The 87,075-nt window shown below is 71.8% G+C and carries 90 protein-coding genes, 2 tRNA genes and 1 other RNA gene; 54 read left to right on the top strand and 39 right to left on the bottom strand.

Going from position 1 to position 87,075, the window contains the following annotated elements; all coding sequences use genetic code 11:
- Together HF577_RS05695 and ffs are read right to left on the bottom strand one after the other, a co-directional pair.
- Window positions 1–2,040: DNA polymerase III subunit gamma and tau (locus HF577_RS05695; RefSeq protein WP_169394658.1), on the bottom strand; the 2,040-nt coding region annotated here is incomplete at its 3' end.
- A 71-nt stretch (window positions 2,041–2,111) separates the two neighbouring features.
- Window positions 2,112–2,206: signal recognition particle sRNA small type (gene ffs / locus HF577_RS05690), an RNA gene on the bottom strand.
- A 53-nt stretch (window positions 2,207–2,259) separates the two neighbouring features.
- Between ffs and HF577_RS05685 the strand changes: the two genes are divergently transcribed.
- Window positions 2,260–2,344 (top strand) — tRNA-Ser (locus HF577_RS05685).
- Between the two features lie 65 nt (window positions 2,345–2,409).
- Here HF577_RS05685 and HF577_RS37940 read toward each other — a convergent pair.
- The gene (locus HF577_RS37940; protein WP_246265856.1) at window positions 2,410–2,781 is read right to left on the bottom strand and encodes a tyrosine-type recombinase/integrase; all 372 of its coding nucleotides are present in this window, start codon (window positions 2,779–2,781) and stop codon (window positions 2,410–2,412) included.
- Window positions 2,782–3,620: 839 nt separating this feature from the next.
- Entirely contained in the window at window positions 3,621–4,160 is a 540-nt protein-coding gene (locus HF577_RS05675) for a hypothetical protein (RefSeq protein ID WP_169394657.1), read from the bottom strand.
- 600 nt (window positions 4,161–4,760) lie between these two features.
- Here HF577_RS05675 and HF577_RS05670 point away from each other — a divergent pair.
- On the top strand, window positions 4,761–5,405 hold the full coding sequence (locus tag HF577_RS05670) for a class I SAM-dependent methyltransferase (protein ID WP_312858961.1): 645 nt from the start codon (window positions 4,761–4,763) through the stop codon (window positions 5,403–5,405).
- 95 nt (window positions 5,406–5,500) lie between these two features.
- On the opposite strand, the gene HF577_RS37935 is transcribed toward HF577_RS05670, so the two are convergent.
- Window positions 5,501–5,746, bottom strand: coding sequence for a class I SAM-dependent methyltransferase (locus tag HF577_RS37935; protein ID WP_246265854.1), 246 nt, complete (start codon window positions 5,744–5,746; stop codon window positions 5,501–5,503).
- Window positions 5,743–6,201 (bottom strand): 50S ribosomal protein L11 methyltransferase, encoded by a 459-nt coding sequence (locus HF577_RS05665; RefSeq protein WP_246265852.1) that lies wholly within the window; start codon window positions 6,199–6,201, stop codon window positions 5,743–5,745. Before HF577_RS05665 ends, HF577_RS37935 begins: the two co-directional genes overlap by 4 nt.
- Window positions 6,202–6,280: 79 nt before the next feature.
- Between HF577_RS05665 and HF577_RS05660 the strand changes: the two genes are divergently transcribed.
- Entirely contained in the window at window positions 6,281–7,144 is an 864-nt protein-coding gene (locus tag HF577_RS05660; RefSeq protein WP_169394656.1) for an alpha/beta fold hydrolase, read from the top strand.
- A 35-nt stretch (window positions 7,145–7,179) separates the two neighbouring features.
- On the opposite strand, the gene HF577_RS05655 is transcribed toward HF577_RS05660, so the two are convergent.
- Complete coding sequence (locus HF577_RS05655) at window positions 7,180–7,656, bottom strand: acyltransferase (protein ID WP_169394655.1); 477 nt, start codon at window positions 7,654–7,656, stop codon at window positions 7,180–7,182.
- Between the two features lie 95 nt (window positions 7,657–7,751).
- On the bottom strand, window positions 7,752–8,537 hold the full coding sequence (locus HF577_RS05650; RefSeq protein WP_169394654.1) for an SDR family NAD(P)-dependent oxidoreductase: 786 nt from the start codon (window positions 8,535–8,537) through the stop codon (window positions 7,752–7,754).
- Between the two features lie 322 nt (window positions 8,538–8,859).
- Here HF577_RS05650 and HF577_RS05645 point away from each other — a divergent pair, with 322 nt between their 5' ends.
- The 4 genes from HF577_RS05645 (at window position 8,860) to HF577_RS05630 (ending at window position 12,860) form a co-directional block, all read left to right on the top strand.
- On the top strand, window positions 8,860–10,164 hold the full coding sequence (locus HF577_RS05645) for an FAD-dependent oxidoreductase (RefSeq protein ID WP_211173833.1): 1,305 nt from the start codon (window positions 8,860–8,862) through the stop codon (window positions 10,162–10,164).
- A 173-nt stretch (window positions 10,165–10,337) separates the two neighbouring features.
- Window positions 10,338–10,613, top strand: a complete 276-nt coding sequence (locus HF577_RS05640; protein ID WP_169394652.1) for a GlsB/YeaQ/YmgE family stress response membrane protein — start codon at window positions 10,338–10,340, stop codon at window positions 10,611–10,613.
- Between the two features lie 102 nt (window positions 10,614–10,715).
- Entirely contained in the window at window positions 10,716–11,831 is a 1,116-nt protein-coding gene (locus HF577_RS05635) for a bifunctional nuclease domain-containing protein (protein ID WP_169394651.1), read from the top strand.
- Window positions 11,832–11,900: 69 nt separating this feature from the next.
- Window positions 11,901–12,860 carry a threo-3-hydroxy-L-aspartate ammonia-lyase gene (locus HF577_RS05630; RefSeq protein ID WP_169394650.1) on the top strand — a complete coding sequence of 320 codons (960 nt, stop codon included), beginning with the start codon at window positions 11,901–11,903 and terminating at the stop codon, window positions 12,858–12,860.
- A gap of 13 nt (window positions 12,861–12,873) precedes the next feature.
- Here the strand turns inward: HF577_RS05630 and HF577_RS05625 are convergent, their stop codons facing one another.
- The gene (locus tag HF577_RS05625) at window positions 12,874–14,151 is read right to left on the bottom strand and encodes a cytochrome P450 (RefSeq protein ID WP_169394649.1); all 1,278 of its coding nucleotides are present in this window, start codon (window positions 14,149–14,151) and stop codon (window positions 12,874–12,876) included.
- A gap of 72 nt (window positions 14,152–14,223) precedes the next feature.
- Window positions 14,224–15,093 carry an alpha/beta fold hydrolase gene (locus tag HF577_RS05620; protein ID WP_169394648.1) on the bottom strand — a complete coding sequence of 290 codons (870 nt, stop codon included), beginning with the start codon at window positions 15,091–15,093 and terminating at the stop codon, window positions 14,224–14,226.
- A 65-nt stretch (window positions 15,094–15,158) separates the two neighbouring features.
- Between HF577_RS05620 and HF577_RS05615 the strand changes: the two genes are divergently transcribed.
- A complete protein-coding gene (locus HF577_RS05615) occupies window positions 15,159–15,752 on the top strand; it encodes a phosphoribosyltransferase family protein (RefSeq protein WP_169394647.1) in 594 nt (197 codons plus the stop codon).
- Between the two features lie 27 nt (window positions 15,753–15,779).
- Here the strand turns inward: HF577_RS05615 and HF577_RS05610 are convergent, their stop codons facing one another.
- On the bottom strand, window positions 15,780–16,865 hold the full coding sequence (locus HF577_RS05610; protein WP_169394646.1) for an alanine racemase: 1,086 nt from the start codon (window positions 16,863–16,865) through the stop codon (window positions 15,780–15,782).
- A 190-nt stretch (window positions 16,866–17,055) separates the two neighbouring features.
- Here HF577_RS05610 and HF577_RS05605 point away from each other — a divergent pair, with 190 nt between their 5' ends.
- The 4 genes from HF577_RS05605 to HF577_RS05590 are packed head-to-tail and all read left to right on the top strand — an operon-like array spanning window position 17,056 to window position 20,109.
- Window positions 17,056–17,883, top strand: a complete 828-nt coding sequence (locus HF577_RS05605; protein ID WP_169394645.1) for a methyltransferase domain-containing protein — start codon at window positions 17,056–17,058, stop codon at window positions 17,881–17,883.
- Complete coding sequence (locus tag HF577_RS05600; RefSeq protein ID WP_246265851.1) at window positions 17,880–18,446, top strand: GNAT family N-acetyltransferase; 567 nt, start codon at window positions 17,880–17,882, stop codon at window positions 18,444–18,446. The genes HF577_RS05605 and HF577_RS05600 overlap by 4 nt, the downstream gene beginning before the upstream one ends.
- A 55-nt stretch (window positions 18,447–18,501) precedes the next feature.
- Window positions 18,502–19,119, top strand: a complete 618-nt coding sequence (locus HF577_RS05595) for a DUF459 domain-containing protein (RefSeq protein ID WP_169394644.1) — start codon at window positions 18,502–18,504, stop codon at window positions 19,117–19,119.
- 9 nt (window positions 19,120–19,128) lie between these two features.
- A complete protein-coding gene (locus HF577_RS05590) occupies window positions 19,129–20,109 on the top strand; it encodes a prenyltransferase/squalene oxidase repeat-containing protein (RefSeq protein ID WP_169394643.1) in 981 nt (326 codons plus the stop codon).
- Window positions 20,110–20,144: 35 nt separating this feature from the next.
- Here the strand turns inward: HF577_RS05590 and HF577_RS05585 are convergent, their stop codons facing one another.
- Window positions 20,145–20,618 (bottom strand): phosphoribosyltransferase family protein, encoded by a 474-nt coding sequence (locus HF577_RS05585; RefSeq protein ID WP_312858960.1) that lies wholly within the window; start codon window positions 20,616–20,618, stop codon window positions 20,145–20,147.
- A 189-nt stretch (window positions 20,619–20,807) separates the two neighbouring features.
- Here HF577_RS05585 and HF577_RS05580 point away from each other — a divergent pair, with 189 nt between their 5' ends.
- The 9 genes from HF577_RS05580 (at window position 20,808) to HF577_RS05540 (ending at window position 27,726) form a co-directional block, all read left to right on the top strand.
- The gene (locus HF577_RS05580) at window positions 20,808–21,254 is read left to right on the top strand and encodes a RidA family protein (RefSeq protein ID WP_169394641.1); all 447 of its coding nucleotides are present in this window, start codon (window positions 20,808–20,810) and stop codon (window positions 21,252–21,254) included.
- On the top strand, window positions 21,251–21,877 hold the full coding sequence (locus HF577_RS05575) for a class I SAM-dependent methyltransferase (protein ID WP_169394640.1): 627 nt from the start codon (window positions 21,251–21,253) through the stop codon (window positions 21,875–21,877). Before HF577_RS05580 ends, HF577_RS05575 begins: the two co-directional genes overlap by 4 nt.
- Window positions 21,878–21,936: 59 nt before the next feature.
- Window positions 21,937–22,665, top strand: coding sequence for a class I SAM-dependent methyltransferase (locus HF577_RS05570; RefSeq protein WP_312858959.1), 729 nt, complete (start codon window positions 21,937–21,939; stop codon window positions 22,663–22,665).
- Between the two features lie 451 nt (window positions 22,666–23,116).
- The gene (locus HF577_RS05565) at window positions 23,117–23,830 is read left to right on the top strand and encodes a GAF and ANTAR domain-containing protein (RefSeq protein WP_169394639.1); all 714 of its coding nucleotides are present in this window, start codon (window positions 23,117–23,119) and stop codon (window positions 23,828–23,830) included.
- A gap of 34 nt (window positions 23,831–23,864) precedes the next feature.
- The gene (locus HF577_RS05560) at window positions 23,865–24,638 is read left to right on the top strand and encodes a GAF and ANTAR domain-containing protein (protein ID WP_169394638.1); all 774 of its coding nucleotides are present in this window, start codon (window positions 23,865–23,867) and stop codon (window positions 24,636–24,638) included.
- 1 nt (window position 24,639) lies between these two features.
- Window positions 24,640–25,191, top strand: a complete 552-nt coding sequence (locus tag HF577_RS05555; protein WP_211173831.1) for an STAS domain-containing protein — start codon at window positions 24,640–24,642, stop codon at window positions 25,189–25,191.
- A gap of 97 nt (window positions 25,192–25,288) precedes the next feature.
- Window positions 25,289–25,561 (top strand): hypothetical protein, encoded by a 273-nt coding sequence (locus tag HF577_RS05550; RefSeq protein WP_169394636.1) that lies wholly within the window; start codon window positions 25,289–25,291, stop codon window positions 25,559–25,561.
- A 277-nt stretch (window positions 25,562–25,838) separates the two neighbouring features.
- Window positions 25,839–26,753: a GNAT family N-acetyltransferase gene (locus HF577_RS05545; protein WP_169394635.1), complete on the top strand. Its 915-nt coding sequence runs from the start codon at window positions 25,839–25,841 to the stop codon at window positions 26,751–26,753.
- A gap of 217 nt (window positions 26,754–26,970) precedes the next feature.
- Window positions 26,971–27,726 (top strand): class I SAM-dependent methyltransferase, encoded by a 756-nt coding sequence (locus tag HF577_RS05540; protein ID WP_407692187.1) that lies wholly within the window; start codon window positions 26,971–26,973, stop codon window positions 27,724–27,726.
- 173 nt (window positions 27,727–27,899) lie between these two features.
- Here the strand turns inward: HF577_RS05540 and HF577_RS05535 are convergent.
- Window positions 27,900–27,987, bottom strand: a tRNA-Ser gene (locus HF577_RS05535).
- Window positions 27,988–28,161: 174 nt separating this feature from the next.
- On the opposite strand from HF577_RS05535, the gene HF577_RS05530 reads away from it, so the two are divergent.
- The 8 genes from HF577_RS05530 (at window position 28,162) to HF577_RS05495 (ending at window position 33,642) form a co-directional block, all read left to right on the top strand.
- Window positions 28,162–28,911 (top strand): IclR family transcriptional regulator, encoded by a 750-nt coding sequence (locus tag HF577_RS05530; protein ID WP_169394634.1) that lies wholly within the window; start codon window positions 28,162–28,164, stop codon window positions 28,909–28,911.
- A 77-nt stretch (window positions 28,912–28,988) separates the two neighbouring features.
- On the top strand, window positions 28,989–29,390 hold the full coding sequence (locus HF577_RS05525) for a metal-sulfur cluster assembly factor (protein ID WP_169394633.1): 402 nt from the start codon (window positions 28,989–28,991) through the stop codon (window positions 29,388–29,390).
- Window positions 29,390–30,400 (top strand): amidohydrolase family protein, encoded by a 1,011-nt coding sequence (locus HF577_RS05520; protein ID WP_169394632.1) that lies wholly within the window; start codon window positions 29,390–29,392, stop codon window positions 30,398–30,400. The genes HF577_RS05525 and HF577_RS05520 overlap by 1 nt, the downstream gene beginning before the upstream one ends.
- A gap of 124 nt (window positions 30,401–30,524) precedes the next feature.
- Window positions 30,525–31,385 carry an ABC transporter substrate-binding protein gene (locus tag HF577_RS05515; RefSeq protein WP_312858958.1) on the top strand — a complete coding sequence of 287 codons (861 nt, stop codon included), beginning with the start codon at window positions 30,525–30,527 and terminating at the stop codon, window positions 31,383–31,385.
- A complete protein-coding gene (locus tag HF577_RS05510; RefSeq protein WP_312858957.1) occupies window positions 31,382–32,236 on the top strand; it encodes an amino acid ABC transporter permease in 855 nt (284 codons plus the stop codon). Before HF577_RS05515 ends, HF577_RS05510 begins: the two co-directional genes overlap by 4 nt.
- A complete protein-coding gene (locus HF577_RS05505) occupies window positions 32,233–32,982 on the top strand; it encodes an amino acid ABC transporter ATP-binding protein (RefSeq protein ID WP_169394631.1) in 750 nt (249 codons plus the stop codon). Before HF577_RS05510 ends, HF577_RS05505 begins: the two co-directional genes overlap by 4 nt.
- A 28-nt stretch (window positions 32,983–33,010) precedes the next feature.
- Entirely contained in the window at window positions 33,011–33,265 is a 255-nt protein-coding gene (locus HF577_RS05500; RefSeq protein WP_169394630.1) for a type II toxin-antitoxin system Phd/YefM family antitoxin, read from the top strand.
- Window positions 33,262–33,642, top strand: coding sequence for a type II toxin-antitoxin system VapC family toxin (locus tag HF577_RS05495; protein WP_169394629.1), 381 nt, complete (start codon window positions 33,262–33,264; stop codon window positions 33,640–33,642). The genes HF577_RS05500 and HF577_RS05495 overlap by 4 nt, the downstream gene beginning before the upstream one ends.
- Window positions 33,643–33,678: 36 nt before the next feature.
- On the opposite strand, the gene HF577_RS05490 is transcribed toward HF577_RS05495, so the two are convergent.
- The 3 genes from HF577_RS05490 to HF577_RS05480 form a co-directional block, all read right to left on the bottom strand.
- Window positions 33,679–34,104 carry an NUDIX hydrolase gene (locus HF577_RS05490; RefSeq protein ID WP_211173830.1) on the bottom strand — a complete coding sequence of 142 codons (426 nt, stop codon included), beginning with the start codon at window positions 34,102–34,104 and terminating at the stop codon, window positions 33,679–33,681.
- Between the two features lie 62 nt (window positions 34,105–34,166).
- A complete protein-coding gene (locus HF577_RS05485; protein ID WP_169394665.1) occupies window positions 34,167–34,625 on the bottom strand; it encodes a nucleoside deaminase in 459 nt (152 codons plus the stop codon).
- A gap of 38 nt (window positions 34,626–34,663) precedes the next feature.
- On the bottom strand, window positions 34,664–35,185 hold the full coding sequence (locus HF577_RS05480) for a tRNA adenosine deaminase-associated protein (RefSeq protein WP_169394628.1): 522 nt from the start codon (window positions 35,183–35,185) through the stop codon (window positions 34,664–34,666).
- Window positions 35,186–35,277: 92 nt separating this feature from the next.
- On the opposite strand from HF577_RS05480, the gene HF577_RS05475 reads away from it, so the two are divergent.
- The 3 genes from HF577_RS05475 to HF577_RS05465 all read left to right on the top strand — a co-directional run bounded on the left by HF577_RS05475 (window position 35,278) and on the right by HF577_RS05465 (window position 38,917).
- Entirely contained in the window at window positions 35,278–36,492 is a 1,215-nt protein-coding gene (locus HF577_RS05475; protein WP_169394627.1) for an amidohydrolase, read from the top strand.
- An 83-nt stretch (window positions 36,493–36,575) separates the two neighbouring features.
- Window positions 36,576–37,904, top strand: a complete 1,329-nt coding sequence (locus HF577_RS05470) for an amidase (RefSeq protein ID WP_312858955.1) — start codon at window positions 36,576–36,578, stop codon at window positions 37,902–37,904.
- Between the two features lie 68 nt (window positions 37,905–37,972).
- Window positions 37,973–38,917, top strand: coding sequence for a prephenate dehydrogenase (locus HF577_RS05465; RefSeq protein ID WP_169394626.1), 945 nt, complete (start codon window positions 37,973–37,975; stop codon window positions 38,915–38,917).
- Window positions 38,918–38,932: 15 nt separating this feature from the next.
- Here HF577_RS05465 and HF577_RS05460 read toward each other — a convergent pair whose 3' ends face one another.
- Together HF577_RS05460 and ligD are read right to left on the bottom strand one after the other, a co-directional pair.
- The gene (locus HF577_RS05460; RefSeq protein WP_169394625.1) at window positions 38,933–39,541 is read right to left on the bottom strand and encodes a putative glycolipid-binding domain-containing protein; all 609 of its coding nucleotides are present in this window, start codon (window positions 39,539–39,541) and stop codon (window positions 38,933–38,935) included.
- A gap of 172 nt (window positions 39,542–39,713) precedes the next feature.
- Window positions 39,714–40,625, bottom strand: a complete 912-nt coding sequence (gene ligD / locus HF577_RS05455; protein ID WP_211173837.1) for a non-homologous end-joining DNA ligase — start codon at window positions 40,623–40,625, stop codon at window positions 39,714–39,716.
- Window positions 40,626–40,709: 84 nt separating this feature from the next.
- Here ligD and ku point away from each other — a divergent pair, with 84 nt between their 5' ends.
- Window positions 40,710–41,660, top strand: coding sequence for a non-homologous end joining protein Ku (ku, locus tag HF577_RS05450; RefSeq protein ID WP_169394623.1), 951 nt, complete (start codon window positions 40,710–40,712; stop codon window positions 41,658–41,660).
- Window positions 41,661–41,699: 39 nt separating this feature from the next.
- Here the strand turns inward: ku and HF577_RS05445 are convergent, their stop codons facing one another.
- From HF577_RS05445 to HF577_RS05435, 3 genes are all read right to left on the bottom strand, one after another.
- Window positions 41,700–42,863 (bottom strand): serine hydrolase domain-containing protein, encoded by a 1,164-nt coding sequence (locus HF577_RS05445; RefSeq protein WP_169394622.1) that lies wholly within the window; start codon window positions 42,861–42,863, stop codon window positions 41,700–41,702.
- A 61-nt stretch (window positions 42,864–42,924) separates the two neighbouring features.
- Entirely contained in the window at window positions 42,925–44,142 is a 1,218-nt protein-coding gene (locus tag HF577_RS05440; RefSeq protein WP_169394621.1) for an LCP family protein, read from the bottom strand.
- 134 nt (window positions 44,143–44,276) lie between these two features.
- Window positions 44,277–44,798: a VOC family protein gene (locus tag HF577_RS05435; RefSeq protein WP_169394620.1), complete on the bottom strand. Its 522-nt coding sequence runs from the start codon at window positions 44,796–44,798 to the stop codon at window positions 44,277–44,279.
- A 180-nt stretch (window positions 44,799–44,978) separates the two neighbouring features.
- On the opposite strand from HF577_RS05435, the gene HF577_RS05430 reads away from it, so the two are divergent.
- Both HF577_RS05430 and HF577_RS05425 read left to right on the top strand, forming a co-directional pair.
- Window positions 44,979–45,578 (top strand): hypothetical protein, encoded by a 600-nt coding sequence (locus tag HF577_RS05430; RefSeq protein ID WP_169394619.1) that lies wholly within the window; start codon window positions 44,979–44,981, stop codon window positions 45,576–45,578.
- A gap of 5 nt (window positions 45,579–45,583) precedes the next feature.
- Window positions 45,584–46,033 (top strand): MSMEG_6728 family protein, encoded by a 450-nt coding sequence (locus HF577_RS05425; protein WP_169394618.1) that lies wholly within the window; start codon window positions 45,584–45,586, stop codon window positions 46,031–46,033.
- Window positions 46,034–46,148: 115 nt separating this feature from the next.
- On the opposite strand, the gene HF577_RS05420 is transcribed toward HF577_RS05425, so the two are convergent.
- The 8 genes from HF577_RS05420 to HF577_RS05385 all read right to left on the bottom strand — a co-directional run bounded on the left by HF577_RS05420 (window position 46,149) and on the right by HF577_RS05385 (window position 53,688).
- Complete coding sequence (locus tag HF577_RS05420; RefSeq protein ID WP_211173829.1) at window positions 46,149–46,466, bottom strand: hypothetical protein; 318 nt, start codon at window positions 46,464–46,466, stop codon at window positions 46,149–46,151.
- Window positions 46,467–46,499: 33 nt separating this feature from the next.
- The gene (locus tag HF577_RS05415) at window positions 46,500–47,240 is read right to left on the bottom strand and encodes a maleylpyruvate isomerase family mycothiol-dependent enzyme (protein WP_312858954.1); all 741 of its coding nucleotides are present in this window, start codon (window positions 47,238–47,240) and stop codon (window positions 46,500–46,502) included.
- A gap of 110 nt (window positions 47,241–47,350) precedes the next feature.
- Window positions 47,351–48,493 (bottom strand): alpha/beta hydrolase, encoded by a 1,143-nt coding sequence (locus tag HF577_RS05410; protein ID WP_169394616.1) that lies wholly within the window; start codon window positions 48,491–48,493, stop codon window positions 47,351–47,353.
- Between the two features lie 64 nt (window positions 48,494–48,557).
- Entirely contained in the window at window positions 48,558–49,478 is a 921-nt protein-coding gene (locus HF577_RS05405; RefSeq protein WP_169394615.1) for a carbohydrate ABC transporter permease, read from the bottom strand.
- Window positions 49,479–49,489: 11 nt separating this feature from the next.
- Entirely contained in the window at window positions 49,490–50,407 is a 918-nt protein-coding gene (locus tag HF577_RS05400; protein ID WP_169394614.1) for a carbohydrate ABC transporter permease, read from the bottom strand.
- Between the two features lie 2 nt (window positions 50,408–50,409).
- Window positions 50,410–51,837: an N-acetylglucosamine/diacetylchitobiose ABC transporter substrate-binding protein gene (ngcE, locus tag HF577_RS05395; RefSeq protein ID WP_169394613.1), complete on the bottom strand. Its 1,428-nt coding sequence runs from the start codon at window positions 51,835–51,837 to the stop codon at window positions 50,410–50,412.
- A gap of 103 nt (window positions 51,838–51,940) precedes the next feature.
- Entirely contained in the window at window positions 51,941–52,732 is a 792-nt protein-coding gene (locus HF577_RS05390) for a sugar isomerase domain-containing protein (RefSeq protein WP_169394612.1), read from the bottom strand.
- Window positions 52,732–53,688, bottom strand: a complete 957-nt coding sequence (locus HF577_RS05385) for a MurR/RpiR family transcriptional regulator (protein WP_211173828.1) — start codon at window positions 53,686–53,688, stop codon at window positions 52,732–52,734. The genes HF577_RS05390 and HF577_RS05385 overlap by 1 nt, the downstream gene beginning before the upstream one ends.
- Window positions 53,689–53,951: 263 nt before the next feature.
- On the opposite strand from HF577_RS05385, the gene HF577_RS05380 reads away from it, so the two are divergent.
- From HF577_RS05380 to HF577_RS05345, 8 genes are read left to right on the top strand one after another with little or no spacing between them, the layout of a single operon-like run.
- Window positions 53,952–55,274 carry an L-fuconate dehydratase gene (locus tag HF577_RS05380; protein WP_169394611.1) on the top strand — a complete coding sequence of 441 codons (1,323 nt, stop codon included), beginning with the start codon at window positions 53,952–53,954 and terminating at the stop codon, window positions 55,272–55,274.
- The gene (locus HF577_RS05375; protein WP_312858953.1) at window positions 55,271–56,038 is read left to right on the top strand and encodes an SDR family NAD(P)-dependent oxidoreductase; all 768 of its coding nucleotides are present in this window, start codon (window positions 55,271–55,273) and stop codon (window positions 56,036–56,038) included. The genes HF577_RS05380 and HF577_RS05375 overlap by 4 nt, the downstream gene beginning before the upstream one ends.
- A 30-nt stretch (window positions 56,039–56,068) precedes the next feature.
- Window positions 56,069–57,121, top strand: coding sequence for a sugar ABC transporter substrate-binding protein (locus HF577_RS05370; RefSeq protein ID WP_169394610.1), 1,053 nt, complete (start codon window positions 56,069–56,071; stop codon window positions 57,119–57,121).
- Window positions 57,122–57,132: 11 nt separating this feature from the next.
- A complete protein-coding gene (locus HF577_RS05365) occupies window positions 57,133–58,713 on the top strand; it encodes a sugar ABC transporter ATP-binding protein (protein ID WP_169394609.1) in 1,581 nt (526 codons plus the stop codon).
- Window positions 58,710–59,753 carry an ABC transporter permease gene (locus tag HF577_RS05360; RefSeq protein WP_169394608.1) on the top strand — a complete coding sequence of 348 codons (1,044 nt, stop codon included), beginning with the start codon at window positions 58,710–58,712 and terminating at the stop codon, window positions 59,751–59,753. Before HF577_RS05365 ends, HF577_RS05360 begins: the two co-directional genes overlap by 4 nt.
- Entirely contained in the window at window positions 59,753–60,064 is a 312-nt protein-coding gene (locus tag HF577_RS05355; protein WP_169394607.1) for an L-rhamnose mutarotase, read from the top strand. The genes HF577_RS05360 and HF577_RS05355 overlap by 1 nt, the downstream gene beginning before the upstream one ends.
- On the top strand, window positions 60,061–61,026 hold the full coding sequence (locus HF577_RS05350) for an aldo/keto reductase (protein ID WP_169394606.1): 966 nt from the start codon (window positions 60,061–60,063) through the stop codon (window positions 61,024–61,026). Before HF577_RS05355 ends, HF577_RS05350 begins: the two co-directional genes overlap by 4 nt.
- On the top strand, window positions 61,023–61,883 hold the full coding sequence (locus HF577_RS05345; RefSeq protein ID WP_312858962.1) for an amidohydrolase family protein: 861 nt from the start codon (window positions 61,023–61,025) through the stop codon (window positions 61,881–61,883). The genes HF577_RS05350 and HF577_RS05345 overlap by 4 nt, the downstream gene beginning before the upstream one ends.
- A 75-nt stretch (window positions 61,884–61,958) precedes the next feature.
- On the opposite strand, the gene HF577_RS05340 is transcribed toward HF577_RS05345, so the two are convergent.
- Window positions 61,959–62,645 carry a FadR/GntR family transcriptional regulator gene (locus HF577_RS05340; RefSeq protein ID WP_169394605.1) on the bottom strand — a complete coding sequence of 229 codons (687 nt, stop codon included), beginning with the start codon at window positions 62,643–62,645 and terminating at the stop codon, window positions 61,959–61,961.
- A 151-nt stretch (window positions 62,646–62,796) separates the two neighbouring features.
- Between HF577_RS05340 and HF577_RS05335 the strand changes: the two genes are divergently transcribed.
- Together HF577_RS05335 and HF577_RS05330 are read left to right on the top strand one after the other, a co-directional pair.
- A complete protein-coding gene (locus HF577_RS05335; RefSeq protein WP_169394604.1) occupies window positions 62,797–64,434 on the top strand; it encodes a thiamine pyrophosphate-binding protein in 1,638 nt (545 codons plus the stop codon).
- A gap of 27 nt (window positions 64,435–64,461) precedes the next feature.
- Window positions 64,462–65,235: an SDR family oxidoreductase gene (locus HF577_RS05330; RefSeq protein WP_169394603.1), complete on the top strand. Its 774-nt coding sequence runs from the start codon at window positions 64,462–64,464 to the stop codon at window positions 65,233–65,235.
- 22 nt (window positions 65,236–65,257) lie between these two features.
- Here the strand turns inward: HF577_RS05330 and HF577_RS05325 are convergent, their stop codons facing one another.
- A complete protein-coding gene (locus HF577_RS05325) occupies window positions 65,258–66,001 on the bottom strand; it encodes an SDR family oxidoreductase (protein ID WP_312858952.1) in 744 nt (247 codons plus the stop codon).
- Window positions 66,002–66,478: 477 nt separating this feature from the next.
- Here HF577_RS05325 and ectB point away from each other — a divergent pair, with 477 nt between their 5' ends.
- From ectB to HF577_RS39105, 3 genes are all read left to right on the top strand, one after another.
- Window positions 66,479–67,735, top strand: a complete 1,257-nt coding sequence (gene ectB, locus HF577_RS05320) for a diaminobutyrate--2-oxoglutarate transaminase (protein ID WP_211173826.1) — start codon at window positions 66,479–66,481, stop codon at window positions 67,733–67,735.
- Entirely contained in the window at window positions 67,732–72,069 is a 4,338-nt protein-coding gene (locus HF577_RS05315; RefSeq protein ID WP_169394600.1) for a Pls/PosA family non-ribosomal peptide synthetase, read from the top strand. Before ectB ends, HF577_RS05315 begins: the two co-directional genes overlap by 4 nt.
- Window positions 72,070–72,233: 164 nt before the next feature.
- Entirely contained in the window at window positions 72,234–72,464 is a 231-nt protein-coding gene (locus HF577_RS39105) for a hypothetical protein (RefSeq protein WP_169394599.1), read from the top strand.
- A gap of 40 nt (window positions 72,465–72,504) precedes the next feature.
- On the opposite strand, the gene HF577_RS05305 is transcribed toward HF577_RS39105, so the two are convergent.
- Complete coding sequence (locus HF577_RS05305) at window positions 72,505–72,702, bottom strand: hypothetical protein (RefSeq protein WP_169394598.1); 198 nt, start codon at window positions 72,700–72,702, stop codon at window positions 72,505–72,507.
- A 171-nt stretch (window positions 72,703–72,873) separates the two neighbouring features.
- Here HF577_RS05305 and HF577_RS05300 point away from each other — a divergent pair, with 171 nt between their 5' ends.
- Both HF577_RS05300 and HF577_RS39100 read left to right on the top strand, forming a co-directional pair.
- Window positions 72,874–74,928, top strand: a complete 2,055-nt coding sequence (locus HF577_RS05300) for an NAD(+) synthase (RefSeq protein WP_169394597.1) — start codon at window positions 72,874–72,876, stop codon at window positions 74,926–74,928.
- 56 nt (window positions 74,929–74,984) lie between these two features.
- The gene (locus HF577_RS39100) at window positions 74,985–75,533 is read left to right on the top strand and encodes a hypothetical protein (protein ID WP_169394596.1); all 549 of its coding nucleotides are present in this window, start codon (window positions 74,985–74,987) and stop codon (window positions 75,531–75,533) included.
- 9 nt (window positions 75,534–75,542) lie between these two features.
- On the opposite strand, the gene HF577_RS05290 is transcribed toward HF577_RS39100, so the two are convergent.
- The 3 genes from HF577_RS05290 to HF577_RS05280 form a co-directional block, all read right to left on the bottom strand.
- Entirely contained in the window at window positions 75,543–76,244 is a 702-nt protein-coding gene (locus tag HF577_RS05290; protein WP_169394595.1) for an alpha/beta fold hydrolase, read from the bottom strand.
- A 70-nt stretch (window positions 76,245–76,314) separates the two neighbouring features.
- Window positions 76,315–78,021, bottom strand: coding sequence for a GTPase (locus HF577_RS05285; protein WP_211173825.1), 1,707 nt, complete (start codon window positions 78,019–78,021; stop codon window positions 76,315–76,317).
- Entirely contained in the window at window positions 78,018–79,724 is a 1,707-nt protein-coding gene (locus HF577_RS05280) for a dynamin family protein (RefSeq protein WP_169394594.1), read from the bottom strand. The genes HF577_RS05285 and HF577_RS05280 overlap by 4 nt, the downstream gene beginning before the upstream one ends.
- 163 nt (window positions 79,725–79,887) lie before the next feature.
- On the opposite strand from HF577_RS05280, the gene HF577_RS05275 reads away from it, so the two are divergent.
- From HF577_RS05275 to HF577_RS05265, 3 genes are all read left to right on the top strand, one after another.
- On the top strand, window positions 79,888–81,033 hold the full coding sequence (locus tag HF577_RS05275) for a baeRF2 domain-containing protein (protein WP_169394593.1): 1,146 nt from the start codon (window positions 79,888–79,890) through the stop codon (window positions 81,031–81,033).
- A 231-nt stretch (window positions 81,034–81,264) separates the two neighbouring features.
- Window positions 81,265–82,260: an anti-sigma factor RsbA family regulatory protein gene (locus HF577_RS05270; protein WP_169394592.1), complete on the top strand. Its 996-nt coding sequence runs from the start codon at window positions 81,265–81,267 to the stop codon at window positions 82,258–82,260.
- Entirely contained in the window at window positions 82,241–83,017 is a 777-nt protein-coding gene (locus tag HF577_RS05265; protein ID WP_169394591.1) for an STAS domain-containing protein, read from the top strand. Before HF577_RS05270 ends, HF577_RS05265 begins: the two co-directional genes overlap by 20 nt.
- 15 nt (window positions 83,018–83,032) lie before the next feature.
- On the opposite strand, the gene HF577_RS05260 is transcribed toward HF577_RS05265, so the two are convergent.
- The gene (locus tag HF577_RS05260) at window positions 83,033–83,287 is read right to left on the bottom strand and encodes a hypothetical protein (RefSeq protein ID WP_169394590.1); all 255 of its coding nucleotides are present in this window, start codon (window positions 83,285–83,287) and stop codon (window positions 83,033–83,035) included.
- Window positions 83,288–83,439: 152 nt separating this feature from the next.
- A complete protein-coding gene (locus HF577_RS05255) occupies window positions 83,440–84,006 on the bottom strand; it encodes a CGNR zinc finger domain-containing protein (protein ID WP_211173824.1) in 567 nt (188 codons plus the stop codon).
- A gap of 128 nt (window positions 84,007–84,134) precedes the next feature.
- On the opposite strand from HF577_RS05255, the gene HF577_RS05250 reads away from it, so the two are divergent.
- On the top strand, window positions 84,135–85,127 hold the full coding sequence (locus tag HF577_RS05250) for a zinc-dependent alcohol dehydrogenase family protein (protein WP_169394588.1): 993 nt from the start codon (window positions 84,135–84,137) through the stop codon (window positions 85,125–85,127).
- Window positions 85,128–85,193: 66 nt separating this feature from the next.
- Here HF577_RS05250 and HF577_RS05245 read toward each other — a convergent pair whose 3' ends face one another.
- Window positions 85,194–86,597, bottom strand: a complete 1,404-nt coding sequence (locus tag HF577_RS05245) for a right-handed parallel beta-helix repeat-containing protein (RefSeq protein WP_169394587.1) — start codon at window positions 86,595–86,597, stop codon at window positions 85,194–85,196.
- On the bottom strand, window positions 86,594–87,075 hold a 482-nt coding region (locus HF577_RS05240; RefSeq protein WP_407692186.1), incomplete at its 5' end, for a polysaccharide lyase. The genes HF577_RS05245 and HF577_RS05240, both read right to left, overlap by 4 nt.

The raw sequence follows: 87,075 nt of genomic DNA, 5'->3' as shown, positions 1-87,075 counted from the left end.
GGGCGGACCGGCCGCGGGGGGCGCGGACGGCACGGCGTCGCCGTGCTCGCAGCGCACCCGCCAGCGGACCCCCAGCACCGCGTGCAGCGACTCGGCGATGACCTCGGTGTTGCTCTGCTCCGAGAGCAACCGGGCCAGCGGGGCGGTGCCGATGCTCAGCACCAGCGTGTCGCCCTCCACGGCCCGCACGGTGGCGCTCACCAGCAGCGCGGCCGTGCGTTTCTTGCGGTCCTTGGCCGCGGCCAGCACCTCCGGCCACGCCCGCCGCACCGCCGCCGCATCGAGTGGAGCCACGCCGGCGGGCTCGGCCTGGCGAGCGGGGCCACCGCGGTCGTACCGGGCGGCCGCGTCGGCCGGCGACGGCGGAACCGGGCGGTCGGAGGCAGCGGTGGTTGCCCGCTCGGGGACGGGGCGCGCCGAGCCGGGACGGGCGACAGGCTCCCTTTCGGAGGGACGGGCAGGTGCGGCGGGCTCCACGGCAGGACGATCGCCGGGCTGGCGTTTCGTCGAGGGTTCACCGCCCCGGCGACCGGCGCCGGCTGCCTCATCGACGGCGGGACGATCGGCGCCCGAGGGAGGAGCACCGGTGGGTTCCGCTGCCACCGGTTCCCCACCCTGGCGACCGGGATCGGTGGGCACGGCGGCAGAGTCGGCGGCAGCCCGCGGATCGACGGCGGGACGATCCGTGGCGGCCCGCTGCGGGACCGCCTGCTCGGACTCGGCGGGCGCCGCCCCGGCCCGGCCGTCCCGAGCCTCCACCGGCGCACCGGCGCCCGCCGGCTGCTCCGCCCGCTCGCTGCGGCGCTGGAACCGCGGCCGCGCATCGGCCGGCTCCTCACGATCGGCCACCGTCTCCCCGGGGGGCAGCGGGGCGGACGCGATGGCATTGCGCCGCTCGAGGCGCTCGAGGCGTTCCAGCAGCCCCGGCTCGGCCACGGTGGCGGCGGGCAGCAGCATCCGCGCACACAGCAGCTCCAGCAGCAGCCGCGGCGCCGTGGCCCCCCGCATCTCGGTGAGCCCGGTGTGCACGATCTCGCCGTAGCGGGTGAGCGTGGCCTGACCGAGCTTGCCGGCCTGCTCGATCATCCGCGATAGCTCGTCCTCGGCCCCCTCGACGAGCCCGCGCTCGGCCGCCTCGGGCACCGCCTGCAGCAGCGTGAGGTCGCGCAGGCGTTGCAGCAGGTCGGCCGCGAAGCGGCGGGGGTCGTGCCCGGCCTCCACCAGCCGGTCGACGGCCTCGAACACCGCGGCGCGGTCGCTCGCGGCGAGCGCGTCGACCACGTCGTCGATCAGGGAGACGTCGGTGACCCCGAGCAGCGCCACCGCCCGCTCGTAGGTGACGCCCTCCGGTCCGGCCCCGGCGAGCAGCTGGTCGAGGACCGACAGCGAGTCGCGCGCCGAACCACCTCCCGCGCGGATGACGAGGGGGAAGACCGGGGGCGCGACGACCGCGCCTTCCTCGGCGCAGATGCGCTCCAGCAGCTTGCGCAGCGTTCCGGGCGGGATGAGGCGGAACGGGTAGTGGTGGGTGCGCGAGCGGATGGTGGGCAGCACCTTGTCCGGCTCGGTGGTGGCGAACACGAACACCAGGTGTTCCGGCGGCTCCTCCACGATCTTGAGCAGGGCGTTGAAACCCTGCGTCGTGATCATGTGGGCCTCGTCGACGATGAACACGCGGTAGCGCGACTCCGCGGGCGCGAAGAAGGCGCGGTCGCGCAACTCGCGGGTGTCGTCCACCCCACCGTGGGACGCGGCGTCGAGCTCGGTGACGTCGATGTTGCCCGGCCCGCCCGGCGCCAGCGAGATGCAGGACGGGCAGACCCCGCACGGGTCGGGTGTGGGACCGAGCTCACAGTTGAGCGACCGCGCCAGGATGCGCGCCGATGACGTCTTGCCGCAGCCACGGGGGCCCGAGAACAGGTAGGCGTGGTTGATGCGGCCCGCCGCGAGCGCCGTGCTCAACGGCTCCGTGACGTGTTCCTGCCCGACCACCTCGGCGAACTTCGCCGGGCGGTACTTGCGGTACAGAGCCAGCGCCACGGGCGCGAGGCTACCGACCGGCACCGACAGCAGGCCGCGGGGGAACGTAAGAGGCCGCACGGGCCGGAGACGTAAGGGGACCCCGCGCACCCGACAGAGCCCGTTGACCCTTGCTGCCTTCCGGCCCTGGGGGAGTTCACAGGATGGACGCCGCGCGGGGTCCGTGGAGGAGTGTAGGCGGTCGTCGGCGGCGCGAGCGACCCGGCTATGCTCCGACACGGAGGATTCGCCTAGTGGCCTATGGCGCACGCTTGGAAAGCGTGTTGGGTTCACGCCCTCGCGGGTTCGAATCCCGCATCCTCCGCTCTCTGAGCAGCGAGAACGCCCGGGACACCCGCTCACGCGGGGCCCGGGCGTTCGCCTTCAGTCTCAGTCGGACTCTGACGGCCCCCAGATCAGGCCACCCACCCGCTCGGCCACGTCGTCCCGGACGGTGCTGGTGATGTGCTGGTAGCGAGCCGCCATCGCCGTGGTCGACCAACCCATGAGACCCATGACCGCCCGCTCCGGCACGCCGAGGATCAGCAGAGCCGTCGCGGCTGTGTGACGGGCGTCGTGCAGCCGGCCGTCACGCAGCCCAGCGCGGGCAAGGAGCCGCTTCCACTGGTGGTAGTCGGTGCTTGGGTTGATCGGCTCGCCGGTCGGGGTGGCGAAGACGTAGCCGGCGTCCCGCCAGAGCTGAGCTGCTGTCGCCCTCTCCGCATCCTGCTCAGCCCGGTGCCGCTTGAGCAGCTCGACCAACTCGGACGGTAGGCCCACTGCCCGACGCCCGGCACGGGACTTCGTCTCGTCTGTCTCGCCCCCGGACCTGTCGGCGGGTGGGGCAGTAGCCGGGCGATTTGCCACATGAGCCGCCGCACCCGTGCTCGTACCTGGGCCGGAGACGCCCCCGGCGGACCCACAACGTGCCTGTTCTGAGGTCCACATCGGACCGCTGGAGTCCGAGGACCTCGCCCTGCCGCAATCCCAGAGCGAGAGCGATCGCCCACCGAGCGCTATTGCGCTCGCTCTCGGCAGCGCGCAGGAGCGCCTGCACATCTTCGATCGAGTACGGCTCGATCTCGTGATCCGCAAGCCGGGGCGCCTTGGCCAGCTTGGCCGGGTTCTGAGTGATCCGACCGCGCCGCTCCGCTTCCCCGAGGACCTCCGGCCGCGTCGAATCTCCACCACCAAAGGCGTAGACCAGGGGCATCGATCGCATTCTGCGCGTACCCGTCCGGATCGGCACCGGTTTCGGCCTGCCCACACCCGACGCATTCTGGTACAGCCCGACGGCCTTCGGGTTTCCCGGCTTCGGGGGGTCGCTCGGCTTCGCCGATCCGGCCACCGGACTTGCGTTCGGCTATGTCATGAACCATATTCAGGAAGGGGTACCGGACCCCAGAGCCCCAAACCTGGGCAATGCCGTCCAGAATGCAATGAAGGCCCATACCCCGTAGGTCCGGGACTCAGTGTCAGGGCTGTTTCTCGCCCGGCTCCGTCCCGGACCAGGAGATGGTTTGCGCATGTGACGGGCGGAGGCAAGCGCCGGAACGCTGCTCCCGCCCACACAGTGGCCCTTCGGCTCCGGCCCTGCACCGTCAGCGGGTCTGCACAGTGACGAGCGGCGAGAAGCGGGTGCAGCTGGAGCGCTCCCTGATCGGCGGGAAGCCGGGGACAGGGGTGATGATCCTACCGCGCGTGCACGCCTGAGCATCGATGGAGACCGGCCCACCCGGACCCACCTGACGAGTCATGAGCAGGGCCTCCCCCGCACGGGTTTCGACCTGGCGACCATTCACTCTCACGTTGTAATGGGTGACGCCTGACACGTAGCCGCCGAAGCTAATTCGGACAACCCCCTGGCAGCTGTCGTAGCGCGCACCGACGTACGGGCTGTCGGGATAGTCGAACCGAACGGGGTTGGTTCCGACGCGCCGACCGTCACGCGCGGAGCCGTCCCGGGTGAAGCAGGCCGCCGCCGGCACCGCACCCGGCTGCTGTGCTGATACCGCCGCATTCTGCTGCTGTGCCGGCAAGGGGGTGTCGGCGAGTGCGATTCCGGTGGTGCCTGCGAGGACCAGGCTTCCGGCCAGCAGTGATCCAGCGGCAAGTCTGGTGGCCATGCGCTTCAGTTTCATGAGATACCTTCGGGTAAGGGGTGGTGGAGATGCCGCTCCGACATCTCGCTGTTGCTGCGTCTCCAACCCTGGCGACCTCGCCGGCGCGAAGCCAGAGGGCAGCCCCCCGACAGGTGGGGGCCAGCCCACCGATTCGGGATAGGGCCTGCTCCCCATTCGTGCGCTCGAGATCGGCCACGCCCACGGGCTCGGTCACGAATTCGAGCCGGCCTGCGTTAGTCCAGATGGCGCTTGTCGAATTCCGTTCCCCAGCCGTCACCAGCAGATGGAACGACCTGTGTCACCTAGTGGATGCATACGAGAGAATGAATCAAGGCTTCTCGGGTCGAGGGAAATAAGAAGAAGTAGTGTTCGGGCTCGAACGACATTGAGGGTCACCCCGGGGGGCGGGCAAGGTCGGACCGCGCTGAACCGTGCTGTGCAGACTTGGAAAGCGTGTTGGGTTCACGCCCTCGCGGGTTCGAATCCCGCATCCTCCGCCAGCGCACACGCCCGGACGCCCGCTCACGCGGACGTCCGGGCGTTGTCGTTCGGTCTCAGCTGCCGTCCGGCAGGGGCAAACCCGAGGAGGCGGCCACGCGGGGTGCGTAGGGTGCCCTCGTGCCTCAGCTCTCCGACCTCGAGACAGTCCGCGAGTCCTACGACCGGGTGGCCGACGCCTACGTCGAGATGGGAGCCGGGCGGCTGGACGCGCAGCCGTGGCTGCGCGCCGCGCTCGCCGCGTTCGCCGAGTCAGTCCGCGGACTCGGCCCCGTCCTGGACGTCGGCTGCGGCCCCGGCATCGTCACCGCGCACCTCACCGGGCTGGGCCTGGACGCCTCGGGCGTCGACCTGTCGCCCCGGATGATCGAGCACGCCCGACGGGACTACCCCGACCTGCAGTTCTCCGTCGCCTCGGCGACCGACCTCGACCTCGCGCCTGCCTCGATGGGCGGCGTGCTCGGCTGGTGGTCGCTGTTCAACCTCCCGCGCGAGGCGCTGCCCGGCGTGCTGCGGACCTTCGCCGACGCGCTCGTCCCCGGCGGTCACGCGCTGGTCGGCACGCATGTCGGCGACGGCGACATCGCCCGCACGGAGGGGTACGGCGGCCTGCCGGTGTCCTGGACGACCCACCTGTACCGCCCCGAGGAGCTCGTCGGCATGCTCGTCGACGCCGGTCTCGAAATGGTCGCCGAGCTGGGGCTGCCGGTGCAGCCGCCGTCGCTGCTCCCGCAGGTCCTGCTCGCTGCCCGGCGCCCGGCCTGACCCCGCGCACGACGGCCCCGTAGTGACCGCCGATTCCCGACACCCCTGCCGCGTCATGGACACATAACGCGGTATCCGCCGGCCGCAAAACAGCATCATGGGACCCCAACGCTGCCGCAGGGCGTCATACGGAATGTCGAGTACGTGACGCTCACCCCGTCGCGCTCCAGCTCCCGTGACGCCACGGTCTCGACGTGCAGGCCGGCACGGAGGGCGAGGCCCAGGACGTGGTCCTGATCGCCGGAGGTCCCGAAGAACATCAGTACCCGGCCACCGGGGTTGAGTCGTTCGCGCACTCCGGCGAGGAAGCGGCCGGCCGTCGCGTATCCCTCGTCCGTCATCGTCGCCTCCGCCATGTCACGTGGGGCGAACCAGCGGAAGGGCGGTCGATGACCACCAGGTCGAAGCAGCCATTCACCTGTGCGAAGACATCACTCACCCGAAAGGTCGCACGAACCCCGTTCCGCACGGCGTTGGCCTCGGCTGCCTCGACCGGCACCGGGTTCACATCCACGCCGAGGACCGAGGCTCCGGCTCTCGCCGCAAGTAGTGCATTCACGCCGGAGCCGGTCCCCATGTCGAGCACGCGCTCCCCGGAACGCACTTCAGCGACGACAGCCCGCCCCAGCAGATCGGACGTCGGTGTCGGCGCGAAGACTCCGGGCGGGACCACCAGATCCAGGCCGAGGTAGTCCAGTCGCCGTTCGCCTGCGGCGGCCAGGTCGCGGTACGCATGCTCGTGCCAGCGGCGCAGGTCCTCCACGCGATCCGGCGGCAGAGTCGGGCGGTACACCATTCCCGGAAGATAGGGCTCCCGTCAGCCTGGCAGCAGCGAATTTCCGCGGGCCAGCGCACCCGGAGCGATACCGTGCGCGGTGCTCGACGAGGGACTCCTCCACACGGCGGACGGCGTGTCGCTGTTCGTTCGCAGCCATGGCGATCCGGACGCCCCCGTCCTGCTGGTGATCCACGGTGGCCCTGGATGGGACCACTCCTATCTGCTGCCGGCGCTCGACGATCTGATCGACCTACGCCGTGTCGTCCTGTTCGATCTGCGCGGGTGCGGTCGTAGCAGCCGGGACCTCCCCGCCGACGAGTACCAGCCCGACCTCTGTGTCGAGGATGCTGCTCGGCTCGTGCCCGAACTCGGCGCCGACCGGGTGGACGTGCTCGGCTTCTCCTACGGCGGACAGCTCGCCATGATGCTTGCCGAACGTCACCCGCATCTCGTGGACCGGCTGATACTCGCATCGACCACGGCTTATCCGGATATCGAGGACGACCTCGCTCAGAACGCCGAGTATCTGCGACGGGTCGCGGCCGTCGACACCGAGATCGCGGCGATCTTCGCGGATCAGTCCACCGACCAGGCCGAGAAGACCCGGCTCATGGCGATGGCCACCGCGCCGATGAACCTGTGGGACCTCGGGTTGCTGGACCCGTGGCGGGCCGTGCTGCGGCGGGTTCGGTTTTCCGGCGAATGGAATCCGGGATGGCTTGCGGGCAGGTTGCGATCACCCCGGCCCGCCGATCCGGAAACGGTGCTGCGCGAACTCCGTCGTCCCACGTTGATCCTGCACGGTGCGCACGATCTGGGCTTCCCCGTGCAGGTAGCTCATCGGCTGCATGCCGCAGTGCCGCACAGCGAACTGTCTCTGGTGCCGGACGCCGGGCATGCTGCGCACTTCGAACGGCAGGCCGACTGGGTCGGCCGGATACGGTCCTTTCTGGCCGGCTGACACCGGCGAAGGGCGGTACCTCCCCGCAGCACCGGTCACTCGGCTCCGGGCGGGGCCAATGACCGGATGAACCTCGCCGGGTTGCCCGCCACCACCGCATACGGTGGAACGTCCTTCAGCACCACCGATCCACCACCGACGACCGCGTGCGCACCGATCGTCACCGGCCCCGCGACCAGCACGTTGGTCGCCAGCCAGACACCTTCGGCGATCTCGATGTCGTACCCGCTGCGGGGGATGGCCTGCTGCCGCTCGATGCCGAACTTGTCGACCTCGTGGACGCCGGCCAGCACACAGACGTTGTGGCCGAAGAACACGTACGCCCCGACGGTGATGTGGCCACCGCCGGTGTTGAAGATCGCGTTGTTGACGACCGCGGTGGGGTGGATCCGTAGCCGGGCGGGGTCGCTGTGGACGCGGTAGCGGTAGAGCGCATCGAGGCGTTCCTCCTCGATGCGCTCCGCCACCAACCGGTCCACCGTCGGCTTCAGCACCCGCTCCAGCAGTCTCATCGGTGGTGGGGTACCCGCGTTTCCGCTGATCACGCGCGTGTCGCGGCCGAACGTGGGGAGCCGGCAGCCAGACCGCAGCCGAGGGACCACCACGGTCACTGAGCGGTCCAGCCTCCGTCCATGACCATGACGGCGCCGGTGATGAAGGCGGCGTCGTCTCCGGCGAGGTAGGCCACGAGGGACGCCGATTCGTCCGGGGTGGCGAACCGGCCGATGGGGTGCACGGCGCGCATCGCCTGCTCGAACTGGGGTGTCGCCGCCATGATGTCCTTGACCCCCGGGCTGAGCACCGTGCCCAGCGCGATCGCATTGACCCGCACGTTCTGCGGCGCGAGCTCCAGTGCCGCGGCCCGCGTCAGCCCGTGCACACCGTGCTTGGCCGCCACGTACGAGCTGATCATGGTGCCGGAGCCGACGTTGCCCACCACGGACCCGTTGTTGATGATCACGCCGCCACCGCGGCGCAGCAGCGCCGGGATCTCGTTGCGCATCGAGTAGAAGACGGTGTTGAGGACGCCCTCGATGTCCGCTCGCCACGACTCCGGCGTGCGGTCCGCGACCGGCCCGAACGCGCCGCCGGCTCCCGCGTTGTTGAAGGCGATGTCCAGCCCACCGAAATGCTCCTCGGTGATGCGGACGGCAACCGCGATGTCCTCGTCGGACAGCACGTCGGTCCGTACGGCAAGCGCCTCACCGCCCGCGGTCGCGATCTCCGCGGCGACACGGTCCAACTCATCCTTGCGTCGAGCCGCGAGCACGACGCGCGCGCCCTGTGTGGCGAGCGCCTTCGCCGCAGCTTCACCGATACCGGAACTCGCACCTGTGACCAGTGCAACCTTTCCACTCAGACGTCCGGATGACAGACCGACAACTTCACTCATAAGCGGGAGAGTAGATCAGTCGACGACAATCAGAGAGCGAGCACCGGAGACGCCGTCCGGACCCGGATTCACGTTCTTCACAATTCGTACAGTCGGCCCCGAAAGGTCGCGGCAGAGGCGTCACTGCGCCGGCCGACCGTATAGTTGTGAACGCACCCCTTCCGACTATGCGTATGCCCGGGAATGACCTCGACGGCGAGCGACCGAAATTCACCCGCCCACTGTCAATCAATCCCGCGGTCCATGCAGAGCACTCTTCCGAAGGAGCCCGATGCATCCGATTTCGCCACGTCGCGGACACGCCGTCGTCATCGGCGCATCGATGGGAGGACTGCTCGCGGCCCGGGCGCTCAGCGAGAGTTTCGAGCGCGTGACGGTGCTCGACCGGGACGAGCTTCCGACCGAGCCGAGCCCGCGGCGCGGCGTGCCGCAGGGTCGCCATCCGCACGCTCTGCTCGCCCGGGGCCGGGAGGTGCTCGACGAGTTCTTCCCCGGTCTGAGCGACGAACTGCTCGCGGCCGGCGTGCCCCTCATCGATGTGCGGTCCGATTTCCACTGGTACGCCGACGGTCGCCTGCTGTGCCCCGGGCCGTCGGGACTGTTCGCCCTGGGAGTGAGCCGTCCCCTGCTGGAGTTCGCCGTCGGCTCCCGGGTCGCGGCCCTGCCCCGGGTGTCGATCGTCGATCGCTGCGAGGTGACCGGCCTGACGAGTTCCCCTGATCGGCGCCGGATCACCGGAGTGCGCATGCGGAACCGCTCCGCGGACGCGGTGGAATTCGTGCTGGACGCCGATCTGGTGGTGGACGCCGCAGGCCGTGGCACGCGCAGCCCGGTGTGGCTCGACGAGCTCGGGTACGCGAGAGCACCGGAGGATCGGGTACGCATCGACGTCACCTACCTCTCCCGGCTCTACCGCCGTGAACCCCACCATCTCGGCGGCCGTCTCGGCTCGACGTTCGCCCCCTACCCGGGCCAACTGCGCAGTGGGCTCGTGCTGGGACAGGAGGGCGAGCGCTTCATGGTCAACATCAGCGCGTGGGGTGGCGATGCGGTCCTGCCCACGGATGACGCGGGCATGGCCGAGTTCGCCGAGCACCTGGCCGCCCCCGACATCGCCGAGATCATCCGTTCGGCACCCCCGCTGAGCGAGCCGGTGCTGTCGCGTTATCCGGCGAGTGTCCGTCGTCGTTACGAGCAGCTCGACCGCTTCCCGGAGGCCTATCTCGTCACCGCCGACGCCCTCTGCAGCTTCAACCCCTCCTACGGGCAGGGCATGACGGTCGCCGCACTGGAAGCGCAGTTGCTGGGCCGCCTGCTCCATGAGGGCGGCGATGAACTGTGGCTCCGCTTCTTCACCGCGTCGGCAACGCTGCTCGACAACCCGTGGGACATCGTCGTCGGCGGCGACCTGCGGTTCCCGTACGTCGAGGGCGAGCGGACCGCGGAGATGCTCGAGATGGGCGAGTACCTGGAGCGGTACCGGGAGGCGGCAGAGGACGACGCCGTCCTCGCCACGGCACTGCTGCGTGTGATCAACATGCTCGACGGCCCGGAGCGGCTGGGGGCCCCCGAGCTCCAGGAGCGGGTGCTCCGCGGCGCCGGGCCGGCTCGGGCCGCCGTGGGGTGACGCGCAGCCGCGGCAGCGGGACAGCGGCGTTCCGGCATCCGGTCGTATGCGATGGACCGCCCGGACCAAAGATCGACGACGTTGCCTCGATCACGCTTGATCCCGTGACCGACCGGGAACTCAGCCACAACGGGTCGTCAAGAGCGACCCCTGGGGCGTAACTGGAGGGAACCGTGACCGTCACGGGCATCATCACTGCCATCGTCGTGGGGCTCATCATCGGCGCATTGGGCCGCCTGGTCGTGCCGGGCAAGCAGCCGATCCCGATCTGGCTGACGATCGTCATCGGTATCGTCGCCGCCTTCATCGGCTCGTTCATCGCCGGCGCCTTGGGCCTGGCCACGGGAGGCGGGTTCCACATCGGTGAGCTGATCCTCCAGGTCGTCGTCGCGGCCCTCGGGGTCTTCCTGGTCACCGGCATGTACAGCCGCAGGTCCGTGCGTCACTGAGCTCAGAACACCGGCCGAACGCCGGGTCCGCCTTCGGAAGGCGGGCCCGGCGTTCGTCGTTGAGTGGCTAACCCCGGATGCGGTGGCCACCACTATGAGGACGTGTGGAGGGCGAGCACAGCCGACGATGACGCAGCGCTGGTACACGCCGCGCGCCACGGCGACCGGTCCGCGTTCGCCGTACTGGTCGACCGGCATCTCGACCTCGTCCAATCGCTGTGCGTCCGCTGGCTCGCCGACCCCACGGGGGCCGAGGACGTGGTCCAGGACGCGGTCCTCGCCGCCATGACGAGCCTGGACAAGCTCAACCGCCCCGCCAGCTTCGGGCCCTGGCTGGCCGGGATCGCCCTGAACACCGCACGCAACCTGGCCCGGCAGCAGTCACGGAGCCCGATCTCGCTCGAGGTGCTGCTCGGCGGCCAGTGGATCGCCGAACCACGGGACGCCGGCCCGGGACCGGACACCGTTGTCGAGAACCGCCTGCTGGCCCGGCGGCTCACCGAGGTCGTCGTGTCGCTGCCGGTCGGGCAGGCCGCGGCGATCACCGCGTTCTACCTGCAAGGACTGAGCATCGCCGAGACCGCGGAGCATCTCGGCGTCTCGGTGACGGCCGTGAAGAACCGGCTGTACAAGGCGAGGGAGAGCCTGCGACGCAGCATGCCCGACCTCGCCGTCCGCCCCACGATGGAGGAGCCCGCCATGGAAACCGAGTCCGCCGACCCGATTCCGATGCAGGTCACGGCCGTGCGCCGCGTGGACAGGGAGGGCGATGTCGTGCACATCGTCGTCCTGTCCGACGCCGAGGGCGGTCACACGCTGCCGATCTGGGTCGGGGCGGCCGAGGCCACGTCGCTCGCACTCGCACTCGACGGAGCCGAGTTGCCGCGACCGAGTACGTACCAGCTGACGGTCGCCCTGCTGGCCGCCGCAGGCGGCCGTATCGAAGCCGTCGAGATCGTCGGCCTCACCGCCGGGGTGTTCTACGCGCGCCTCGCGCTGGCGGACGGTTCGACGGTCGATGCGCGCCCGAGCGACGCGCTGAACATCGCGGTGCTCGTGGACGCACCCGTCCGCGTCCATCCCGAGGTCGTCACGGCTGCGAACGGCAGTTCCCGGCGCCCGGCGCCCGGGCCCAGTGACCATCCGGCGATCGCGGCCGAGGCCTTGGCGGCGCTGGCGTCCCTCGTGCGCACGGAGCACCGCGGATCCGGCACGTAGCCCGGGCCGGGCAGGACGGTGTCGGTGTCGTCGACCACGATGCGAAGGACACACCGAGACGGGAGCACGATGCCGACACCGCCCACCTACGCCGACGTGCAGGCCGCCGCCGAGCGGATCCGGGGCCAGGCCCACCGCACCCCCGTGCTGACATCGAGACGGGTGGACGGCGAGGTCGGCGCGTCGGTGTTCTTCAAGTGCGAGAACTTCCAGCGGATGGGCGCGTTCAAGTTCCGCGGCGCGTTCAACGCCCTGTCGCGCTTCGACGAGGCACAGCGGCGGGCGGGCGTGATCACCTACTCCTCGGGGAACCACGCGCAGGCCGTCGCGCTCTCCGCGCGCATCCTCGGGATGCCCGCCACGATCGTGATGCCGCACGACGCCCCGGCGAGCAAGGTGGCCGCCACACGCGGGTACGGCGCGTCGATCGTCGTCTACGACAGATACACCGAGGACCGCGAGGAGCTCGGCCGCGCCCTCGCGGCCGAGCACGGCATGACGCTCGTGCCGCCCTACGACCACCCCGACGTGATCGCGGGGCAGGGCACCGCCACGAAGGAGCTGATCGAGGAGGTGGGCGAGCTCGACGCCCTGTTCGTCTGCCTCGGCGGCGGTGGGCTGCTCTCGGGTGCGGCACTGGCCACCCGCGCGCTCTCGCCGTCCTGCCGGATCTACGGCGTGGAACCGGAGGCGGGCGACGACGGGCTGCAGTCGCTGCGCACCGGGTCGCTCGTGCACATCGCCACACCCGACACCATCGCCGACGGCGCACAGACCCAGCACCTCGGCGAGCTGCCCTTCGCGATCATCCGCCGGGATGTGGACGACATCTTCACCGCCTCCGACGACGAGCTGGTGGCGGCGATGAGGGTGTTCGCCGCCACGCTCAAGATCGTGGTGGAGCCCACCGGCTGTCTGGCCTTCGCCGCCGTGCGCAGGCTCGCCGGCGAGCTGTCCGGGCAGCGGGTCGGCGTGATCGTGAGCGGCGGGAACATCGACCTCCCCCGCTACGCCTCCCTCCTGGCGTGATCCGCCGGCCGACTCAGTGGAGCGTGACGGGGAGCGCGTCGACCCCGAAGACGAACGACAGTTTGCGGAAGGAGAGGTCGCCGGGGTCCTTGGCGAGCGTGATGTCGGGGAACCGGCGGAGGAGGGCCGGGTAGGCCGCGCGCAGCTCCATGCGGGCGAGCTCGGCACCGATGCAGCGGTGGAGGCCGTAGCCGAAGGCGAGGTGCGGCCGAGCGTCGCGGGTGGGGTCGAACCGGTCGAGCCCGTGCCCGTCGCGGTTGGCCCCGCTCAGCGAGCAGAGCACGATGTCGCCCTTGGCGATGGTGCGACCACCGATCTGGATCTCCTCCTTCGCGAATCTCGGGAACGCGACCTGCACCACGGTGAGGTAGCGCAGCAGCTCGTCGACGAACGGCTCGATCGCGCTGTCGTCGTCGCGGACGGCGATGCGGCTCTCCTGCTGCTGCAGCAGCACGATGGTGCCCAGCGCGAGCATGCTCGCGGTGGTCTCGAGCCCGCCGGTGAGCAGGCCGTCGGCGAGCCCGGCCAGCTCGTGGTCGCTGATGTCGTCGCCGTGCTCCCGCACGAGCATGCCGAGCAGCCCGTCGCCGGGAGCGACCCGCTGCTTCTCCACGATGCCGAGCAGGTACTCCATCGACTCGGAGATGGCGCCGATCGTGCCGGTGACCCCGCCGAGCAGGTCGAAACGCGTGGTGCTGAGCCGCTGGAAGTCGGCGCGGTCGGAGTAGGGGACGCCGAGGAGCTCGCAGATGGTGAGCGACGGGATGGGGAGCGCGAAGGACTGCAGGATGTCGACGACCCCGTCCGACTCCGCGATCCCGGCCATCTCGTCGAGCTGACCGGCCACGATCGCCTCGATACGCGGGCCGAGTCTGCGTAGCCGGTGGCCGGTGAACTCGGGAGTGAGCATCCGCCGGAGGCGGGTGTGCGCCGGTGGGTCGGTGAAGCCGAGACCGCCCGGGTTCTGGTCGGCCGTGATGCCCACCGTGCCGACGAGGTTGGTGAAGTCGTTGCTGAAGGCGCTCCCCGCCCCGAGCACCGCTTTGCTCTCCTCGTAGCCCGTGACCAGCCAGGCGCGCAGGCCGAACGGCAGCTTGAGCTGGCTGACCGGCTCGTCCTCCCGCAGGGCTCCCAGTGCCTCCACCGGGTCGAGCCCGATGCGTTGGAGCGGCACCAGCGCCGAGCCGGGGAGCATCGACAGCAGTGCGTCGGGCGACCCGCCGCCCGCCCGTCTGCGTCCCAAGCGCCGGCGAGCCAGAAGGCCTATGATCCGTCCGCGAACGCCACCCATGATCCCGACTCTAGGCAAGTACCCGGACATCCGGTCTCCCGCATGCGTCCGAAACGCCACAGATGCACAGCCTCAGGCTCGGAGGAAGGCGAGAATCGCGGCGGCGAGCTCGTCCGGCGCCTCCTCGGCCATGTGGTGTCCGGAGTCGATCCGACCGCCGCCGCGTAGGTCGGTGGACCACTCGCGCCACACCGCCAGCGGGTCGCCGTGGAGGTCCTCCAGGTCGTCGCGGCTCGACCACAGGACGAGAAGCGGGCAGGTCACACGGCGTCCGGCCGCCCGGTCGGCCTCCTCGTGGGCACGGTCGATCCCCAGCCCGGCGCGGTAGTCCTCCAGCATCGCCCGCACGGTGGCCGGGTCGTGGATCGCGCGGTGGAACTCCGCGTACGCCTCCTGCCCCATGCTCGCCGGGTCGCCGCCGTACCAGGCGTCGGGGTCGGCGAGGATCGCGCGCTCGGGCTTGTCGGGCTGCGCGAAGAAGAACCAGTGCCACCACGCCGATGCGAAACGCGCGTCGCACCGGGCGAGGTGCTCGGTGATCGGGATGCAGTCCAGCACCGTGAGCCGGTCGACCACCGCCGGGTGGTCCAGGGCCAGGCGCAGGGCCACGTAGCTGCCCCGGTCGTGGCCCGCCACCGCGAACGTCTCGTGGCCGAGCTGAGCCATGAGGCGGGCCATGTCGTGCGCCATCGCCCGCTTCGAGTACGGCGCGTGGTCATGCGTGGTCTCCGGCGTGGACGACCGGCCGTAGCCGCGCAGGTCCGGCACCACGACCGTGTGGCCACCCTCACGCAGCCGCGCTGCCACCCGGTGCCACGTCGCCCCCGTGCGGGGGTGCCCGTGCAGGAGCAGGACCGGCGATCCCGCACCCCCGTACCGGACGTGCAGTGCGGCCTCGCCGACGTCGACGGTCCGGGTCGTGAACCCCTCGAAGAAACGCACTTGCTCCACCTCTCGGTCGGAAGCAGCATCGCCACGATGATCGCCCGTCCGACGGATATGACCTCATGAGCACACCCCACGACCAGAACGACGCCGTCATGCGGCTCATGGCCGCGCGGACGGGGCACTTCCTCCTGGAGTCCGGCCACCACGGCGAGGTCTGGCTCGAGCTTGACGGCCTGTTCTGGTCGGACGCGATCAACGCGCCCGCCGAGCGCCTCGCGGACCGGATCCGGCCGCACGCGGTGGACGTCGTGTGCGGGCCGCTCGTGGGCGGAGCCCTGCTCGCCCAGCTCGTGGCCGCCCGGCTCGGCGTCGCCTTCTGCTACACCGAACGCACCTCGACGGGCACCGGGCTCTACTCGGCGACCTACCGGCTGCCCGCCGCCCTGCGCTCACGGCTCCCGGGGAGACGTGTCGCCGTCGTCGACGACGTCGTGAACGCGGGCTCGGCCGTGCGCGCCACCCTCGCCGATCTCACGGCCGCCGGTGCGGAGGTGGTCGCGCTCGGCGCGCTACTGGCGCTGGGAACGACCCCGGCCACCATCGCCGCAGGCGCAGGCCTGCCCCTCGATGTCCTCGTGGCCCGGCCCAACGAGATCTGGGAGCCGGACCGGTGCCCGCCATGCGCCGACGGCGAACCGCTGCACCGGCCGTGACACCTGGCCGGCGCCGTGCGGGCCGGGTCAGGTGTTGGCGTTCCGGGCGGCCACCGGCCAGCGGTCGACCGGGATGCCCTGAGCGAGTACGACCAGCTCGTCCGCCAGGTTGACGGCGGAACACACGTGGTTGGGAGCCACCCGCACGACATCGCCCCGCTGCAGCACGCCACCGTCCTCGGGGAGGACGACGGTGGCGTGATGTTCGGAGAGCGCGACGATCCGGGCGCCGGGGTGGTCGGGGAGCCGGCCGCCGCCGGTGGCCCAGGCCGGCTGGTCGGCGCCCAGCACCTTGCTGCCCGCGTCGAGCACGACCCGGCGCCCGGCACCGCTCACCACGGTGCTGACCGCCGTGAGCGCGATGTCGGACCAGCTGCAGCTGCCCAGCTCGGCCTGCTGCGCGTCGTTGAAGACGTACACGCCGGGCCGGATCTCGGTCAGCGCGACACCGTCGGCGATGGCCGCCGACGGTGTCGAACCGCCGCTGACGACCTCCACGTCGAGACCGGCCTTCCGCAGCGTCGCGGCCGCCCCGGCCAGCGCTGCGGCCTCGTCGGCGGCCGCCTGCTCCCGGCGACCGGGGCCGTAGCTGTGGCCGGGGAAGGTGAACACCCCCGACACCCGCAGCCCCGCGCGGGCCGCGGCGGTGGCGACCTCAGCGGCCCGGCCGGGCTGCACCCCGCTCCGGTGGTGACCGCTGTCGATCTCGACGACGGCCTCCACGTCCGTGCCCGCCACGGCTCGGGCGAGGACCTGCGCGGCCTCGGCGGAGTCGACGCCCACCCGGAGCGACGCCTGTTCGGCCACGGCCCTCAACCGGGCAGCACGCGCGCCCGCAGCCCAGATCGGATAGGCGATGAACAGGTCGGCGAAGCCGGACGCGGCGAAGATCTCGGCCTCGCCCACCGTGGCGACGGTCAGGCCCGCGGCGCCGTGGCCGACCTGGCGGCGGGCGATCTCCGGGCACTTGTGCGTCTTCACGTGCGGGCGCAGCGCGAGCCCCCGCGTCTGCGCCACGCCGGCCATCCTCGTGAGGTTGCGGTCCAGGGCGTCGACGTCGACGGCAAGGAAGGGGGTGTCGAGGCCGTCGCCGATCAGGCCGGTCGCAGTCATGCCGTCGATTGTGACCTTCCGACGGCATGACCCGCCGCGCCGCCCGGACAGAGCCCGATGACCTGGGTCGTCCTCGACGGCTTACCGGAATATCCGGCCGAAAAGGTGGCGATACACCTCATTTCTCTCGGACAACGGTTTCCGGCACCGTAGGATCTGCTCACCCGCACCTGTTCAGAGGAAGCCCGAGATGAGCGCAGCAGCACGCGAATCTTTACCCGCGTCCTTTTCGGACATCGACCGCAGCTCCGAGGAGCTGAAGGGACATGTCATCGAGTACCTCAGCGGCACGGCGAGCAACCCCGAGATCAGACGGATGCGCGCCACCGCCTTTCAACTGTTCGCGGCGACGGAGGGGGAACGGCTGCTCGATGCGGGGTGCGGGCTTGGCGAGGTCGCGCGGCACCTCGGTTCGGTGGTGGGTCCCCGAGGGTCGGTGGTCGCCCTCGACCACTCGGCCGACGTCATCTCCGCGGCTCACGCCCGGCACGACGGCGGCCCGGTCACCTACGTCGTGGGCGACGTCACCGCCCTCGACTTCCCGGACGACCACTTCGACGGCGTCCGCTCCGAGCGGGTTCTCCAGCACCTGGCTGATCCCGCGGCGGCGATCGCGGAACTGGTGCGGGTGACCCGCCCGGGCGGACGGGTCTGCGTGATCGACACGGACTGGCCGTCCTTGACGCACGACGGCTTCGCGCATCTCGACGATCCGTCCGTCCGGTCGTCGAGCCTGCTCGGGTCCACCGCCGGTCGTATTGCACGATCGCTCATGGTGAAGGCCGGCTTGCGCGGTGTGACGGCTTCTCCCGTGACCGTCTGCTTCACCTCGCCCAGCGACGCGGCCACCGTCCTCCCGTTCTTCGACCCGCAGCAGGCGAAAGCGGTTGACTTCATTCCGGATCCTCTGCTGAAGTCGTTCTTCGACTCGGTGGATCGAGCCGCCGAACGCGGGGACTTCCTGGTCGCATTCACGATGTGGGTATCGCTGGGCCGAAAAGGAGAAGAAGGCGGATGACCGGAGTTCGGAGGCCGACCACAACCGGGCTGGAGATCGAGGCGCTCCCCGCCGCCGCAGCCGACGACACGGGCACCGTGTCGACGCTGACCGACCTGGTCAACGCGGTCTACGCGGTCGCGGAGGACGGGCTGTGGATCGACGGCACCACCCGCACCACGGTCGAGGAGCTCGCCGGCCTCATCCGTGCCGGAGAGATCGTCGTGGCGCGCTCGGGCGGACAGACCCTGGGGTGCGTCCGGGTCCAGCGCCTCGACAGCGACGTGTACGAGTTCGGCATGCTCGCGGCCGACCCCGCACACCGCGGCGTCGGCGTGGGCCGGGAGCTCGTGCGGTTCGCCGAGCAGGCCGGGCGGGACGCCGACTGTTCCGTCATGCAGCTCGAACTGCTGGTGCCCCAGGACTGGACGCATCCGTCGAAGCAGTTCCTGGCGGGGTGGTACGGCCGCATCGGCTACAAGGTGGTGGGCACCGGGGAGATCGAGGAGTCCTATCCCCACCTGGCACCCCTGCTCGCCACCCCCTGCGACTACAAGATCTTCCACAAGGACCTCACGACGTAGGCCGGCTCACACCTCCCGGGTTGGTCCGATCCCGGTCCGGGGCCAGAGTAGAGGGATGATCACCGACCGCCGCGTGTTCTTCGTCGGGGACTCGTTCGTCGCCGGTGTCGGTGACCCGGACCATCGGGGCTGGGTCGGCCGATTGGCGGCACGCTCGCACCAGGCGGGCGTCCCGCTCACCACCTACAACCTGGGTGTCCGGCGGGACACGAGCGAGGACGTCTGCCGGCGCTGGCCCTCAGAGGTGGCCGCGCGCCGGGCGCCGAGCTGTGACGAGCGGTTGGTCGTGTCGTTCGGCGTGAACGACACGACCGTCGAGGACGGCACACAGCGGGTACGCACGGCGCGCAGCGTCGCGAACCTGCGGGCAGTCGTCGACGGCGCTGCAGCGGCCCGGCTCCCGCTGCTGGTCGTCGGCCCGCCACCGGTGGACGATCCGGAGCAGAACCAAAGGATCGAGACCCTCAGCGAGCTGTTCCGCGCCGTCTGCGGGGAGGCCTCGGTGCCGTATGTGGAGACGTTCGAGTTGCTGGCGGCGGAGCCGCGGTGGATGAGCGAGGTCCGACGGGGCGACGGGGCGCACCCCGGGGCGGGGGGTTACACGCTGCTCGCGGATCTGGTGCTCCCCCAGTGGCAGACGTGGATCGCGGCACTCATGGGGCAGTCGCACTAGGGTCGCTCCATGGTCACCGAGGCCCTGATCGCGTGGCTCCGCGACTCCGATCCGGCATTGTGCTGGCAGGTCGAGCGCGATCTCGGGGGCCAACCGCCCGACGTCTGGGAAGCGACGCGGGCGAAGATCGCGACCACCGGCTTCGGCGCGCGCCTCCTCGCGCTCCAGGACCCGGACGGGCAATGGGCGGGCGGCGCGTACTTCCCCGCGGACTTCGACTTCGAGAATCCTGACGCGGCAGACGACGGCGGGCAGCCCTGGACGGCGACGACGTGGACGCTCGCCTCGTTGCGGGAATGGGGTCTCGACTCCGCGGTGCTGCGCGAGCGCCGCACGGCCGAGCTTCTCGCCGAGAACAGCCGGTGGGAGTACGACAACCTGCCGTACTGGGGTGGCGAGGTCGACTGCTGCATCAACGGCGTGACACTCGCGAACGGTGTGTGGCTCGGCGCCGACATCAGCGGCATCGTCGACTGGTTCCTCGAGCATCGACTGCCTGACGGCGGCTGGAACTGCGAGTGGGTCGAGGGCTCCACGCGATCGTCGTTCCACTCGACGCTGAACTCTCTGAAAGGGCTGCTCGCCTACGACGTCGCCACCGGAGGCACGGACGCCACGCGCGCTGCCCGGCGCGCAGGCGAGGAGTACCTCCTGCAGCGCGGGCTCTTCCGTCGTCTCTCCACGGGCGAACCGGTGGCCCCGTGGGTGGGGCGCTTCGCCTACCCGTACCGCTGGTTCTACAACGTGCTCAACGCAGGCGAGTACTTCCGCGAGGCGGCACTGCTCGACGGCACGCCGCCGGACCCGCGCATGGCTGACGCGATCGAGCTCATCCGTGCCGCCAGGCAGCCGGACGGCACGTGGCTCCAGGCCCGCAGGCACCCCGGGCGGGTGTGGTTCGAGGTCGACGTGCCGGCGGGCGAGCCGTCGAAGTGGCTGACCCTGTCCGGGACGCGGGTGCTGGCCTGGTGGGACTCCCACGCCCCCTAGCCGCCCGCGACGCGTTCCGGGCGGGGTGTACTGCGTCAGTCACCCGGGGAGTCGCCCAACTCGTCGGCGGTCACGATCGAAGTCACGCGCCCCAGACTTGCGCGGACGCCCGCGTCGAGCTGGTCGACGATGATCGACGTTCCCAGGAAGACTGCACCGCAGGCCCCCACGAGCTGGGCTGCCGCCCTGGCCTGGCTCCCTCGCTCGGCCCAGTCATCGACGAGCAGGACCCGATCAGCGGCGTCGACAGCACGCTGCATCCGCAGAACGGGCCGATACCCGCGGTAGTCGACATCCGAGCGCGCGGTCACCTTCGATCCCGGAAGGAGACCGTGGTCCTTTCGGATCGCGACGAAGCCGACGCCCAGCGCCACCGAGCACGCTCCGCCGAGCAGGAAGCCGCGCGACTCGATGCCGACGACGTGCGTAACACCGGAGTCCCGCCAGGGATCAGCGAGACCGTCGACCACAGATCGCAGACCCTCCGCATCGACGAAGATGCGCCACACGTCAGCGTGGCCTCTCTCCCAACGGAAATGACGGAGGACGGCAGAGCGAGCGGCCGCAGTCACCGTGCGACGGTAGCGGCACGTCAAAGGCTGCCCCGCCGAATATGAAGCGCGTTGCCATATCGCCTCCAACCTGCGGTGGGGAGAGTCGTCAGTCCATGTCGAGAAGATCGGCTAGCGTGGGAATCGATGACCAAGGCCGTGACCCTGATCCGCTCGAAGTCCCTTTCCAACGTCGCCGAGTACGCCTACGCCGCGACCGCACCGGCTGACGCTCGGCTGATCTTTCTCGCCGGGGCGTGCCCGCTGAACGCGGACGGCACCACCGCCGCTGTCGGCGACTACGCCGGGCAGGCCGCCAAAGCCGTCGAGAACATGCGCACAGCACTCGCCGAGGCCGGTGCCACGATCGGGGACGTGATCAGCACCCGGGTTCTCGTCGCTTCCTCCCGCCAGGCCGACCTCGTCGCCACGTGGGAGGTCGTACGGGACGCCTTCGGCGACCACGATGTCCCGAGCACGCTCATGGGCGTCACGGTGCTGGGCTACGACGACCAGCTGGTCGAGGTCGAGGCGATCGCGGCAGTCCGCGATCAGGGAAGGTCCGCGAAGCCGGGAACCGAGGTGACGTCGTGACCGCGTCGTTCGATCGGGGCTTCTGGGAGGAGCGCTGGTCGCAAGCCCTCCGCGAGCACGGGGACGCCGTCGCGAAGCGGCCGCCGAACACCCATCTGACCGAGGTGGCCGGGAACCTGCGTCCCGGTGTCGCCCTCGACGCGGGCTGCGGTCACGGGTCCGACACGCTCTGGCTCGCCGCGCGCGGATGGCAGGTCACCGCGGTCGACTTCTCCGCGACCGCCCTGGCCCATGCCCGGTCGACGGCCGAGGCCATCGGCACGGACGTCGCCGGACGCATCGACTGGGTCGAGGGCGATCTCGCGACCTGGACCCCGCAGTCCGGACACTACGACCTCGTCACCTGCCTGTACGTCCACGTGGCGGGGTCGGTGGAGGAGATGGTGGACCGGATGGCGGCGGGGGTCGCGCCCGGCGGCACCCTGCTCCTCGTCGGTCACCGCCCGATCGACCCGGCGACCGGAGCCGCCACCCCTGCGGCCGGTCAGGTGCAGGTCTCTGTCGACGAGGCGGTCGCTGCGCTCGACCCGGCCCGCTGGGAGTTCGTCGTCGCCGAGGACCGCCGGCGCGCTGTGGCAGGCACCGGTGTCGACGCCGTCATCTGCGCGCGACGCCTCTCCTGAGGACGCTGCCGCCCGTTACTCGCTTGTCCTCCCGCAGCCGCTGCCCGGAGTCTCACGGGGTGCCGGATGCGATCTTCGAAGACCAGCGCCTCGTCTCCATCTACGACGCCCTCGACGCCGACCGCCGGGACCTCGACGTGTACGCCGTGATGATCGACGAGTTCAGGCCAAAGGCTGTGATCGACCTGGGCTGCGGAACCGGGCTGCTGGCTCGCCGGCTGGCCCGGTCGGGGATCGCCGTGACGGGCGTCGACCCTGCTGCCGGGTCGCTGGAGTACGCCCGGGCCCAGCCCGGTGCACATCGGGTGCGCTGGATCCTCGGTGACGCATCGGTGCTCCCGACCGCAGCCGCCGATCTCGTGCTGATGACCGGAAACGCTGCTCAGGCCATCATCGAGCCGGCCGACTGGGACGAGATGCTGCGTCGCACGTTCGCGGCGCTGCGTCCTGGCGGCCGCTTCGTGTTCGAGACTCGCGATCCTGGCCGCCGGGCCTGGGAGAACTGGACCAGAGCGGAGTCGTGGCGCCGGGTTCAGATCGATGGGGTCGGGTCGGTGGAGACCTGGGTGGAGCTGACCGGCGTGGACCTGCCGTTGGTCAGCTTCCGTCACACGTGGGTGTTCGAGTCCGACGGTGCCGTCCTCACCTCGGACAGCACGTTGCGCTTCCGGGACCGCGCAGAGATCGAGCATGACCTTGAGCGCCACGGATACGCGGTCGACGAGGTGCGTGACGCGCCCGACCGGCCGGGGTTGGAGTTCGTGTTCGTCGCGCTCCGAGCAGACTGACGGGGCGCTCCCCGGGGGGGTGCCCGCTGAACGCGGGCGGCACCACCGCCGCTGTCGGCGACTACGCCGCCCTGCGAGCCGGCTGTTCAGGCTCCTCGAACGAGTACGAGAGGTACCAACACGTCGTGACCGCCCGTGCGGCGCGATGTAGCCACGCAGCTCCGCGGCTTCTGTGGACGCCATCGAGCGATCAGGGCGGTGACGAGCGGACGGGACGCGTCCACAGAGCTGGTCCGCGCCGGCGCCGGTAACGTGGACCCGGACCGTCGGTGCCGATCAGGACCCCGCCGTGCCCGGCTACAGCTGTCGCGGGGCTACCTACTGACGAGACGGCGCCCGCAGATGACCCCACCCGCACGGCACCTACAACGACCGCCTCGACGCCGCACGCCCCGGTCTTCCGGACGCAGGAATCCTCGATGTAGCCGGGCTCGGTGGGGCGGTGTCCGGCGTGGCTGAGCTGGGCCCGGTGACCCGCGCGCTGCTGGGCTTCGGGCGGGACGGAACCGACGAGCGTGGGCTGGCCGGGCTGATCTGCTCCGCGTGTGTGCAGAGCCTCGACGTCGACGGGGCGGCGATCTCGCTCCTCACAGCGAGCGTGTCCCGGGAGACGCTGTGGGCGACCGACGCGACCGCGGAGCTGCTGGAGGACCTGCAGTTCACCCTGTACGAGGGCGCCTGCATGGAGGCGGCCACCACCGGCCGCCCGGTCCTGGTGCCCGATCTGCACCACGCCACCGAGACCTCGCGCTGGCCGATCTTCGCCGCCGCGGTGGCCGAACAGACCGACGTCTGCGCGCTGTTCGCGTTGCCGCTGCAATGGGGTCCGGTGAACCTCGGGGTGCTCGACCTGTACCGGGTCACGCCGGGGGGGCTCAGCGATGTCCAGTGGCACGACGCGCTCGCCTCGGCGGACACGGCAGCGTTGATGATGCTCGGGCAACGCACCGACCCGGCCGGACCGGATGGCTGGCTCGATCAAGCATTGGGTCACCGCGCCGAGATCCACCAGGCCACCGGCATGGTGGTGGCTCAGCTCCGGATCAAACCCACCGACGCTCTCGCCCGGCTACGCGCCCACGCGTTCGCCGGTCAGCGGCTGCTCATCGACGTCGCCCACGACGTGGTCGAACGGCGGCTGGTGTTCACCCCGCACATGACCTGACCGATGCCGCTACCCCAAGAAGAAGGGGGCTGTCGTGAGCCAGCCTGAGCGTGAACAGCAGATCAGCGTGGCGTTCGTCGCGCTCGCCGACACCCTGGTCGATGACTACGACATCATCGACCTCCTCAACCAGCTCGTCGAGCACAGCGTCGAGCTCCTCGCCGCCGACGCCGCCGGGATCCTGCTCGGGGACGCCCGCCGCGAGCTGCGCGCCGTGGCGTCGAGCAGCGAGGACGCCGAAACCATGGAACTGCTGGCCCTGCAAGCCGACCAGGGCCCGTGCCTGGACTGCTACGCCACCGGCGACCCGGTCAGCGTGCCCGACATCACCGACGTGGCCGGGCGGTGGCCGACCTTCACCGCCTTCGTCGCCCGGGCCGGGGCGTTCCGGTCGGTGCACGCCCTGCCGCTGCGGCTGCGCGGGCAGGCCATCGGTGCGCTGAGCCTGTTCCACCGCACACCCGGACCGCTGCCGCCCGCGGACCTGGCGCTGGGCCAGGCACTGGCCGACGTGGCCACCATCGGCATCCTGTCCGAGCGGGTGATCCGCCGCGGCGAGGTCGTCAACGAACAACTCCAGTCCGCCCTGACCAGCCGGGTGATCATCGAGCAGGCCAAGGGCGTGATCGCACACCAGCTGGGCCTGAGCATGGACGCTGCGTTCGACCGGCTCCGCCGCCACGCCCGCAGCAACAACCTTCGACTGAGCGAAGTCGCCCGCCAGGTCGCGAACCTGCAACTCGACCCGGGCCAGATCACTGCGCCGAACCCGGCCAGCACCGCCAGACGGAGTCAACACGAAGATTGACATGTCCTACCAGGGACGTAGCCTTACCCGTGTTGCCCCAGCCCCCGGCGACAGCTTCGTCTGTCAGCCCAAAAGGGGGCGCGTCGTGTCGGCCAGCAGCATCCGTTCCAACCCCACCGTGAACCACACGGACGATCGTTCCCGCGCGGTGCAGGCCTATCCAGGCGATCCCGCCGGGACATGCCGGTGCGACATCGAGACCGAGACCGGGCCGGCCGGGCCGATCGTGGTGCTGCGTGTGTTCGGGGAGATCGACATGCTCACCCGGCCCCTGGTGCGGACCGCGCTGAGCACCGCTACCGACCAGGCACACGGCGACCTGGTGCTTGATCTGGCCGGGGTGAGCTTCTGCTGCGTGCGCGGGTTCGAACTGCTCGTCGACCTCGCAGACACCGCCCGAGCGGCCGGCATCCACTTCGCGCTGTCGGGCCTGAGCGCCCATCTCGACCGGGTCATCACGATGCTCTGGCCCGACGAACCTGCCGTCCGCTACCGCAGCGTCGCCGCCGCGGTGACCGCCATCCGCATCGACCAGACCTACCGACTCAACTGACCGGCCTGGTCCTGCTCGACTACATCTCCAAGGACCACGTCCCCGACCGCCGCACCCGGCTCGCGATCTCAGGACATGCGCAGTCGCGACCCTGGCCATGGGCATGCTCGACCACAGATCAAACCCGGTTCAACCGGTGGACGTCGGAAGCACGCGACCAGACAGCGACGCGGCGAAAGGGCTCGGCGCCACTCTGCTCAGCTGGACGCTAGCCGAACGTGCCGTCATTCTGGGTCTGCGACGGAGCGGCATCCGTTGGCCCAACGCCCTAGCCGGCATCACGCTCGCCATCGGCCGTCCGCTGGGCTACCTCGCCGTCCTCGAACAGCACGTCACAGCCCTCATCAACATCGTTCTGAGCGACAGTTGAGCGGCTCCGATGGATCTACAGTGGGCTGTCAACCTGACCTTGGCCTGCGGCGATCTGCATTCATACCCTCCGCGTACGTGCATAGTCCGCGCGAGCTGCTCTTGCCTACCAACGCTGCGTGCTGGTGGTGATCTCCTCCGATCTCCGAGCCCTGCCGGGTGCGGGCGGAGCCCGTCGCTGTTCTTCGCGATCGACACTCGCCCGGATGATCTCTAGCCTGATGAGGTACCGCACCGGTGGCGGCTTCCCTGCACTCGTGGTGAATAGGAGAGCCGTGGTGTCCATTGGAGAGGTAAGACCGTTCCGTCGCGCCGACCGCGACCAGCTGACCGCGCTGGTGAACGCGCACGTCCAGGCGGTCATCCCTGGGATGTCGGTCTCAGTGAATGCTGTGCTGAGCCAGCTGGAATGCGATCCGGGGGAGTTCATCGTCGACCCATGGGTGAGCGAGCGTGTCACCCTCGTCGTGGAGCAACGAGGACGCGTGTCTGCTGCGACCCACCTGGTCCGGTACGGCACGGGGACGGATGTGGGCCCGGCCTTGCGTGGGACCGGTGAGATCCGTTGGTTGATCTACTGGCCGGATGCTCCGGTCTGGCCTGACTCCTCGGCTGCTGGCGCGGCGGTGGCTCATGCCGCTGTTGCTGTCCTGCGTCGATGGCAGGTAGCCAAGATCGCCGCTGACGGAACGCTGCCGGCGCCCGGCGTCTACGGCCTGCCTGAGCAGTGGCCGCATGTCCGTGAGGTCCTTGAACGGATCGGGTTCGTGCGAGGGGACCGGACGGAGGTCGTCCTGCTGGCCGACGTCGCGTCTCTCCCCCGCTCCTCGGGGCACACCGTGGGCCTCGACCTGGTGCGCACGTTGGGTGTGTCCGGTACGCGGTTCACGGCTCGGCGGGACGGGGTTGAGGTCGGGTTCATCGAGGTCAACACCGGGATCAGCGGTGCTGGTCGCGTGTCGAGCCATGAAGGCTGGGCCGATGTCGGGAACCTGCACGTCGATGAGGCGCATCGTCGCCGCGGTGTCGGTACGTGCCTGGTCGCTCGGGCCGCTGACTGGCTCCGTCTGGCCCGGGTCGATCGGCTGCTCGACTACGCGGCGCCGCAGGAAGTGGCGCGGTTGGCGTTCCTTGAACGGCTGGGGTTCAGCCGTCTGACTGAGACGGCCCGGGAGTGGCAGCTCGACATCTGATCCGGGTCAAGGCTCCCCTTCGGTGGTAGGGCCGGGTAGACGGACCACCGGCCGCCCCGGGCCGGAGGTAGAGGGGTGGACGGTGGGCCAGCGCGGCTGAAAGGCTCCGCGGCACGTCGAAGCGGCTTGCTGTGGAAGCCATCGACGGGGCACCACCGCGGAACGATCCGGATCCGTCACGAGAAGTGGCCGGGCGCGGGCTGCCACGATCAGCCGCGTGACTACGGATTCACAAGATCATGCACGTATCGCTGAGCCGGCCGGTGGAGGCGCTTACGACCCCATCGCCGAGGGGTACGCGGCCGAGAACGAGGTCAGCCTCCTGAACGCCCACTACGAGCGGCCCGCGGTCCTGGAGCTCGCCGGCGACGTGACCGGGCGACGGATCCTCGACGCCGGGTGCGGCGCGGGACCCCTGTCCGCCGCACTGCGCGACCGCGGTGCCATCGTCACCGGCATCGACGCGAGCGTGGGCATGCTGGAGGTGGCTCGGCGGCGACTCGGCCCCGACGCCGACCTGCGGGTCGCCGACCTGGCCGAGCCGCTGCCCTTCGCCGACGCCGCGTTCGACGACGTCGTCGCGTCCCTGGTGCTGCACTACCTGCGTGACTGGGGACCGACCCTGGCCGAGCTGCACCGCGTGCTGGTCCCCGGCGGGCGGCTCATCGCCACGGTCGAACACCCGTTCGCCCTCGCTCTCATCAGGCGCCTGGCAGGGGAGAAGGCGAACTACTTCGGGGTCACCGAGCGCACCGAGGAGTGGACGATGGGCGGGGGCAGCACCCGGCTGACCTTCTGGGACCGGCCGCTGCACGCGATGACCGACGCCTTCACCGCGGCCGGCTTCCGGATCGAGGTCATCAGCGAGCCGCCGGCCGTGCCCGGGGCCCCGGAGATGTTCCCGGAGGACTTCGCCACGCTGTCCGACACCCGCTTCCTGGGCTTCCTGTTCTTCGTCCTCAAGGCCGACTGATTGCGCTGGTCTTGGTGAGCTCGTGGGCGTCGGCGCACTGCTGAGCACTCCGCTCGCGCCTCCACCAGATGCTCTCGCGCCCAGCAGCGGGGTCGCGGCTGCAACCAGAACTGCAACAGACGACGAACGCCGGGCGCTCCCTCAACGGAAGGCCCGGCGTTTGCCCTGTTCAGTGGCGGTAGCGGTGGGATTTGAACCCACGGAGGCTTGCACCTCACACGCTTTCGAGGCGTGCTCCTTCGGCCGCTCGGACACGCTACCGCCGATGAGCTTACAAGGTCCCGTCCGCGCGCTCCGCACGGTCCTCACAGACCGCGGGGACCCTGCGAGGACCAGGGCGAGCGCGCGGAGCGGCGGCGGCCGTTCCCCAGCCGTTCCCAACTCGGCGAGGTTCTGCCACGCTCCGAACGGGACATCCCGCGAAGGAGCGGTGACGTGGGCGAGCAGAGCGGTCCGACCCTCATCCAGTCGGTGCAGCGTGCGCTGCGGCTGCTGGAGGTCGTCGCCGAGCGGGAAGGGCGGGCGCACGCCAAGGAGCTCGCCCGCGCCACGGGTCTGCCCCTCCCGACGGCCTACCACCTGCTGCGCACCCTGACCCACGAGGGCTACCTGCAGCGCCTGGACGACGGGTCGTACGTGCTCGGCCACCGGATCGACGTCGTCCGCAGCCACGGAACGGCCGCCCGTGGGGTGGCGCACGCCCGTCCTGCGCTGGAGTGGCTGCGCGACGAGCTCTGCAGCGCGGTGTACCTCGCCCGGCACGTCGACGGGGAGATCGTGATCGTCGAGATCATCGACAGCCCGCGAGCCCCCCGGATCGACCTCTGGGTCGGGATCCACGACGCCGCCCACGCCACGGCGCTGGGGAAGGCGATCCTCGCCCAGCTTCCCGCCCCGGACCGGGAGGACTACCTCGCCCGGCACCCGCTGCACGACCTCACCCCGCACACGGTGGTCGACCGCCGCAGGCTCGGCGACCGCCTGCCGGCTCCGGGCGCCCTCGCCGTCGACGACGAGGAGTACGCCGTAGGCGTCTGCTGCCTCGCCGTGCCCGTGACCACGAAGGACGGTGCCGGCTCGCTCGGGTTCGTCGCCTCGCCCGCAGCTCTGCGGCGCCGGGCCGCGCTCCGCCAGACGCTGAGCGCGGGCGCGTCCCGGGTCGCCCGGGCGCTCACGCTGGAGTGAGGCTGCCCTGACCGGGCGGCCCACCATCTGAAATCACCGCTCTTCCGCCACTGAGACCGGCGTCACACGATCATCGTATGGATTCGCACGCCGCGCCCCCGGCCGTTCCCGAGTGGGCGATCGCCGCCCTCTCGGACGTGTACGACCCGTGCTGCCGGGAGAAGGGCATCTCGGTGGTCGACATGGGGCTGCTCCGGTCGGTGGCGCTCCGGGACGGCCACGCCCGGGTCGAGCTGCTCCTGACCTCGGGGTGGTGCCCGTTCGCCTCGCGCGTGCTCACCGAGGTGGAGGAGGCGATCGCGGCGCAGCCCGGGGTGGACAGCGCCGAGGTCGAGATCGTCTGGGACGAGGCGTGGACCACGGACCGGCTGGCCGAGTCGGCTGTGCGCAAGCTCCGCTTCCTGCCCGCCCCCACTGCCGTGCCCGACCGCGACGCCTACGTCGCGGCGCACCGTTCCCAGGTCGAGGAGGCCAGCTGATGATCGGCGACGCGTTCGTGTTCGACGGGGTGGCGCACCCGTTCAACTTCGACCCCAAGAACGCCTACGGCAAGCCCGCCGAGATGTTCTCCAACCACCTCTACGCCTTCCACGCCACCCTCACCCCGGACGACGCGACGAAGCTGTCACCGGAGGAGTTCCTCAAGGACTGGAGCCCCGCGGACGTCCGGGAGATGGTCTACGAGCAGTCCGACACCGACATGCTCGTGGCGATGCCGCTCCCCCTCACCGACCTCTACCGCGACGGCCTCTCCCCCTGGGAGGAGTGCACCGAGCTCGCCGCGCGCGACCCCGACCGCACCGTCTTCTGGGGGTCGGTGAACCCCCTCGAAGGCCGAAAAGCCGTCGATCTCATGGAACGTCAGGTCGGCGAGTTCGGGGCGAAGGCGTTCAAGTTCTACAACGTGCGCTACGACTTCGGGCAGCCGATCCCCTGGCGGATGGACGACCCGAAGGTCGCGTTCCCGATCTTCGAGAAGGCCCAGGAGCTGGGCGTCAACCTCATCGGCGTGCACAAGGGCGTGCCGCTGGGCCCGCAGCCGATCGAACACACCCAGACCTGGGACATGGACGGTGCCGCCGCCAACTTCCCGGACATCAACTTCGTGATCTACCACGTCGGGCTGCCGTTCATCGACGAGACGTGCTGGCAGCTGATCCGCTACCCGAACCTCTACGCGTCGATCGCGGCGACGATCAACTTCGTGCGGCGCTCGCCACGGATGTTCGCCGAGATCATGGGGAAGCTGCTGTTCTGGTGCGGCGAGGACAAGATCGTGTACGGGTCCGAGGCCCCGCTGTTCCATCCGCAGTGGGCGCTGAAGGCGTTCATGGACTTCCAGATCCCGCAGGACCTCTGCGACGGCTACGGCTACCCGCAGCTCACCGACCAGGCCAAACGCAAGATCCTCGGGGAGAACCTGCTGCGGCTGCACGGCCTCGACGTCGCGGAGACGGTGGAGCGGCTGGGCCGGCCCCAGACGCACTGACCTCCCCCGGCGGCGCCGGGCCCGGGCGCGGAGCGGGGTGCGCGCCCGGGCCCGGGTCGGCGCCACACGCGCCGCCGGGTCGGGAATGATCGACGCCCCGAGTCCCGCACGACAGAATCTCCTGGTGCCCTCCCCGCTTCCCCTCCGGCGCCTGCTCGTGGCCGCCACTGCCGTCCTCGCTGTCGCAGGCTGCGCCCCCGCCGACACGAACAGCGCACCGGCCACAGCCGCCACCTGCACGCCAGGGGCGCTCCCGACCCGCACCGACGGGATCCTCACCGTGGGAACGGACCAGCCGGTCTACCCACCGTGGTACATCGACGACGACCCGACGTCGGGCAACGGGTTCGAGAGCGCTGTCGCCTACGCGATCGCCGGCGAGCTGGGGTACCCCCGCGACAAGGTGACCTGGGCACGGGTGCCGTTCAACGCGGCTGTGCAGCCGGGGCCCAAGGCGTTCGACCTGAACCTCACCGAGTTCTCGATCACCGACGAGCGGCGCCAGGCGGTCGACTTCTCGGCGCCCTACTACGACGTCAAGCAGGCGGTGGTCGCCCTCGCGTCGAGCCCGTTCGCCGGCGCCACCACCGTCGCCGCGCTCAAGGACGCGCGGTTGGGTGCGCAGGTCGGCACCACCAGCTACGAGGCGATCGTCGACCAGATCAAGCCCTCCGCGCAGCCCGCCGTCTTCAACACCAACGACGACGCGAAGCTGGCACTCACCAACGGGCAGGTGGACGCGATCGTCGTCGACCTACCCACGGCGTTCTTCATCACCTCTGCGGAGCTGCAGGGAAGCAAGATCGTCGGGCAGCTGCCGGCGGGATCGGGCACCCCCGAGCAGTTCGGCGCGGTGCTGGACAAGGGCAGCCCGCTCACCGGCTGTGTCTCGGCAGCCGTGGAGCGGTTGCGCTCCGCCGGGACCCTCACCGCGCTGGAGCAGCAGTGGCTCGCCTCGGCGGGGTCGGCGCCGGCGCTGAAGTGAGGGGGACGCCCGTCGCGCCGGAGCTGAGCCCGCTGGCCCGGGACCGGCTGGCCTACCGGCGCTCCCGGGCGCGACGCTCCACGCTGGTCGCGTTCGCGTCCACCGTGGTGTTCGCCGGGGCGGTCGGCGTCGGGGTGGTCAGCTCGCCGGGCTGGCCACGGGTCCGCGACACCTTCTTCGACATCCACGTGGCCTGGTCGTCGCTGCCCCCGGTGCTCGCGGGGCTCTGGCTCAACATCCGGGTGCTCGTGGTCGCCGAGATCGGGATCCTCGTGCTGGGGCTGCTGATCGCCGTGCTGCGGACGTTGCGCGGGCCGGTGTTCCTCCCGGTGCGCGCGCTGGCCACCGGCTACGTCGACCTGTTCCGCGGGCTGCCGCTGCTCATCGCGCTGTACCTGATCGGCTTCGGGGTGCCGGCGCTGCGGCTTTCGGGCGTGCCGACCGACACCGCCGTCCTCGGCACGATCACGCTGATCCTCGTCTACTCCGCGTACGTGGCCGAGGTGTTCCGCGCCGGCATCGAGTCGGTGCACCCGTCCCAACGGGCCGCGGCCCGCTCCCTGGGGCTGAGCCACCGCCAGTCGATGCGGCTGGTCGTGCTGCCGCAGGCGGTACGCCGGGTGCTGCCGCCGCTGCTCAACGACTTCGTCGCGCTGCAGAAGGACGTCGGGCTGATCTCCGTGCTCGGCGCCGTGGACGCGATCCGGGCCGCCCAGATCGAGGCGGCCCGCACCTTCAACTTCACGCCGTACCTGGTGGCAGCACTGCTGTTCGTGCTGCTCGCCATCCCGACCGGCCGGGTCGCCGACGCGGTGGCGGCCAGGGCGGCGCGCCGACAGGGTGCCTCGTGAGCCCCGTGCTCGAGGTGCGCGGGCTGGTCCGGCGCTACGGCACGACGACCGTGCTCGACGGCGTCGACCTGACCGTCGAGGAGCACCGGGTGGTCACGCTGATCGGGTCGTCGGGCTCCGGCAAGTCGACGCTGCTGCGGTGTGTGGACCTGCTGGAGGAGGTCGACGACGGGCAGATCCTCCTCGACGGCGTTGACGTCTCCGACCCCCGGGCCGACGTCGCTGCCGCGCAGCGCCGGATGGCGATCGTGTTCCAGGCGTTCAACCTGTTCCCGCACATGACCGCGGTGCAGAACGTGTCCCTCGCGCCGCGGGTGGTGCACCACGTGCCGGCGGCGGAGGCCGACGAGCGGGCGCACGAACTGCTGCGCCGGGTCGGGCTCGAACGGTTCGCCGGCGCCTACCCCGACCGCCTCTCCGGCGGCCAGCAGCAACGGGTGGCGATCGCCCGCGCCCTGGCGGTCCAGCCGCGGCTGCTGCTCCTCGACGAGATCACCTCCGCACTGGACCCCGAGCTGGTCGGCGAGGTGCTCGCGATCGTGCGGGAGCTCGCGGACGGCGGGATCACCATCCTCATGGCGACCCACGAGATGGGGTTCGCCAAGCAGGTGTCGGACCAGGTGTGCTTCCTCGACGCCGGCCGTGTGCTGGAGTCCGGGCCGCCGGGGCAGGTGCTGGGCGACCCGGTCCACGACCGGACCCGGCAGTTCCTGGCCCGCGTGATCGCGGCGGGCCGGCTGGTCTAGTGCTACGGTTGCTACGGGGGTGAGCGTCGTGGCCAGAACCATTCCGCACCGCGAACTGCGCAACAACAGCAGCGCCGTGCTGCGCGAGGTGCAGGCAGGCGAGACGATCGCGGTGACGAACAACGGTGAGGTCGTCGCGATGCTGGTCCCGCCCCCGCGACGTCCCGGTGCCGTGCTGCCGATCCGGCGGGCGAGAGTGAAGGGGGGCTTCGCCGACCTACCGCGGACCCGCCTCGATCACCCACTCCAGGACGATCTCGACGATCTCCGCGGGGACCGTTGATCGTTTACATCGAGACGTCCGCGGCGGCGAAGCTGCTGGTCGAGGAAGAGGCGTCGGCGCGCCTCGCCGAGCATCTCGACGCGCTCCCCGAGGCCCCGGTGTCGTGTCTCGTACTGGAGACGGAGCTGCGCCGCCTCGCCGTGCGCGTCGAGCTCCCGCAGACCGCCGTCACCGCCCTGCTCGAGCGGTTCGACCTCCTCGAGACCGATCGATCGCTGTACCGGGAAGCCGGTCTGCTGCCCGGTCGCCACCTGCGGAGCCTCGACGCGTTGCACGTCGCCGCGGCGCTGCGGCTGAACGCCGACGTCATGCTGTCCTACGACAGCAGGCAGATCGCGGCAGCGGACGCGGTCGGGCTGCCGACCGCGGCCGTGTAGCGGCCAGGCCCCGAGGACTACCAGGCGCAGTGACCGTCAGGAGAGGCCGGCCGCGGCGAGCCCGATGTCGACCAGCCCGATGTGCGGCCGGTCGGCGAGGTCCGCGAGTGGCACCCACTCCGCGCGGTCGGTGCTGCCGCCGACCTCGTCGCGCAGGGAGCCGCCCACCACCTCGGCGGTGTAGACGATGTGCAGGGCGTGCATGTCGATCGGGCTGCCGTCGCTGGCGCGGTCCCAGCGCGACGAGTCGACCCCGATCACCCTGCCGAGCTCGACGTGCAGGCCGGTCTCCTCCTCCACCTCGCGCACGACCGCGTCCTCGGGTCGCTCGCCGTGGTCCAGGCCGCCCCCCGGCAGTGTCCAGCGCCCGCCGCGGCTGAACCGGACCAGCAGCAGTGCACCGTCCCTGACGCATACCGCGTAGGCCCCGACGCGGGTCTTCTGCACCACCGCCTGCTCCATTCGCGCAGGCTAGCGCGGCAGCCGGAAACGTCCACCGCTTCTCCCCGCGACACCGCGCGTGCTCAGCGGAAGCCCCCGAAGAACGACTCCAGGAGCGCGGCACACTCCCGCTCCAGCACCCCGCCGACCACCTCCGGCCGGTGGTTGAGCCTGCGGTCCCGCAGGACGTCCCACAGCGAGCCCGCCGCGCCCGTCTTCGGCTCCCACGCCCCGAACACCACCCGCGCCACCCGGGCCAGCCCGATCGCGCCCGCGCACATCGTGCAGGGCTCCACCGTGACGGCGAGGGTGCAGCCCTCCAGGCGCCACTCCCCCCGCACCGCCGCAGCCGCCCGCAGCGCCAGCAGCTCCGCGTGCGCCGTGGGGTCGCCCATGGCCTCGCGGCCGTTGCACGCCGCCGCGAGCTCACGGCCGTCGGCGTCGACGACCACCGCACCGATCGGCACGTCACCGGTGCGCGGGGCGGCGGTGGCGATCTCGATGGCGCGCTTCACCAGCGCCTCATCCGAAGCGGAGGGGATGGGCCCGGAGCGCGCCGCGCCCGCGCCCCGCGCCGGGGTCACCGCGCGTCGACGACCTCGGCGAGCGCATCGGCGAAGCCGCAGCGGCGGCCGATCGCGGCGAGCTGCTCGTCGGGATAGAGCTCCACCTCGCCCGCGAGCACCTCGAGCTCGTCGGCGGGCAGGCCGAGATCGGCGAGGATCGCGAGGTCGCCCTCAGGCCACGGCGGAGAGTCGAGGGCCTCGTCCTCCGGCGGCAGCTCCAGGCGTAGCAGGTCGAGGACGTCGGCGGCCACGTCGTAGTCCAGTGCCGCCACGGCGTCGGACACCATCAGCGAGATGCCGCCGGGAGTGGGCCGCAGCAGGACGAAGAACTCGTCGTCGACGTCGAGCAGACCGAGCACCGCGCCGGTGGAGCGCAGCTCCCGTAGCTCGGTGATCGCGGTGTCCAGGTCGACGAGGGCCTCGGGTGTCATCCGGGAGCAGCGCCACTGCCCGTCCTCCCGGATCGCCGCTACGGCGTACCCGGGCAGGGCCTGTTCACGCACCTCCGCGCGCGACTCAATGCTCTGCACCGCCATGCCACTACCGTAAGCCTCCGAGTGACTGTGCTCCAAACCACATGGGGAAGAGGTTTCGCACGTCACCTCCCCGAGCTGCCAGGATTCGGTCCATGCCACCGGATGCCGCATTCATCACTACCCTCCGCTCACAGGCCCGCGGCGTCCAGCCACGCACGGTGGCGCTGCGTCGCGCTCTGCACCGCCATCCCGAGCTCGGCCTCGACCTGCCGCGCACCCGCGACGCGGTGGTCGCCGCCCTCGCCGACCTTCCGCTGCAGGTGCACCTCGGCCGCTCGGTCAGCTCGGTGGTGGCCGTGCTGGAAGGCGAGCGTCCCGGGCCGACGGTGCTGCTGCGCGGCGACATGGACGCGCTGCCGCTGGAGGAGGACACGGGGCTCCCGTTCGCCTCGCGGATCGAGGGCGCGATGCACGCCTGCGGCCACGACACCCACGTGGCGATGCTCGCCTCGGCGGCCCGGGTGCTGGCCGCGCGGCGCCACGACCTGGCGGGGCGGGTGCTCTTCATGTTCCAGCCCGGCGAGGAGGGCTTCCACGGCGCCCGGCACATGATCGACGAGGGGCTGCTCGACCGCACCGGGCCCGCCGGACGGCCCGACGCCGCCTACGCCCTGCACATCAGCGCCACGCTGCCGGCCGGCGAGGTGCACGTCCGTCCGGGCCCGGTGATGGCGGCGGCGGACACGGTGCGTGTCACGGTCAGCGGCCGCGGGGGCCACGCCTCGGCACCGCACGACGCCCTGGACCCGCTGCCCGCGGCCGCCGCGATGGTGGGCGCGCTGCAGACGGCGGTGACCCGCCGGGTGAGCGCCCACCAGCCCGTGGTGGTGACGATCAGCCGGATCGTCGCGGGCACCACCAACAACATCATCCCGGAGACCGCCTTCATGGAGGGCACCGTGCGCACGCTCTCCGAGGCGACCCGCGCCACCGTGCACGAGGAGATCCGGCGCGTCTGCCGCCACACCGCGATGGCCCACGGCTGCACCGCCGAGGTGCACATCGAGCAGGGCTACCCGGTCACCGTCAACGACTCGGACGCCGCCGTGCGCCTCGGCCACCTCGCCGACGCCGTGGTCGGGCCGGACCGGGTGGTCACGATGGAGAGCCCGATCATGGGTGCCGAGGACTTCTCGTACGTGCTCTCCGAGGTGCCCGGCGCGCTGGCGTTCCTCGGTGGCTGCCCGCCAGACGTCCACCCCGGAGCCGCGCCCCCCAACCACTCCAACCGCGTGGTCTTCGACGAGGACGCGATGGCCGACGGCGTCGCCGTCTACGCGGGGCTGGCGCTGGACGCGCTCTCCTGACGCAGCTCCTGCCCGGTGGCCCCTTGCGTCACTCTCCGCACGTTCGCGAGACCGCTGCGGACGCCGTGCGCCAGGATGGCCGGGTGGTCACCTCCCTACGCGAGCTGGGCATGGCGCTGCGCTCCGGCGAGCTCTCCCCCGTCGAACACGTCACCGAGATCCTCGACCGGCTCGCCGCCGACACGCACAACGCCGTGATCAGCCTCGACACGGAGGCGGCGCTGGCGCAGGCCGCCGCGCTCACCGCCGAGCTCGCCCGCGGCGAGTGGCGGGGGCCGTTGCACGGTGTGGCGGTCGGGGTGAAGGACCTGTTCGACGTGGCCGGGCTGCCCACCAGGGCCGGTTCGAACGTGCTCGCCGACGCTCCGCCTGCGAAGGCCGACGCCGCGGTTGTCGCACGGCTGCGCGAAGCCGGTGCCGTCGTGGTGGCGAAGCTGCACACCCACGAGTTCGCCTACGGCCCCACCGGGGACATCGCCGCCACCGGTCCCGCGCTCAACCCGCACGACCCCACGCGCATCACCGGCGGCTCGTCCTCGGGCTCCGCGGCGGCCGTCGCGGCGGGGCACCTCCCGCTCGCGCTGGGCACCGACACCGGGGCGAGCGTGCGGACACCGGCCGCGCTGTGCGGGGTGGTGGGACTGAAGCCGGCGTTCGGCGCGCTGTCCATCGACGGGGTGTTCCCGCTGTCGGAGACCTGCGACCACGTCGGCGTGCTCGCGGCCGACGTGCACGCCGCGTCGGTTGCCTGGGATGTGCTCAGCAGGCCGGACGGCACCGGCGGCGGGATCCAGTCCCCCGGCGTCGCCGGCGTGCGGGTGGGAGTGCTCGTCGACGACTACTGGCGCGCCCTCGACCCGGCACTCGACGCCGCGGTGGCCGCCGCGGCCGAGACGCTGCGGGCCCGCGGCGCGTCCGTCGTCGAGGTGAGCACGCCGATGATCGACGAGCTCGCCGCCACCTACCCGGTGATCGTCGGCGCCGAGGCCTACGCCACCCACGCGGCGTGGCTCGCCGAGCGACCGCAGGACTACCAGGACGCCACGCGGGAGCGGCTCCTGCCGTGGGCCGCGCAGCCCGCCAAGGAGTACGTCGACGCGCTGCGTGCCCGGCGGCGCCTCGCGGCCGCGATGCGGGCCGCCGTCGGTGATCTCGACGTTCTCCTGCTGCCCACCACCCGGCTGCGCGCCACCCCCGTCGGCGCCGAGGAGGTGGAGGTCGCCGGCACGGTCGTGCCGGTGCGGAAGCACCTTCTCGCGCTCACGCTGCCGTTCAACCTGACGGGCTGGCCTGCCGTGTCGGTGCCCGGGGAGGTCGCCGACGGCGGCCTGCCGGCGGGCGTGCAGGTCGTCGGTGTCCGGTTGGAGGAGCGCGGCGTGCTGCGAGTGGCGTCGGCACTCACCAGAGAGTGACGGACGGCCCCGCCTGATCACCCGATCATCCCGGCACCGGTCCCGGCCACCGCACTAGTCTCGGAGCGGTGACGGAGCGGGCGGTGTGCGTGATCGGCACCGGGTTGATCGGTGGCTCGCTGATGCGGACCGCCGGGAAGGCCGGGCGCACGGTCTGGGGGACGAGCGACTCGCCCGACACGGCGGAGGAGGCCCGCGCCGACGGTTTCGACGTCACCACCGACACCGACGCCGCGCTGCGCAGGGCCGCCGAGGACGACGCGCTCGTGGTGCTGGCCGTGCCGCTGCCGGCGCTCCCCGGGGTGCTGCGCCGGGTCGACGCGGTCGCGCCCACCTGCCGGCTGACCGACACGGTGAGCGTCAAGGTCGCCGTGGCCGACCACGTGGCGCGCTACGCGCCCAGCGCCCGCTTCGTGGGCGGGCACCCGATGGCCGGCACCGCGGAGTCCGGCTGGGCGGCGGGGCAGGCCGGGCTGTTCACCGGCGCGGCCTGGGTGGTGGCCGCCGACGACGGGCTCGACCTCGACGTGTGGGCCGACGTCGCCGAGCTGGCCTGGGCATGCGGCGCCCGGGTGGTGCCGGCGGCAGCCGACGAGCACGACCTGGCCGTCGCCAGGGTGTCGCACCTGCCGCACCTGCTGGCCGCCGTGCTGGCCGCCGTGGGTGCCGCGGGTGAGGACGACCTGCCGCTGGCGCTCGCCGCGTCGTCGTTCGCCGACGGCACGCGGGTGGCAGGCACCCGTCCGGAACTGGTGCTCGCGATGTGCGAGGGCAACCGGGACGCCCTGCTCGGCGCCGTGGACGACGCACTGGGCCGGCTCGGCGCGATGCGGGGCGCGCTCGCGTCCACCGGAGGTCTGGCCGCCACCGTGAACGCCGGGTACGCCGGACGGCAGCGCTGGGCCGCTGCCCGTGACCCGGAGGCCGTCCGGGTACGGCGCTCCCGGCTCGCTCTGCCGGCGCTGCGGGAGGTCGGCCGCCGCGGTGACGCGGTGGTGGGCTGGACCGAGTGAGAGGCGGGGTGCGCCTCAGCCCGCCGCGGGCGTGACGCCGGGCAGGAGCCGCGTGGCGATGCCGGGGTAGGTGACCACGATGCCGTCGGCGTCCACCACCAGTTCCGCGACGAAGTCCTCGCTGCGGAACTCCACCACGGCGTGGCCGGTGGCGTCGTCCAGCGCCGACACCGTGCGGTAGGTCTGCTCGACCACCCGCACCCCGAGATCCGGCAGCGACACGAACACCATCGGCATCGTCTGCTCGGCGGCCTCGCGGTGCAGGTTGAGACGGCGGATCGGGAGCGTGTTGAACATCGCGCTGTACTCGAGGTCGACGTCGACCGCGCCGGCGAAGTCGGTGCGGGTGCTTCCGCCGCCCGAACCGGTGTCGAGGAGCCAGACCCCGTCGTCGGTGCGGTTGATCGTCAGGTGGCGTTCCCGTTCCGCGGTGGCCGCGGTGACCGAGAGCCGCACGATCTCGCCACCCTCGCCGACGATCAGCCGGTAGGACGCGGTGAAGTCGTTGCCGGGCTCGGCCCGGACCATCCGGCCCAGCGCACGGTAGCCGTGGGGCTGGAGCAGCAGGCGCGCACCTTCGAGCCCGTGGCCTCCGTCGGCCTGCCAGGTGAGCATCGTCGTCATCGGCACCACCGTAGACGAGCGAGGACGGCGATCGGCGAGCGTGACACTGCGCACCTCGCCGGAGTGGTGGGAGGCAGGTGAACTGGCGCAGGCACGTGGGCGCCCCCTTCTCGAGCATCCGACGGGGCACATCCTGCACCGCACCGCGGAGATCGGCCAGTCCCGAGAGCGATCACGCCTCCTGTCGCACGTGATCGGGATCGAGATCGTCCCGCACCCCGCGGAACACCGGTTGCCGCAGGCGGCCGCCCTCGGTCCAGCCGGTGTGGGCCACCTCCACCACCGTCTGCGGCTCGCACCAGTGCGCGCCCGCGCCGTCGGGCCGGGGCAGCCGCTCGGCGAACGGCGGCTGCTCTGCCTCGACGAGGCGGTCCCGCAGCACCCGCTGGGTCGTCTCCCCGGCCAGACCCGACCCGACCCGGCCCGCGAACCGCAGCCCGGCAGCGTCGGGGACACCGAGCAGGAGCGACCCGATCCGGCCGGGGCCTGCGCGCTCCGGGCGCCATCCCCCGACGACACACACCTGCGTCTGCCGGTGGGTCACCTTCGTCCAGCCCGGGCCCCGGCGCCCCGGCCGGTAGACGCCGTCGCGCCGCTTCGCCACCACGCCCTCCATCCCCCGCTCGAGGGTGGCCTCGAACAGAGCGCGGCCGTCGGAGTACGTCGGCGACAGCGAGAGCGCCGGCACGGCGGCGAGGTCGAGACGCTCGAGGGTGGCCCGGCGTTCCTCGAACGGGCGGTCCAGCAGCGGGACGCCGTAGAGGCGCAGCACGTCGAACACCATGTAGGTCACCGGCCGCGCCTGCACGGTCCGCGGCAGGGCAGGGCCGTGGAGGCGCTCGAGCAGCGCCGGGAAGCTCGGCACGCCGCCTTCGAGCAGCACGACCTCCCCGTCGAGCAGGACGTCGGGCGCGAGCCGGGTGAGTTCGGCGAGCTCCGGGAAGCTCGCCGTGACGTCACGCTCGGTGCGGCTGGCGAGCCGGACCCGCCCGTCGGCCACGTCGGCGAGCAGCCGCATGCCGTCCCACTTCACCTCGAACACCCATTCCGGGCCGTCCGGAAGGGCTCCAGGGGTGGCGAGCATGGGCTGCACGCCGTCATGCTGGCACTCGAGAGAGATTCACACATTTTGCCGACTCGGTTGCCGGCGAAGGGAACAGGGGCCTGCATGCGCGCGATGTGGAGCGGCGCCGTCTCGTTCGGTCTGGTCAGCGTGCCGGTCAAGGCGTACTCGGCCACGACAAACCACGACGTCCGGTTCCACCAGGTGCACGCGGCCGACGGTGGACGGATCAAGTACAAGCGCACGTGCTCGATCGACGGCGAGGAGGTCGAGTACGCCGACATCGTCAAGGGCTACGAGACCGACGACGGCGAGCTGATCACCCTCAGCGAGGAGGATCTCGACTCGCTGCCCACGGCCACCGGGCACGAGATCGACGTCATCGAGTTCGTCCCCGCCGACCAGATCGACCCACTGCTGTTCGAGAAGAGCTACTACCTCGAGCCCGACGCCAAGGCGGCGAAGCCCTACGCGCTGCTGCGCGAGGCGCTGGTGCAGACCGACCGGATGGCGGTGGTCAAGGTCGCGCTGCGGCAGCGCGAGAGCATGGCGCTGCTGCGGGTGCGCGACAAGGCGATCGTGCTCCAGACGATGCTGTGGCCCGACGAGGTGCGCGAGCCCGAGTTCGACATCCTGGACGCCGAGGTCGAGCTGCGGCCCCAGGAGCTGACCATGGCGGCATCGCTGGTGGAGAGCCTGGGCGCCGAGTTCGACCCCGCGCAGTTCCACGACGAGTACCGCGACGCCGTGGTGGAGCTCATCGACCGCAAGCGCACCACCGGCGAGACCCGGCCGGCACCCGTGGCGGCGAAGCGCGACGAGGGGCCGGACAGCATGACCGACCTGTTGAGCGCCCTGCAGGCCAGCGTGGAGGCCGCCCGGGCCGGATCCGGGGGGCGCGCCGCCACTGGCGCGTCTACTAGCGGGCCGGCGAACGACGCGGCCCCCAAGAAGAAGGCGCCGGCCCGCAAGCCCGCAGCCAAGCCCGCGGCCAGGAAGAAGACCGAGGAGGACGACGCTCCCGCACCCCGCAAGCGGGCTCGCAAACCGGCCTGAGCCGGCGACACGGCGCCCCGGCCCACCGCATCGCGCAGGTCAGACGGCGGCCACCGCAGCCCAGAAGTCGTCGAAGCCGTCCAGCGGGTCGGCCATCAGCCGCTGGGTCAGCAGGACGCCGACGGTGTCGCGACCCGGGTCGACACGAACGGTGGTGCCCGTCCCGCCGTCCCAGCCCCAGCGACCCGGCGCCATCCACGGCTCAACGGCCTCGACGTCCACGCTCGTGCCGAGGCCCCATGACACTCCGGGACCGAGGATGGGCAGCCCCTGCCGGCGCTGCGCCGCGGTGAGCGCGTCCGCCGTCATCAGTGCCAGTGAGTCGGCCGAGAGCACCGGTGCGCCACCGTCGGCCATCGCACAGTAGAAGCGCAGTACGTCCGACGCCGTGGACAGCAGGCCCCCGCCCAGCTTCTCGAAGCCGGGCGGGGAGGCGAAGGCGCCGCCCGGCGGGTCGAGCACCTCGAGCCCGTTCGGCCCCGACAGGTAAGACGTGGCGAGGCGGTGGACCTCCGGCGTCCAGAAACTCGTGGACGTCATCCCGAGTGGTCCGGTGATGCGCTCGGCGAGCAGGTCGGAGAGCGGCTTTCCGGCGGCCCGGGCCAGCAGGACGCCGAGTACGTCGATGCCGCTGTCGTACAGCCAGCCCTCCCCCGGCTGGAACGCGAGGGGCAGCGCGGCGAGCCTCGCCACGAACTCGTCGCCCGTCATCGGGGGCGGGAGCGGGCTGGGGTAGACGCCCCGCTCCCTCATGGCCGCCTGCAGCGGGGTCGGCTCGAGCACCGCACCCCAGCCGCACGTCATGGTCAGCAGGTGCCGGACGGTGATCGGTCGCCGTGCCTCGGTGGTGTGGTCGAGCGGGGCGTCGGGCGCTACGAGAACGCGCGGGTTCGCCGCCTCCGGCAGCCACCGTGCGATCGGGTCGTCGAGCGCGAGTACGCCCTCCTCCACGAGGCCGAGCACGAGAGCGCCGCCTATCGGCTTGGTGGCCGAGGCGATGCGGAAGAGCGTGTGCTCGCTCATGGGCTCGCTGTGCGCGCCGACGGCCATGGTGCCGCCCGCCCGGACCTCCTCCTGCCCGCGGACGCGCACCGCGCCCACGTAGCCGGGGATCCGCCCGGACGCGACCTGCGCGTCCGGGACCTGCCAGATCCGTTCGAGACTCGCGGCGGCCACCGGTCCGTCACCCGCGTGCTGCGTCATGCATCCTCCTCGAGGTCGTCGAGACCTCGGACCGGCAGGAAGGGCCGAACTCATCGCAGCCTCAGGGGCCGAGTGCGTTGGCCGGGGGCCGCTCGTCATCGGCGATCGCCTGGAAGAGCGCGCCTGCACGCTGGCGGTCCCAGTTCACGACGCCGTCGCGCACCGGAACGGTGGTGGAGACGCCGTCCTTCAGCCCTCGCATCGCCAGGCCGAGGCTCGCGAGGTTCCACACGTGGTCGCCGTCGTCCACGGTGATCGCGCTGGACAGTCCCGTGGCCAGCGGCACCACCCGGAACGGGTTGAGCAGCGTGGTGGGGCTGGTCACCTTGTCGAGCAGCGCGGAGATGAAGGCGCGCTGCCGTTCGACCCGCCCGAAGTCGGACGTGGCGGTGGCGCGGGTGCGGACATAGCCCAGGGCGGTGGCCTGGTCGAGCGTCTGGCAGCCCGCCTTGATGTCCAGAGCGGCCTTGGGGTCCTTGATCGCCTCGGGGACGCAGAGGTCGACGCCACCGACGGCGTCCACCATCGAGACGAGACCGAGGAACCCGATCTCGGCGTAGTGGTCGATGTGCAGGCCGGTGGCCTGCTCGACCGTGCGCACCAGCAGTTCGGGGCCGCCGCCGTCGGCACCGCCGCCGCGCCCGTAGGCGGAGTTGATCTTGTGTCGGCCCTTGCCCGGGATGTCGACCATCGAGTCGCGCGGGATGCTGACCAGCGTGGTGGGGCCACTGCCGGTGTGCATGAGCATGATCGTGTCGGTGAGCTCGGACTCCGGGTCGCCGGTGGCGAACTCGGCGCGCTGCTCCGGCGTGAGGTTGGACCGGCTGTCCGACCCGACGATCAACCAGTTGGTGCCCTTCGAGATGGCCGTGCTGTCGGCCGGCAGGGCCGCCACCCGGTTGAGGCTCGTGTCGACGTAGACGCCGAGACCGACCACGAGCAGCAGCAGAACGAGCAGGGCGATGCCGATCCGCCGTCCCCACCGCGGCCGGCGAACCGGACGGGCGCCCACCGGGCGCCGCGGCGGCGGGGCGACCGGGACGGCGGGACCCCGGTACTGGGGAGACCGGTACTGGGGCCGGACCGGATCGGACGGGAGCAGCGCCGTGTCGCGCAGCGGACGCGGCGGACCGAGCGGTGGGCCTGGTGGCGGCCCGGCCTGCTGGGGCCGGGGTCGCTGCGGCTGCCCCCAGCCGGGACCACCACCGCGCCGCGGCGGCCGCCCCGAAGGGTGTGCCGGCGGCGGCTGGCCGCCCCGTCCTCGGTACTCACCGTTCATGCTGACCCCATCCCCCCGCGGCCCCGCACCGATGAACGGTAACGGCGGTCACGCGGCGCAGTTGTCCTACATCAGAGGACGCACCGGGTCACTCCCAGGTTGCGTGACCGCCACCACTTCTCGCTCAGCGGGTGTCAGGAGGAGAGCAGCGGCTCCCCCTCGAATACGCCGAGTTCCTCGCTGTAGAACTCGATGCCCACCCCGTTGGGGTCGCGGATGTAGAGGCTGTTGTCGACGCCCCGGTCCGGGCCCAGGTAGGAGATGCCGGCCTCGTCGAGGCGCTTGCGGGTGGCGGCGAACTCCTCCGGCGAGGTGGAGAGCGCGAGGTGCTGGACGGCTCCGATCGTCTCGGAGTAGTCGGGATGGTCGTGCCCGGGAAAGTCGAAGAAGCCGAGCAGGTTGCGGTTGCCGATGTCGAAGAAGAAGTGGCTCGACCCCTCATAGTCGCGGTTCTCCACCAGCTCGACCAGCGGGAACCCCAGCAGGTCCTGATAGAACTTGATCGTCTCCTCGACGTCGCGCGCGACCAGCGCGAGGTGGTGCACGCCCCGCACCGTCGTGGTGGGGCGCTCACCGACCGGGCGCAGGTACCTCTCCTTGAGCGCCGCTCGACGAGCGCGCACGGCTTCGAGCTCGGCACCCTCTGGCTGTGGCATGGGTCCTCCTCCTCGTGGACGTACAGTGCTGCGATCAACGTTACTTGCATGCTCAACATTCCGGCCTCGGCCCGCCCAGCCTGGCAGGCCCGGCCCCACCGCGTCAGCTTCCTCCGTAGCCACACCGGACGGCGTGGTTCGCGGCGTTCCGGGTAGTCCCGGGGAACCGGAGGGGGCACGATGACCGACCGCTTCGACGGGTGGATCGCCGGCCTGGGGACGGCAGCCGGGCTGCGCGTCGTCGTCGGGCACTGGCCGCGCTCGCCGCTCGGCGCGTTCACCGACGTCATGGTGGAGCAGCCGGACGGGCACCGCGTCCTGCTCGCACCGTCGCGGGAGGTGGCCGAGTTCGTGGCCGCCACCTACCTGTTCGACGACGTGCGGGTGGGCCGGGTCCACGCCGAGATCGACGGGGTGCGCTGGCGGGTGGACGCCGCGCCGCTGGCGCTGTCGTTCACCGTCGGAGGGCGGCCACCGCTCGGGCTCCTGCTCCGCGCGGTACCGCGGACAGTGGCGACGAGCCCGCTGTGGATCAGCGCCGTGGACGTCGTCGCCCGCCGGGTGCTGCCGGGGGTGCGCACCAGGGGCAGCGCGGGAGGCGGGCGCAGGGAGTACTACGCCGCCCTCGACCTGCACGGCCTGACCGCGGCAGCCACGGCCTGGAACGGCGCCGACCAGGGCGCGCTCGCCCCGGTGGCGCCGCCCGTGAGGTTCGGGTTCGGGTCGACGCCGCGCACCCCGTCGCTGACGCGTGTGGTGACCCTCGTCGAGGGGGCGTAGGCCCGATGCAGACGTTCCTGCCCTACCCCGACTTCGCCGCGAGCGCCGCCGTGCTCGACGACCTGCGGCTCGGCAAGCAGCGCGTGGAGGCGCTGCAGGTGCTGCGGGCGGTGACCAGGGCGACCTACGGCTGGAAGCGCCACCCCGCCGTGCGGATGTGGGCGGGACACCCCGAGGGCATCGCGGCCTACGGGCTGGTGGTCTGCGCGGAGTGGGTGGCGCGGGGCCGGGCCGACACGTGCGCCGCGACCATCGGGACGGACCTCGCCGAGCACGGGCTGCCACCGCCGCGGACCCAGGCCGAGCTCGCCGCGCGGTCGCTCCTGCCGGAATGGGTCGGCGACGAGCGCGTGCACCGCAGCCACCGGTCCGCGCTGGTACGCAAGAACCCCGAGTTCTACGGGCCGCTGTTCCCGGACGCGGAACCAGACTCCGCCTACTTCTGGCCGGTCTGAGGGGCTACAGCCGGCGGCGCCTCTGCACCCGGTGACAGCGGCGAGATCGACACCAGAGGGCTTTCCCAAGGACGAAACCCCGCCGGTGTCGATCTCGAGGCGGATCGGGCTCCGCCTACTCCTGGCCGGTCTGAGGGCTACGGCCGGTGCGCCACGTCTGCCAGCCCCCCGGTGGCGGCTCTGCGTGGAGTCGCTCATCGGTGAGCGCGCAGATGATGATGAGCTGGCAGTTCGCCTGCGAACTGACGTCGTCGGAGCCGAAGGGGTCCTCGTCGAGCTGGATTTGCAGAGGTTCGTCGAAGGTCGGGTCATCGACCAACACGGTGATGGGCCACTCGCCATGAGCCTGCACGGACACCGACCTGACGTGCAGGTTCCACCACTCCATGCGCTGAGGTAGTTCTGCCCGGATAGCTGCGACAACCTCGTCCACGTCCAAGTGGTCAACGTCCCATTGGTTCGGGGGCTACAGCCAGCGCGGCGCGACCGGGACCGGGACCGGCCTGCCGGTGGGGCCGACGGCATCGACGCCCTCGCCCCCGGTGCGGCCCACCAGCCAGCCCAGCACGGCGGCCGCCTCGCCCCGCACTTCGACGGAGCCCGACCCGGACTCCGGACCGAGCCACCACGTGTGCTCCCGGTCGACCGGCGCCAGGAGCGCGACGGGGCACCCCTCGCGCTCCGACAAGGTGGCCGTGGCGTCGTCCAGCAGGGCGTCGACCACCTCCGGCGGAAGATCGTCGACGCTCGCCCCGACGTCGAGGTCGACCGCGTGCACCCACACCTCCCGCACCCGCATCCAGGGGATCTCGGCCGCGGGCACCGGCACGCCGAGAGCGGTGCGCACCTCGGCGAGCCACGCCTCGTCGTCGAGGGCGGCGAGGGCGGCGTCGAGCTCGTCGGCGGTGGTGATGAGCTCCCGGCGCAGCGTCTCGGCGGACGCCTGCGCCGAGGACTCGATCCGCACCGCCCGCTCCTCGCGGGAGGCGTACATCGGGGTCTCGACGCCGGTGCGCGCCCAGGTGGCGAGCCGGGTGAGGCCCTCGGCGCTGCGCGCCACGTGGGCGACGACGTGGGCCCTGCTCCACCCGGGCAACGCGCTGGGCGCGCGGAGGGCGTCGTCGGGCAACGCGTCGACAGCGCGGTAGAGGAACTCGGTGCCGGCGCCCATCCAGGGCAGGGTGGCACTGACGTCCTGGCGATCCACGGGCTCGCCTCCAGCCGTGCTGCGACAGCCGTCGCAGCGCCTCGTCCTTCTCGTCGGACCGACCACGTGCCGGGTGACGGTAGCGTCCGAACCGGGGTCACCGGTGGATCTCACGCTCCGGTGGTGCGCGCGGTGGTCGGCAGCGCGTCCAGCACCGCATGGCCGATGACCCTCGCCGGATGCCTGCTCCGCACCAGCGTGAGCGCCGCGCGCAGCGCGCTGGCCGCGTCGAGGGTGGCGTCCCGGGCGGCGGCGCTGACCGCGGTGAAGCTGGCGTATCCGTGCACCAGGCCGGGAAAGCGGCGCGCCACCACCGGCACCCCCGCGTGGTGCAGCCGATCGGCCAGCTCCTCGCCCTCGTCACGCAGCGGGTCGAAGCCCGCGGTGGAGAGATAGACCGGAGGCATCCCGGCCAGGTCGTCGGCGCGCAGGATCGCGCCCCGCGTGTCGTCGGACGGCACCCCGTCAGGCAGGTAGAGGCGTTCCAGCTCGGCGATGTACTCCGCGGTGAGGCCGAAGCCGGCGCCGAACATCTCCCGCGAGCGCGTGGAGCGCGCGGCGTCGGTGACGGGGTACAGCGCGAGGACGAACGCCGGGAGCGGGCCACCGGCCATCGCCTGCTGCTGGGCCACGACGAGGGCGAGGTTGGCACCCGCGCTGTCGCCGCCCACCGCGATCAGCTCGGGGTCGGCGCCGAGGTCGGACGCTGCGTCCCGGGCACCGTGGTACGCGGCGATGGCGTCCTCGAGCGCCGCGGGGTACGGGTCCTCCGGAGCGAGGCGGTAGTCGACGGAGAGCACCCGCACTCCGGACTGGGCCGCGAGCAGCCGGCACAGCGGGTCCGTCGAGGCGATGCTGCCCATCACGAACCCGCCGCCGTGGAAGTACACGATCAGCCCCGCCGTCTCGGGCACGGCAGGCGGGACGTAGAGCCGGGCGGCGCGGGGGCCCGCGCCGCCGGGCACCTGCAGGTCCTCGGTGAGGACGTCGTCCAGTGCGGCGTCGGCGACGACCTCGGCCGCCTCGTCGGCCTGGCGGCGTTGCTCGGCCAGCGCGGCCTGATCGACCGTGCCGCCGGCGGAGCTCGACAGCAGCCGGTCGACGCGCCCCAGCAGTTGCAGGTCCAGGTCCAGGACCTGCCCGTCGAGCCGGACCGGATGGCCCGCGAGCACCCGTTTCACGGGCTGCGGCAGCCCGAACACGATACGTAGACCCCACCGCAGTGCCCGGAGCCTCGCCCTCGAGCCGATCACTTCTGCACCGTACGCCGCATGTGGCCGCCCTTTCACCGTGTCGACGGCCACGGCACCGGCGCCGCTACTTGATGGCTCCGACGCTCAGTCCCTCCTGGATCCGGCGCTGGAACACGACGTACACCGCGAGCACCGGCAGCAGCGCGATCACCAGACCGGCGAACAGCGCGCTCCAGTCGCTGCGGTAGCCCTGGTTCGCCGCCAGCACCGCGAGCCCCTGCGAGAGCACGTAGTGGTCGCTGTCCGGCATCAGCACGAGCGGCAGCAGGTACTGGTTCCACAGCCCGAGGAAGTTGAAGATCCCCACGCTGATCAGGCCCGGGCGGGCGAGCGGCAGCATGATCCGGAAGAACACGCCAGAGTGCGAGCAGCCGTCCAGCATCGCGGCCTCGGCGAGCGCGCTCGGCAACGTCCGGAAGAACCCGGTCATGAAGAAGACCGTGAACGGCAGTGCGTACGCCGTGTAGACCAGGATCAGCCCGTGGTAGGTGCCGAGCATCCCGAGGTTCTGGACCACGAAGAACAGCGGCACGAGGGCCAGGAAGATCGGGAACGTCATCCCGGCGACGAACGCGTAGTAGATGACGCCCCGCCCGGGGAACTCGTAGCGGGCCAGCACGTAGGCCACCATCGACCCGAGCAGCATCACCAGCACCACCGAGACGCTGACGACGATGAGGCTGTTGACGAAGTACGTGCCGATGCTGGCCGTGGTCCAGGCCCGCACGAAGTTGCCGAACTGCCACTGCGCGGGCAGGCTCCACGGGCTGGAGAAGATCTCGCTGTCGGTCTTGAAGGCCGTGAGCACGGCCCAGATCAGCGGGACCGCCACGAGGATCGCCCACACCGCGAGGAAGCCGTGGGTGAACACGTTGAGCGTCCGCTCACCCGTCAATGCCTTGTGGTGGGCGTCGTCGTGGCGGCGCGGCCGGCGCTGCGACCGGTCGGGGGGCGTCGTGGCCGGCGCCGACGTGCCGAGTGTCATCGCCGTACTCCTCAGTACTCGGTCTGCTGGCGGCGGGTGAGCCGCAGGACGGCGACGGCCAGCAGCAGCGTCACCAGGCACAGCGCCACCCCGATGGCCGAGGCGTAGCCGAACCGGCCGTTGATGAAGGCGCTCTCGTACAGGTACTGCGACACCACCGCCGTCGACCCGTCGGGGCCGCCACCCGGCACCGGCAACATCACCTGCAGCAGCGCGAACCCGTCGAGCACCATGATCCCCAGGTAGATGTAGGAGACCTGGACGCTGTCCCAGATCATCGGCAGCGTGATGCTCCAGAACGTGCGCAGCCGCCCGGCTCCGTCGAGCACCGCCGCCTCGAAGACGTCAGGGGGCACCGACTTCATCGCCGAGCTGAACAGCACGTAGTAGAAGCCGACCGCACCCCAGATGAGCACGGCCATCACCGACGGCAGGGCGAGCGCCGGGTCGCCGAGCCACGGCCGCGTGAGCCAGCCCAGGCCGAGCACGCGCAGGAGCCCGTTGAGCAGCCCCGCGTCGGGGTTGAAGAAGAACCCGAAGAGCACCCCGGCGATCACCACCGGGACGACCTGCGGGAAGAAGAACACCACCTGGTAGAAGCGTGATCCCCGCACCCCGCCGCGACCGACCGCGCCCTGGCGTCCCGCCACGGTCGTGACGGCCGCCAGGAACAGGGCGAACACGATCGTCACCAGCGGCACCACCAGGAGCAGCAGCCCGTTGTGCCCCATGGCCCGCCAGAACCGGCCGTCGGTGGCCAGCTCGATGTAGTTGCCGAAGCCGATGAAGTTCTGCTGCCCGGAGAAGCCCCGCCAGTCGGTCATCGAGATGTAGAACGCCTGGGCGTACGGCGACACGACGAACACGATGTAGAGCGCCAGCGGGACCGCCAGGAAGCCGGCGATGAACCGGTATTTTCCGTAACGCATGGTCAGCGGTGGTACTTGGTGATGCTCGAGTCGGCGGCGATCCGGTCGGTCTCCGCCTGCAGCTTCGCGAGGTAGCCCTTGGCGTCGGTGCGGCCGGCGAGCAGGTTCGTCGTCTCGGTGATCAGCAGGGTGCTGTAGGTGGAGTACCAGGTCCGGAACTGCCAGCTGAACACGTTGGGGCCCGCGGCGGCGAGAGCGGCCGTGAGCGACTCCAGCGCCGGCGTCTTCTTGGCCTGGGCCGTGGCGTCCTTCACCGCAGGCACCGACGCGGTGAGCTCGGCGAACTTCATGCCGCCCTCCTTGGAGAGCATCGTCCGCAGGTACTCCATGCCACCGTTGACGTTCTTCGCCTTGGACGGCACCACGAACGCCTCGGCCGGCTGCGTACGCAGGGCCGTGACCGGCATCGCCGAGCTGCTGTCCAGCACCGGAACCGGCGCCGCGGTCATCGCGAAGTCCGGCGGCGCGATGCCCTTCATCTCGTTCTCGATCCACGAGCCGGAGACGTAGAACGCGGCCTTGCCCTGCACCCACGCCGTCTGCGCCTCGGTGTGCTTGAGGCCCTCCGAACCCGGCATGAAGTAGCCCTTGCGGGCCATCTCCTCGAGCCGCTGCGTCGCCGCCAGCACCGTGTCCTGCGTCCAGGCGCCAGACTGCAGGTTGTCGATGTTCTTCACGACGTCGAGGCCACCCTGCTTGATGGCCGCGCCCAGGTTGAGGTCGATCACGTAGTCGCCCGCGTTGACCCCGCCGTAGGCGAACGGGGCGATGCCTGCGGCCTTGATCTTCTCGCAGAGCGCCATCATCTCGTCCCACGTGGTGGGGACCTGCCAGCCGTTCTTCTCGAACAGCGGCTTCGAGTACCAGAGCGCGTAGGTCTCGTAGACGTAGTTGAGGATGACGAACTTGTCGCCGAACGTGCCCTGCTCGATCACACCGGGGAGCAGCGTGTCGCGCACCTTGACGTTCGGGTCGTCCACCGAGGGGGCGTCGAGCAGGGGCCCGAGGTCGGTGAGCTGGTTGTCGTTCACGAGCACCGCGTACTCGATCTTCTGGGCGCCCGTGTCGTCCAGGACGTCGGGCGGGTTGCCCGCGACGAACCGCGGCTGCATCTCCTGCGCGATCTGCGTGCTCGCCGAGTGCTTGACCTGCGCCTGCGGGTAGCGCTGCTTGTACATCGCCTCGTGCGCGATGGCGTAGTCGTCGCCGTAGCCGCCCTTGAAGATCACGACGTCCAGGGGGGCGTCGGCGGCGACACCGAGCGGGTTGGTGGCGCTGACCTGGCCCTGCGCGGCGGTGGTGGTGCCCCCGCCTCCGGTGGCGCAGGCGGAGAGCAGCCCCGCACCCGGTACCGCGAGCAGGCCCGCGGCCGCCAGCCGCTGCAGGAACTGCCGGCGGTCGATACCGGTTGGGGGACGAGACGGGGTCATGGCTGTCTCCTTGAGCTGACGATGAGCTGCTGATCACGAGGGGTGGGGAGCGGACAGAACGGGCCGTGCCGATGGGGAGCGGACGGACTGTGGGGTGGGGCGGTCAGGCGGATCGCCGGATACGACCGGCGTACCGGGCCTCCAGCGCGGAGTTGTGGGCGTCGCCCTCGGGGATGTTGGCCGAGAGGTAGACGGGTGGGACCTCGCCTGCGGCGAGCATGGTGGCGACGACCTCGGCCACCACCATCTGGGCGAGCAGGGCCGCCGTGATCGAGGAGATCCCGCCGACGGCGATCTCACCCGTGGTCAGCACGGCGTCGCCGTAGGGCGCGCCGTTGTCGAGCACGACGTCGGCGAGCTCGAACAGCCGCAGCCCCGAGGGATGTCGCGAGATCACCCGCGAGCTGTGCGCCATCGACGTGATCGCGACGAGGCCGTGCCCGCGCTCCTTGACCAGCCGCGCGAGCTCCACGACGGACCCGTTCCCGCCGGAGTTCGACGCCATCACGAAGACGTCGGAGTGGTGCGCGCCCGCCAGTTCGTAGACGCGGTGGGCGACGGCCGGATCCCGTTCGAGGTGGGCGTCGAACAGCACGTCCGGCGGCTCACCACCGAGGATCACCAGGTCGCGCAGGGCGATCATGTTGGTGGGCACGAGGCCGCCCGCGCGCCCGGCGATCTCCATCGCCAGCGCCTGGGAGTGGCCGGTGCCGAACGCCTGCACCACCCCGCCTGCGCGTAGCGCGTCGACCAGCAGCGTTGCCGCCGCCGCGACCGCGCCGGCCTGCTCGGTGGACACCCGCTGCACCGCGGCCGCGGCGGCCTCGGCGAAGGCCGCGCCGGAAACCGGAGCAGGCCCGGGGGCGACGCTCGTCGTGTTCGTCTCGGAGGTCATCAGGCTCCTCGGTGCGGATCGGCGGAGCGTGCTGAGCCGCCCCTCGCGCGCGGGTCGTACGGGGTGCGGTGCGCGGCCACGGCGGCAGCGGTGCGGGCGAACGCCTCGGTGGAGCGCTCGTGCGTGCGTTGCGCGACCGCCAGGTAGATCAGGTCCAGCACCAGGAACTGGGAGTGCCGCGCCGACATCGCCCCGGCCCGGAACGCCGTCTCCCGCACCGAGGTGCCGAGCAGGTGGTCGGCGACATCGGCGATCGGTGACGTGGAGAAGTTGGTGATCGCGACGGTGGTGGCGCCGCGCCGACCGGCCTCGGCGAGCATCTCCACGGTCTCGGTGGTGCGACCGCTGTGCGACAGCGCGACGGCCACGTCGCCGGGGCCCAGCAGCGCGGCGCTGGTGAGCCCGTTGTGCACGTCGGCCCACGTCCAGGTGGCGATGCCGATCCGGTAGAGCCGCAGCTGCTGGTCCTCGAGCACGGCGGCGCTGCCGCCCGTGGCGTAGAAGTCGACCCGCCGCGCGGCCACCACGGCGTCGGCGACCGCGTCGACCACCGCGAGGTCGAGTGCCGCCGCGGTCTCGTGCATCGCCTGCACGTCGACGGCCACCAGCGTGCGCAGCACGCGGTCGATCGGGTCGGTGGGCAGTACGTCCGCACCGATGCCGAGCTCCCAGCCGGCCTGGTCGGCGCGCCCGATCTCGGTGGCGATGCCGACCCGCAGCTCCGTGTAGCCCGCCACGCCCAGGGTGCGGCAGAAGCGGGTGACGGTGGCCGGTGAGGTGCCGCTCCGCTCCCCGAGCTCCACGATCGTCGCCCGCGAGGCCCAGGCCGGATCCTCGAGGATCACGTTCCCGACCTGCCGCAGCGCGCCGGCGAGCCCCGGGAGGAGGCTCCGCAGATGCACGAGCAGCTGACCGGTGCCCGCCTCGGCGGGTGAGTCGGATCCAGCCAGCACCACCAGTACAACCTTTCGAGAAGGAGCAAGGTGGTGAAAATTTCCACCGAATGGGGTGAACTGTCAAGACTTCGGTAAGACGTTTCTGTTAATGGAGGGCAACGGGACGGACACGGCCCCTCGCCGCTCATCCGTAGACGTCCGATGTCCGTCCCGGAACACCGCTCCGCCCTTGTGCGCCAGGGTGCGTGGCCGTATAAAGATCGGCGATACATCGGATGTCTAGCGGGGGTAGCAGTGCGGCTTCTTTGTTCGGCGGGGCAGGCATGACCGCGCGGATCACCACCGTGCACACCCTCGACGTGCGCTTTCCCACCTCTCGCGAGCTCGACGGCTCCGACGCGATGAACCCCGACCCCGACTACTCCGCCGCCTACGTGGTCGTCAGCACCGACGACCCCGACGGTCACGAGGGCCACGGTTTCGCGTTCACGATCGGCCGGGGCAACGAGGTGCAGACCGCCGCGATCGAGACGATCGGCTCGATGCTCGTCGGACGACCGCTCGACACCACCCTCGAGGCGCTCGGGCCGTTGTGGATCGAACTGGTGCACGACTCCCAGCTGCGCTGGCTCGGCCCGGAGAAGGGCGTCATCCACATGGCGATCTCCGCGGTCGTCAACGCGCTGTGGGACCTGCGGGCCAAGCGGGCCGGGCTGCCGCTGTGGCAGCTGCTGGCCGGCCTCACGCCAGAGGAGATCGTCGACCTCGTCGACTTCCGCTACCTGACCGACGCGCTCACCCGCGACGAGGCGCTGGCCATCCTCCGTGCGGCGGAGCCGGGCCGCGCGGAGCGGGAGGCCACGCTGCGGGCGCAGGGCTACCCGGGCTACACCACCACCCCCGGCTGGCTCGGCTACGACGACGAGAAGCTGCGCAGGCTGTGCCGGGAGGCGGTCGCCGACGGGTTCACCCAGATCAAGCTGAAGGTGGGCGCCGACCTCGACGACGACCTACGGCGGATGCGGATCGCGCGCGAGACGGTTGGCCCCGACATCCGGATCGCGGTGGACGCCAACCAGCGCTGGGACGTCGGCGCGGCGATCGACTGGGTCCGGGCGCTGACCGCGTTCGACCCGTGGTGGGTGGAGGAGCCGACCAGCCCCGACGACGTCCTCGGGCTCGCCGCCATCGCCCGCGGTATCGCGCCGGTCAAGGTGGCCACCGGGGAGCACGTGGCCAACCGCGTGGTGTTCAAGCAGCTCCTGCAGACCGGGGCGCTGTCCTACCTGCAGATCGACGCGGCCCGGGTCGGCGGCGTCAACGAGAACGTGGCGATCCTGCTGCTGGCCGCGAAGTTCGGGGTGCCCGTCTGCCCGCACGCCGGCGGGGTCGGCCTGTGCGAGCTGGTGCAGCATCTGTCCATGTTCGACTTCATCGCAGTGTCCGGATCGATGGACGACCGGGTGATCGAGTACGTCGATCACCTGCACGAGCACTTCGTCGCCCCGGTGGTGGTGCGGGACGGCCGGTACCTCGTCCCGACCGCGCCGGGCGCCGGCGCCGAGATGCGGCCGCAGACGCTGGCCGCGTACCGGTTCCCCGACGGCGCCGTCTGGGCCGGCGAGCCGCAGCGGAGCGCGCTGTGAGCGCCCCCGGGGGTGAGTTCGCGGGGCTGGCCGCGGTGGTAACCGGCGGCGGCTCCGGCATCGGGCTGGCCACGGCGCGGCTCCTGGCCGAGCGCGGGGCCAAGGTGGCCTGCCTGGACCTCGACCCGTCCGGCGTCGAGGAGCCGCTGCTCGGCCTGACCGCGGACGTCACCGACCAGGACTCGGTGGATGCGGCCGTCGCCGCAGCCGTCGAGCGCCTCGGCGGCCTGGACGTGCTCGTGAACAACGCCGGCATCGGCGCGCAGGGCACCGTCGAGACCAACTCCCTCGACGAGTGGCACCGCGTCCTCGACGTCAACGTGCTCGGCATCGTCCGGCTCAGCCGGGCCGCGCTGCCGCACCTGCGCCGGTCTTCGAACGCGGCGATCGTCAACACCTGCTCCATCGCGGCCACCGCCGGACTGCCGCAGCGGGCGCTCTACAGCGCGAGCAAGGGCGCGGTGCAGTCGCTCACGCTCGCGATGGCGGCCGACCACGTCGCCGACGGCATCCGCGTCAACTGCGTGAACCCGGGCACCGCCGACACGCCATGGGTCGGCAGGCTGCTCGACGCGGCCGACGACCCCGCGGCGGAACGCGCCGCGCTGGAGGCCCGCCAGCCGATGGGCCGGCTGGTGTCGGCGCAGGAGGTGGCCGCGGCCATCGCCTACCTGGCCAGCCCGGTGGCGGCCGCCACCACCGGCACCGCGCTCTTCGTGGACGGCGGCATGCAAGGCCTGCGGCTGCGGCCGCGCAAGGACTGACCCGAGCCCGTCAAGCCGAGGAGATCAACGATGATTTCGGTCCCTGCGCGACGCGCCGTGGGCGCGCTGGCCGCGACCACCTTCCTGCTCGCGGTGGGCGCGTGCAGCCGCGACACACCCGGTGGCGCACCCCCCGCGAGCGGGGGTGCGTCGGCGTCGATCGGCGTCGACCTGCCGCGCGCGGACTCCGACTTCTGGACGGCCTACGCCCGCTACGTCCCGGAGAAGGCCGGGGAGCTGGGTGTCACCGTCACCGGGCCGACCAACTCGCAGAACGACGTGCAGAAGGTGATCGGCAACATCGACAGCCTGGTCACCCAGGGTGCGGGCGCGCTCGTCATCGCCCCGCAGGACACCGGCGCGATCGGGCCCAAGCTCGACGAGCTGGCCGGCCGGGGCATCCCGGTGGTCAGCATCGACACCCGCCCCGACAGCGGCAAGATCTACATGGTCGTGCGCGCGGACAACCGGGCGTACGGGCAGAAGGCCTGCGAGTTCCTCGGCGAGAAGCTCGGTGGCACCGGCAAGGTCGTCGAGTTCCAGGGCGCGCTGTCGTCGATCAACGGGCGCGACCGCTCCGAGGCGTTCAAGGAATGCATGACGTCGAAGTTCCCCGGCATCACCGTGTTCGAGGAGCCCACCGACTGGGAGGGCACCAAGGCCCAGGCGGCGCTGGAGACCCGGCTGTCCACCGACCCCGACATCAAGGGCATCTACATGCAGGCGGGCGGGGTCTTCCTGGACCCGACGCTGCAGGTGCTCAAGCAGCGCAACCTGCTCGTGCCGCCGGGCGACCCGAAGCACATCACGATCATCTCCAACGACGGGATCCCGCAGGAGTTCGACGCGATCCGGGCCGGTGAGATCGACGCGACCGTGTCCCAGCCCGCCGACCTCTACGCGCAGTACGGCCTGTACTGGGCGAAGCAGGCGCTGGCCGGCGTGACCCCGACACCGGGCCCGACCGACCACGGCAGCACCGTGATCGAGCTGCCCAACGGCTTCGAGGACCAGCTGCCTGCACCGCTGGTCACGAAGGACAACGTGGACGACAAGAGTCTCTGGGGCAACGCGGCGGCCTGAGGGTGGACTCGATGGATCCGCGAGCGGACGGTCCGGTGCCCGTCGCCGAGGCGGTGGGCGTCACGAAACGGTTCGGCGCCACCGTCGCGCTGGCCGACGGGCGCCTGACCGTCGCGCCCGGCGAGACGCACGCGCTGGTCGGGCGCAACGGCGCCGGCAAGTCCACGCTCGTCGGGGTACTCACCGGTCTGCTGCGCGCCGACGCGGGCGAGGTGCGGTTCGGCGGCAGCCCGGCCCCGGCGGCGGGCGACCGGGCGGCCTGGCGGCGGCACGTCGCCTGCGTCTACCAGAAGCCGTCGGTCGTGCCCGGTCTCTCGGTGGCGGAGAACCTGTTCCTGCACCGCCAGCCCCGGGGGCGGTTCGGGCTGCTCTCCCCCCGGCTGCTGCGCAGGCAGGCGGCGGAGCTGCTCGAGGAGTGGGCGGTGCACGTCGACCCCGACGTGGCGGCCCGCGAGCTGTCGGTCGAGCAGCGCCAGCTCGTCGAGATCGCGGGCGCGCTCTCGCTCGGCGCCCGGTTCGTCATCCTCGACGAGCCGACCGCGCAGCTCGAGGGACGCGCGATCGCCCGGCTCTTCGACCGCCTGCGCGACCTGCGGGCCCAGGGCGTCACGTTCCTGTACATCTCCCACCACCTCCCGGAGATCTACGAGATCTGCCAGCGGGTCACCGTGTTCCGCGACGCCCGCTACGTGCTCGACGCGGACGTCGCCGAGCTGGGCCGCGACGAGCTCGTGGCAGCGATGATCGGCGAGGCCCGCGGGCTGGTCGACGTCGGCGCGGACCGCCCGCCGGTGCCCGCCGATGCGCAGGCCGCCCTGGAGCTCGCCGGGGTGACCGTGCCGGGGATCGTCACCGGCGTCGACCTGACGGTGCGGCGCGGCGAGATCGTCGGCGTCGCGGGATCGGCGGCGAGCGGGAAGCGTCAGCTCGCCGAAGCCGTGGTGGGGCTGCGGCCCCGGGAGGGCACGGTGCGCGTGGCCGGGCTCCCGATCCGCTCCGGGGACGTGCCGGCCGCCCTGCGCGGCGGCGTCGGGTACCTGCCGGGCGACCGCAACATCGACGGCTTCGTCCCCGCGCTCTCGGTGGCGGAGAACGCCACGATGACGATCACCGACCGGCTCGGGCCCGCCGGCTTCGTTCTGCCGAAGAAGCGCGACGAGCGGGCCAACCGGATGATCACCGACCTGGACGTGCACACGGCCGGCCCGGGGCAGCCCGTCAGCGAGCTGTCGGGTGGCAACGCGCAGAAGGTCGTCATGGCCAGGGCGCTGGCGAACGACCCCACGGTGCTGGTGCTGGTGCAGCCGACGGCGGGGGTGGACGTCCGCTCGAAGGAGTCGCTGCTCGGGGCGGTCGACGCGGAGACCCGGCGCAACCGCGCCGCGCTGCTGGTGAGCGACGAGCTGGAGGACCTCCGGTTGTGTGACCGGGTGGTCGTGATGGTCGGGGGCCGGCTGGTCGCCGAGCACCCGCGGGGCTGGCGGGAGGCGGACCTGGTGGCGGAGATCGAGGGCATCGGGGCGGCTCCGGATCCGGGCGACGAGCCGGGTCCGGTCAACGGAACGGCCTCTGCCGAGAGGGAACAGCGATGACGGACACGAGCACCGCGGCACCGCAGGCACCGGTGACGCCACCGAAGCCGGGGCGCCCGGCCAACCGGCTGCGGCTGGCCCGGCTGCGCGACTTCGCGCTGATCCCGCCGATCATCGCCCTGCTGGTGGTCGGCTACCTGCTCAAGCCGGACGTCTTCCTCAGCCAGTCCTACCTGGTCGACACGGTGCTCAAGTACCAGTCCGAGCTGGCGCTGGTGGTGCTGGCCGAGGCGCTGGTGCTGATCGTCGGCAAGTTCGACCTGTCGCTGGAGTCCGTGGTCGGGATCGCGCCCGCCGTGGCGGTGTTCCTCGTGGTCGGCCAGACCTCGGTGCTCGGCGCGCCGTGGCCCGCGTGGACGGTGCTCCCGGTAGCCGTGCTGTTCGGGGCCCTGATCGGCGCCTTCAACGGGCTGCTCATCGTCAGGTTCCGGCTCTCGGCGTTCATCGTCACGCTGGCGATGCTCATCGCCCTACGCGGCTTGCAGCTCGCGATCGTCGGCGGCGCGACGATCTCCAACCTCGCCAACCGCATCCCGGTGGTCGACGACCTCGGCAGCCTGCGGATCGCCACGATCCCGCTCGCCATCTGGATCGTCGTGATCGCGTTCGCGGTGGGCATGGTCGTGCTCGGCTACACGAGGGTCGGCCGCTCGCTCTACGCCGTGGGTGGCAACCCCGACGCCGCCCGCGCCGCCGGTATCCGCGTGGAGCGGGTGATCTGGCTGACGCTGGTGGTGGCCGGGGCGCTGGCCGCGCTCGCGGGGCTGATGCTCTCCGCCCGGCTCGGCTCGGTGGCCGCCGCGCAGGGCAACGGCATGATCTTCACCGTGTTCGCCGCCGCGGTGATCGGCGGCATCAGCCTCGACGGCGGCAAGGGCTCGCTCTTCGGCGCGCTGTGCGGCGTGGTACTGCTTGGCCTGATCCAGAACGTGCTCACCCTCGCCCAGGTGAAGGCCGACCAGATCCAGGCCGTGAACGGGCTCGTGATCCTCGTTGCGCTGGTGCTGGCCCGACTGACCAGCGGAAAGGCTCAGGACTGATGGAACGGATCGCCCTGCACACGAAGCTGCGACCGGGACGGGAGGAGGACTACGACCGGGTCCACGCCGAGATCCCGCCCGAGCTGGACTCCGCCCTGCGCGGCGCCGGGGTGCACGCGTGGCGGATCTGGCGCGACGGCCTCGACCTGTTCCACGTCGTCGAGGTGGAGGACTACCGGGCCATGCGCGACGCGCTGCGCGACGACCCGGTGAACGTCACCTGGCAGGCGCGGATGGCGGAGCTGCTCGACGTCGCCGACGACTACTCCGGCGCCGACCGCGGGCTGCGTCAGGTCTGGGAGCTGCCATGACCGCCGTGCTGGGGCGCTCCTCCGTGCCGGTCAGCCCCCTCGGGCTCGGCACCGCACCGCTGGGCAACCTCTACCGCGTGGTGCCCGAGCCCGACGTCACCGCCACGATCGACCAGGCGTGGGAGAGCGGCATCCGGTTCTTCGACACGGCGCCGCACTACGGGCTGGGCCTTGCGGAGCGGCGGCTCGGAGCCGCGCTGGCCGGTCGTCCGCGCGCGGAGTACACGATCTCCACGAAGGTCGGACGGCTGCTGGTGCCCGACCCCGACGGCGCCTCCCGCCGTGACGACGAGGGCTTCGACGTGCCCGCCGACCTGCGACGGGTCTGGGACTTCAGCGCCGACGGCGTGCGACGCAGCCTGGAGGGGAGCCTGGAGCGGCTCGGGCTCGACCGCATCGACCTCGTCCTGATCCACGACCCGGACGACCACTGGGCGGAGGCGGCCGGGCAGGCCTACCCGGCGCTGCACGAGCTGCGCGCCCAGGGCGTGATCGGGGCGATCGGGGCCGGGATGAACCAGACCGCCATGCTCACCCGGTTCGTCGTCGAGACCGAGGTGGACGCCGTGCTCGTCGCGGGCCGCTACACCCTGCTCGACCCGTCCGCGGCCGACGACCTGCTCCCGGCCTGCGCGGAGCGCGGCGTGTCGGTGCTGGCGGCGGGGGTGTTCAACAGCGGACTGCTCGCCACGGACAACCCCCCTGCGGACGCCACGTACGACTACCAGCCGGCGCCTGCCACCGTTCGCGAGCGTGCGGCCGCGATCGGCGCCGTCTGCCGCCGCCACGGGGTCCCGCTGCCCGCCGCCGCGATCGCGTTCGCGGGAGCGCGCCCCGAGGTCGCCTCGGTGGTGCTGGGTGCCCGCGCCGCGGCCGAGGTGGCGGCGAACGCAGCCGCAGCGGAGACCCGGATCCCGGACGCCCTCTGGGCAGACCTGACGAACGAAGGCCTCCTCCCCTGACCCTGGAACACGAGGGCGCCGGCGGCGTCGACGCTCATCATCATCTGTGGGATCCCGCTGATGGGGGGCATAGCTGGCTCCTCGCTCGGGAGCACGCCGCCATCCGGCGCCGCTACGACGTCGCGGACCTGCGTGCCGTGCTCCCGCCCGGGATGGGGGCGACCGTGCTGGTGCAGGCGCTGGCGTCCACGGCGGAGAGCGAGCGGCTGCTCGCCGTGGCCGCCGGGTCGGATCTCATCGCCGGTGTCGTCGGCTGGGCCGATCTGACCGCGCCCGGCGTCGGGGACGAGCTGGAGCGGCTGCGCTCCCGTCCCGGCGGGGACCGGCTGGTCGGGGTGCGGCACCTCGCCCAGGACGAGCCCGACCCCGGCTGGCTGGCCCGTCCCGACGTGGCTCGCGGGATCGCCACGGCCGGGCGGCACGGCCTGGTCGTCGACCTCCTCGTGCGGGCCCCGCAGCGCGCCGCGGCGCTCACCGCGGCCCGCGCCGCGCCCGACGTCGCGTTCGTGCTCGACCACGCGGGCAAGCCCGGGATCTCGGACGCGGAGTGGGAGCCGTGGGCATCGTTCGTCGCCGAGCTCGCGGCGTTGCCGAACGTCTCGTGCAAGCTCTCCGGGCTCCTCACCGAGGCGGCACCCAGCGGCCGGGACGTCGCCACCCTGCGGCCGTACGCCGACCTGGTGCTCCGATGTTTCGGGGCGGACCGGGTGATGTTCGGCTCCGACTGGCCGGTGTGCGAGCTCGCCGGCGGCTACCCCGCCGTCCGGACGACGACCGAGGGCCTGCTCGCCGACCTGCTCCCGACCGAGCGCGCGGCCGTCCTGGGCGCAACGGCACGGCGGGTCTACGGCCTGTAGCCCGCTCCGCGCGCCGGGTGTGGTCCTCGCAGAGCCCACGGGTCTGCGAGGACCGTGCCGAGCGCGCGGTTCCGGTCAGTCGCCTGCGGTGCCCAGCGCGCTGCGCAGCCACTCCTCGACGCCCGCGACATGGACGGTGGCCCAGGACCGCGCGACGTCCGGCTGGCGGGCCGCGATCGCGTCGCAGATGGCCGTGTGCTGCTCGATCGTGCGCGCGACAGCACCCTCCTGGGTGAGCCCCCGCCAGATCCGGGCGCGGGTGGTCGGGCCCGACAGGCCCTCGATCAGCGAGCACAGCACGGTGTTCCCGCTGCCCACCGCGACACGGCGGTGGAACTCCAGGTCGTTGGCCACGAGTGCCTCGACGTCGGGTTCCGGGTCGAGCTCGGCGAGCACGCCGCGCAGGCCGTCGATCTCCTCGTCGGTCATGGTGAGGGCGGCCATCGCGGTGGCCGCCGGTTCCAGGATCCGCCGCACCTCGAAGAACTCCAGCACGGTGTCGTCGCGGTGGAAGTCCACGACGAACGTCATCGCGTCGAGCAGCAGGTGCGGGTCGAGGCTGGTGACGTAGGTGCCGTCGCCCTGCCGGACGTCCAGCACCCGGATCAGCGAGAGCGCCTTGACGGCCTCACGCAGGGAGTTGCGCGACAGCCCCAGCCGCTCGGCGAGATCGGCCTCGCGAGGCAGCCGCGCACCCGGGCCCAGCTCGCCGGAGACGATCATCGCCTTGATCTTCTCGATCGCTTCGTCCGTGACCGGCACTCGACCTCCCAGGACATCGGATGTCTGGAGCCTACTTCGCCGCAGCCGCATACCTCGTCCCCGCGCCGTTCCCGACATCGCGGCGCGGCCCGTTCCGCTCGGCGCCCCTCCTCCCTATGGTCGATCCTCTGGACGTCACAGGAGGTGGCCGATGGCTGAGCTCGGATCCGACAGCGGAGCGGTGGCGCTGGTCTCGGCGCTGCGTGAGCTCGGGGTCGACCTCGCCTTCGGGCTGCCCGGCGTGCACAACCTGCCGGTGTGGGAAGCCGCGGCCGCGGCCGGTATCCGGCTGATCGGGGTACGCCACGAGCAGGCCGCCGCCTATGCGGCGGACGGCTACGCGCGGGCCACCGGCAGGCTCGGGGGCGCGGTGGTGACCACCGGCCCCGGGGCGGCCAACACCCTCGGTGCCACCGGGGAGGCCATGGCGTCCGGCGCGCCGGTGCTCGTGCTCGCCACCGACATCCCGTCGACACTGCGGCGTCCCGGCGTGTACCGGGGGGTGCTGCACGAGACCCGGGACCAGGCCGCCATGTTCGCGCCGGTGACGAAGACGGCCACCACGAGCACCGCGGCGAGCGACCTGTACGGCGACGTGCTGCGGGCCGGACGCACGGCTCTGCGGGCGCCGACGGGACCGGTCTACCTCGGGGTGCCGACGGACCTGCTCACGGCCGCCGGACAGCCCGGGCCGGGCGCGCCGGAGGGTCAGCAGGAACCGGCGGAACCCGACCTCGCGGCCGCGCTGGCGCTCGTGGAGCGGGCCCGCCGTCCGCTGCTGTGGGTGGGCGGCGGAGCCCTGCGGGCGGACGCAGGCGCGGAGGTGGCGCTGCTCGCCGAACGCCTCGCGGCACCGGTCCTCACCACGTACAACGGTCGCGGCGTGCTCCCGCCCGACCACCCGTTCCTGGTGCCCGGTCCGGCGCACGTGCCCGCCATCGGGTCGCTGTGGGACGAGGCCGACCTGGTGGTCGCCATCGGCAGCGACTTCGACGGCATGACCACGCAGAACTGGCGGATGCCCGCGCCGCCCGCGTTGCTCGCGATCAACGTCGACGCCGGGGACGCGGCGAAGAACTACCGGCCCGACCACGTGCTCGTCGCAGATGCGAAGGACGTGACGGGACGGCTGGCCGCGGCGGTCGCGCCCCGCGACGGCGGCGAGGTCACCGCTCGCATCGACGGCCTGCGTGCGGAGGTCGCGGCGCTGGTGCGGGAGGAGGAACCCCAGGCCGCCCAGCTGCTGGACGTGCTCAACCGACTCGTCCCCGCCGACGCCACCGTGCTCGCCGACATGTGCATCGCCGGCTACTGGGTCGCCGGGTTTCACCGGGTACCGGGGCCGCGCCGGCTCGCCTACCCGATGGGCTGGGGCACGCTCGGCTACGCCTTCCCCGCTGCGCTGGGCGCGGCGGCCGCCGGCCTCGGCCGGGCCGTGGCCGTGGTGGGCGACGGCGGTTTTCTCTTCGCCTGTGGAGAGCTGGCCACCGCGGTTCAGGAGCAGCTGCCGCTCACCGTCGTGCTCGTCGAGGACGGCGGCTACGGGATGCTGCGCTTCGACCAGGTGCAGGCCGGGGTGCCCACCCGCGGCGTCGACCTGGCCACCCCGGACTTCGCCGCGCTCGCCGCCGCCTTCGGGGTGCCTGCCGAGCGCGTCGACGGGTTCGGCGACGCTTTCGAGGCGGCGCTCGCGAAGAGCCTCGACACCGCAGGCCCCCACCTGGTCGCGGTGCACGCCGCGCTCACCCCGCCGCTGTCGACCTCGCCCCGCTGGTACCGCCCGCGCTGATCGGGCGGAGTGGTTGACTCCCTGACCATGGACACGGGACTGCAGGGACGCACCGCCATCGTGCCGGGCTCGAGCTCCGGGCTCGGTCTCGCCGTGGCGCGCTCACTCGCCGCGGAAGGCGCCCACGTCGTGCTCGCCGGGCGGCGCGGGGACCTGGTGCAGGCCGAGGCGGCGAAGCTGCCGTCGGCCGTCGGGGTCGAGGTCGATCTCACCGACCCGGACGCCGCCGCGCTGCTGGTGGCCGAGGCCGAGCAGCGCTTCGGCCCGGTGGACGTGCTGGTGCTCAACGGCGGGGGCCCGCCGCCCGGCACCGCCGACGCCTTCACCCCCGAGCAGTTCGCGACCGCCGTCGACCTCCTGGTACAGCCGAACCTGCGGCTCGTGGCCGCAGTGCTGCCGGGCATGCGGGAGCGGGGCTTCGGCCGGATCGTCGCGGTGGGGTCCACCGGGGTGCAGCAGCCGATCAACGGGCTCGTGGCCTCCAACGCCGCACGTGGCGCGCTGGCCGGCTACCTCAAGACCCTCGCGGGCGAGGTCGCCGCGGACGGCGTGACCGTCAACATGGTGCTGCCCGGCCGCATCGACACCGACCGGGTCGCCGTGCTGGACCGTGCTGTCGCCGAACGCTCGGGCAGCAGCCCCGAGGAACAGCGGGCGCTGGCGGAGGCGTCGATCCCCGTGGGCCGCTACGGCACCCCGGAAGAGTTCGCCGCGGTCGTCACCTTCCTGGCCGGCACCGCGGCGTCCTACGTCACGGGCGAGCAGGTCCGCTGCGACGGCGGCATGATCCGCGCGCACTGACCGCAGCAGGCCGCACGGTCGGTCAGCCCCGGCCGATGAACGGCATCGCCGTCGCGGCGATGGTCATGAACTGCACGTTCGCGTCGAGCGGCAGCCCGGCCATGAGCAGCACCGCGTCGGCGACGTGGGCGGGGTCGAACGTCGGCTCCGGCCGCACGCTGCCGTCGGCCTGGCGCGCTCCGGTGGCGATCCCGGCCGTCATGTCGGTGGCCGCGTTGCCGATGTCGATCTGCCCGCAGGCGATGCGGTAGGGCCGCCCGTCGAGCGAGATGGACTTCGTGAGACCGGTGATGGCGTGCTTCGTCGCGGTGTACGCGGCGCTCCCCGGGCGGGGGGCGTGGGCGGAGATCGAGCCGTTGTTGATGATCCGCCCGCCCTGCGGCTGCTGGGAGCGCATCGCGGTGAATGCCTCCCGCGCACAGAGGAACGAACCGGTCAGATTGGTGGCGACCGTAGCCGTCCAATCCTCCACCGAGATCTCGTCGGGGCTGCCGGCCGGGCCGAACGTGCCGGCATTGTTGATCAGCAGGTCCACCCGGCCCCAGGTATCGAGAACCGTGCCGAACAACCGGGCGACCGACCCGGCGTCCGCAACATCGGTGGGCGACACCACCGCGGCCGGATCGGCGTTTGCCGTATCTTCGAGCGCCTCGCGTCGGCGGCCCGCCAAGGCCACGCGATATCCGGCGCCGAGCAGAGCCCGCGCCACCACGCGGCCGAGGCCGGAACCCGCGCCCGTCACCACCGCGACTGGTCCGTTCGCCACCGCTTCCCCCCTGATCATCGGCTCCGCGGAACGCTAGCCCTGCTTCCGGCAGGTCATGGACCCGACCGGCGTCACCGTGGCACGCCGGCTTCCGCAGTAGTGACCTCTCTGGCCGGGGCGGACAGTAGCCGGGGCGCCTCGATCGGCAGGCGGCTGCCGGGCCCGGCGGCCTGCCCTCGGCGCAGGCGGGCGGGTGGGCGTGAGCTCCCCGCGTCCGGGGTGGTGCAGCCCTCAACATGTCGTAAGTCACAGCCGGGAACACTTTTCCGACAGTGCTCGCAGACTTCCCGAACGTGTCCGGTTAATACCCTTCACGCTGGCTTCATCTGCATTCAAGGGTTTACCCGAGCGTTACGGAAATGTGGATCAAACCCTTGCGCGAACGCGGTGAGTACGGTCACTACTTGAAGCTCGAACAAACCGGAGGCCTGCCGCGTAGGCCCAGACATGATGACTGAACGCCGGAACTCGACCGGCATGGACGTTTTCGCGCGGCGCGAGTCGCGTGTCCGGAGCTACAGCCGCAAGTACGAGATCGTGTTCGAGGGGGCCCGCGGCACCCTCGTCTGGGACGCCGAGGGTCGGGAGTACCTGGACTTCCTCGCCGGCGCCGGCTCCCTGAACTACGGCCACAACGACCCCGACATGGCCGAGGCGCTCATCGCCCACATCCGGGGCGGGGGCATCGCGCAGGGCCTCGACCTGTTCACCCGGCCGAAGATGGAGTTCCTGGAGGCCTTCGAAGGCCTGGTCCTGGAGCCCCGCGGCATGGACTACCGGATCCAGTTCACCGGCCCCACCGGGACGAACGCGGTGGAAGCCGCACTCAAGCTGGCCAGGAAGGTCACCGGCCGCCGCAACGTCATCTCGTTCACCAACGGCTTCCACGGCGTCAGCCAGGGCGCGCTGGCCGCCACCGGGAACCGGGACAACCGCATGGGGACCACGCTCTCCCTGCCCGACGTCACCCGCATGCCCTACGACGGCTACCACGGGGCCTCGATCGACACCGCCGAGATGCTCGACCGGATGCTGTCCGACCCGTCCAGCGGCGTCGACGCCCCCGCGGCGATCCTGCTCGAGACGGTTCAGGGCGAGGGCGGCCTCAACGTCGCCTCCCGGCCGTGGCTGCGCCGCATCGCCGCCACCGCCCAGGCACACGGCGCGCTGCTGATCGTCGACGACATCCAGGCGGGCGTCGGTCGGACCGGCTCGTTCTTCAGCTTCGAGGGCACGGGCGTGACCCCGGACCTCGTGACGCTGTCCAAGTCCATCTCCGGCTTCGGCCTGCCGATGTCGCTGCTCCTGATCAAACCCGAGTGGGACATCTGGAAGCCCGGCGAGCACAACGGGACCTTCCGCGGCAACGCGCACGCGTTCGTCACCGCGAAGGTGGCCCTGGAGAAGTTCTGGGCCGACCGGAGCTTCCAGGAGGACATCGAGCGCAGCAGCGCGCTGGTCGGACAGCGGCTGGAGCGGATCGCGAAGCTCGTCCCCGGCGCCCGGGTCAAGGGCCGCGGGATGATGCAGGGCATCGACGTCCGCGACGGTGACGTCGCCGCCGAGATCTGCCGGCAGAGCGCCCGCCAGGGCCTGATCGTGGAGTCCGCCGGGCCCCGCGACGAGGTCGTCAAGATCCTGGCCCCGCTCACCACGTCCGAGCAGCTCCTGAACCGCGGCCTCGACATCCTCGAGGAGTCGGCCGCCTCAGGTCTGCACGCCATCGCGGTATGAGCACCGGATTCGACCAGGGGACCCGGCCGGCTGGGGCGTTCGGCCGGCTCGCGGACCTGGTACTCAGCAGCGACGACACCGACCAGTCGGTGCGGTGGAAGCCCGGTGAACGGCTGCACCACCTGTTCGAGGAGCGGTGCGACCAGCTACTGGCGGACGGGGACCCCGGGCATCTCGCCGTGGGCAGGCGGGACCTCGAGGTCACCTACGCGGAGCTGAACGCACGAGCCAACCGGATGGCCCGGTTCCTGCTCGGCCGGGGGGTCGGGCCAGGCGCACGGGTAGGGCTCGTGTTCGACGAGCCGCTGCAGTCCTACGTGGCCATGCTCGCGGTACTCAAGATCAACGCCGCGTACGTCCCGCTCGACGCGGCGTTCCCGCCCGACCGCATCGCCTACATCGTGGGCGATGCCCGCGTCAGCGTCGTGCTGACCCTCTCCCACCTGCGCGCGCAGGTGGGGGAGGCGGTGGCCGCCGTGGTGTGTGTGGACGAGGTGCAGGACGAGGTCGAGGCCCAGGACGGGTCCCGGCTCAGCGCAGCCGAGCAGGGCACGCCGGCGGAGGACCTCTGCTACATCATCTACACCTCCGGCACGACGGGTCGCCCCAAGGGCGTCGCGATCGAGCACGCGAGCATCTGCAACTTCGTGCGGGTCGCGTCCGAGACCTACGGCGTCCTCCCCGACGACCGCATGTACCAGGGCATGACGATCGCGTTCGACTTCTCCGTGGAGGAGATCTGGATCGCGCTCGTCGTGGGGGCGACGCTCGTACCCAAGCGGGGTGGCAGCCTGCTCGGCGAGGACCTGTCGGACTTCCTCCGCGAGGAGGGCGTCACCGCCATGTGCTGCGTGCCCACCCTGCTCGCGACGATGGACGACGACCTCCCCGACCTGCGGTTCCTGCTGGTCTCCGGGGAGGCGTGCCCCCAGGACCTCGTGGCTCGCTGGCACCGCCCCGGCAGGCGGTTCCTCAACGTGTACGGCCCCACCGAAGCCACTGTCACCGCCACCTGGACGACGCTGGACCCCGACCAGCCGGTGACGATCGGCGTTCCCCTCCCCACGTACTCGATCGTGATCCTCGACGAGAACGACCAGCACCCCCTGCTCCCCGGCGAGCTCGGCGAGATCGGCATCGCCGGCATCGGCCTCTCGGCCGGTTACGTGAACCGCGACGACCTCACCGCGAAGGCCTTCATCCCCGACGTCCTGGGCATCCCCAACAACACCTCAGGACTCATCTACCGCAGCGGTGACCTCGGCCGGATCACCGAGAACGGCATGGTCGAGACCCTCGGCCGGATCGACACACAGGTCAAGGTCCGCGGTTACCGCATCGAGCTGACCGAGATCGAGTCGCTGCTCCTGCAGCTGCCCGGTGTCGCCCAGGCCGTGGTGGACACCTACGAGCCCGCCCCGGGTGTGGTGGAGCTCGTGGCCTACTACACGCGCCGCCGCCAGGGGCCGCCCGTGGACGTCGACCTCCTGCACGACGAGCTCCGCCGCCGGCTCCCCAAGTACATGGTGCCCGCGTACTTCGAGCAGCTCGAGCGCATCCCGATGCTCCCGAGCGACAAGGCCGACCGCAAGAACCTCCCCGCACCGCAGGGTCCCCGCTACCAGGCGGCGCAGGGCGAGGTGGTCGAGGCCGAAGGCGAGGTCGAGGAGCTGGTGGCCGCCGCCGTCGCCGGGATGCTCTCGCTCGACCGCGTGTCCGTCGAGAGCGACTTCTTCGACGACCTCGGCATGAACTCGCTGATCATCGCCCAGCTGAGCGCGAAGCTGAGGGTGCACGAGGAACTGCCGTCGGTGGGCATGAAGGACATGTACCTGAACCCCACGGTGCGGAAGCTCGCCGCGACGCTGCAGGACCGCGCCCCGCGCCGCACCGAGGTGGAGCCGCGCACCGTCCGCCGGGCGAGCACGGCGCAGTACCTGTTCACCGGGTTCGCGCAGGCCGCGATCTACGTGGGCTTCGCCTACGTCGTCGCGCTCGTCGGCGTCACCGGGTACCAGTGGGTGTCCGAGGCGACCGGCCTGGCCGACGTCTACCTGCGTTCGGTGGCCGTGGGCGGGGGCGCCTTCCTCGTTCTCAGTCTGCTCCCGGTCGTGGCGAAATGGGTGTTGATCGGTCGCTGGAAGCCGCGCGTGATCCCGATCTGGGGGTTCGCCTACCTGCGGTTCTGGACGGTGCGCCAGCTGCTGCGCGTCAGCCCGGCGCTGGCGTTCGTCGGCTCTCCCCTCTACCTGGTCTACCTCCGGATGCTCGGGGTGAAGGTCGGCAGGGGTGCGGTCGTCCTCTCCACCTCGCTGCCGGTCTGTGGTGACCTGATCTCCATCGGGGCCGGCGCCGTCGTGCGCAAGGACTCGTTCTTCAGTGGGTACCGAGCCGAGTCCGGGTGGATCCGGACGGGCCGCGTCGACATCGGGGCGGGCGCCCTCATCGGTGAGGCCACCGTGCTCGACATCGGCACCTCCGTCGGGGAGGGGGCGCAGCTCGGCCACACGTCGTCGCTGCACACGGGTCAGCACGTGCCTGCGGGCACGAGCTACCACGGGTCGCCCGCGCAGGAGACGACCGCCGACTACCGGCGCGTGGAGCCGCTGGGCAGCACCCGGGCCCGGCGCTTCGCCTACGGCACGTCCCAGCTGCTCGGGATGCTGCTGGTCTGGGGCCCGCTCGCCACCGGCGTGCTGCTGGTCGCGCTGCCCAGCATCTTCCCCACCGTGAACTCCGCATCGGCGATCCAGGGCATCGTGGACGGCACCGACCGCAGCGTGTTCGTGGAACCCCGGTTCTACCTCGACTACTTCCTCGTGTCGGGCGCACTTCTGTTTGGCGTGATGCTCCTCGGGCTGCTGGTGGCCACCACTCTGCCGCGCCTGCTGAACCGGCTCGTGCCGGCGGACACCACCCTCAAGCTCTACGGGCTGCGCTACACGGCCCACCGGGCGCTGCGCCGGATGACCAACATCGGGTTCTTCACCAACCTGCTGGGCGACAGCTCGTTCATCATCCGCTACCTGCAGATGATCGGGTACGACCTGTCCACCGTGCAGCAGACCGGGTCGAACTTCGGGCTGATGGTGAAGCACGAGTCGCCGTTCCTGTCTCACGTGGGCACCGGGACGCTCGTGTCGGACGGCCTGTCGATGGCGAACGCCGACTACTCCAGCTCGTCGTTCAAGGTCTCGCGGGTGTCGCTGGGCGACAACAGCTTCGTGGGCAACGCAGTGACCTACCCGGCCGGTGGCCGGACCGGGGACAACGTGCTGCTCGCCACGAAGGCGATGATCCCGATGGACGGCCCGGTGCGGGAAGGGGTGGGCCTTCTCGGGTCTCCCTCCTTCGAGATCCCCCGCTCCGTCCAGCGTGACATCGAGCTCGAACGGTTCCGCACCGACGAGGAGTTCCCGGCGAGGCTGGCCAGGAAGAACCGCTCGAACGCCGTCACGATCGTGCTGTTCCTGCTGATGCGGTGGGTGCAGTGGTTCGGCGTCGTCGTCATCGGGCTGCTCTCGAGCTACTTCTACAGCGACATCGGGGTCAGCTCGTACGCGCTGGGGATCATCGCCGCGCTCCTGTTCACCACGCTGTACTCGATCCTGGAAGAGCGCATCAGCTTCGGGTTCCGCAGGCTCCGGCCGCAGTTCTGCTCCATCTACGAGCCGTACTTCTGGCGGCACGAGCGCCTCTGGAAGCTGAGCGGGACCGGCTACCTCCAGATCTACAACGGCACACCGTTCAAGTCGATCGTGTGGCGGCTGCTCGGCGTGCGCGTCGGGAAGAAGCTCTTCGACGACGGCGCGGCCATGCCGGAGAAGACGATGGTGACGATCGGGGACTACTGCACCCTCGGGGCCCAGTCCACGATCCAGTGCCACTCGTTGGAGGACGGCGGCTTCAAGTCGGACTACGTCGTGATCGGCAGCGGCAGCACGATCGGCGCCAACAGCTACGTGCACTACGGCGTGGTCATGGGCGAGCGGGTCGTGGTCGAGGCCGACGCCTTCCTGATGAAGGGCGAGCAGCCCGGCGCGGACACCCGCTGGCAGGGCAACCCCGCCCGCGAGATCTCCGAGGCCGGCGATCCGGCGGTGCCACCGACGCGCCGGCAGATCCGCGAGCTGGCCCGGCGGGGCGCCCGCGAGGCGCGGCAGGCCGCTCGGCAGGCCGCCTGGCAGACCCGTCACGGACGGCACGCCAAGCGGCGGGGCGCCCACCCGGCCAACTCGTGCTCGACGCCCCGCAGCAGTTCCGGTTCCGGGGGGTCCCACCAGGAGACCTACGACCCCACCCGCGGGCACAGGTGGCGGCGCAGGTCGTCGTGACGAACGGTGGTGCCACATCCCGGCCGGGGTATGGCACCACCGTCATCTCGGCGGCACGGCAGCGGGACGGCCCCGGGGCAATTTCCGGCGGAGTCGGACGTGTGATGCACGACACTCCGGGTACGCACGAGTTGCATCCTGTAAGCGCGAGAAGGGAGCACGTCGTGTCGACAACCGAGACCGGGCAGGTCACCGGGACCAAGGACAAGGACTACAACCTGATCTGGTTCACCGAGGCCTGCCTGAACAACGCCCTCCGTCTGGAGACCTACGCCCAGGACGCCGAACGCGACGGCGACGACGACCTGGCCGAGTTCTTCCGGCGAGCGCAGGCGGAGAGCCGCAAGGGCGCCGACCAGGGCAAGCAGATGTTGGCGCAGCGGCTGTCGCGTTGACCGTCCCGGTCCGGCGGCGGGACGCCGCCGCCGGACCCCCTCACTGCGACGGCTGCGGCACCTCGCACTCGATCCGCGGGTTGACCCCGAGGTAGTTGAGCGGCCCGACGACGATGGTCACCAGCACGGTTCCGAATGCGGCACAGTTCACCTCCGACTGCGTGAAGTAGCCGCGCTGGTAGCTCGCGATCACACCGATCACCAGCCAGATGACGACGATCACGCCACCGATCCGCATGCTGCTCCCCGCTCTCCAAGGTCAAGTGCTCTTCGGTACCCGGCGGACGCCCCGCTCCAAACCGGACGGAGCCCGGCGCGCAGCACGCATGTCTCCCAGATCCGGCGGTGCGGGCAGACTGGAACCAGGATCTCCGGTGTTCCCCTCACGAGGAAGGTCGTCTCCGCCCGCATGGACTTCCACTCCGCGTACCGCCACGGCTTTCTCCGCGTCGCCGCCTGCACGCTCACGACCTCGATCGCCGATCCGGCCGCCAACGCCGAGTCGGTGCTGCACGTCGCCAACGAGTGCCACGACGACGGTGTCGGGTTGGCCGTCTTCCCCGAGCTGACGCTGTCGGGCTACTCGATCGAGGACATCCTCCTGCAGGAGTCGCTGCTCGACGCGGTCGAGCAGGCGCTGCTCGACATCGTCGCCGGTTCGGCCGACCTGCTGCCGGTGCTCGTCGTGGGCGTCCCCCTGCGCTACCGGCACCGCGTCTACAACACCGCCGTGGTCATCCACCGCGGGCGTGTGCTCGGGGTGGCACCGAAGTCGTACCTGCCGACCTACCGGGAGTTCTACGAGCGCCGCCAGCTGGCTCCGGGCGACGACATCAGCTCGACGATCCGCATCGGGGGCCCGGGCGCCGGTGTCGACGTGCCCTTCGGTCCCGACCTGCTGTTCGCCGCCTCGGACGTGCCCGGGTTCGTCCTGCACGTCGAGATCTGCGAGGACATGTGGGTGCCGGTGCCGCCGAGCGCCGAGGCCGCGCTGGCCGGTGCCACGGTGCTGACGAACCTGTCCGGCAGCCCCATCACGGTGGGCCGCGCCGAGGACCGGCACCTGATGTGCCGTTCCGCCTCGTCGCGATGCCTCGCCGCCTACGTCTACGCGGCCGCGGGCGAGGGTGAGTCGACCACCGACCTCGCCTGGGACGGCCAGACCATGGTCTACGAGAACGGGGTGCTGCTGGCCGAGTCGGAGCGCTTCCCTGAGGGTCCACGGCGTTCGGTCGCCGATGTGGACCTCGACCTGCTGCGCGCCGAGCGCCTGCGCATGGGCACGTTCGACGACAACCGCAGGCACCACGGCGCCCGGGCCGACTCGTTCCGCCGGATCGACTTCCGTCTCGACCCGCCCGGCGACGACATCGGGCTGCGACGCGAGCTCGAGCGGTTCCCCTTCGTCCCGGCGGACGAGTCGCGCCTCGAACAGGACTGCTACGAGGCGTACAACATCCAGGTGTCCGGGCTCGAACAGCGCCTGCGCGCCATCGGGCAGCCCAAGGTCGTCATCGGCGTCTCCGGCGGACTGGACTCCACCCACGCGCTGATCGTCGCGGCGAGGGCCATGGACCGGCTTGGCCGTCCCCGCAGTGACATCCTCGGGTTCACGCTCCCGGGCTTCGCCACGGGCGATCGTACGAAGGGCAACGCGATCCGGCTGGCCCGCGCGCTCGGGATCACCTTCGAGGAACTCGACATCACCGAGACGGCGCGGCTGATGCTGACCAACCTCGGCCACCCCTTCTCGCGTGGCGAACCGGACTACGACGTCACGTTCGAGAACGTGCAGGCCGGGCTGCGCACCGACTACCTGTTCCGGGCCGCCAACCAGCGCGGCGGCATCGTGCTCGGCACCGGCGACCTGTCCGAGCTGGCACTCGGCTGGTCGACGTACGGCGTCGGTGACCAGATGTCGCACTACAACGTCAACGGTGGCGTGCCGAAGACCCTGATCCAGCACCTGATCCGGTGGGTCGTCTCGTCCAAGCAGTTCGAGGCCGAGGTCGGCGAGGTGCTCGAATCCGTACTCGACACCGAGATCACCCCGGAGCTGGTGCCGACCGGTGAGGACGAGGAGGTGCAGAGCAGCGAGGCGAAGGTCGGGCCCTACTCCCTGCAGGACTTCTCGCTCTTCCACGTCCTGCGCTACGGGTTCCGCCCGTCGAAGATCGCGTTCCTCGCCTGGCACGCCTGGCGGGACCCGGAGGCCGGGAACTGGCCGCCCGGGTTCCCCGCGGACAAGCGGCCCGTCTACACGCTCGCCGAGATCCGGCACTGGCTCGAGGTCTTCGCCCAGCGGTTCTACAGCTTCAGCCAGTTCAAGCGGTCCGCGCTGCCCAACGGCCCGAAGGTCTCCGCAGGTGGATCGCTGTCGCCCCGCGGGGACTGGCGGGCACCGTCGGACATGTCGGCCCGGATCTGGCTGGAGGAGATCCGGCGCGAGGTTCCGGAGAATTGACGCCTGCCGTGGGGCGGCGTCGAGGCCGAAGGGCGGTACGGGGAGGATCGGGGACCGTGTCCCGTTCCGCGCTCACCCTGATCGGTTCCGTCCTCGCCGCCGGCATCGCGGTAGCCGGCTGTTCCGCGGCACCGCCCCCCGCACCGGCCGCCCCGCCGGCAGCCGCCCCGACCGCGGCCGCCCCGGAGCACCAGGGTGGCCACGGCGCCCACGAAGGCCACGGCTCATCTTCTGCCGTGCCGGCGCTGTACGCCGTGCAGAGCGGCCCCCTCGGCGTCGTCGCCACGGACGGCGGTGGGCACCTCATGTACCGGTCCGACAAGGACAGCGCCGCACCGTCCGCGTCGACGTGCACCGGTCCCTGCACCGAGACCTGGATCCCGGTGCTGGTCGCGCCCGGCCAGGAGCCCGAGCTGCTGGGCGTCGACGCGGCACTGGTCGGCAGGCTCGCCCGTCCCGAGGGCACCTCGCAGCTCACCCTCGCCGGGTGGCCCCTGTACCGCCACCGTGACGACCCGGGCGGCCTGCAGAACGCCGGGCACCACGGAGAGGACGGCACCTGGTTCGCCGTCACCCCCACCGGCGACAAGGCGACCGCGAGCTGAGCCCGGGGGTCAGGGACGGCTCGCCGTCGTCCCGGCGATGCTGCCGATGAGCGATGCGAGCTCCGCGGGCATCGAGAGGAACGGGGAGTGCGAGCTCGGCAGCCGGTACACGGCCGCCGCCCGCTCCTGCGCCATGCGGTCGATGAGCGGCGGGAGGATCTGGTCCTTCTCGCAGTGCACGTACGCGGACGGGATCGTGGTCCAGGCCGCGGCGGTCAGGCGCTCGGTCAGCGACCGGATGCTGTGGGGACGCAGCCGCCCCTCCGCCTGCGCGGCATCCTCGTCCGACAGGTCCGCATAGAGAGCCTCCCGTGCGGGCGGCGGAGGGATGGTGCCCTCGCCCTGCTCCGGCAGATCCCACCCGACCGGGCTGGCGAGCGACTCGCCCACCTCCAGCATGTAGGCGGCGAGAAAGATGAGCTGCGAGACGTTGGGCGCCCCGGCCGCCGCCTGTGCGGTGGGGACACCGCCGTAGGAGTGCGCGAGCACGACAACGGGGCCGTCGAGGCCGTCCAGGCGCTCGCGGACGGCCCGGGCGTCGTCGAACATGCCGGCGGTCCCGCTGTCGTCGGCCACGCTGGGGAGGTCGATGGTGCTGACCGTCCAGCCGTCCGCGGCGAGGTGGGGCTCCAGCTGCTGCCAGCACCATGATCCGTGCCATGCCCCGTGCACCAGGAGGAGATGCCCCCTGCCGTCCACCGTCGGCGTCACGTGTTCCGCCCTTCATGACGTAGCGTCTGACACACTGTCCGATGACGGTACTACGCGATGATCGGCGCGCTCAGCGGCGGTGGAGCTGCGCCACAGCGTCCCGCAGGTGGCCGTAGGCCGTCAGCTCCGTCCGGACCGGCGAGAGCACGAGCTCGTCGGCCACGGCCGCCACCGCCTCACGCAGCCGCATCTCGGCCGTCGCCCGCCGCCGGCGCGCACCGACGACGGCCAGCAGCCGCGCCAGCAGCGCGAGGAGCAACCCGGCCAGCAACCCCCCGAGCAGCAACGCGGTCGGCGCCGGAACCTCCCGGAACATGGGGGTGCCGGGCTCGGGGAGCCGGAGCACCGTCAGCACGTACAGGGCGGCGAGCCACAGGCCCCCGGCGAGGGCGAGCGTGGCGAGCAGGGCCTGCAGCAGCCCGACGGCCCGCCACCACACCGGGGTGCGCGTCAGCCCGAGGTCGGTGGTGGCCACCGCTCGGTCGAGCGCGTCCGGCAGGTCCTCGAACCGGCCCCGGGCCGCGGTCCGCACGGCGTCCGGCCACGGGGCCGGCAGGTCCTCGGCCGCGGAGTCGGCCAGCGCCCGCAGCGCGACGTCCACCCGGGATCTCTCGACGGCGGTGCTCGCGGGGAGCGAGGTCCGGGCGACCGGGGGCGGCCCGCTCCCCTGCCCTTCTCCCCCGCCGTCCCCGGCACCCGTCCGGGCCAGTGCCCGGTCGAGGTGCAGGCGCCGCAGCGGGTCCGGGCGCAGCCGTCGCAACCAGCGCGTGAACGGCGACCCGGTGGCCGCCACCGCCCGGTGCACCGCTGCCTGCTGGACGGCCACACCGACGGCGGCCACCCCCGCCGCGGAGCTCAACGTCGCGGTCAGCGCGCGGGAGGTCGCCGGGTCCAGGTCGTTGCGTGCCGGCCCGGCGACGACGACGTCGAGGGCAGCGGCCACGTCGTCCAGGTCGGCGGACACCCGGCGCAGCGCCGCCCGGTGCGCCGCAACGGCACCGATCAGCACCGACCGCAGCTCGTCCTGTCCGCCCTGCGCGACGGCCGACGTGGCCAGCACCGGGACGCCGGTGAGCCCGTCGTCGGCGAGCAGCCGTCGGACATCGGCCACAGCGGCATCGGTGCTGCCGACCGGGAGGCGGTCGACCTGGTTGAGGACCACCACCATCACCTCGCCGTGCCGGGCGAGCGGGCGCAGGTACCGGTCATGGACCGCGGCGTCGGCGTACTTCTGCGGATCGAGCACCCACACCAGCACGTCGACGAGCGCGACCAGCCTGTCCACCTCGAGCCGGTGCGCCACCTCCGTCGAGTCGTGGTCGGGCAGGTCGAGCAGCACGAGCCCGCGGAGGTTCTCCGCCACGTCCCCCTCCGGGGTCCGGACGTGGTGCCGCCGCGGGATCTCCAGCCAGTCCAGCAGCGGGCCCGCGCCCTCGGCGCCCCACACGGCGGCGTGTGCGACACCGGTGGTGGGCCGCCGCACCCCGACCGCCGACAGGTCGGCCCCGCTGAGCGCGTTGAACAACGACGACTTGCCACTGCCCGTCGCACCGGCGAGTGCCACCACCGTGTGCGTCCCGGACAGCCGCAGCCGCTCCCCGGCCCGGCGGGCGAGAGCCCGCGCCGGCACGAGCAACGCCTCGTCGAGCCGGCCCGCCCCGACCCGCACCACCTGGTCCAGCGCCCGCAGCCGCGCCGCAACGTGCTCCTCGGCAGTAGCCCGCTCGCGCTCGGCGCGGCGGCCGGCCTGGAGCCGCGGACCGGTCACGTCGTTCACCGGGCCCGCTCCACCGCTGCCGCCGCCCGCGCCAGCGCGGCACCGTCCTCCGGGAGGGTGGCGTGCTGCTCGAGGAGGCGGGCGTAGCGCTGCTCCTCCCGGCCGAGCAGGGCTTCGACCCGGTCCAGCAGGTCCGCCCGCGCGTCGTCCGCGAGCTCGCGGACGGCCTGGTCGCCGAACAGCGCCTCCAGCACCTTCTGCGACAGCATCGTGGTGCCTCCCGCCACGACGATCTCGATCGGTGGGGCGATCACCGACGTCGTGGCGAACACGGCGATCATCACCAGCAGGCCGGTGGCGTTCACGCCGTACGCAGCCGCCCGGGCCACCGTCCGCCGGTCCCCGCCCTCCCGGCGGACGAGGTCGAGCACCGCGGCCTGCCAGTCGCGCACCGCGCGCTCGGCGTCGTCCCGGAACTCCGGGGACACCCGGTCCAGCCGCAGCCCGGCGTCGCGGAGCAGGGCAGCCCCCGCCGCGGTCGACCGCCACGTCGTCGCGGTGCGCTCAGCGGCCTGCTCGGCAGCGCTGCCCACCAGCAGCGCGACCCCCGACTCCAGCGCGACGGCGAGATCGTCCCCGGGCCGCGGCCGGCCCCGCACGGCGGCGGCCACCCGGTCCCGCCACCGGCCGACCCGGGCCTGCAGCGTGCGCAGCAGCTCCCCGGTGCCGACGAACTCCTGCCAGCGGGCCAGCACCTCGCCGCGCAACAACGCACCGTCGCGGATCCCGGCGTCCACCTCGGCCAGCGCAGCGGCGTAGGCGGCCCGGGCGTCCGCATGCAGCTGACGCGCCGCGTCCACCTGGGCACCGGCCTGTGCGGCCAGCGCGGCGGTGCGGGGGCGAAGGCTGTCGAGCGCACCGTCCAGGGTGCGGCGCACGACCATCGCCCGCTGCCCGGCGTCGCGGGCGAGGTCGTGGAACCAGGCACGCAGGGGGGCGAGCACCGGCTCGGGCAGCAGCCCGGCGTCGAGCACCGTCTCGGGCACGACGAACAGCAGCGCGTCCCCCAGGCCGTGCTCGACGAGCATCTCCCGCAGGTGGGGACCGATCTCGTCCTGGGCTCCCGGCGGCACCCGGTCGAGCAGCACGGCGAGCGCGGTGCCCCGGGACGCGGCGGTCTGCAGCACGTCCCACGGCACGGCGTCCGCGTACCGGGCCGCGGTGGTGACGAACAACCACAGGTCGGCCGCGGCGAGGAGCTGGGTGGCGAGCCGCCGGTTGGCCGTGACGACCGAGTCGATGTCCGGTGCGTCCAGGAAGGCCAGTCCCTGGTCGAGCGCCGGTGAAGCGACGAGCTGCAGCGTCTCGTGGCCGGCGCCCGCACCGGTGGTGCGCGTGAGGTCGGGCAGCACACGGGTGTCGGAGAACCAGCGCATGTCCTCGGGATGGCACACGAGCACCGGGGAGCGCGTGGTCGGGCGCAGCACCCCCGCGGGCGTGACGGGTGCCCGCACCAGGCTGTTGACGACCGTCGACTTGCCCGCACCGGTCGAGCCGCCCACCACGGTGAGCAGGGGGGCGTCCAACCGCCGGAGCCGAGGCAGCACGTAGTCGTCGAGCTGGTGGACCAGCTCGGTCCGCACGGCACGCGCCTGCTCCGCACCGGGGATCTCCAGCGCGAAGCGGGCGGCGGCGGCAGCTTCGCGCAGCCGGACGAGCGCGTCGAGGAGCGGCGCGGTGGGTGCAGGAGCACCGATGTCCATCCCCACTCCTCGACGCCGGCGGTGCGCGTTCCGCGACGAATGCCCGTTCGGTGCCCTCCCGAACCCCCGGTGCCGCTGCACGAGATCTCCGAACGGTGCTGCCCCCGCACCGCCCCTCATCGACCGGCCGAGTGACCCCCCGTATCGGGGGTACCCGACCGGGATGGATCTGGAGTTCATCCGTGAGGTGAGCCGGGCCGCCGGGCCGTACGCCACCGTCTACATGGACGTCTCCCACGAGACCGAGGACGCCGAGCACGCCCTGCGCCTGCGCTGGCAGGAGCTGCGGTCCGCGCTGGAGGCCCAGGGCGCCGACCTGTCGACGCTGGCCGCGTTGGAGGACGCCGTCCTGGGCGGCCCGCGGGTCGTGGGCCGGGCCGGGCGGGTCCTCGTGGCCGGAAGCGGGGTGGTGCTGCTCGACCGCGTCCTCGCCGAGCCCCCTGACCCACCCTCGGCCTCCTGGGCGTCGGTGCCCGACCTCCTGCCGATGCTGCTGGATCTGCCCGAACCGATGACGGCCGTGGTGGTGCGGGTCGACAAGAACGGTGGCGAGATCCTGCTGGCCGACCCGAGCGACCCGGGCACCGACCCCGAAGCCGTCGAGGACGTCACGAGCGCCCGGCACCCGCTGCACAAGGTGCGCGGCGGCGGGTGGAAGCACCTGAAGATGCAGCACACCGTCGAGAACACCTGGCGCAGCAATGTCAGCGAGCTCGCCGAGCGGGTCGACCGGCACGTGTCCGAGGCCGGAGCGCGCCTCGTCGTGCTGGCCGGCGAGACGCAGTCGCGCAAGCTGCTGCTCGACAACCTCGGTGAGCGCGCGGCGAGGTACGCGGTGGAGATCGAGCACAGCGGAGCTCCCTCCGGCGCCGGCGACGAGGAGCTCGCTGCCGCGGTCGACCGGGCGGCCCGGGACGCGTCCAGCCGCGAACGGCACGCCGTGCTCGAACACGTCGCACAGGTCGCGGGCCGCCCGGACGGCGCGTTCGCGCAGGGCATCGGTCCCGTACTGGTGGCGATGCGCGCCGAGCAGGTGGACACGCTGCTGCTCGACGGCGGTATCGAGCGTGATGGGACCGCGTGGATCGCGGCGAACCCGACCCACGTCGCCCTCGACCGCGAGGAGCTCGAAGCCATGGGTGCGCGGTCGCTTCACCGGGTGCCGGTGGACGCGGCGCTGCTCCGCGCGGCAGCGGGGTCCGGCGCCTCGTTCCAGCCACTCGGTGGGGGCCGCACCGGGCTCGTCGGTCGTCCCGTCGAGGACGGGGTGGCGGCGGTGTTGCGCTGGCCACCTTCGCCCAGCCGCTGAGGCAGGACTCCACGGGCCCGGAGCCGCGCCGACATCGCAGCGTGACCAGCCGGGTGGTTGGCCACCCCGATGGCGGGTACGTGAAGGGGCATCCGGTCGTAATCGACGCGGGACGACGTCACCCGTTGCCACCGGGTCAGGAGGTCACGGCGTGTCGGAGGAGTCGCCCGGGCCGGCGAGGCCCGGCACGGACATCGGCGGCTCACGGACGAACGGAAGGCGGGTTCCGGCATGCGGACGGGTGCACCGGCTGGGCACCAGGGCTACTTCCACGAGGCCGCCTTCTACAACACCGACGAGGAGTTCCTCGCCATCGCCATCCCCTTTCTCGAACAGGGCGTCGCGGCCGGAGAGCCGGCCGTGGTCGGCGTGGGGGGCGGGACGGCGGAGCTGCTCCGCGCCGCGCTCACCGGCATTCCCGGGGTCGTCTTCCTCGACGACCGGGAGGGTCGGCGCACGCGTCCGGCGAACACGATCGCGACCAACCGGCAGTTCCTCGCCGACCGCCTGACGGACGGTGCGCAGCAGATCCGCGTGCTCGGTGAGGTCCCGCATCCGGGGCTGGGCGCGCCGTGGGACTGGTGGGCCCGCTACGAGGCCACGATCAACCACGCCTTCGCCCCCTTCCCCGCGTGGGGCCTGTGCCCCTACGACACGCGCCTCATCTCCGACGACGTGGCGGCCGACGTCGTCCGCACCCACCCGCACCTCGCGACCGTCGACGGCCGGCACGTCCCCAACCCGCGCTACCAGGAACCGGCAGATTTCCTCGCCCAGCGCCCGGCCGGTGACGTCGACCCGTTGGAGGCGACGACGCCTCCGGTGGTCGATCTGCTCGATCCCACACCTGCGGCTGCCCGCAACGCCGCCCGCGCGGTCGGTGACGCGACCGTGCTCGACGAGATCGAGGTCGACGACACCGTGCTCGCTGTCAGTGAGGCGGTCACCAACGCACTGGCGCACGGGCGCCGGCCCGTCCGGTTGCGGCTCTGGTCGGCGCCGGAGCGCGTCGTGGCCTCGATCAGCGACGCAGGTCCCGGGCCGAGCGATCCGTTCGCCGGACTGCTGCCCACGACGGGGACGACGTCGGCAGGCCTCGGCCTGTGGATGATCCACCGGGTCTGCACCCACGTCACGATGGGTACGACGGACCGCGGGTTCACGATCCGGCTGGTCATGAGGTCGGGCACGACAGAGGAGGACGGGCATGTCCGGCAACCGGCGTGACGCGCTGGCGACGGTCGGGCACCACGCGCTCCTGGCCGCCTCTGACCGCCACCGGCGTACCGAGATCGACACGTGGCTGCTCGCGGCCCACAGCCGTGGCGAGAAGGTGCTCACCCTCGCCGCGCCCGACGGGTTCGACGCCGGCGTGCACCGGTCCGGCGCCGGCCCGGTCGTCCTCGATCCCGCCGACCTGCGCCCGGCCGCCGAGCCGGCACGTCTGGTGCTGCACGCCCTGGACGAGGGCTATCGCGGACTGGGCGTGGTCATGTGGGCCGACGGCGTTGTCGCCGCGTCCTCGAACGAGATGTACTCCGACGTCGAGGCGGTGCTCGGGGACCTCAGCCGCAACCACCAGGTGTCAGTGCTGTGCCTGTACGACCGGGCAGCCGGGATGGACCACCTCGACCTGGCCGTGACGGGCCACCCCGACGGCCTGCACGAACAGCAGCTCGACGTCCGTCGCCGCGAGGCCACGCTGCATCTCGGCGGCGAGATCGACATGACCAACCTGGACGTCCTCGCCGTGGCACTGCGCAGCCTGACCCGGACGGCGGGCCGGACGGTCCGGATCGACCTGGGCGGTCTCCGGTTCCTCGGGGTCAGCGGGGTCCGCCTGCTCCACCTCGAGACAGCTGCGTTCCGTGCCGCCGGCGGGCAGGTCGAGCTCCACGGCGCGGCCCCGCACCTGACCCGGGTACTGCGGCTGCTGCAGCTGGATCAGCTGCCGGGACTCACGCTCGTGCCGGGACGGTCCTGACCACGGCCCACCGCACTAGACGTCCAGGACCGGCGGGTGCGGCGGCGGGTATCCGTAGGTCGGCTGGAACTCGGCCGGGATCGAACCCACGTCGCGGCTCAATGTGTCCTTGTCCTGCTCACACACCCATCCACCGAGCTCGGGAACGTAGTCCCACCGCATGCCGCGGACATCCCAGATCGGCGGGTGCTCCTGCGCCTCGCCCGCGGGGGTCCCCGAGGGGATGCGCCTGTCGGGAATCGCTGCAGGGTCGACGTTGGGGCTGGTCATCCGTTGCTCCTGTCACCGTGCGCTCGCGCCGAAACCGGCGGACGGGCAACGCCACGACGTGGGGGCGTCGCAGCGGCACTCACGGTTCGACGCTAACACCCGTGCGTGACGGCGAGGGCGTGACACGACCGCAGCGAGCGGCAGGACGACCTCTAGTCACCACCGCACCCGGCGGTACGCGCCCGGTAGGCGGCGACGTTGGTGCGGTTGCCGCAGTACTCGTAGGAGTGCCAGCGCCGGGTGCGGCTGCGGGTGGTGTCGTAGAACACCGCGCGGCACTCGTGGTTGGCGCAGAGCTTCAGGCGCGACCAGCCGCCCGCGGCGACCAGCGCGGCGACGTCCCGGGTGATCCGGCCGGCCACCGGGTCACCGGTGATCTGACGCAGCAGGACCTGCCCCGGTTCGGAGAAGTCCTGCTGGAACGTGATGGAGGAGACCCGACCGGAGAAGGCCGCCCAGTTCCCGGCGGTGTCGGAGGGATCGGCCGCTGCGAGGACGTCGAGGAGGTCGGACCGTATCGCGCGGACGAGGTCGAGACGGTGCGGTGAGGGGCCGCCATCCTCCTGTCCGAAGGGGCGGAGGACCTCGGTGGCCGACTCGGGGGTGTCGAGCCTGTCCGCCTTGCCGGCGTAGGCACGCGAGTTCAACAGGTCCACGACCGCTGCCGCGGAAGCGCTGACCGCCTCGTCGCGGGCGATGCGCGTCGCACTGGAGCTCATGACCCGACGGTACCGGAACATGGTCTAAATGCCATAGACCTTTACAGAGGTCGGGTTGATCGCTACGTTCGTAAGCGTCGTTGAAGATACGACGATTACCCCTGGTGAACGTAGCGAGGAGCACTCCCATGAGCCAGATCGTCCTGACCGCCGTCGGCGACCTCACCGGCAACGCGCGCCTCGAGAAGGACCCCGACCTGACGGTCGGCGCCGAGGACGCGCTCGTCCGAATGGAGGTGTCGCCGATCAACCCCGTCGACTACCTGTTCTCGAACGGCTACTACGCGCTGCAGCCGACGATCCCCGCGGTCCTCGGCTCCGAGGGCGTCGGCCGGGTGATCGAGGTCGGGTCCGCCGCCGACCGGTCGCTCGCCGGAAAACGCGTGGTCGTTCTGAGCCCGTACGAACAGGGCGTGTGGGGGGACACCGTCGTCGTTCCCACCCGCAACATCGTCGTCGTGCCCGAGGACGTCGACGCGCAGCAGCTGTCCATGGCGGTGGTCAACCCGGTCACCGCCCACCTGATGCTCACCAAGTACGTCGGCCTCGAGCCGGGTGACTGGGTGGGCCAGACCCTCGGGAACTCGGCCGTCGCCCGCAGCGTGATCGCCCTCGCCAAGATCGCCGGCCTCAGGACGCTCAGCCTGGTGCGGAGCGAGAAGGCCGCAGAGGAGGCCAGGGCCGCGGGTGGCGACATCGTCCTCGTGGACGGCGACGACCTGGGCGACCGGATCGTGGCGGCACTGGGTGGCGACAAGCTCCGGCTGGTCCTCGACGGCGCGGGCGGGGGTGTGCCGGGGACGCTGGCGACCGCGCTCGAGTTCGGCGGCACCGTCGTCAGCTACTCCTCTCCCACGGGTGAGCCGCCGGCGGTACCGCTCGGCAACCTCGTGTTCAGCGAGCTCGCGGTCCGCGGGTTCTGGCTGACCAACTGGGTTCGCAGCGCACCCCGGGCCGAGATCGAGAAGGTCGTGGGCGACCTCGTCGACCTCGTTGCCCGCGGCGTGCTCGCCGTGCCCGTCGACTCCACCTACCCGCTCGACCGGTACGAGGAGGCGTTCGCCCGCAACGCCTCGCCGGACCGCGCCGGAAAGGTGCTCTTCACGTTCCCCCACGCCTGAGCTGCACCGGCTCGCTCCGTGGCCCCTCCGGCGGCGTCCCCGTCGGCGGAGGGGTCGCGTGGGGGCTCAGCTCTTCGCGATGTCGCCCTTGACGTTGTCGAAGAGCCGGTTGTCGGCAGGGGTCACGACCGTGGGCGTGCCCTTCAGCATGACGCCCGTGCGGTTGCCGAAGATGGTGTTGCCGGCCAGGTCGAAGGTGCCGTTGCCGTCGACGTAGACGCCGTAGCGGGTGTTCTCGCCGATGACGTTGCCCCGCACGGTGGTCTCCACGGCGTCGCTGACCAGGCGGATGCCGTCCTGCTGGTTGCCGCGGATCTGGTTGTTCTCCACCACGTTGTCCTTGGCGGTCTGGCCGACGGCGATGCCGGACTCGGTGTTGTCGTAGACGCGGTTGCCGCGCACGGTGTTGCCTGCCGACTCATTGATGTTGATGCCCTGGGCGGCGTTGCCGAAGGAGTCGTTGCCTTCGACGATGTTCCGGTCGGAGTGCAGGTAGAGCACGATTCCGTGGTGGTCGTTGGCGTAGACCACGTTGTCGCGGATCACGCTGTCGGTGCAGTCCTCGGCCAGGACGATCCCGTGCTTGCCGTTGTTGTGCACGAGGTTGCGTTCGATCAGCATGCGGCGCGAGCTGGTGTGCGGGTCGATGCCGTACAGCTCGTTGTGGTGGAACTCGTTGTCCTGCACCGTGAGTCCGTCGACCCGGAACGAGTAGAGCCCGTAGAACAGGTGCGACACGACGCTCGTGGTGATGCCGCCGGTGGCCGCGGTGCGCCACGACATCCCGTAGGACTCGACCTCGCCATAGCCGAGGTAGCGCAGCTCGGAATGCTGGATCAGCATCCGTGCGCCGTCGCGGGCGAGCAGGAAGGCGCGGCCGTCGAGGCTGTCCGCGTCGGCGTGGCCTGCGGCGGTGTCCCATGAGGTGACGCAGGTTCCGGTGATGTCGAGGGCACCTCCGAGAACCTTGACGGTGACGAAGCCCGCCGGGCTGCTGCCGAGCTTCAGCCAGCGCACGTCAGGGGCGGTGATCTGCAACGAGGCGCCGGTGAGCACCTGGAGGTCGGCCCCGAGCAGCCACTCCCCGGGGGCCACCTCGCGCAGCGCCGCCGGGTTGCCGACGGCGCTGCTGAGTGCGGAGAGGCTGACGCCCTCGCCCGAGGCGAGCACGATCGTGTTGGAGGCGGGGTCGAAGCTCACGCCCGCGCGGGACGGCGTGCCCGGTTCGGCCGCAGGCACCGGCGGAGCCTCCCGGGTGCAGGGCCGGGCCGGGTCGACCACCGGTTCCACCGGGATCGGCCGGCGCGCCAGTGGTTCCGGACTTGCCGGGGCGTAGGCGTTTCCCAGCAGAACGAAGGCACCGCCCAGCAGACCGAGCACGGCGATCAGCAGCACGGCCCGGACGGCGGTGACCGGGATCCGGGGAAACCCGGCCGTTCGACGTCTCCAGCCGGCTGTGCGACTCGTCATGACGGGGCTCCGTTCACTCCGCAGTCGGGCGCCGCGGCGCCCGGCGGTGCAGGTGGTGGGGTCGAGGTCGAGGTGACGGCGAAGTCCGCGAAGTCGGCGTGCTGGTCAGTGGGGCTGGCCCAGCTGGAGTCGTCGCCGCCGAAGAAGGTGGAGAAGAACAGGCCGTCGATGCGCAGGTCGGAGGTGGTGCGGAACTCGAGGCCGGGGTGGTCGAGGACGAGGCGGTCGTCCTGCCAGACGGTGATGCGGCCGTTGGCGAGGCCGGGGGTGTTGAGGGTGATGCGTTGGTGGAGCCGGGTCCAGACGCCGGGAGCAAAGGTCCAGCAGCCGCGGCCGAGTGAGGTGCCGTGCTGCTGGGAGGTGGGGAGGTAGGCGTAGACCTCGCCGGCGCCGTCGGTGCGCCACATGTAGCGGGTGGAGAAGCCGTTGGTGCCGTCGGGGATGTGTTGGCCGCTGGTGACGGTGCCGCCGTAGAGGC

Source organism: Pseudonocardia xinjiangensis (assembly GCF_012911925.1).
In the GTDB taxonomy this organism is placed as follows: domain Bacteria; phylum Actinomycetota; class Actinomycetes; order Mycobacteriales; family Pseudonocardiaceae; genus Pseudonocardia; species Pseudonocardia xinjiangensis.
Note: the sequence above shows the minus strand (reverse complement) of the source record. Positions and strands in the feature narration are given on the sequence as shown.

Bases quoted from the DNA above. Each gene is read 5' to 3' on its own strand.
- ngcE (WP_169394613.1), bottom strand. From the start codon at position 51,837: ATGACCCCGTCTCGTCCCCCAACCGGTATCGACCGCCGGCAGTTCCTG.
- HF577_RS05350 (WP_169394606.1), top strand. From the start codon at position 60,061: ATGACCGCCGTGCTGGGGCGCTCCTCCGTGCCGGTCAGCCCCCTCGGG.
- HF577_RS05335 (WP_169394604.1), top strand. From the start codon at position 62,797: ATGGCTGAGCTCGGATCCGACAGCGGAGCGGTGGCGCTGGTCTCGGCG.
- HF577_RS05655 (WP_169394655.1), bottom strand. From the start codon at position 7,656: ATGAGACTGCTGGAGCGGGTGCTGAAGCCGACGGTGGACCGGTTGGTG.
- HF577_RS05370 (WP_169394610.1), top strand. From the start codon at position 56,069: ATGATTTCGGTCCCTGCGCGACGCGCCGTGGGCGCGCTGGCCGCGACC.
- HF577_RS05265 (WP_169394591.1), top strand. From the start codon at position 82,241: ATGTCCGGCAACCGGCGTGACGCGCTGGCGACGGTCGGGCACCACGCG.
- HF577_RS05275 (WP_169394593.1), top strand. From the start codon at position 79,888: ATGGATCTGGAGTTCATCCGTGAGGTGAGCCGGGCCGCCGGGCCGTAC.
- HF577_RS05645 (WP_211173833.1), top strand. From the start codon at position 8,860: ATGGGAGGACTGCTCGCGGCCCGGGCGCTCAGCGAGAGTTTCGAGCGC.
- HF577_RS05300 (WP_169394597.1), top strand. From the start codon at position 72,874: ATGGACTTCCACTCCGCGTACCGCCACGGCTTTCTCCGCGTCGCCGCC.
- HF577_RS05590 (WP_169394643.1), top strand. From the start codon at position 19,129: ATGGTCACCGAGGCCCTGATCGCGTGGCTCCGCGACTCCGATCCGGCA.
- HF577_RS05280 (WP_169394594.1), bottom strand. From the start codon at position 79,724: ATGGACATCGGTGCTCCTGCACCCACCGCGCCGCTCCTCGACGCGCTC.
- HF577_RS05435 (WP_169394620.1), bottom strand. From the start codon at position 44,798: ATGCCACAGCCAGAGGGTGCCGAGCTCGAAGCCGTGCGCGCTCGTCGA.
- HF577_RS05600 (WP_246265851.1), top strand. From the start codon at position 17,880: ATGACCGGAGTTCGGAGGCCGACCACAACCGGGCTGGAGATCGAGGCG.
- HF577_RS05550 (WP_169394636.1), top strand. From the start codon at position 25,289: ATGGGCATGCTCGACCACAGATCAAACCCGGTTCAACCGGTGGACGTC.
- HF577_RS05595 (WP_169394644.1), top strand. From the start codon at position 18,502: ATGATCACCGACCGCCGCGTGTTCTTCGTCGGGGACTCGTTCGTCGCC.
- HF577_RS05525 (WP_169394633.1), top strand. From the start codon at position 28,989: ATGGATTCGCACGCCGCGCCCCCGGCCGTTCCCGAGTGGGCGATCGCC.
- HF577_RS05615 (WP_169394647.1), top strand. From the start codon at position 15,159: ATGAGCACACCCCACGACCAGAACGACGCCGTCATGCGGCTCATGGCC.
- ku (WP_169394623.1), top strand. From the start codon at position 40,710: ATGCGCGCGATGTGGAGCGGCGCCGTCTCGTTCGGTCTGGTCAGCGTG.
- HF577_RS05430 (WP_169394619.1), top strand. From the start codon at position 44,979: ATGACCGACCGCTTCGACGGGTGGATCGCCGGCCTGGGGACGGCAGCC.
- HF577_RS05480 (WP_169394628.1), bottom strand. From the start codon at position 35,185: ATGGCGGTGCAGAGCATTGAGTCGCGCGCGGAGGTGCGTGAACAGGCC.
- HF577_RS05360 (WP_169394608.1), top strand. From the start codon at position 58,710: ATGACGGACACGAGCACCGCGGCACCGCAGGCACCGGTGACGCCACCG.
- HF577_RS05425 (WP_169394618.1), top strand. From the start codon at position 45,584: ATGCAGACGTTCCTGCCCTACCCCGACTTCGCCGCGAGCGCCGCCGTG.
- HF577_RS05260 (WP_169394590.1), bottom strand. From the start codon at position 83,287: ATGACCAGCCCCAACGTCGACCCTGCAGCGATTCCCGACAGGCGCATC.
- HF577_RS05520 (WP_169394632.1), top strand. From the start codon at position 29,390: ATGATCGGCGACGCGTTCGTGTTCGACGGGGTGGCGCACCCGTTCAAC.
- HF577_RS05250 (WP_169394588.1), top strand. From the start codon at position 84,135: ATGAGCCAGATCGTCCTGACCGCCGTCGGCGACCTCACCGGCAACGCG.
- HF577_RS05255 (WP_211173824.1), bottom strand. From the start codon at position 84,006: ATGAGCTCCAGTGCGACGCGCATCGCCCGCGACGAGGCGGTCAGCGCT.
- HF577_RS37935 (WP_246265854.1), bottom strand. From the start codon at position 5,746: ATGACGGACGAGGGATACGCGACGGCCGGCCGCTTCCTCGCCGGAGTG.
- HF577_RS05400 (WP_169394614.1), bottom strand. From the start codon at position 50,407: ATGCGTTACGGAAAATACCGGTTCATCGCCGGCTTCCTGGCGGTCCCG.
- HF577_RS05555 (WP_211173831.1), top strand. From the start codon at position 24,640: ATGTCCTACCAGGGACGTAGCCTTACCCGTGTTGCCCCAGCCCCCGGC.
- HF577_RS05475 (WP_169394627.1), top strand. From the start codon at position 35,278: ATGCCACCGGATGCCGCATTCATCACTACCCTCCGCTCACAGGCCCGC.
- HF577_RS05390 (WP_169394612.1), bottom strand. From the start codon at position 52,732: ATGACCTCCGAGACGAACACGACGAGCGTCGCCCCCGGGCCTGCTCCG.
- HF577_RS05625 (WP_169394649.1), bottom strand. From the start codon at position 14,151: ATGGGTGGCGTTCGCGGACGGATCATAGGCCTTCTGGCTCGCCGGCGC.
- HF577_RS05380 (WP_169394611.1), top strand. From the start codon at position 53,952: ATGACCGCGCGGATCACCACCGTGCACACCCTCGACGTGCGCTTTCCC.
- HF577_RS05445 (WP_169394622.1), bottom strand. From the start codon at position 42,863: ATGACGCAGCACGCGGGTGACGGACCGGTGGCCGCCGCGAGTCTCGAA.
- HF577_RS05330 (WP_169394603.1), top strand. From the start codon at position 64,462: ATGGACACGGGACTGCAGGGACGCACCGCCATCGTGCCGGGCTCGAGC.
- HF577_RS05610 (WP_169394646.1), bottom strand. From the start codon at position 16,865: ATGACTGCGACCGGCCTGATCGGCGACGGCCTCGACACCCCCTTCCTT.
- HF577_RS05365 (WP_169394609.1), top strand. From the start codon at position 57,133: ATGGATCCGCGAGCGGACGGTCCGGTGCCCGTCGCCGAGGCGGTGGGC.
- HF577_RS05675 (WP_169394657.1), bottom strand. From the start codon at position 4,160: ATGAAACTGAAGCGCATGGCCACCAGACTTGCCGCTGGATCACTGCTG.
- HF577_RS05315 (WP_169394600.1), top strand. From the start codon at position 67,732: ATGAGCACCGGATTCGACCAGGGGACCCGGCCGGCTGGGGCGTTCGGC.
- HF577_RS05355 (WP_169394607.1), top strand. From the start codon at position 59,753: ATGGAACGGATCGCCCTGCACACGAAGCTGCGACCGGGACGGGAGGAG.
- ectB (WP_211173826.1), top strand. From the start codon at position 66,479: ATGGACGTTTTCGCGCGGCGCGAGTCGCGTGTCCGGAGCTACAGCCGC.
- HF577_RS05580 (WP_169394641.1), top strand. From the start codon at position 20,808: ATGACCAAGGCCGTGACCCTGATCCGCTCGAAGTCCCTTTCCAACGTC.
- HF577_RS05460 (WP_169394625.1), bottom strand. From the start codon at position 39,541: ATGACGACGATGCTCACCTGGCAGGCCGACGGAGGCCACGGGCTCGAA.
- HF577_RS05305 (WP_169394598.1), bottom strand. From the start codon at position 72,702: ATGCGGATCGGTGGCGTGATCGTCGTCATCTGGCTGGTGATCGGTGTG.
- HF577_RS05630 (WP_169394650.1), top strand. From the start codon at position 11,901: ATGCCGACACCGCCCACCTACGCCGACGTGCAGGCCGCCGCCGAGCGG.
- HF577_RS05245 (WP_169394587.1), bottom strand. From the start codon at position 86,597: ATGACGAGTCGCACAGCCGGCTGGAGACGTCGAACGGCCGGGTTTCCC.
- HF577_RS05665 (WP_246265852.1), bottom strand. From the start codon at position 6,201: ATGGTGTACCGCCCGACTCTGCCGCCGGATCGCGTGGAGGACCTGCGC.
- HF577_RS05605 (WP_169394645.1), top strand. From the start codon at position 17,056: ATGAGCGCAGCAGCACGCGAATCTTTACCCGCGTCCTTTTCGGACATC.
- HF577_RS05405 (WP_169394615.1), bottom strand. From the start codon at position 49,478: ATGACACTCGGCACGTCGGCGCCGGCCACGACGCCCCCCGACCGGTCG.
- HF577_RS05270 (WP_169394592.1), top strand. From the start codon at position 81,265: ATGCGGACGGGTGCACCGGCTGGGCACCAGGGCTACTTCCACGAGGCC.
- HF577_RS05650 (WP_169394654.1), bottom strand. From the start codon at position 8,537: ATGAGTGAAGTTGTCGGTCTGTCATCCGGACGTCTGAGTGGAAAGGTT.
- HF577_RS05440 (WP_169394621.1), bottom strand. From the start codon at position 44,142: ATGAACGGTGAGTACCGAGGACGGGGCGGCCAGCCGCCGCCGGCACAC.
- ligD (WP_211173837.1), bottom strand. From the start codon at position 40,625: ATGCTCGCCACCCCTGGAGCCCTTCCGGACGGCCCGGAATGGGTGTTC.
- HF577_RS05490 (WP_211173830.1), bottom strand. From the start codon at position 34,104: ATGGAGCAGGCGGTGGTGCAGAAGACCCGCGTCGGGGCCTACGCGGTA.